The 84,180-nt window shown below is 62.9% G+C and carries 73 protein-coding genes, 1 tRNA gene, 1 rRNA gene and 8 pseudogenes; 38 read left to right on the top strand and 45 right to left on the bottom strand.

Annotated elements, in window-relative coordinates; all coding sequences use genetic code 11:
* Nucleotides 1–286 (top strand): annotated as a pseudogene (locus tag OKB81_RS00005) (IS4 family transposase); the annotation flags it as partial.
* A gap of 14 nt (nt 287–300) precedes the next feature.
* Nucleotides 301–513: pseudogene (locus tag OKB81_RS00010) on the top strand (hypothetical protein); the annotation flags it as partial.
* Nucleotides 514–967: 454 nt separating this feature from the next.
* On the opposite strand, the gene OKB81_RS00015 reads toward OKB81_RS00010, so the two are convergent.
* The 9 genes from OKB81_RS00015 to OKB81_RS00055 all read right to left on the bottom strand — a co-directional run bounded on the left by OKB81_RS00015 (nt 968) and on the right by OKB81_RS00055 (nt 10,271).
* Nucleotides 968–1,044, bottom strand: a tRNA-Pro gene (locus OKB81_RS00015).
* Nucleotides 1,045–1,185: 141 nt separating this feature from the next.
* Nucleotides 1,186–1,911: an MOSC domain-containing protein gene (locus tag OKB81_RS00020; RefSeq protein WP_160836741.1), complete on the bottom strand. Its 726-nt coding sequence runs from the start codon at nt 1,909–1,911 to the stop codon at nt 1,186–1,188.
* A 48-nt stretch (nt 1,912–1,959) separates the two neighbouring features.
* A complete protein-coding gene (locus OKB81_RS00025) occupies nt 1,960–2,802 on the bottom strand; it encodes an ABC transporter permease subunit (RefSeq protein ID WP_010676054.1) in 843 nt (280 codons plus the stop codon).
* Nucleotides 2,799–3,704, bottom strand: coding sequence for an ABC transporter permease subunit (locus tag OKB81_RS00030; RefSeq protein WP_160836742.1), 906 nt, complete (start codon nt 3,702–3,704; stop codon nt 2,799–2,801). Before OKB81_RS00030 ends, OKB81_RS00025 begins: the two co-directional genes overlap by 4 nt.
* A complete protein-coding gene (potA, locus tag OKB81_RS00035; RefSeq protein ID WP_010676056.1) occupies nt 3,701–4,855 on the bottom strand; it encodes a polyamine ABC transporter ATP-binding protein in 1,155 nt (384 codons plus the stop codon). Before potA ends, OKB81_RS00030 begins: the two co-directional genes overlap by 4 nt.
* A 76-nt stretch (nt 4,856–4,931) precedes the next feature.
* The gene (locus tag OKB81_RS00040) at nt 4,932–6,011 is read right to left on the bottom strand and encodes a polyamine ABC transporter substrate-binding protein (protein WP_045522886.1); all 1,080 of its coding nucleotides are present in this window, start codon (nt 6,009–6,011) and stop codon (nt 4,932–4,934) included.
* Between the two features lie 123 nt (nt 6,012–6,134).
* On the bottom strand, nt 6,135–7,232 hold the full coding sequence (locus OKB81_RS00045; RefSeq protein ID WP_039039663.1) for a polyamine ABC transporter substrate-binding protein: 1,098 nt from the start codon (nt 7,230–7,232) through the stop codon (nt 6,135–6,137).
* A gap of 54 nt (nt 7,233–7,286) precedes the next feature.
* A complete protein-coding gene (locus OKB81_RS00050) occupies nt 7,287–8,648 on the bottom strand; it encodes an aspartate aminotransferase family protein (protein WP_010676059.1) in 1,362 nt (453 codons plus the stop codon).
* 291 nt (nt 8,649–8,939) lie between these two features.
* Nucleotides 8,940–10,271 (bottom strand): glutamine synthetase family protein, encoded by a 1,332-nt coding sequence (locus OKB81_RS00055; RefSeq protein WP_010676060.1) that lies wholly within the window; start codon nt 10,269–10,271, stop codon nt 8,940–8,942.
* 462 nt (nt 10,272–10,733) lie between these two features.
* Here OKB81_RS00055 and OKB81_RS00060 point away from each other — a divergent pair, with 462 nt between their 5' ends.
* The 10 genes and pseudogenes from OKB81_RS00060 (at nt 10,734) to malZ (ending at nt 19,399) form a co-directional block, all read left to right on the top strand.
* Nucleotides 10,734–11,120 (top strand): TraR/DksA family transcriptional regulator, encoded by a 387-nt coding sequence (locus OKB81_RS00060; protein ID WP_010676061.1) that lies wholly within the window; start codon nt 10,734–10,736, stop codon nt 11,118–11,120.
* Between the two features lie 156 nt (nt 11,121–11,276).
* Nucleotides 11,277–12,137 (top strand): hypothetical protein, encoded by an 861-nt coding sequence (locus tag OKB81_RS00065; RefSeq protein WP_160836743.1) that lies wholly within the window; start codon nt 11,277–11,279, stop codon nt 12,135–12,137.
* Nucleotides 12,138–12,327: 190 nt separating this feature from the next.
* Nucleotides 12,328–12,774, top strand: a complete 447-nt coding sequence (locus OKB81_RS00070) for an Mpo1 family 2-hydroxy fatty acid dioxygenase (protein ID WP_043153437.1) — start codon at nt 12,328–12,330, stop codon at nt 12,772–12,774.
* 21 nt (nt 12,775–12,795) lie between these two features.
* Nucleotides 12,796–13,275 carry a CreA family protein gene (locus OKB81_RS00075; RefSeq protein ID WP_041211972.1) on the top strand — a complete coding sequence of 160 codons (480 nt, stop codon included), beginning with the start codon at nt 12,796–12,798 and terminating at the stop codon, nt 13,273–13,275.
* Nucleotides 13,276–13,352: 77 nt separating this feature from the next.
* Entirely contained in the window at nt 13,353–14,342 is a 990-nt protein-coding gene (locus OKB81_RS00080) for a 2-hydroxyacid dehydrogenase (protein WP_160836745.1), read from the top strand.
* Between the two features lie 104 nt (nt 14,343–14,446).
* Entirely contained in the window at nt 14,447–15,808 is a 1,362-nt protein-coding gene (gene yegD / locus OKB81_RS00085; protein WP_160836746.1) for a molecular chaperone, read from the top strand.
* A 178-nt stretch (nt 15,809–15,986) separates the two neighbouring features.
* Nucleotides 15,987–16,406 (top strand): META domain-containing protein, encoded by a 420-nt coding sequence (locus tag OKB81_RS00090; RefSeq protein ID WP_010676067.1) that lies wholly within the window; start codon nt 15,987–15,989, stop codon nt 16,404–16,406.
* Between the two features lie 69 nt (nt 16,407–16,475).
* Entirely contained in the window at nt 16,476–17,324 is an 849-nt protein-coding gene (locus OKB81_RS00095; RefSeq protein ID WP_039039670.1) for an HDOD domain-containing protein, read from the top strand.
* A 10-nt stretch (nt 17,325–17,334) separates the two neighbouring features.
* Nucleotides 17,335–17,433, top strand: a pseudogene (locus OKB81_RS20835) (HDOD domain-containing protein); the annotation flags it as partial.
* Between the two features lie 136 nt (nt 17,434–17,569).
* The gene (gene malZ / locus OKB81_RS00100) at nt 17,570–19,399 is read left to right on the top strand and encodes a maltodextrin glucosidase (protein WP_160836748.1); all 1,830 of its coding nucleotides are present in this window, start codon (nt 17,570–17,572) and stop codon (nt 19,397–19,399) included.
* Between the two features lie 154 nt (nt 19,400–19,553).
* Here the strand turns inward: malZ and OKB81_RS00105 are convergent, their stop codons facing one another.
* Nucleotides 19,554–20,087 carry an ATP--cob(I)alamin adenosyltransferase gene (locus OKB81_RS00105; RefSeq protein ID WP_042016441.1) on the bottom strand — a complete coding sequence of 178 codons (534 nt, stop codon included), beginning with the start codon at nt 20,085–20,087 and terminating at the stop codon, nt 19,554–19,556.
* Nucleotides 20,088–20,181: 94 nt separating this feature from the next.
* Nucleotides 20,182–21,303 (bottom strand): DUF5610 domain-containing protein, encoded by a 1,122-nt coding sequence (locus tag OKB81_RS00110; RefSeq protein ID WP_160836788.1) that lies wholly within the window; start codon nt 21,301–21,303, stop codon nt 20,182–20,184.
* Nucleotides 21,304–21,472: 169 nt separating this feature from the next.
* Between OKB81_RS00110 and trmA the strand changes: the two genes are divergently transcribed.
* The 4 genes and pseudogenes from trmA to OKB81_RS00130 all read left to right on the top strand — a co-directional run bounded on the left by trmA (nt 21,473) and on the right by OKB81_RS00130 (nt 25,366).
* A complete protein-coding gene (trmA, locus tag OKB81_RS00115) occupies nt 21,473–22,606 on the top strand; it encodes a tRNA (uridine(54)-C5)-methyltransferase TrmA (protein ID WP_160836750.1) in 1,134 nt (377 codons plus the stop codon).
* Nucleotides 22,607–22,870: 264 nt separating this feature from the next.
* Nucleotides 22,871–23,578: a two-component system response regulator RstA gene (rstA, locus tag OKB81_RS00120; RefSeq protein WP_010676073.1), complete on the top strand. Its 708-nt coding sequence runs from the start codon at nt 22,871–22,873 to the stop codon at nt 23,576–23,578.
* Nucleotides 23,579–23,807: 229 nt separating this feature from the next.
* Nucleotides 23,808–25,129: pseudogene (gene rstB / locus OKB81_RS00125) on the top strand (two-component system sensor histidine kinase RstB).
* 54 nt (nt 25,130–25,183) lie between these two features.
* A complete protein-coding gene (locus tag OKB81_RS00130) occupies nt 25,184–25,366 on the top strand; it encodes a hypothetical protein (RefSeq protein WP_010676075.1) in 183 nt (60 codons plus the stop codon).
* Nucleotides 25,367–25,657: 291 nt separating this feature from the next.
* Here OKB81_RS00130 and OKB81_RS00135 read toward each other — a convergent pair whose 3' ends face one another.
* The 3 genes from OKB81_RS00135 to rpmE form a co-directional block, all read right to left on the bottom strand.
* Nucleotides 25,658–26,914 carry a malic enzyme-like NAD(P)-binding protein gene (locus tag OKB81_RS00135; protein WP_160836752.1) on the bottom strand — a complete coding sequence of 419 codons (1,257 nt, stop codon included), beginning with the start codon at nt 26,912–26,914 and terminating at the stop codon, nt 25,658–25,660.
* A gap of 179 nt (nt 26,915–27,093) precedes the next feature.
* On the bottom strand, nt 27,094–28,527 hold the full coding sequence (locus OKB81_RS00140; RefSeq protein WP_010676077.1) for a DUF2867 domain-containing protein: 1,434 nt from the start codon (nt 28,525–28,527) through the stop codon (nt 27,094–27,096).
* Between the two features lie 116 nt (nt 28,528–28,643).
* Nucleotides 28,644–28,859: a 50S ribosomal protein L31 gene (gene rpmE, locus OKB81_RS00145; protein ID WP_010676078.1), complete on the bottom strand. Its 216-nt coding sequence runs from the start codon at nt 28,857–28,859 to the stop codon at nt 28,644–28,646.
* Between the two features lie 147 nt (nt 28,860–29,006).
* Between rpmE and priA the strand changes: the two genes are divergently transcribed.
* The gene (gene priA, locus OKB81_RS00150; RefSeq protein WP_160836754.1) at nt 29,007–31,214 is read left to right on the top strand and encodes a primosomal protein N'; all 2,208 of its coding nucleotides are present in this window, start codon (nt 29,007–29,009) and stop codon (nt 31,212–31,214) included.
* Here priA and OKB81_RS00155 read toward each other — a convergent pair.
* On the bottom strand, nt 31,211–31,750 hold the full coding sequence (locus OKB81_RS00155; protein ID WP_160836756.1) for a TetR/AcrR family transcriptional regulator: 540 nt from the start codon (nt 31,748–31,750) through the stop codon (nt 31,211–31,213). The genes priA and OKB81_RS00155 overlap by 4 nt on opposite strands.
* 87 nt (nt 31,751–31,837) lie before the next feature.
* Between OKB81_RS00155 and OKB81_RS00160 the strand changes: the two genes are divergently transcribed.
* Nucleotides 31,838–32,296 (top strand): HPP family protein, encoded by a 459-nt coding sequence (locus OKB81_RS00160; protein ID WP_010676081.1) that lies wholly within the window; start codon nt 31,838–31,840, stop codon nt 32,294–32,296.
* A gap of 52 nt (nt 32,297–32,348) precedes the next feature.
* Here OKB81_RS00160 and ompA read toward each other — a convergent pair whose 3' ends face one another.
* The 6 genes from ompA to ilvG all read right to left on the bottom strand — a co-directional run bounded on the left by ompA (nt 32,349) and on the right by ilvG (nt 40,163).
* On the bottom strand, nt 32,349–33,479 hold the full coding sequence (ompA, locus tag OKB81_RS00165; protein ID WP_048209598.1) for a porin OmpA: 1,131 nt from the start codon (nt 33,477–33,479) through the stop codon (nt 32,349–32,351).
* Between the two features lie 241 nt (nt 33,480–33,720).
* The gene (ilvA, locus tag OKB81_RS00170) at nt 33,721–35,253 is read right to left on the bottom strand and encodes a threonine ammonia-lyase, biosynthetic (protein ID WP_160836758.1); all 1,533 of its coding nucleotides are present in this window, start codon (nt 35,251–35,253) and stop codon (nt 33,721–33,723) included.
* A gap of 64 nt (nt 35,254–35,317) precedes the next feature.
* Nucleotides 35,318–37,159: a dihydroxy-acid dehydratase gene (gene ilvD / locus OKB81_RS00175; RefSeq protein ID WP_160836760.1), complete on the bottom strand. Its 1,842-nt coding sequence runs from the start codon at nt 37,157–37,159 to the stop codon at nt 35,318–35,320.
* 146 nt (nt 37,160–37,305) lie between these two features.
* The gene (locus tag OKB81_RS00180; RefSeq protein ID WP_039039680.1) at nt 37,306–38,250 is read right to left on the bottom strand and encodes a branched-chain amino acid transaminase; all 945 of its coding nucleotides are present in this window, start codon (nt 38,248–38,250) and stop codon (nt 37,306–37,308) included.
* 12 nt (nt 38,251–38,262) lie between these two features.
* Nucleotides 38,263–38,520: an acetolactate synthase 2 small subunit gene (gene ilvM, locus OKB81_RS00185; protein WP_010676086.1), complete on the bottom strand. Its 258-nt coding sequence runs from the start codon at nt 38,518–38,520 to the stop codon at nt 38,263–38,265.
* Entirely contained in the window at nt 38,517–40,163 is a 1,647-nt protein-coding gene (gene ilvG / locus OKB81_RS00190; RefSeq protein ID WP_160836762.1) for an acetolactate synthase 2 catalytic subunit, read from the bottom strand. The genes ilvM and ilvG overlap by 4 nt, the downstream gene beginning before the upstream one ends.
* Before the next feature lie 384 nt (nt 40,164–40,547).
* Between ilvG and OKB81_RS00195 the strand changes: the two genes are divergently transcribed.
* The 3 genes and pseudogenes from OKB81_RS00195 to OKB81_RS00205 all read left to right on the top strand — a co-directional run bounded on the left by OKB81_RS00195 (nt 40,548) and on the right by OKB81_RS00205 (nt 44,061).
* Nucleotides 40,548–42,065 carry a YifB family Mg chelatase-like AAA ATPase gene (locus OKB81_RS00195; protein WP_270661548.1) on the top strand — a complete coding sequence of 506 codons (1,518 nt, stop codon included), beginning with the start codon at nt 40,548–40,550 and terminating at the stop codon, nt 42,063–42,065.
* Between the two features lie 132 nt (nt 42,066–42,197).
* Nucleotides 42,198–43,097 (top strand): annotated as a pseudogene (locus tag OKB81_RS00200) (acyltransferase).
* Nucleotides 43,098–43,104: 7 nt separating this feature from the next.
* Nucleotides 43,105–44,061, top strand: coding sequence for an acyltransferase (locus OKB81_RS00205; RefSeq protein WP_053287995.1), 957 nt, complete (start codon nt 43,105–43,107; stop codon nt 44,059–44,061).
* On the opposite strand, the gene OKB81_RS00210 is transcribed toward OKB81_RS00205, so the two are convergent.
* Nucleotides 44,007–44,492, bottom strand: coding sequence for a DUF523 domain-containing protein (locus OKB81_RS00210; protein WP_029314879.1), 486 nt, complete (start codon nt 44,490–44,492; stop codon nt 44,007–44,009). The genes OKB81_RS00205 and OKB81_RS00210 overlap by 55 nt on opposite strands.
* A gap of 76 nt (nt 44,493–44,568) precedes the next feature.
* The gene (locus OKB81_RS00215) at nt 44,569–45,219 is read right to left on the bottom strand and encodes an NUDIX hydrolase (protein ID WP_029314880.1); all 651 of its coding nucleotides are present in this window, start codon (nt 45,217–45,219) and stop codon (nt 44,569–44,571) included.
* A gap of 74 nt (nt 45,220–45,293) precedes the next feature.
* On the opposite strand from OKB81_RS00215, the gene OKB81_RS00220 reads away from it, so the two are divergent.
* The 5 genes from OKB81_RS00220 (at nt 45,294) to phnE (ending at nt 50,472) form a co-directional block, all read left to right on the top strand.
* The gene (locus tag OKB81_RS00220; RefSeq protein ID WP_053287994.1) at nt 45,294–45,929 is read left to right on the top strand and encodes a nicotinamidase; all 636 of its coding nucleotides are present in this window, start codon (nt 45,294–45,296) and stop codon (nt 45,927–45,929) included.
* A gap of 101 nt (nt 45,930–46,030) precedes the next feature.
* A complete protein-coding gene (gene pncB / locus OKB81_RS00225; RefSeq protein ID WP_010676094.1) occupies nt 46,031–47,209 on the top strand; it encodes a nicotinate phosphoribosyltransferase in 1,179 nt (392 codons plus the stop codon).
* 124 nt (nt 47,210–47,333) lie between these two features.
* Nucleotides 47,334–48,179, top strand: coding sequence for a putative selenate ABC transporter substrate-binding protein (locus tag OKB81_RS00230; RefSeq protein ID WP_043153390.1), 846 nt, complete (start codon nt 47,334–47,336; stop codon nt 48,177–48,179).
* Complete coding sequence (locus OKB81_RS00235; RefSeq protein ID WP_043153387.1) at nt 48,176–48,937, top strand: phosphonate ABC transporter ATP-binding protein; 762 nt, start codon at nt 48,176–48,178, stop codon at nt 48,935–48,937. The genes OKB81_RS00230 and OKB81_RS00235 overlap by 4 nt, the downstream gene beginning before the upstream one ends.
* Nucleotides 48,925–50,472: a phosphonate ABC transporter, permease protein PhnE gene (gene phnE / locus OKB81_RS00240; protein WP_053287992.1), complete on the top strand. Its 1,548-nt coding sequence runs from the start codon at nt 48,925–48,927 to the stop codon at nt 50,470–50,472. The genes OKB81_RS00235 and phnE overlap by 13 nt, the downstream gene beginning before the upstream one ends.
* An 80-nt stretch (nt 50,473–50,552) precedes the next feature.
* Here phnE and OKB81_RS00245 read toward each other — a convergent pair whose 3' ends face one another.
* The 9 genes from OKB81_RS00245 to rph form a co-directional block, all read right to left on the bottom strand.
* Nucleotides 50,553–51,161: a thiol:disulfide interchange protein DsbA/DsbL gene (locus tag OKB81_RS00245; protein WP_053287991.1), complete on the bottom strand. Its 609-nt coding sequence runs from the start codon at nt 51,159–51,161 to the stop codon at nt 50,553–50,555.
* Between the two features lie 209 nt (nt 51,162–51,370).
* Nucleotides 51,371–52,360 (bottom strand): serine/threonine protein kinase, encoded by a 990-nt coding sequence (locus OKB81_RS00250; RefSeq protein WP_039039688.1) that lies wholly within the window; start codon nt 52,358–52,360, stop codon nt 51,371–51,373.
* 74 nt (nt 52,361–52,434) lie between these two features.
* Nucleotides 52,435–53,883, bottom strand: coding sequence for a cytochrome c oxidase accessory protein CcoG (gene ccoG / locus OKB81_RS00255; protein ID WP_052815771.1), 1,449 nt, complete (start codon nt 53,881–53,883; stop codon nt 52,435–52,437).
* A gap of 197 nt (nt 53,884–54,080) precedes the next feature.
* A complete protein-coding gene (locus OKB81_RS00260) occupies nt 54,081–54,344 on the bottom strand; it encodes a YihD family protein (RefSeq protein WP_052815770.1) in 264 nt (87 codons plus the stop codon).
* 30 nt (nt 54,345–54,374) lie between these two features.
* The gene (locus tag OKB81_RS00265) at nt 54,375–55,529 is read right to left on the bottom strand and encodes a GGDEF domain-containing protein (protein WP_039039690.1); all 1,155 of its coding nucleotides are present in this window, start codon (nt 55,527–55,529) and stop codon (nt 54,375–54,377) included.
* 153 nt (nt 55,530–55,682) lie between these two features.
* Complete coding sequence (cueR, locus tag OKB81_RS00270; protein WP_053287990.1) at nt 55,683–56,072, bottom strand: Cu(I)-responsive transcriptional regulator; 390 nt, start codon at nt 56,070–56,072, stop codon at nt 55,683–55,685.
* The gene (locus OKB81_RS00275; protein ID WP_270805086.1) at nt 56,069–58,498 is read right to left on the bottom strand and encodes a heavy metal translocating P-type ATPase; all 2,430 of its coding nucleotides are present in this window, start codon (nt 58,496–58,498) and stop codon (nt 56,069–56,071) included. The genes cueR and OKB81_RS00275 overlap by 4 nt, the downstream gene beginning before the upstream one ends.
* 179 nt (nt 58,499–58,677) lie before the next feature.
* Complete coding sequence (gene pyrE, locus OKB81_RS00280) at nt 58,678–59,331, bottom strand: orotate phosphoribosyltransferase (protein ID WP_010676102.1); 654 nt, start codon at nt 59,329–59,331, stop codon at nt 58,678–58,680.
* 74 nt (nt 59,332–59,405) lie between these two features.
* Nucleotides 59,406–60,122 (bottom strand): ribonuclease PH, encoded by a 717-nt coding sequence (gene rph / locus OKB81_RS00285; protein WP_053287988.1) that lies wholly within the window; start codon nt 60,120–60,122, stop codon nt 59,406–59,408.
* Between the two features lie 146 nt (nt 60,123–60,268).
* Here rph and OKB81_RS00290 point away from each other — a divergent pair, with 146 nt between their 5' ends.
* The gene (locus OKB81_RS00290) at nt 60,269–61,132 is read left to right on the top strand and encodes a YicC/YloC family endoribonuclease (RefSeq protein ID WP_053287987.1); all 864 of its coding nucleotides are present in this window, start codon (nt 60,269–60,271) and stop codon (nt 61,130–61,132) included.
* Between the two features lie 183 nt (nt 61,133–61,315).
* Here OKB81_RS00290 and OKB81_RS00295 read toward each other — a convergent pair whose 3' ends face one another.
* From OKB81_RS00295 to waaF, 3 genes are all read right to left on the bottom strand, one after another.
* A complete protein-coding gene (locus OKB81_RS00295) occupies nt 61,316–62,194 on the bottom strand; it encodes a DMT family transporter (RefSeq protein WP_053287986.1) in 879 nt (292 codons plus the stop codon).
* Nucleotides 62,195–62,305: 111 nt separating this feature from the next.
* Nucleotides 62,306–63,574 carry a lipid IV(A) 3-deoxy-D-manno-octulosonic acid transferase gene (waaA, locus tag OKB81_RS00300; protein ID WP_053287985.1) on the bottom strand — a complete coding sequence of 423 codons (1,269 nt, stop codon included), beginning with the start codon at nt 63,572–63,574 and terminating at the stop codon, nt 62,306–62,308.
* A gap of 1 nt (nt 63,575) precedes the next feature.
* Nucleotides 63,576–64,673, bottom strand: a complete 1,098-nt coding sequence (waaF, locus tag OKB81_RS00305; RefSeq protein WP_053287984.1) for a lipopolysaccharide heptosyltransferase II — start codon at nt 64,671–64,673, stop codon at nt 63,576–63,578.
* Nucleotides 64,674–65,012: 339 nt separating this feature from the next.
* Here waaF and OKB81_RS00310 point away from each other — a divergent pair, with 339 nt between their 5' ends.
* Nucleotides 65,013–65,789 (top strand): glycosyltransferase family 2 protein, encoded by a 777-nt coding sequence (locus tag OKB81_RS00310; RefSeq protein ID WP_010676108.1) that lies wholly within the window; start codon nt 65,013–65,015, stop codon nt 65,787–65,789.
* Nucleotides 65,790–66,127: 338 nt separating this feature from the next.
* Here the strand turns inward: OKB81_RS00310 and OKB81_RS00315 are convergent, their stop codons facing one another.
* Entirely contained in the window at nt 66,128–67,171 is a 1,044-nt protein-coding gene (locus OKB81_RS00315) for a glycosyltransferase family 9 protein (protein ID WP_053287983.1), read from the bottom strand.
* Between the two features lie 221 nt (nt 67,172–67,392).
* Between OKB81_RS00315 and coaD the strand changes: the two genes are divergently transcribed.
* Nucleotides 67,393–67,875 (top strand): pantetheine-phosphate adenylyltransferase, encoded by a 483-nt coding sequence (coaD, locus tag OKB81_RS00320; RefSeq protein ID WP_043153322.1) that lies wholly within the window; start codon nt 67,393–67,395, stop codon nt 67,873–67,875.
* 74 nt (nt 67,876–67,949) lie between these two features.
* Here the strand turns inward: coaD and OKB81_RS00325 are convergent.
* The 6 genes and pseudogenes from OKB81_RS00325 to radC form a co-directional block, all read right to left on the bottom strand.
* Nucleotides 67,950–68,822, bottom strand: a pseudogene (locus OKB81_RS00325) (VirK/YbjX family protein).
* A gap of 176 nt (nt 68,823–68,998) precedes the next feature.
* Entirely contained in the window at nt 68,999–69,811 is an 813-nt protein-coding gene (mutM, locus tag OKB81_RS00330) for a bifunctional DNA-formamidopyrimidine glycosylase/DNA-(apurinic or apyrimidinic site) lyase (RefSeq protein ID WP_010676112.1), read from the bottom strand.
* 14 nt (nt 69,812–69,825) lie between these two features.
* Nucleotides 69,826–70,281 (bottom strand): hypothetical protein, encoded by a 456-nt coding sequence (locus OKB81_RS00335; RefSeq protein ID WP_270805088.1) that lies wholly within the window; start codon nt 70,279–70,281, stop codon nt 69,826–69,828.
* 90 nt (nt 70,282–70,371) lie between these two features.
* Complete coding sequence (gene rpmG / locus OKB81_RS00340) at nt 70,372–70,539, bottom strand: 50S ribosomal protein L33 (protein WP_005323752.1); 168 nt, start codon at nt 70,537–70,539, stop codon at nt 70,372–70,374.
* Between the two features lie 11 nt (nt 70,540–70,550).
* A complete protein-coding gene (gene rpmB, locus OKB81_RS00345) occupies nt 70,551–70,787 on the bottom strand; it encodes a 50S ribosomal protein L28 (protein WP_005307492.1) in 237 nt (78 codons plus the stop codon).
* 136 nt (nt 70,788–70,923) lie between these two features.
* Entirely contained in the window at nt 70,924–71,598 is a 675-nt protein-coding gene (gene radC / locus OKB81_RS00350; protein ID WP_039040991.1) for a RadC family protein, read from the bottom strand.
* A gap of 147 nt (nt 71,599–71,745) precedes the next feature.
* Between radC and coaBC the strand changes: the two genes are divergently transcribed.
* From coaBC to OKB81_RS00380, 5 genes and pseudogenes are all read left to right on the top strand, one after another.
* Nucleotides 71,746–72,948 carry a bifunctional phosphopantothenoylcysteine decarboxylase/phosphopantothenate--cysteine ligase CoaBC gene (gene coaBC, locus OKB81_RS00355; RefSeq protein ID WP_053287981.1) on the top strand — a complete coding sequence of 401 codons (1,203 nt, stop codon included), beginning with the start codon at nt 71,746–71,748 and terminating at the stop codon, nt 72,946–72,948.
* A gap of 76 nt (nt 72,949–73,024) precedes the next feature.
* A complete protein-coding gene (gene dut, locus OKB81_RS00360; protein WP_010676116.1) occupies nt 73,025–73,483 on the top strand; it encodes a dUTP diphosphatase in 459 nt (152 codons plus the stop codon).
* 70 nt (nt 73,484–73,553) lie between these two features.
* Nucleotides 73,554–74,261, top strand: a pseudogene (slmA, locus tag OKB81_RS00365) (nucleoid occlusion factor SlmA).
* A 249-nt stretch (nt 74,262–74,510) separates the two neighbouring features.
* Nucleotides 74,511–74,594 (top strand): annotated as a pseudogene (locus OKB81_RS00375) (nucleoid occlusion factor SlmA); the annotation flags it as partial.
* A gap of 284 nt (nt 74,595–74,878) precedes the next feature.
* On the top strand, nt 74,879–75,715 hold the full coding sequence (locus tag OKB81_RS00380; RefSeq protein ID WP_039040993.1) for a mechanosensitive ion channel domain-containing protein: 837 nt from the start codon (nt 74,879–74,881) through the stop codon (nt 75,713–75,715).
* Between the two features lie 115 nt (nt 75,716–75,830).
* On the opposite strand, the gene OKB81_RS00385 is transcribed toward OKB81_RS00380, so the two are convergent.
* Complete coding sequence (locus OKB81_RS00385) at nt 75,831–76,019, bottom strand: hypothetical protein (RefSeq protein WP_053288183.1); 189 nt, start codon at nt 76,017–76,019, stop codon at nt 75,831–75,833.
* Nucleotides 76,020–76,440: 421 nt separating this feature from the next.
* Between OKB81_RS00385 and pgi the strand changes: the two genes are divergently transcribed.
* Entirely contained in the window at nt 76,441–78,090 is a 1,650-nt protein-coding gene (gene pgi, locus OKB81_RS00390; RefSeq protein ID WP_053287980.1) for a glucose-6-phosphate isomerase, read from the top strand.
* A gap of 163 nt (nt 78,091–78,253) precedes the next feature.
* On the opposite strand, the gene ilvC is transcribed toward pgi, so the two are convergent.
* Entirely contained in the window at nt 78,254–79,735 is a 1,482-nt protein-coding gene (gene ilvC, locus OKB81_RS00395) for a ketol-acid reductoisomerase (RefSeq protein ID WP_039041087.1), read from the bottom strand.
* A gap of 193 nt (nt 79,736–79,928) precedes the next feature.
* Between ilvC and ilvY the strand changes: the two genes are divergently transcribed.
* The 3 genes from ilvY (at nt 79,929) to OKB81_RS00410 (ending at nt 83,785) form a co-directional block, all read left to right on the top strand.
* Nucleotides 79,929–80,822: an HTH-type transcriptional activator IlvY gene (ilvY, locus tag OKB81_RS00400; protein ID WP_048209637.1), complete on the top strand. Its 894-nt coding sequence runs from the start codon at nt 79,929–79,931 to the stop codon at nt 80,820–80,822.
* A 107-nt stretch (nt 80,823–80,929) separates the two neighbouring features.
* On the top strand, nt 80,930–81,121 hold the full coding sequence (locus OKB81_RS00405; RefSeq protein WP_010676124.1) for a hypothetical protein: 192 nt from the start codon (nt 80,930–80,932) through the stop codon (nt 81,119–81,121).
* 90 nt (nt 81,122–81,211) lie between these two features.
* Nucleotides 81,212–83,785, top strand: a complete 2,574-nt coding sequence (locus tag OKB81_RS00410) for a bifunctional acetate--CoA ligase family protein/GNAT family N-acetyltransferase (protein ID WP_053287979.1) — start codon at nt 81,212–81,214, stop codon at nt 83,783–83,785.
* A gap of 101 nt (nt 83,786–83,886) precedes the next feature.
* On the opposite strand, the gene rrf is transcribed toward OKB81_RS00410, so the two are convergent.
* Nucleotides 83,887–84,001: ribosomal RNA gene (rrf, locus tag OKB81_RS00415) — 5S ribosomal RNA — on the bottom strand.
* Nucleotides 84,002–84,180: the final 179 nt, after the last annotated feature.

The raw sequence follows: 84,180 nt of genomic DNA on the forward strand, positions 1-84,180 counted from the left end.
CATTGCCGAGGGGCTGGTGTGGGCCAGCCTGTTGTCGCTGGTGATGAAAAGACGGGTAGCTCAGACGCTGATGGGGGACGGTTTATCCACACTGAAAGCGGCGAAAAATAGCGGAACCTGGTGGTTCCCGTTATTGGAAGCGGTGGCTCATCGGGTGTTGGTGGAAATAAGAGAGCGTCTGGAATGGGCTGCCGTTTACTTGGCGAAAAATGCCCGTCGAACCAAGCAGCGAAAATCGATACAGAACAGGACCTTAGAAGGAATTTCAAATGAAGTGTTTTCTTAAGGTCCTGTATATGTATCGAGCCTTGGCCGGAATCACTGCTGGAAGCGTATCGAGAGCAGCTGATCCCTGGTCATCTCTGCCTGCAAGCCTGGCATGAGCCCGTGTCTTCGCTGCGTTCACAACTGATGGAGGGAATAGCACATTTCATTAGTGAGTACCCTAAGCATGCGGCCCTGCAAACCCAACACGGTTTCAAGGCATTGCGACATCAACACTGGCATATCTGAATGAGCGCCTGGGGCGCAAGGAGGGCACCATCGACAAGACCCACAACGAGATTGTCACAATCTAGAGTGCCGGAGTCAGGATCAGACTCCACCAGTGGGGCCACCGAGCGGTGGCCCTTTTAGTTGGGCAAATGAGGGAGATCGGAGCAGGAGAAGCAATCGACAATGGAAATGTCAGCTTTGCTTCAACAGACCAAATGCGAAAAGGCCGCTCATTGAGCGCAATGCTGTTCAGATAAGCACTTTTTTGACTGATTATTCATAAATTGGATTTGAGTTGAGGGGGCAAGGCTGTGTCCAGTCGATCTTCCTCCAGCCTTTATCCAGCGGGGCTTGCAATAGAAAGAGGGAGGCATCATGCCTCCCTCGCTTTTTTGTCCTGATACTACGTGGACTGGAACTCAAATTCTCTTAAGTGAACAGCATTGCGCTCATTGAGCGGCCTTTTCAAATGTGGTCGGTGTGAGAGGATTCGAACCTCCGACCCCTTCGTCCCGAACGAAGTGCGCTACCAAGCTGCGCTACACACCGATGTCTGCGGGGCGAGAATTTACCGAAAGCCCCGACCCGACACAAGCCTTTTTTTGCATTCACTCTAAAAAAATGGCTTTACGCTCAATAATTCAGCGAGTCGCAGGAAAAATCACCCACAAGGTATCTTTCCGCCTGCCTTCAGTCCTGTCGAGGCAACCTGAACTCGGTCGGCCCCAGCAAACGTCGGCTCCAATCCGCCACCACACCATGTTCAAGCCAATGGGCCGCATGCTGGCGCCAGTTGGGAGAGAGCGCCGGGTTCTCCAGCAGCAGTTGCAGATCGTCCTCATTGCGGGCCTGGTTGAACAGGATGTCGGAGGTGCGCTTCACCGTCAGCTCAGGGTAGGGTCTGTCCACCAGTGTCAGCTCCCCCTGCGGATCCACCCTTCCCTCTTCCAGCACCCGCAGCAGCCAGCCACAGCGACCACTCAGCTGCATCACCTGGGAGAGCTGGCCATAGCCAAAGCGCTGGTTGAGCTTGAAACAGGGGGATCTGGGCTGGCTTATCTGGATCAGCGCCTCTCCAAGTCGATAAACATCGCCGATGCAGGCCTGCGCCTCCGTCAGCCCCGAACCAGAGAGATTCTCGCCAAAGGCGGCAGGCTGCCAGGGTGTGCGTGGTACAGGCAGTCCCAGCGCGGTTTGCCAGGTTTTCCACCAGGCGTAATGCTCCGCAGGGTAATGGTGCAGGGCCCGATCCGGGCCGCCATGATGGCGTCTGTCGCTCTGCTCATCCCCGCGAAGGCCGAGGAAATCGCACCACAGAGGGGCGTTGGCAGGCTGCTTGTGGATGGCACTGATGAGGCCGGGGGCCTGCTCTGGGTTCAGTTCGGCGCTCTGGCCGATGAAGAGGGAGATCCGCATTCCATTCTCCTGACGGATGGGGGAATGCGGATCTTATCACGGGGCAAGTCAGGCAACTGCCTGCATCTGGGTGGTCATGGCGATTTCGGCACGGCGGCGTTTCTCCGCCCGGGCCATCAGATACCAGCTACCGAAGGTGAACAGGGATACCGACAGCAGGATCAGACTCGCGATGGCGTTGATCTCGGGCTTCACGCCGAGACGCACCGCCGAGAACACTTCCATCGGCAAGGTGGTCGAACCCGGGCCGGAGACGAAGCTCGCCAGCACCAGATCATCCAGCGACAGGGCAAACGACATCATGCCACCCGCCGCCAGCGACGGGGCGATCATCGGTATGGTGATCAGGAAGAACACCTTCCAGGGCTTGGCTCCCAGGTCCATGGCCGCCTCCTCAATGGAGAGATCCAGCTCCCGCAGCCGCGCCGACACCACGATCGCCACATAGGCGGTACAGAAGGTGGTATGTGCTATCCAGATGGTCAGCATGCCCCGCTCCGCGGGCCAACCCACCAGCTGGGCCATGGCCACGAACAGCAGCAGCAGGGAGAGACCGGTGATCACCTCAGGCATCACCAGCGGCGCCGTCACCATGCCGCCGAACAGGGTCCGGCCACGGAAGTGAGGGATCCGGGTCAGCACGAAGGCCGCCACCGTCCCTAGCGCCACCGCCGCGATGGCGGTGTAGAAGGCGATCTCCAGGGAGCGGAACACGGACCCGATCAACTGTTTGTTGTCGAGCAGGCCGAAGTACCACTTGAGCGACCAGCCCCCCCACACCGTCACCAGCTTGGAGGCGTTGAAGGAGTAGATGACCATGATGATCATGGGCAGGTAGATGAACAGCAGCCCCAGCCACAGCATCAGCTTGGCAAAACCGAAACGTCTCATGCCTTGCCCTCCAGCTCTTTGGCCTGGTTGCGGTTGAACAGGATGATGGGAATGATCAGCACCGCCAGCATCACCACCGCCAGGGCGGAGGCCACCGGCCAGTCACGGTTGTTGAAGAACTCCTGCCACAACACCTTGCCGATCATTAGGGTCTCCGGACCACCCAGCATCTCGGGGATGACGAACTCGCCCACCACCGGGATGAAGACCAGCATGCAACCGGCGATGATGCCGTTCTTGGAGAGTGGCACCGTGATCTGCCAGAACCGGGTCAGGTTGCGGGCACCCAGATCGGAGGCCGCCTCCAGCAGGCTCTGGTCGTGCTTGACCAGGTTGGCGTAGAGCGGCAGCACCATGAACGGCAGGTAGGAGTATACGATGCCGATATAGACCGCCAGGTTGGTATTGAGGATCTGCAGCGGTTCGTCGATCACCCCGATGCCCAGCAGGACGCTGTTGAGCAGGCCGTTGTTGCTGAGGATCCCCATCCAGGCGTAGACCCGGATCAGGATCGCCGTCCAGGTCGGCATCATGATGAGCAGCAGCAGAACGGTCTGGGTCTCCTTGTTGGCCCGCGAAATGGCGTAAGCCATGGGATAACCGATCAACAGGCAGAGCATGGTGCTGACCAGGGCTATCTTGAGGGACCCCAGATAAGCCGCGATGTAGAGCTCATCCTCCTGCAGCAGCAGGTAGTTGCCCAGGTTGAGCAGTATGGTGAGCTGATTGTCTGCCCAGCTCACCACGTCCGTGTAGGGCGGGATGGCCACGTCCGCTTCGGCGAAGCTGATCTTCACGACGATGATGAAGGGCAGCAGGAAGAAGAGGAACAGCCAGAAGAAGGGGATGCCGATGACCAGCTGCCGCCCTCCCACCTGTTTGAGTCGTCTCAATGCCTTCATGATTGCAGCACCACGCCGCTGTCATCTTCCCAGTAGAGGAACACCTGGTCATCCCAGGTCGGCCGTTTGCCGTGGCGTTCGGCATTGGCAATGAAAGCCTGAACGATTTTGCCCGAGGGCAACTGGATGTGATACACGGAATGGCCGCCCAGATAGGCGATGTCATAAACCTCGCCCTTGGTCCAGTTGAAGTCCGGATGCTCGATCTCTTCCGGCTTTTGCAGGCTCATCAGCAGTTTTTCCGGACGCAGGGCATAGGTGACCTTCTTGTTCTCCGCCCGGGAGCTGATGCCGTGACCCACATAGATGGGCTGCTCCAGATCCGCACAGGCGATGATGGCGTGGTCCTGCTCATCCTCCACCAGCAGGCCGTCAAACAGGTTGACGTTGCCGATGAACTCGCACACCAGCCGACTGGCCGGGGTCTCGTAGATGTCCATCGGGCTGCCGATCTGCTCGATGCAACCGAGGTGCATGATGGCGATCCGCTCGGCCATGGTCATGGCTTCTTCCTGATCGTGGGTCACCATGACGCAGGTCACGCCCACCCGCTCGATGATCTCGACCAGCTCGAGCTGCATGGTGGAGCGCAGCTTCTTGTCCAGCGCCCCCATGGGCTCATCCAGCAGCAGCAGCTTGGGACGCTTGGCCAGGGAACGAGCCAGGGCCACCCGCTGACGCTGACCACCGGAGAGCTGGTGCGGCTTGCGGCGGGCGTACTGGGTCATCTGCACCAGCTTGAGCATCTCTTCCACCCGGGCATCGATCTCCGCCTTGGGCAGGCCATCCTGCTTGAGGCCGAAGGCGATGTTCTGGGCCACCGTCATGTGGGGGAACAGGGCATAGGACTGGAACATCATGTTGATGGGGCGTTCATAGGGCGGCATGTCGGTAATGTCGACGCCGTCGAGGAACAGCCGTCCTTCCGTGGGTCGCTCGAACCCGGCCAGCATCCGCAGCAAGGTGGACTTGCCGGAGCCGGACCCACCCAGCAGGGCGAAGATCTCGCCCTTGTGGATGTTGAGAGACACGTTGTCGACCGCCAGCGTTTCGTCGAACTGCTTGCTTACCCTGTCTATTTTGACCAGCACTTCTTTACGCTGCTGGCTGCCCTCGAGGGCTTTCTTGTAGGCACTGGAGGCTATCGCCATTACCAAACTCCCAAAGGTGATTCCGGCCTGGGCCGATCCATCAATACAATCTGGCGCCCCGGGATGGGCGCCAAGGTTAGGTTCCGGATTTGATCTTGGTCCAACTCCGGGTGATCAGGCGCTGCACCGAGCGGGGATGTGCTTCCTGCACATACAGACGCTCAAGCACCGCCTGGGGGGGATAGACAGACTCGTCCTCGCGCACGGCCTTGTCCATGAACTCTCCCGCCTTGATGTTCGGGTTCGCGTAACCCACATAGTCGCTCACCTTGGCGATGACCTGCGGTTCGAGAATGTAGTTGATCAAGGCGTGAGCCTCTTTCACGTTGGTGGCATCGGCCGGGATCGCCATCATGTCGAACCAGAGATTGCCACCCTCCTTGGGGATGCTGTAGGCAATATTGATCCCCTTGCCCGCCTCCTCGGCCCGGGACGCCGCCTGCAGGATGTCGCCGGAGAAACCCGCCGCCACGCAGATGTTGCCGTTGGCGAGGTCACCGATGTACTTGGAGGAGTGGAAGTAGGCCACGTAGGGGCGCACCTTGAGCAGCTGCTCTTCGGCCCGCTTGATATCCGCCGGCTCATGGCTGTTGGGGTTGAGCCCCAGGTAGTTGAGGGCAGCCGGGATCATCTCGTCCGCCGAATCGAGGAAGGCCACGCCGCACTGGGAGAGCTTCTTCATGTTTTCCGGCTCGAAGATGGTCGCCCAGGAGTCAATCTTGTCGACACCCAGCACTTCCTTGATCTTGTCGACGTTGTAGCCGATGCCGTTGGTGCCCCAGAGGTAGGGCACGGCGTACTGATGGCCCGGATCCACCTTCTCGAGCTGCTTGAGCAGCATGGGGTCCAGGTTGCTCAGGTTTGGCAGCAGGGTGAGGTCCAGCTTCTGGAAGGCCCCCGCCTTGATCTGCTTGGCCAGGAAATTGTTGGAGGGCACGACCAGATCGTAGCCGGTGCGTCCGGTCAGCAGCTTGCCTTCCAGCGTCTCGTTGGAGTCAAACACGTCGTAGACGGTCTTGATCCCGGTCTTCTGCTGAAAATCACTGAGGGTGGTCTCGCCGATATAATCGGACCAGTTGTAAAAATGAACCACAGGGGCTGCCTGGGTCAGATTTGCAAACCCCAGGGTCAGGGCCAGCGTTGCCATCTTGGTCATGTGCACTTATCAGTCCTCATTTGTGTGATTTTGCCAGTCGCGCATCCATACGCGCCGTCCAACCTGTCGGGTGGTCACCACCCTCCCGGCCGAACTGCGGACCGGGAGGGGTACTCGTCACTCTTACTTGCCTGACTTGATCTTGGTCCAGCTGCGGGTCATCAGACGCTGCACCTTGGCCGGCAGATCCGGGAAGGTGTAGATCTTCTTGAGGGTATCCGGCGTCGGGTAGATACCCGGGTCGGTACGGATCGCCTCGTCCACCAGCGGCGTGGCCGCCTTGTTGCCGTTCGGGAACTGCACCACGTTGGTGATGTTCGCGATCACGTCCGGCTTCATCAGGTAATTGATGAAGGTGTGGGCCGCCTCGACGTTCTTGGCATCCGCCGGGATGGCGATCATGTCGAAGAAGCTGCCTGCCCCCTCTTTCGGAATGGTGTAAGTCAGGCTGACACCGTTCTTGGCCTCGGCGGCACGCGCCTTGGACTGCTGCAGGTCACCGGAGTAACCAACCGCCACGCACAGGTTGCCGTTGGCCAGATCCGAAATGTACTTGGAGGAGTGGAAATAGGCGGTATAGGGACGGATGGAGAGGAACAGCTCCTCTGCCTTCTTCAGCTCATCCGGCTTCTGGCTGTCCGGCTTGAAGCCCAGGTATTGCAGGGCGGCCGGCAGCATTTCGGTCGGCGAGTCGAGGAAGGAGACACCGCACTCCTTCAGCTTGGCCATGTTCTCCGGCTTGAACACCAGATCCCAGGAGTCCACCGGGGCATCGGCCCCCAGCACGGCCTTCACCTTCTCGGCGTTGTAGGCATAGCCGATGGTGCCCCACAGGTAAGGGATGGAGTATTGGTTGCCCGGATCGCTCGGTTCGAGCGCCTTGAGCAGGTCGACGTCCAGGTTCTGCCAGTTGGAGAGTTTGGACTTGTCCAGCTTCTGGAAGACACCTGCCTTGATCTGCTTGGCCAGGAAGGGGTTGGACGGTACGACGATGTCATAGCCCGACTTGCCTGCCAGCAACTTGGCTTCCAGCACTTCGTTGCTGTCGAACACGTCGTAGACCACCTTGATGCCCGTCTCCTTCTGGAAGTTTTCCAGCGTATCCGGCGCGATGTAGTCGCTCCAGTTGTAGACGTGCAGCACCTTCTCGTCGGCCATCGCCCCGGTACTCATCATGACCAGCGCCACGGAAGCAGCCATCATTCCCTTTTTAAAAGACATAGTCCTTGTCTCCTAAGCAAATTGTATGCGTAAGCCAACCTGCCCGGTTCCCGCCTATTCCCGCAGCTTTGCAGCCGTCAGGTCCAGACTGAGCCTGGCCAGTTTGACCAATTCATCCACCTGTTCCTCGGTGATCACCAAGGGGGGCGATATGATCATGGTATCGCCGACAGCCCTCATCACCAAGCCATTGTTAAAACAGAACTCCCGACAGGTCATCCCGGCATGGAGCTCGGCCGGGAAGCGACGTTTCGTCTGCTTGTCCTGCACTATTTCCAGCGCGGCGACCAGGCCTTTTCCACGGGTTTCCCCCACCAGCGGATGGTCCGCCAGCTCAGCCCAGCGGCGCTGCAAATAGGGGCCGATACTATCATGAACTCGCTTAACTATGCTCTCCCTTTGCATAAGCTGGATGTTGGCAATGGCCACGGCGCAGGCGACCGGATGGCCGGAATAGGTGAAGCCATGGTTGAACTCCCCCCCCTCTTCCACCAGCACCCTGGCAACCCTGTCCCCCACCATCACGGCGCCCATCGGCAGATAGCCGGAGGTAATGCCCTTGGCCAGGCACATGAGGTCGGGTTTGATGCCAAAACCTTCACTGGCAAACCAGTGACCGGTGCGGCCAAAGCCGCAGATCACCTCGTCGGCGATAAGCAGGATGCCGTACTGGTCGCAGATGCGCTGGATCTCGGGCCAGTAGCTCTCGGGGGGAATGATGACCCCCCCCGCACCCTGGATAGGCTCGCCGATGAAGGCGGCCACCTTGTCCACCCCCAGTGCCAGGATCTTCTCTTCCAGCTGGCGGGCACGGGCCAGACCGAACTCGTGGGCGCTCATGCCCTCTCCCTCACCGAAGTGATAGGGCTGGTCGATGTGTACTATGCCCGGAATGGGCAAGCCGCCCTGGGCGTGCATCCCCTTCATGCCGCCCAGACTGGCCCCCGCCACGGTGGAGCCGTGATAGGCATTGTGGCGGCTGATGATCACCTGCTTGTCAGGTTGTCCCTTGCTGGCCCAGTAGTGGCGCACCATGCGCAGCACGGTGTCGTTGCACTCGGAACCCGAGCCGGTGAAGAAGACGTGGTTGAGGTGGGAAGGGGTGATCTCGGCCAGCAGGGTGGCCAGCTCGGCAGCAGGGGGGTGGCTGGTCTGGAAGAAGAGGTTGTAGTAGGGCAGTTGCTGCATCTGGCGAGTGGCGGCATCCACCAGCTCCTGACGGCCGTAGCCCATGTTGACGCACCACAGACCCGCCATCCCGTCCAGAATGCGCTTGCCTTCGGAGTCTTCCAGATAGACGCCTTCGGCCTTGGTGATGATGCGACTACCCTTCTTGTTCAGGGCCTGAAAATCGGTAAACGGATGCAGATGATGGCTGGCTTCTAGTTGCTGCCACTCACGGGTGGTGTGCTGCATTGCTTGCTCCTCGGTTCCTTCGATTCGGCGAATCTTGTCGCCATTCATGAGGGCGCGGGTGGCCTGCCCGGTCACTGCCATTCACGGGGCTGGCGCTCTCTTGCCTGCTCGATGCCTTTCCATGGGGCGAACATCGTCGCCAGTTGATTGCAGGTGACGCCCCTCTCCATTGCGGGAGCGGGCCTCACCTATACTCGGTGCCTTCCGGGTCGCGGGCGCCGCCGCGAGACGGGCCTTCGGCACCTTGCTTGCGATATGACGGGGAGAGGCCTCGCCTCCCCCGGGGACAGATCAGACGTTCAGCAGCAGGAATTCCCGTTCCCAGCGGCTGATCACGCCGAAGTATGTCTCGTACTCCTTGCGTTTGACGGCCACGAAGGCGCGGATGAAGCGCTCCCCCAGCATGTCCTTGATGGGTTCACACTGCTCCAGGTGGCTCAGCGATTCCTCCAGCGAGCGGGGCAGGCTGTAGGGCAGGTCATAGGCACTCGCCTTCATCTCCTGCATGGGTTCGAGCTTCTCCAGCATGCCGAGGTAGCCGCAGGCCAGGGTGGCGGCCAGAGCCAGATACGGATTGGCATCGGCACCGGCGAAGCGGTTCTCGACCCGGCGTGCGCTCGGTTCGGAGAAGGGGACCCGCAGGCCGCAGGTGCGGTTTTCCACCCCCCACTGCACGTTGCGCGGCGCACTCTCGCCAAAGGTGAGGCGGCGGTAGGAGTTGACGTTCGGCGCCAACAGAGCGGTCACTGCCGGAGTGTATTTCTGCAGGCCGGCGATGAAATGCATGAACAGATCGGAGTTGCCCCCTTCGCTGGTACCAAACAGGTTGTTGCCATCCATGTCTTCCAGGCTCTGGTGGATGTGCATGGCGGAACCCGGTTCGTTGCTCATGGGCTTGGCCATGAAGGTGGCATAGATGCCGTGGCGATGAGCGGCCTCGCGCATGGTGCGCTTGAACAGAAACACCTGGTCGGCGAGATCGATGGCATCCCCGTGCAGGAAGTTGATCTCCATCTGGGCGGCGCCGGATTCGTGGATCAGGGTGTCCACCTCCAGCTCCTGGGCCTCGCAGTAGTCGTACATGTCCTCGAAGATGGGGTCGAATTCGTTCACCGCATCGATGCTGAACGACTGGCGGGCCGTTTCCGGGCGGCCGTTGCGGCCCACCGGCGGCACCAGCGGATAGTCGGGATCTTCGTTGCGGGTCACCAGGTAGAACTCCAGCTCCGGCGCCACCACCGGCTTCCAGCCCTGCTTCTCGTAGAATGACAGAACCCGGCGCAGCACGGAGCGGGGAGCGATGTCGATGAGCTTGCCGTTGACGTCAAAGCAGTCGTGGATCACCTGGGCGGTGGGCTCCAGCGCCCAGGGTACGAAACGAATGGTGTTGGGATCGGGATAGAGCTGCATGTCCCGCTCCAGCGGGTCTATCATGCTGTCGTCATCCGGGTACTCGCCGGTCACCGTCTGGGTGAAGATGACCTCGGGCAGCCGCATGCCCCCTTCGCGCAGAAACTTGTTGGCTGGAATGATCTTGCCTCGGGCATTGCCGGTGAAATCCGGAAACAGGCACTCCACTTCCGTGATGCGATTGCTCTCCATCCAGCCCTTGATACTGTCCATGTTAAACCCCGACTTTACGGTTGCCATTGTCAAGGGTGTCTAATATAAGGAACACCATTGTTAATGAAATGTAATCGACCACACCATAAAAGCCCGTGATAAAGGCCTTTGTCAAGCAGCGGTGTTTAAAAAACTATAAACAACGGCCTGTATAATGACCAGCGCGGCACCAAATACTAAACACTTTGTGTCACGATCAGCCCACTGCAAGCTCGATGCCAACGGCGGCGGGATCTCGTTCGATACTCAGTCAGACCCTGTCGGAGAAGGCCCATTTCTTTGCAAGGACGCACACTCCTTATCCAATTTCCTTTGCATGTCTGCATTTTTTTGGTACAAGGCCCGCCCTGATTTGCACTCTCCTGCATGGATTTGGTGCAAAACGGGATACAAGGGCTTGGTCTGACGACAGACAGCCCCCATCAATGGGTAACATTGGGAAACTGACTGGTAGCAAACCGTATGTGTGATTTCATGACAGAAGACCAACTGACCTTCTACAAAGGCCAGATCGAGCGACAAATCCTTGAGCTCGAAGAACGTCTCAACTCCCAGGCCAGCCAGGCTATCGCCACCGATACCAACGAAATGGCGGATGAAATTGACCGTGCCAGTGTCGAGGAGGCCCGTCGCCTGGAGCTGAACCGCATCGAGCACGACAAGTTGCACCTGCGCAAGCTGAAAGGGGCGTTGAAGCGCATCAATGAAGGGGATTTCGGCTATTGCGAATCCTGTGGCGACGAGATCTCTCTCAAGCGGCTGCAGGCCCGTCCCGAGTCCCGCTTCTGTGTTGAATGCCAGAGCACCAAGGAATTCAACGACACTCACGTGTTCCGTCGCGTCGCCTGATGCGGCGAACAAGCCCGGCCTCGGTACGAGCCGGGCACAGGGCAGGCCATGCCCGAAGATGACGCGGCCGGGTGATCCCCGGCCCCTTTCACAGCAAGAGCGTGACAACTTCTGTTAGACTCCGGGCAAGTCCCGGATCCTACAGGAGATCAAAGCGTGAAATGGCTCATCAGGCTGTGCTTGTGCCTGCCATTGCTGGCACAAGCACAGACGCTCACCGTCAAGGTCCCCAGCCGACCGATCAACGATCTCGACAACGAATACCAGCTCAAGCTGCTGGAACTGGCGCTCAACCACGCCGGGCAGCCCTACAAGCTGGAGCGGGTCGACCTCAATCTCAACCAGTACAGCCTCCAGCAGGCGCTTGCCAAGGGCAAGGTCATCAATGTGTTCTGGATGGGTACCTCCAGCGCGCTGGAATCCTCCCTCACCGCAGTGCCAATCCCGCTGTTTCGTGGTCTGGAAGGGCTGCGCCTCTCCTTCATCCACGCCGATGCCCAGGAGCGGTTCAACCAGATCAACACCCTGGCAGACCTCAAGAAACTGAAAGCCGCACAGGGGGTGGGCTGGGCCGACAACAAGATCCTGGAACTGGCAGGCATTCCCACCTATGCCGGGCGCTACAGCAACCTGTTTCGCCTGATGAATGACGGCGACAAGCTGGACTTCTTCCCCCGTGGTCTGGTGGAAATCTTCGCCGAACGCAGCAAGCTGGCGGCACAATATCCCAACCTGGTGATCGATCAGCACCTGCTGATCCGCTACCCCTTCGCCGAGTTCTTCTTCGTCAGCCCGGAGTCGCCGAAGCTGGCCAAGGCGATCCAGACCGGCCTCGAGCGTGCCTATGCCGACGGCAGCTTCATGGCGTTCTTTCGGGAGAACCCCAAGATCCGCGAGGCCCTGGCCAGCGCCAATCTGGAGCAGAGAGTCACCATCGCCCTGCCCAATCCCGACATGACCCCCTTGCTCAAAAGCATTCCGGCCCAATATTGGGAATATCCACCGTCGCAGGAGTAAACGGACACGATATCCGGCGTTGAGAATATCCACCGCTGCGAGCGTGAACGGACACCGCCTCCGGCGTTGGGAATATCCACCGCCGGGAGCGTGATCAGCCGCGGGTCATCCCATCCGGTGGGCGCAGCCCGCCGCAGACGCACAGGAACGCGAGGTCGCCCGGCCTCAATACGCGCACCAGGGAGGTGCCATGAAACGACTGGATGACTGGTTTCGCGACTATGGCCAGAGCCATCAACACCCCGTCAATGTGGCCATCCACAAGGTGGCGGTGCCAGGCATCTACCTCTGCATCCTGGCACTGCTCTGGTGCCTGCCCGCAGGTCCCCTGCCAGCGTCCCTCAACTGGGCGGAGCTGGCGGCCATCCCGGTGCTGGTCTTCTACCTGCGGCTGTCGTTGACGATCTTTACGGGGATGACGGCCCTGACCGCCCTGGGACTGGCCTTCTGCCACGTCTGGCAGGGGCCGCTGCTGTGGCCTGCCCTCATCGGGTTCGTGCTGTTCTGGATAGCTCAATTCGTCGGTCACCATATCGAGGGGAAACGCCCCTCCTTTCTCACCGACCTGCAATTTCTGCTGGTAGGCCCCGCCTGGGTGCTGGCCAGCCTCTATCGTCGTTTGGGCATCCCTTTCTGAGGGAGGCCAACAGGAGAGACCATGAGACATCTTCAGACCCTTGCTCGCACCCTGCCCCTGCTGCTGGGGGCACTGATGGCCGGCCCGGTGCTGGCCGACAAGGCAGATCCCGTCGGCGAGGTGAGCACCGCTTTCAAGCTGCTCGGACCCAACCACAAGATCCTGGTGGAGGCGTTCGACGACCCTAAAATCGCCGGTGTCGCCTGCTATCTGGCCCGCCCCAAGACCGGCGGCGTCAAGGGCGGACTCGGGCTGGCGGAGGATCCCTCCCACGCCTCCCTCTCCTGCCACCAGATCGGCCCCATCACCCTGCCCGCCAGGCTGAAGGCGGGGGAAGAGGTGTTCGACGTCAGCACCTCGCTGGTGTTCAAGGAGCAGAAGGTGGTGCGTTTTTACGACGAGAAGCGCAATGCCCTTGTCTATCTGACTTACAGCACCAAGTTGGTGGATGGTTCGTACAAGAGTGCGGTCAGTGCCGTTCCCATCATGCCCTGGGGTTGAAACAGCACCACTTATCCCGTGATGACGGTCACTATTTGTTGTAATTTAACCACATCATTATCTACGGAGAGCGCACCATGAGAGTCGCCGTTTTCAGTACCAAGAGCTACGACAAAGAACATTTCCACCAGGCCAACGGCCAGTACGGTTTCGATCTGGAGTTCTTCGACGTGCGGCTGGAGGCCAAGACGGCCCGTCTCGCCCACGGCTTCCCCGTGGTCTGCCTGTTCGTCAACGATGATGCCGACCGCGAAGTGCTGGCCGAGCTGGCGCAGTACGGCACCAGGGTCATCGCCCTGCGCTGCGCCGGTTACAACAACGTGGATCTGGCCGCCGCCAAGGAGCTGGGACTCAAGGTGGTGCGGGTGCCGGCCTACTCCCCCGAGGCCGTTGCCGAACATGCGGTGGGCCTGATGATGACCCTCAACCGCCGCATCCATAAGGCGTATCAGCGCACCCGGGACGCCAACTTCTCCCTGGAAGGGCTGGTGGGCTTCAACATGCATGGCCGTACCGCCGGCATCATAGGCACCGGCAAGATCGGCATCGCCACCTTGCGCATCCTCAAGGGGTTCGGCATGCGCCTGCTGGTGAGCGATCCCTATCCGAACCAGGCGGCCATCGATCTGGGCGCCGAGTACGTGGATCTCGATACTCTGTTCCGTCAGTCCGATGTCATCAGCCTGCACTGCCCCCTGTTCAAGGAGAACTATCACCTGCTGAACAAGGAGGCCTTCGCCAAGATGAAGGACGGGGTGATGATCATCAACACCAGCCGGGGCGGCCTGCTCGACTCCAACGCCGCCATCGAGGCCCTCAAGACCTCCCGCATCGGCGCCCTGGGGCTGGACGTCTACGAGGAGGAGGAAGACCTCTTCTTCGAGGACAAGTCCAACGAGGTGATCACCGACGACGTCTTCCGCCGCCTGTCTGCCTGCCACAACGTGCTGTTCACCGGTCACCAGGCCTTCCTGACCCGGGAGGCGCTGCACGCCATCGCCGACACCACCCTCAGCAACATCCAGGCCATCGATAGCCAGGGCCGCTCTGACAACGAAGTGGAGTGATCCCTGAGGCGTTGTCGCCACGCCATTGATCCCGCCGCCGGGTTGTGAGACCCGGCGGCATCGGGTAGGCTACCAGCCCTTTTTTGTACAGGAGTCTGGCCAGCATGTTCATCGGATTTGATTACGGTACCTCCAACTGTGCCGTCGCCGTGATGGAACAGGGCAGCCCCAGGCTGCTGACCCTCTCCGGTTCCCATTACCTTCCCTCCACCCTGCACGCCCCCCACCGGGACGCCATCGCCGGCCTCCTGGCCGAAGGGCTGGCCCCCGTCCAGCAGAGCGAATACCTCAAGCTGCGCGGTCCAGTGGTGACCCGGGCCCAGGCGGTGCGCCGCCAGATGCGCGAAGAAGGACTCATCGACGAGCTGAGCTTCGGCAGTGCGGCGCTGGCGCGCTATCTGGAAGAGCCGGACGAGGGCTACTACATCAAGTCCCCCAAATCCTTTCTCGGGGCCTATGGCCTCAAGGCTCCCCAGATCGCCCTGTTCGAGGACATTGTCTGCGCCATGATGCTGCACGTGCGCCGGGAGGCGGAGCAGCAGACGGGCAGCACCATCCGCCAGGCGGTGATCGGCCGACCGGTCAACTTCCAGGGACTGGCGGGGGAAGAGAGCAACCGCCAGGCCATCGCCATCCTGAGGGAGGCGGCACGCCTCGCCGGGTTCGAGCGGGTGGAGTTCCTCTATGAGCCGGTGGCCGCCGGCTTCGAGTTCGAAGCGCGCCTCACCGAGGATGCGGTGGTGCTGGTGGTGGACATCGGGGGCGGGACCACCGACTGCTCCGTACTGCGCATGGGCCCGAGCCACCGTGACCAGCTGGATCGCAGCGGCGATCTGCTCGGTCACAGCGGCCAGCGCATCGGGGGCAACGACTTCGACATCCGCCTGACCGTGGAGGGCATGATGCCGCTGCTCGGCATGCACGAGACCCTCAAGACCGGCAAGCCACTGCCCCATCCCCTGTTCTGGGACGCCGCCGCCATCAATGACGTCAGTGCCCAGAGCCGTTTCTACAGCCTGGATACCGCCCGCCAGTTGCAGGATCTCCAGCTCGACAGCCAGCCAGGCAGCAAGCTCCCGCGCCTCGCCAGCCTGCGGGCCCACAAGCTGAGCCATCAACTGGTGTGGCGCGCCGAGCAGGGCAAGATCGCCCTCTCCGACCACGAGCACAATCACCAGACCCTGAACGAGCTGGAAAAAGGGCTGGAGGCGGCACTCACCCGCCCCCAGCTGGCCAGTGCTTCCGCCCCCTTGCTGGAGAAGATTGGCGAGCTGATGGACGAGGCTATCCTGGCGGCAGGCGTGCAGCCTGACCGGGTCTTCGTCACCGGCGGCAGTGCCCGCTCCCCCCTCATCAAGGCCTTCATCCAGCAGAAACTGCCCAAGGTACCGCTGGAGGGGGGTGATGACTTCGGTTCGGTGGCCTCGGGCCTCGCCCGCTATGCCGAGCGCCTGTTTGCGGACTGAGACGGCCAGGGGAGCCATGGGCAACCGGTAGACAGGTTCGCTCGGGGCGGGTGTTGCCATTTGCCGACACCCCCTCTTCCCCCGGGGCGACAGAAGCGGTCGGGCTCCTCCCCCCTCGCCCTGCCGCCCGGGCCCGGGGACGGGTATGCTTGTCATACCCACCACCGGAGCCCCTTCAATGCCCAGATACCTGCTACTGCTGCTCGCCCTGCTTCTGCTCAGCGCCTGCAGCAGTGCTCCCCGCTTTGCCTCGCAAGACCTGCAACACCATCACTGGGTGCTCGATCGGCTGGATGGCCAGGCCATCGCCAGCCGCCGCAGCAATCCCCCCGACATCGAGATCGGTGAACACTTCACCGTCAACGGCATCGCCGGTTGCAACCGCTACTTCGGCCAGGGTCACCTCAAGGGGAACAAGCTCTGGGTCACCAGCCTCGGCAGCACCGCCATGGCCTGCCCCCCCGAACTCGATCTGATAGAGCAGGCCGTGCTCGCCACCCTGACGGAGGGGGCCACACTGAGCGGTTCCACCCAGACCCTGATCCTCCAGGGAAAACGGCACCGTTTGGAATACAGGCTGCAAGACTGGGTGTACTAGGGCTCACAAAACCGCTCGCCAGCAGGAACAACTGGCCAGGCTGTGGCACAATATGAGGCATTGTTAGCAATGGAGGCTGCCTCAGCCATGTCGATGGATCGCCTGTTTGGCAAGATCAAGCAACTGCCCACAATTCCGAAACTGCTGCACGAGCTGATGCAGAGTTTCAACGACGAGAATGCCCGCATCGACGAGATCGCGGCCAAGATCGCCATGGACCAGGTGATCAGCGTCAAGGTACTGCGGATGGCCAACTCCGCCGCCCTGCGCCGTGGCAATGAAATCACCTCCATCGAACAGGCGGTGATCCGCCTCGGTTTCAACCGTCTGCGCTCCGTGGTGGTCGCCTCCGGCATCATCAGCAGCTTCAAGGCCCCCCCCGGCTTTGACAAGCTCCACTTCTGGACCCAGACCTTCCAGGTCGCCACCATTGCCCGCACCCTGGCACAGCAGACCACCTCGGTGGATCCCGAGACCGCCTTCACCTGCGCCCTCATTCACAACATCGGCGAGCTGCTGATCCAGAGCACCCTGCCGGAAGAGGCGGGGCTCATCAATCTGGCCATCGAGAAAGGCAGCAGCCGGGTCGATGCCCAGAGGGAGATGCTGGGTTACGACTATGCCCAGCTCGGCGCAGAGCTGGCGCGGCGCTGGAACCTGTCGCCCGCCTTCGTGGATGCCATCGCCCAGCAGCTCGACCCCCTCTCCCACGATCCGGTCAGCAAGGAGGCCGTGCTCATCCGGCTCGCCGTCTTCGTCTCCTTCGCCTGGCAGGCCGGCGTACCGGCACAGGCCATCATCGCCCGTTTCCCCAGAACCCTGGCTGACCAGCTGGGGCTGGATCCCGCCAGCTTGGCGGATCAGCTGGAGCAGCTCCACGAACAGGGCAACGCCCTGGCCGATTTGCTGACCCAGTAGATGCACAACGGCCGATCAGCAGGAGCCGGATCCCCGTCTCATTCTGGAGGATCAGCTCGAACAGCTGTACGAACAAGGCAACGCCCTGGCCGATTTGCTGACCCAATAGCGTCACGGCAGACCGCCCAGCCAAGCCGGAAGCACCGTCTCATTCTGGCCGGTCGTCACATACACACGCCCATGGACGGGATAAGATGGCCTGCGCCCATCCCCCACTCCTGAGCCTCTCTGACACAGTAGATACCATGACCCATCCCTTCCTGTTTCACCCCCAGGCGGCACCCTGGTTCAAAGAGAGTGCCGACACCCTGCAGCTCACCCTGTTCAGCGAGCTGGACGCCCCCATCCGCGAGGTGTGGCTGCGTCACGAGCCGGACAACGAGGAGTATCTGGTCGCCATGACGCCGGTCGCCACCCGGGACAGGCTTCAGGTCTGGCAGGTCGAACTGCCGCTGGCCAGAGGGCAGGAGATCCACCTCTACTGCTTCAAGTGCCTCACCGACGAGGAGCAGTGGTGGCTGCACGGGGCAGGCGTCAGCGCCGCCATGCCGCCGCGGGAGCAGCATTTCCGCTTCAACAGCCATCACCAGCCCCCGGCCTGGGTGCAGGATCAGGTGTTCTACCAGATCTTCCCCGACCGCTTCTGCAACGGCGACCCGTCACTGAGCGTCAAGCATCACGAGTACGAGTACAGGGGCAAGGCGGTCATCAGCAAGGCCTGGGGCGAGCCGGTCAGCCGCCACGAAGAGGGGCACGGCGCCTGTGAATTCTACGGTGGGGATCTGGCGGGCATCGACGCCAAGCTGCATTACCTGCAATCCCTGGGGGTGACGGCGCTCTACCTCAACCCTATCTTCGATTCGCCGAGCAACCACAAGTACGACACCCAGGACTACTTCAAGGTGGATGCGCACCTCGGTACCAATGCCCAGTTTGCCGAGCTGACCCGCAACCTGCACCAGCGCGGCATGAGGATCATCCTGGATGCGGTGGTCAACCACACCTCCACCGAGCACCCCTGGTTCTGCCCGCCGCTGGGCGCCCAGAGCAACCCGGACTCCCCCTGGCGCAGCTTCTACACCTTCGATCAGGAAGGGGATTATGTTAGCTGGAAAGGGATCCGCAGCTTGCCCAAGCTGGATTTCTCAAGTGAACAGGTGCAGGACGCCGTTTATCGGGCAGACAACGCCATTCTGCGCTACTGGATGCGCGCCCCCTACCAGATCGATGGCTGGCGCTTTGACGTCATCCACATGCTGGGGGAGCGGGGCACTGCCGAGGGCAATCGCGGCCATGTGCGCGCCATTCGCGGCGCGGTGAAGCAGGAGAATCCGGACGCCTACGTCCTCGGCGAGCACTTCTTCGAGGCGAGCCAGTGGCTGCAGGGGGATCAGGAGGATGGCGCCATGAACTACTACGGCTTCGCCCACCCCATCCGCGCCTTCCTGGCGGGGCAGGACATCGCCTATCATCCCATCAAGATCAGCGCCACCGAGCTGGATCACTGGCTCAAGCTGGCGCGGGCCCATATTCCGTTCAAGAACCAGCTGGCCCAGTTCAACCTGCTGGACAGCCACGACACCGCCCGCTTCCTGCACCTGCTGGGGGAAGACAAGCAGCGGATGCGACTCGCCGCCACCCTGCTCATCACCTACATCGGCGTGCCCTCCATCTACTACGGCGACGAGGTGGGGCTCTCCGGCGGCAACGACCCGGACTGCCGCCGCTGCTTCCCCTGGGATACCACCGACTGGGATCACGTGCTGCACGACCACTATCGCCGCCTGATCCAGCTGCGCCGCCAGCGCCCGGCCCTGCGCCGGGGAGACATCCAGACCCTCTACGCCGGCCCTCACAGCTATGTGTTCTCCCGTACCCTGCAAAGCGATCAGGTGGTGGTCGCCTGCAACCGCCACCCCACGGAGCCGCGCACCATCAGCCTGCCCCTGTGGCAGACCGCCAGCCCCGCCAGCCGCTTCACCGACGCCTTCAACGGCGACAAGTTCGAGGTGGTGCAGGGGGAGGTGCAGCTCACCATCCCGGCCAACTCCGCCAGGGTACTGCTGTCGAGCTAGGGATCGCGGCAATAGAAAACCGGCGCTCGGGGCGCCGGTTTTTTTATGCCTGCATCCCCCGAAGTGACGGATGCTGCCTCATCGCTGTTTTTCGATCCGATAACCCTACGCCGCCATGTGTGATGCGACGAATACATCAAACATCATCTCTTCATCAGTAGTTGATGCTGACATAGGGGACTTCGGTCACATCCCACGCCTGCTTGAGGTAGACGGTGAGCACGAAGAAGAAGTTGGCCAGCAGATTGGCGAAGCGATAGAGGATGGGATCGAAGCGCACGCCGCTCTCTTCCAGGCGTACCAGCAGACGCACCACCTTCTTGCTGCCACAGCGGCACAGGTGCAGGGTGGGAATGGGCTGGGGCCCCTGGGGCAGCACGAAGCCGGTCACCCGGCCGCGACTCGCCTCGTTGTAGTGATCGTACCGTCCCTTCAGCCAGTCCAGATCCTCCTCGAAGATGCCGAGCCGTCCCCGCACCGAGCCGTTGAGGTTGTAGATGAGCCGCTGCAGGGTCGCCAGATCCGCCATCACGGGCCGGGTATCCTCATCCGGCATCAGATGAGAGAGCACGGCCCCCACCTGGCAGCAGAGCTCGTCGGTGGCGATCTCGTAGTCGCACTGAAACTGGGTTTCGAAGATGAAGGGGTAGCAGAGCTCGCGCTTGTCTCTTGGCTTCTTGGGGTTCATGGCATCGCCGGGCTGGGGAAAAGGGCAGTGTGCCAGCCCGGGGACGGGCTGGCAAACACCCCGCCCCCGCCGGCATCACGGGGGCGTCGCCAGACTAGCCGGTCGCCATCTGCTGGCCAAGCAGTCGCATGGCCTCCAGCATCCGCTGGTTGAAGCCCATGAAGCCTGCCCCCTGGGTCGCCCCGTCCTGACCCCGCGCCGCCAGCACGGTGGGCGTCAGCGCCTCCTGCTGGGAAGGGGGCAGCAGGGCGTCGGCCTGCTGCTGCAACCGGCTGAGCCTCGGCAGGTAGTCCGCCAGGGGCTTGAGGCTCTCCTGCAGGGAACTGGCCCCCTGGTAGGTCTGACTCAACTTGGCCGATTGCTTGAGCTTGAGGGAGTAGGAGACCAGCTGGCTGTCATCCAGTTGCAGCCCGTTCAGCCCGTCCGCCAGGGTCTTGCCGTCGCCCCCCTTGAAGAACTGCCCGGCCAGCTCGTCCAGCCCCTTGACCAGGGTGCCGATGGCATCCATCTCGGCACTGTCGAGATCCCCCTCCAGGGAGAAGTCGAAGCTCTGGCTCGACTTGAGGCTGAACTGGCTGCCGCCCCCATCGCTCTGGGACTTGAACTGCCAGCTGTCGCTGAAGCGCAACATCACCTTGTCCCCGTCCCGGGTCTCGATCTCGAGGAGGGCCTGCTGGCGGCTGGCCATCCTGGCATCCCCCAGATCCGTGGTCGACACCTTGCCGAAGAACTCCTTCTCGAACTCGTCGAGCCCCTTCTGGATCAGCTTGTAGCTCTGATCCATGCCGGTCTTGATGTCCTCGTTGTCCGCCCAGCCACCGAGCTGCTTCCTGGCGTCACCGAAGCCCTTGTCCACCCCCTTGCGGGCCTGCTCCATCATCTTGGTCAGGTCGTCGTCGGACTTGCCGTCCGCACGGGCCGCGCCTATCCGCCCGGTGACGAACTGCAACACGTTGTCCGCCACCGACTGGAAATCGAACAGGGTCTCCGGGGTGACCTCCTGGGGTTCCTGCACCTTGGGTGCCTTGTAGCCCTGGCCGTTGATCTCCAGCGCAAATTGCAGCGCCTGCTGGATCAGCACCTGGGCCCATTTCGGGGGCTTGTTCAGGGAGACCTCATCCCCCTTGTCCGCCGTTTTCGACTCCGTCTGTTGAGGCGATTTGGGAGCAATGCCCACTCCCTTGGGTTGGGCTGCGCCCATGCCATCAATTTGCATCATTACTCTCCCGCCTATAGTGGTGGATCGGTTATCGGCCCGACTGGCCACTTCTTGACCACAAAAAACTTGGACAATCCGCAACGGCCTTTTAAAATCCCCACCCTTTGGTTGGCTGCGGCCTTCCCCCGGTCTTTCCCCGGCTCAGCCCGGTGCATGCGAGGTATCCATGACTCAATCCCAGCCCTCTTCCGCCGACGCCCAGGGCAGACGGACTCCTGCCGACTACCAGACCCAGCTCGACGAGAAGCGCGATCGCCTCACCCAGCTGTTCGCCCCCTTCAATCCGCCCGCGCTGGAGTTGCACGCCTCCCCCGCCGAGCACTACCGGATGCGCGCCGAGTTCCGCATCTGGCACGAGGGGGATGACCTCTTCCACTGCATGTATGCACCGGCCACCAAGGAGATCATCCGGGTCGACAGCTTCCCCACCGCCAGCCTGCTCATCAACCGGCTGATGCCGGTGCTGCTGGCCGGGCTTCGCCCGCACCCCGTGCTGCGCAAGAAGCTGTTCCAGATCGACTACCTCTCCACCCAGTCCGGCCAGATCTGCGTCAGCCTGCTCTACCACCGCAAGCTGGAAGCCGAGTGGCAGCAGGCCGCCGAGGCGCTGCAGGCCGACCTGCGGGCCAAGGGGTTCGAACTGCAACTGATTGGCCGCGCCCACAAGCAGAAGATCTGTCTCGGGGATGACTTCGTCATCGAACGCCTGACCGTGCAGGGGCGCGAGCTGGTCTACAAGCAGGTGGAAAACAGCTTCACCCAGCCCAACGCCGCCATCAACGAGCAGATGCTGGGCTGGGCCCTGGACGTGACCAAAGAGAGCGAGGGGGACCTGCTGGAGCTCTACTGCGGCAACGGCAACTTCTCCATCGCCCTGGCGCAGAACTTTCGCAAGGTGCTGGCCACCGAGATCGCCAAGCCGAGCGTGGACTCCGCCCAGTTCAACATCGCCGCCAACGGTGTCGACAACCTGATCATCCTGCGCATGTCGGCGGAGGAGTTCACCATGGCGATGCGCGGCGAGCGGGAGTTCAACCGCCTCAAGGGGGTCGATCTCGGCGCCTACCAGTGCAACACCATCTTCGTCGACCCGCCCCGGGCCGGTCTGGACGACGCCACCGTCAAGCTGGTGCAGGATTACGACAACATCCTCTACATCTCCTGCAATCCCGAGACCCTGCAGGCCAACATGGCCGTGCTCGGTGAAACCCACGAGATCGCCCGCTTCGCCCTGTTCGACCAGTTCCCCTGGACCCACCACATGGAAGCCGGGGTGTATCTGAAGCGCAAGGGCGGCTGATCCGGGCGGTTCCCCGTCTGCTCCATGGCAGCCGGAGCCGCTATGGCCACTGAAGGGCACGGATCCTGCCTCATCGCGCTGCCCCGACCCGCCACGGGACAAGTGGGGCGGCCCGATACCAACCGATTCATCCTGCCCCCCCTTCTCCCCCGGGAGAAGGGGCAAAAACCCCCGCATTGATTAGTTATCCCGGTGCAGAGCGCGGACGCAGCCGTTATGCTGGCGACACGCCCACTCACGCCATGACCGGGGAACCACGCCACCATGCCACGCGTTCTGTTTGTTGAAGACGATCCCGAGATAGGCCAGCTCATCAGCAGCTGGCTCGGTCGCCACGACATCGAGGTGCTGCTGGAGACCCGGGGTGACCGGGCACTCGACAGGGCCCTGGCCGAGCAGCCGGATCTGGTGCTGCTCGACATCATGCTGCCGGGGCAGGATGGCCTCTCCCTGTGCCGGGATCTGCGCCCGCGCTTTGCCGGCCCCATCGTCATGCTCACTTCGCTCGACAGCGACATGAACCAGATCCTGAGCCTGGAGCTGGGGGCCAACGACTACATCCTCAAGACCACGCCCCCCCCGGTGCTGCTGGCCCGGCTGCGGGTCCAGTTTCGCCAGCAGGGGCAGAGCCAGCAGGCCGTGGTCCCCGCCGCCCCGCCCCAGCGCCTGCAGTTCGGCCGCCTCCAGATAGACGGCCCGGGTCGGGACGTGCGCCTCGATGGGGAGAGCATTCCCCTCTCCACCGCCGATTTCGACCTCCTGTGGGAGCTGGCCTGCCACGCGGGCCAGATCCTGGGGCGGGAGGCGCTGTTTCGCAGCCTGCGGGGGCGCGACTACGACGGCCAGGATCGCAGCATGGACGTGGCCATCTCCCGTCTGCGCCGCCGGCTCGGGGATGACAGCAACAACCCGACCCGCATCAAGACGGTGCGCCAGAAGGGTTATCTACTCGTACCCCAGGCTTGGGAATGAGCTGGTGTCTCACACGCCTGCACACCAGAAGCCAGGGAATGACAGCAACAACTCGATCTGGATCAAGACGGTGCGCCAGAGAAGGTTACCTGCTGGTGCCCCAGGCCTGGGAATAAGCCCCGCCGAATGACCTTGATGCACTCAGCCTTCTCCCCTTGCGGGAGAAGGGTTGGGGATGAGGGGCAACAAGGCAATGTCCAGACGCAATCCAGGCAAGAGGAGAGCCCCGATGCGACGCCTGTTTATCCAGTTCTATCTGTTGCTGAAGGCTTCACCCTCGCCATTCTGCTCATCGGGCTGGTCTATCAGGTCAGTGCAGAGCGGGCGGGGGACCGTTATCTGGAGCGGATGATGCAAGGCTCCCTCGGCCTGCTCACTGGCGAGCTGGCCCGGCTGCCGCCGGAACACTGGGCCACCCGCACCGGCGAGCAGAGCCGCCAGCTCAATCTGCCGCTGCAGATCGGCGTCCTCGCCAACCAGCCCCTGGCCAGCGAGGATCAGGCCTTCCTCGAGGCGGGCAACATCGTCATCGTCGAAGAGGATGACACCTTCCTGCAGCGCATCCCGAACACCGACAAGGTGCTGATCGTCGGCCCCGTCCCCTACCTCTCCTACCTGCACGAGCTGCACTGGGTGGACGTGGGGCTGTTGCTGCTCATCGGCCTTTCCCTCGGCCTGCCCATCCTGCTCTGGCTTCGCCCACACTGGCGCGGCCTGCAACAGCTCGAACAGACCGCCCGCCGGGTCGGCGACGGGGATCTCTCCTGTCGCACCGGTTTGCCGCCCGGCAGCAGCCTGGGCCAGGTCGGCCGCACCTTCGACCAGATGGCGGAGCAGTTGCAGGCCATGCTGGCCAGTCGCAAGCAGTTGACCGACGCCATCGCCCACGAGTTGCGCTCCCCCCTGGTGCGGCTGCGCTATCGCCTCGCCATGCTGGCCGAGCCTCCCTCACCCGAGGAGCAGCAGGGACTGGAGCGGGACCTCGGCGCCCTCGATGCCCTCATCGAGGAGATGCTGACCTATGCCAGGCTCGATCGCCCCGAACTGCCGCTGCAATGCAGCGATCTGGAGCTCGGCAGCTGGGCCGGCAGCCGCCTGGCCGACTGGCAGGCCCTGCGACCGGACAAGCGGCTCGACTTCGTGCGCCCGACCATGCCCCTACCCTGGCGCGGTGACACCCGATTGCTGGACCGGGCGCTGGAAAACCTCATCGGCAACGCCCTGCGCCATGCCACCAGCCAGGCAAGCCTCTGCATAGCGCGACAGGGGGACGACTATCTGCTGGAGGTGGCCGACGATGGCCCCGGCATCGATCCCGCGCTGGCCCCGCAAATCTTCGAGCCCTTCGTGCGCCTGGATCAGAGCCGGGACAGACGCACCGGCGGCGCCGGGCTGGGGCTGGCCATCGTGCGCAGCATCGCCCACCACCACGGCGGCGAGGTGCAACTGCTGCCAAGCAGCAGCGGTGCCCGTTTCTGCCTGACCCTGCCCGTACATTTGGATACAAACCGTCACCAGTCGCTCACTGAACCGCAGGTCGAACAACCCTAGGATGAAGTCATGGAGAAACGCTCCATGTCATCAAACCGAACGAGGAACTGGAATATGAACAAGCTGATCCCCCTGACTCTGGCCGCTGTCTTCGCCCTGACCTCCGGCTTCACCATGGCCGCCACCCCGACCAAGGCCGCCGCTCCCCACGCCACCCAGACCAAGGTCGTGAAAAAGCATCACAAGGCTGCCCACGCCAAGGCGCCGGCCGTCAAGGTTGCCCCCAAGACCAAGTAAGCTGCCCGCTTCCGCCATGAAAAAGGGGCCCCCGACAGGGGCAATGCTGTTCACTTAAGAGAATTTGAGTTCCAGTCCACGTAGTATCAGGGCTAAAAAATGAGGGAGGCATGATGCCTCCCTCTTTCTATTGCAAGCCACGCTGGATAAAGGCTGAAGGAACATCGACTGGAAACAGCCTTGCTCCCCCAACTCAAGTCGCATTTATGAATAATTAGTCAAAAATGTGCTTATCTGAACAGCATTGCCCCGACAGGGGGCCCCTTCTGTTTTTTACGCGCTTGCCGTGACTCAACCCAGCATGTAATCCGCCGGCAGTTCGATGCGGGCCACCCCGGAGGCAACCGCCGCCAGTGCCACGGCACGGGCAACCCGCGGCAGCAGGCGGGCGTCCATGGGCTTGGGAATGACGTAATCCTTGCCGAAGGCGAGTTCACTCACGCCAGCGGCGGTCAGCACCTCGGCGGGCACCGGCTCCTTGGCCAGAGCACGGATCGCCTCCACTGCCGCAATCTTCATGGCATCGTTGATGCGGCTGGCACGGGCGTCGAGGGCGCCGCGGAAGATGAAGGGGAAGCAGAGCACGTTGTTGATCTGGTTCGGGTAGTCCGAGCGGCCGGTTCCCATGATGAGATCCCCGCGCACTGCGTGAGCCAGGGCAGGCTTGATCTCGGGGTCCGGGTTGGAACAGGCGAAGATCACCGGGTTGGGGGCCATCAGGGCCAACGCCTCGGCGGGCAGTACGTCCGGGCCGGAGACGCCGACGAAGACGTCAGCCCCGTCGATGACATCCATAAGAGTGCGCAGGGGGGTGTCGTTGGCGAAACGCTGCTTGTACTGGTTGAGATCGGTGCGGCCGCTGTGGATCACACCCTGGCGGTCCAGCATGAAGATGTTGTGCGGCGCAGCCCCGCACTTGATCAGCAGATCCATGCAGGCGGTGGCGGCTGCGCCGGCGCCCATGCAGACGATGCGGCTGGTGCCAATCTCCTTGCCCTGCACTTCCAGCGCGTTGAGCAGCCCGGCGGCGGTGACGATGGCGGTACCGTGCTGGTCATCGTGGAACACCGGGATGTCACAGCGGGCGATCAGCGCCTCTTCAATCTCGAAGCACTCGGGGGCCTTGATGTCTTCCAGGTTGATGCCGCCGAAGGTGTCGGCGATGGCGGCCACTGTATCGATGAACTGGGCGCTGGTCTCGTGCTTCACCTCGATGTCGATGGAGTCGATGCCGGCAAAGCGCTTGAACAGCAGGGCCTTGCCCTCCATCACCGGCTTGGAGGCCAGCGGGCCCAGATTGCCCAGCCCCAGGATGGCGGTGCCGTTGGAGATGACGGCCACCAGGTTGCCCTTGCCGGTGTAACGGTAGGCATCGGCCGGATTGGCGGCGATCTCGCGTACCGGTTCGGCAACGCCCGGGCTGTAGGCCAGCGCCAGATCGCGAGCGGTCTCGGCGGGCTTGGTGAGGGCGATGGCGATTTTGCCCGGGACAGGTTGGGCGTGGTAGTCGAGTGCCTGTTGGCGGAGATCGTGCTGCTGATCGGACATGGGGGACCCCGATACGGAAATGAATGAGTGATGCGTTGGCTCGCCAGCGGGCGAGGGCTGAGGATCATAAAGAAATCCCCCGCCCTTTCACAGCATAAAATATCGCTGGATAGCAATGACAGGCTAATCAGTAGCATGTCATGCCACCCAAAACTACCCAATTAGTTATAGATTCGATTTCAATCCATGACTGGAATGCCGGCTTTTGCCTCTGCCTGCCGGGCGATGGCCTCCGTCATTCCCTGGAAGATGAAGAGGTGAAACGGCAGCATGGCAAGCCAGTAGGCCAGCCCCCAGGCCCCCTGCGGATGCCAGTGGGCAGTCACCCGCAGCCGGGTCAGGCCGGACTCCAGGGGCTGGATGTTGAACTCCAGCCGACCGACGCCGGGGGCCTTCATGTTGAACAGCAGATCCAGCCTGCGTCCTTCATCCACCCCGAGGATCTGCCAGGAGTCCAGCATGTCCCCCTTCACGAAGCGATCCGGGTTGGTGCGTCCCCGGGTCCGGGCCGGGCCGCCGATCAGGTGATCCATCCATTCGCGCACCACCCACAGCTCGTTCATGTAGAAGTAGCGCTGCTCGCCCCCCAGCTGCTGCAGCACCTGCCACACTACCTCGGGGGCGGCGAGGCAATCCGCCTCCCCGCTGGCGGTGCGGTCGTAGAAGCCATATTCGGGATGGCGCCAACGCAGACCAAGGGGCGTCTCCTCCCCGTGCTGCTCGGCACCGAGCCTCTGCTCCAGCGCCAGGCTCTCCGCCAGCGCCTCATCGAAGCTGAGCAGATGCTGGGGCAGCAGGGCGCGCAAGGGGCCGTCATCCGCCGGGATGTCGTGCTTGAGCCCCCCCACCAGCGCCTTGGCGATGGGTTGGGGAACCGAGGTGGCGAACTGCAGCCACCAGGCGGAGAGCCGGGGGCTCAAAAAGGGGATCGGAATGATGGGGCAGCGTTTGCCGATATGGGCGGCGAATTTTTGGAGCTGCTGCTGGTAGCTGAGCAGCTCGGGGCCCGCCGCATTGAAGATCTGGCCATCCACCCCGTCGGCTTCCACCAGCCCGCCCAGATAGTGCAAGAGGTTGGAGAGGGCGATGGGGGGCGTGCGGGAACGCACCCACTTGGGCGTCACCATCATGGGCAGGTTGTACACCAGATCCCGCATCACCTCGAACGCCGCCGAGCCGGGGCCTATGATGATGCCGGCACGCAGCTCTACCGTGGGCACCCCTGCGCTGCGAAACAGCTCGCCACAGTAGCGCCGGGAGTTGAGGTGGCGACTGTTGCAGGGCTCGGGCTGGATGGCGCCGAGATAGACGATGCGGCGCACCCCGGCGGCACGGGCGGCAGCAGCGAAGTTCTTCACTCCCTGCTGCTCCAGCCGGTGAAAACCGGCCCCCGCCCCCATGGCGTGTACCAGATAGAAGACGGTGTCGACCCCCGCCAGCGCAGGGGGCAGGGTGGCAGGCTTGAGGCTGTCGGCGAGGCGAAACGCCACCCCCTCCGGCAGACGGCAGGGACGACGGGCCCCGGCGATGACCCTGTACCCCAGACCCTGCAGATGGGGCACCAGGTAGGATCCTATGTACCCGGCAGCTCCCATCACCAGACATGTGCGCATCGGCTCTTCTCCCTTGGTTGAGCCAACACCATAGGGCAAAGCGAGGAATTACAGAATGGCGGCCAATAAAAAAGGCACCCGATGGGCGCCTTTTTCAGAATTCTTCAGAAGCAAGATTACTTCTTGGAGGTCAAGCCACCGAAACGCTTGTTGAACTTGTCTACGCGGCCGCCGCTAGAAACTTCTTTCTGCTTGCCGGTGTAGAACGGGTGGCACTCGGAGCACACGTCCAGGTTCAGATCTTTACCGATGGTAGAGAAGGTGTTGATGACGTTACCGCAAGAGCACTTGGCGGTGATGGCTACGTAGTCAGGATGGATACCAGCTTTCATGGACAACCTCAATTATCAGGCCGTGTCGCCATCCGATCTCTTGTCGGACACCACACGATTGTTGAACACAGTTTCAAAGGCTGCGAATAATATAGGAAACGCCTGAGATCAGGCAAGTGGCTTCGCAGAAAAAATAGGCAACCCCTGGTGAATTCTTCCCAAACGCTGGATCTGGTTCGTGTGGCTGTGCCGGTGCCGTTACGCCGTCATTTCGACTATCTCTCTCCCCTGCCCTTGCCTGCCCCCGGTTGCCGGGTCGAGATCCCGTTCGGCCCGCAGACCTTGGTCGGTCTGGTGGTGGATCACCCGACCGAGAGCCTGGTCCCCCGCAACAAATTAAAGCCCTTGAAGAGGGTGCTCGACAGCGCCCCCGTGCTGGGGCCCGACATTCTGGCGCTGATGGCCTGGAGCGCCGGTTACTACCAGCACCCGCTGGGGGAGGTACTGCCCCACGCCCTGCCGGTGCTGGTGCGCAAGGGGGAGCCCGCCGCCTATCGGGAGCTGGAGTTCTGGTTTGCCACCGATGCGGGCATGGCCATCGACCTCAACGAGCTCAAGCGGGCGGCCAAGCAGCAGCAGGCCCTCGCCCTGCTGCGCAAGGGGCCGCAGACCCCCTCCGCCCTCAAACAGGAGGAGATCCAGAGCGCGGCCCTCACCGCGCTGGAGAAGAAGGGACTGCTGGAGAAGCGCTCGCTGGAGCCGAGCCATGATGGCGACTGGGCCACCCGCTTCGAGCCGGGTGAGGGGCTGCGCCTCAACGGCGAGCAGGCGCTGGCGGTGGCCGCCGTCACCAGCCAGAGCAACAAGTTCGGTGCCTTCCTGCTGGACGGCATCACGGGCTCCGGCAAGACCGAGGTTTACCTCAGCATCCTCGAGCCCCTGCTCAAGGCGGGCAAGCAGGCGCTGGTGATGGTGCCGGAAATTGGCCTCACCCCCCAGACCATCAACCGCTTCCGGCGCCGCTTCAACGTGCCCGTGGTGGCGATGAACTCCGCCATGAACGACAGGGAGCGGCTCGATGCCTGGCTCGCCTGCCGCGACGGCGGTGCCGCCATTCTGATCGGCACCCGATCTGCGGTGTTCACGCCGTTCAAGGACCTCGGCATCATCATCATCGACGAGGAGCACGACGGCTCCTTCAAGCAACAGGACGGCTTTCGCTACCACGCGCGGGATCTGGCAGTGATGCGGGCCCATCGCGCCGGCATTCCCATCCTGCTTGGATCTGCCACCCCGTCGCTGGAGACGCTGCACAACGCCCGCAGCGGCAAGTATCACCACCTCACTCTCACTCGCCGCGCCGGCAACGCCCAGACCGCTCGCCAGGTGATCCTCGACATCAAGAACGTGCGGCTGCAGGCGGGCCTCTCCCCCCAGCTGGAACAGCTGATGGCAGAGCACCTGGCGGCGGGCAACCAGGTGATGCTGTTTCTCAACCGCCGTGGCTATGCCCCGGCTCTGATTTGCCACCAGTGCGGCTGGAGTGCCGCCTGCGAGCGCTGCGACGCCTGGTACACCTGGCATCAGGCCGGGCGACGGCTGCACTGCCACCACTGCGACAGCGTGCGCCCGTTGCCCCACCACTGTCCCGAGTGTGGCAGCAGCGAGCTCATCGGCTCCGGGGTCGGCACCGAACAGCTGGAGCAACTGCTCGGCACCGTGTTCCCGCAATATCCGGTGGTGCGCATCGACCGGGACAACACCCGCCGCAAGGGGGAGCTGGAGACGCACCTCGGCGACATCAAGGCGGGCAAGTACAAGATCCTGATCGGCACCCAGATGCTGGCCAAGGGCCACCACTTCCCGGATGTGACCCTGGTAGGGCTGCTGGATGTGGATGGCGCCCTGTTCAGCGCCGATTTTCGCGCCGCCGAGAAGCTGGCCCAGCTCTACACCCAGGTGGCGGGCCGGGCTGGTCGCGCCAGCAAACCGGGGCTGGTGGTGCTGCAGAGCCACCATCCCGAACACGCCCTGCTGCAGGATCTGACCCAGAACGGCTATGGCCACTTCGCCGACACGGCGCTGAAAGAGCGCCGCCTGCTGGGGCTGCCACCGTTCAGCCATCAGGGGCTGTTTCGGGCCGAGGCCAACGGCCGCGACGAGGTACAGCTGTTCCTCAGTCGTCTCGCCGATACCCTGCGCAGCGCCCGCTATCCCCAGGTGCAGGTGCTCGGGCCCATCAGCGGCTTCATGGAGCGCAAGGCGGGCAAGTTTCGCATGCAGCTGCTGGTGCAGGGGCCCAGCCGGGCACCACTGGCCCAGCTGCTCGACTGGGCGGTGAAGGAGCTGGAGGGGTGGCCCGAGACCAAGCGGGTGCGCTGGAGCCTGGATATCGACCCCACGGAACTGAACTAGCGCGGCTCTGCCAGCACGGCCTCCGCCAACACCCTGGCCTGTTCCAGAGCCAGGGGCTGCTGATAGCTGTGGGCCATCACCACGGCCCCTTCCAACAGCAGGCATAACCCGGTGGCCTGCACCTCGGTGCATTCGAGGGCCTTCCTGACCCAGTTCAGCAACGCACGCTTGTGGGCCACCACCAGCTTGCGCACCGGGTGGCGAGGATCGGAGAACTCGGCGCTCGCGTTGATGAAGTTGCAGCCGTAGAAGTCGCTGCGGCCAAACCAGTCCGCAAAGCCATCGAGCAGTGCCAGCAACCTGGCCTCCCGTCCCGACACCCCATCCATCCTGGCATCGAGCAGGGCAAAGAACTCCGCATCCCGTGCCATCAGCACCGCTTCGATCAAGACATCCTTGGTGGGGAAGTGGCGATAGAGGGTGCGTTTGGTACTGCCCGCCTCGGCCCAGATGCGATCGATGCCGGTGGCGTGAAAACCGTGACGATTGAACAGCCGATAGGCTGTCGTCATCAGCTGTTGCCGTTTGTCGCTCATGGTGACTTTCCTCTTGAAGTACACCGATCTGTCTACCTAATGTCGCAGGCTGGATCAAGTGATCCGGCACAGACAAGGAGACAGGAGATGGAAACAAGACGATGGCGAAGTGCCTGGCTGGCAGGGCTCGGTGCCTGCCTGGCCATAATGTTGCTCGGCTGGCTGGACATGAGCTGGCAGTCGACCCTGTTGATGGCACCGTTCGGGGCAAGCTGTGTGCTGCTCTTCTCCCTGCCGGACAGTCCGCTGGCCCGTCCGCAGAACGTGCTGGGAGGCCACCTGTTATCGGCCACCGTGGGGTTGGTGGTGCAATTGCTACCGCTACCGATGGAACTCAAGCTGGCGCTGGGTGTGGGCCTGTCCATTGCACTCATGCAGGGACTGGGGCTGATCCACCCCCCTGCCGGAGCCAATCCACTGTTGATCCTGCTCACCACCCAGTCCTGGCCTTTCCTCTGGCAAACAGTGCTGCCCGGCGCCTTGCTGCTGATCATGGTGAGTCATTGCGCCAGGCGGCTGCAAACGTCACGGCTCACACCCACATAAACAACGAGGGGGCCAAGGCCCCCTCGTTGTTTAATAGCAAGGCAAAGATGGCTTATTCGGCAACCTGGGAGACCCCGGTCAGGCGCACCTCGACCCGGCGATCCGGGGCCAGGCAGGCGATCATCTGCGCCTTGGCGCCATCCGGGCAGCTGCCCCCGGTCACGGGCGAAGACTCTCCCCGCCCTTCGGCACGCACCTTGTCGGCAAACAATCCCTTGGCGATGAGATAATCCGCCACCGTGCGGGCACGCTGTTCGGAAAGGGACTGGTTGTAGGCCTCCGAGCCGATGCGGTCGGTATGACCGATCACCGTCGCCACCCCGTCTTTCGGATTGGCTGCCAGGATCTGGGCAAACAGGTTGTCGAGGGCCTGACTGGCGGCTGGCTTCAGGGTCGCCTTGTTGAACTCGAACAGCACATCGGAATCCAGGCTGAACTGCTTCTCCACCAGCACGGGGGCCGGGGCGGGCGCAGGTTCGGGCGCAGGCGTTGGTGCCACCGGCTCGTCGCCGATCTGGCCGAAGCGATAGAGCATGCCGACCGACAGCAGGCCGTTGTCCATCTCGATGCCTGACTCGTCGAGGGAAGTCTTCCCAAGGGGGGTGGTGTACTGGTATTCGAGGCGGGCGGCCCAATCCTTGTCGATGGCGTATTCGACCCCCAGCGCCCCGACAAAGGCGGCACCATGATATTTGTTGCCCTCATGGGATTCGGAGAGGCTGCTGGTGCCATCGCTGGCCCTGACGTTGAGTGAGCTCTCGGTCCAGGCATAGGCCCCCCCGAGACGGCCGTAGATATCCAGTGCCGAGGTTGCAGGCAGGATAATCTTCATGGTGGCCTGCACCATCTGGGCCTTGGCCTCGCCATCGAGTGCGAAATCAACCCCGTTGCCCGAGTAGTGCTTGTCCACCTGATACTTGCCGAGCCAGTCATAGCCGAGCTCAACCGCCACGTTTCTGTTCACCTGATAACCGGCAAACAGCCCCAGACCGAGATCATCGCTGTTCTCGTTCACCTTGGTCGCATCGAACAGCTCTTCGACCTGAGCGTTGTAATCCACCCCGTAATAATTTGACCAGCCGGCCTTGCCGCCGACATACCAGGTGTTGTCCTGGGCGGCAGCCTGCACCGTCCCTGTTGCCATCAAAGCGCCGATCAGGACGGCGAGCATAGATCTGTTCATGGATGAGCCCCTGCAATGAATTGTTATGACGCGGCTGCGTCTCTCTTCCCTGACGGGGCCCTGAACCCAAGCCCCGCATTCAGATTATCCCATCTGCAACCAGCCTCAAACGACCAGGGTCTCAGGAGTGTGATATTGGCGACATTATCAGCCACCGTGCCCCCAATCATGGGGGCCGGCGCGTTGCCCATAAAAAAACGAAGAGCCGGGCTCTTCGTTTTTCATCTGGCAAGGGGATGGCTCACTGGCTGCCCTGGCTCGCCAGGAACAGGCGGTAGGCGGGATCCTCGCTCACCTCTTTCCAGCCGTAGCCAATCTCGTGCAGGTAGTCGTGGAAGGCGGCCACGTCCTCGTCCGGCAGCTCGAACGCACAGAGCACCCGGCCGTAGTCGGCACCGTGGTTGCGGTAGTGGAACAGGCTGATGTTCCAGCGACAGCCGAGGGTCTCCAGGAAGCGCATCAGGGCCCCCGGCTGCTCCGGAAACTTGAAGCTGTAGAGCCGTTCACCGAGGGGCCGGGCCGGGCGGCCGCCAATCATGTAGCGCACGTGGTTCTTGGCCAGCTCGCTCTCGGTCATGTTGACCACCGGGTAGCCGTTGCCACCGAGCTGATCGATGATCTGGCCGAGCTCCTCGTCACCGCCGGTGAGGCGCACCGAGACGAACAGCGACGCCTGCTCCGCGTCCGCATAGCGGTAGTTGAACTCGGTCACCATGCGGGGCCCCAGCTGACGGCAGAAGTCGAGGAAGGCCCTCTTGCGCTCGGGGATGGTCACCGCCAGCATGCCCTCGCGCTTCTCGCCGATCTCGCAGCGCTCCGACACGTAACGCAGGCTGTGGAAGTTGACGTTGGCGCCGGACAGAATGGCCGCCATCCGCCCCCCTTTCACCTGCTCCCGCTCGCTGTAGGCCTTGAGGCCGGCCAGCGACAAGGCCCCCGATGGCTCGGCGATGGCGCGGCAGTCATCGAAGATGTCTTTCAGTGCGGCGCAGATCTGGTCGTTGGAGACGGTCACCACCTCGTCCAGATACTGGTTGCACAGCCGGAAGGTCTCCTCACCGATGCGCTTGACCGCCACCCCGTCCGCAAACAGCGAGACCCGGTCCAGATTGACCGGCTCGCCAGCCGCCAGCGCCGCCTTGAGGCAGGCGGAGCCCTCCGCCTCCACCCCGATCACCTTCACATCCGGCAGCAGCTGCTTGATGTAGACCGCCACCCCGGCGGCCAGGCCGCCGCCGCCCACCGGCACGAAGACGTGGGTGAGGTGGGTATCCTGCTCCAGCAGCTCCTTGCCGATGGTGCCCTGCCCGGCGATCACCTCGACGTCGTCAAACGGCGGGATCAGGGTGTAGCCCTCCAACTCGGCGAGGCGGCGGCTCTCGCCGTAGGCCTCATCGAAGCTGTTGCCAAACAGCATGACGTTGCCGCCCTGACGGCGCACCGCGTCGATCTTGATGTCCGGCGTGGTCTTGGGCATCACGATGATCGCCTTGATGCCGAGCTTGGCGGCCGACAGGGCGACCCCCTGGGCGTGGTTGCCGGCAGAGGCGGCGATGACGCCGCGTTCTTTCTGCTCCTGGGTCAGGGTGGCGATCTTGTGGTAGGCGCCGCGCAGCTTGAAGGAGTGAACCGGTTGCAGATCCTCCCGCTTCAGGCTGACGTGATTGCCAAGCCGCTCGGAGAGTTTCTTCAGGGTTTGCAAGGGGGTGACCCGCGCCGCCTCGTAGACGGGGGAGAGCAGCACCTTGCGTAGATAATCCGCCGCAGAGACCATGGTTTATACCCCCGTCTCGTGGCGAAGGGCGCGCAATGCGCCCATATCATGACAGTTCATTCTCTCACTCCCCCAGCAGGGTGCGATCGCGCACCGCGCCCTTGTCGGCGCTGGTGGCGAACATGGCGTAGGCGCGCAGGGCAAAGGAGACCTCGCGCTGACGATCGACCGGCTTCCAGCCACGGGCAGAGACGGCGGCGCGACGGGTGGCCAGCACGCTGTCGGCCACCTCCAGCACCATGCTGCGGGCCGGGATGTCGATGTTGATGATGTCGCCATCCTCTACCAGACCGATAGTGCCGCCAGAGGCCGCCTCCGGGGAGACATGACCGATGGAGAGACCCGAGGTACCGCCGGAGAAGCGACCGTCGGTGATGAGGGCACACGCCTTGCCCAATCCCATGGATTTCAGATAGGTGGTGGGATAGAGCATCTCCTGCATGCCGGGGCCCCCTTTCGGGCCCTCGTAGCGGATCACCACCACTTCACCGGCTTTCACCGTGCCGTCCAGAATGCCGCTCACCGCGCTCTCCTGGCTCTCGAATACCCGGGCCGGGCCGCGGAAGGTGAGGTTCTCCTCGTCCACCCCGGCGGTCTTGACGATGGCCCCGTTGAGGGCGAGGTTGCCAGCGAGGACCGCCAGGCCACCTTCCTGGCTGTAGGCGTGATCGAAGGAGCGGATGCACCCCTCGGCGCGGTCCAGATCCAGCTCGGGCCAGCGGCAATCCTGACTGAACGCCTTGGTGGTACGGATGCCGGCAGGGCCTGCACGGTAGAAGTCGTGAACCCCCTTGTCATTGCTGCGGCTGACGTCATATTCGGCCAGCAGCTCCACCAGGGAGGTGCCCAGCACGTTGCGGGCATCGCCGTGCACCAGGCCCGCTTTTTCCAGCTGACCCAGGATGGCGACCACGCCGCCGGCGCGGTGCACATCTTCCATGTGGTACTTCTGGGTGGAAGGCGCCACCTTACACAGCTGGGGCACCTTGCGGGACATGCGGTCGATGTCGGCCATGGTGAAGTCGACGCCCGCCTCCTGGGCTGCCGCCAGCAGGTGCAGCACGGTGTTGGTGGAGCCGCCCATGGCGATGTCGAGCGCCATGGCGTTCTCGAACGCCGCCTTGGTGGCGATGTTGCGCGGCAGTGCCGAGGCATCGTCCTGCTCATACCAGCGCTTGGCCAGAGTGACGATACGCTGGCCCGCCAGCTTGAACAGCTGCTCGCGGTCGCTGTGGGTTGCCAGCAGGGAGCCGTTGCCCGGCTGGGAGAGACCCAGTGCCTCGGTCAAGCAGTTCATGGAGTTGGCGGTGAACATGCCGGAGCAGGAGCCGCAGGTGGGGCAGGCGCTGCGCTCGATCTGATCGCTCTGTGCATCGGAGACCTTGGGGTCGGCGCCCTGGATCATGGCGTCCACCAGATCCAGCTTGATGATCTGGTCGGAGAGCTTGGTCTTGCCCGCTTCCATGGGACCGCCGGAGACAAAAATGACCGGGATATTGATGCGCAGGGCAGCCATCAGCATCCCCGGGGTGATCTTGTCGCAGTTGGAGATGCAGACCATGGCGTCGGCACAGTGGGCGTTGACCATGTACTCCACCGAGTCGGCGATGAGTTCGCGGGACGGCAGGGAATAGAGCATGCCACCGTGGCCCATGGCGATGCCGTCATCCACGGCGATGGTGTTGAACTCCTTCGCGACCCCGCCAGCCGCCTCGATTTCGCGGGCGACCAGCTGGCCCAGATCCTTGAGGTGGACGTGGCCCGGCACGAACTGGGTGAAAGAGTTGACCACGGCGATGATGGGCTTGCCGAAATCCTGATCGGTCATGCCGGTGGCACGCCAGAGGGCGCGGGCCCCGGCCATGTTACGTCCGTGGGTGGTGGTGGCGGATCTCAACTTCGGCATTGTCTCTACTCCCTGAATGCCCCTGGGGCGCATTGTCTTTCAACATGAATGTGTGATTCGCGGATCGGGAATCGATCCTGGTGAAGGCACCTCGGGGAGCCTTCACCGGAAGCGACTCGGGGAGGCGTGACGCCTCCCCGCTATCATCAGTCGTTGACCGGCGTCAGCCAGCCCCACTTGTCTTCGGTCTTGCCGTTGAACAGGCCGAAGAAGGCGTTCTGCAACTGCTCGGTCACCGGGCCACGGCAACCGGCGCCCACCTTCATCCGATCCACCGAGCGCACCGGGGTCACCTCGGCGGCGGTGCCGGTCATGAAGATTTCGTCTGCGACGTACAGCGCTTCACGGGGCAGCGCCTGCTCGCGTACCTCGTAACCCAAGTCGCGCGCCAGCGTCATGATGGTGTCGCGGGTGATGCCGGGCAGGATGGCGGCGGTGGCGGGCGGGGTGAACAGCACGCCGTTCTTCACCAGAAACAGGTTCTCCCCCGCCCCTTCGCTCAGATAGCCGTTCACATCCAGCGCCAGCCCCTCGGCGAAGCCGTTGCGCTTGGCCTCGCGGCTGATGAGCTGGGAAGAGAGATAGTTGCCCCCCGCCTTGGCACCGGTCGGGATGGTGTTGGGAGCGAGCCGGTTCCAGGAGGTGACGCACACATCCACTCCGTTTTTCAACCCCTCTTCACCGAGGTAGGCGCCCCAGGGCAGGGCCGCGACCATGAGGTCGGCCTTGGCATCCAGCGGCGGATGCAGCCCCAGCCCCACGTTGCCGACAAAGGCCAGCGGGCGCAGGTAGCCGCTCTTCAGGCCGTTCTCGCGCACCACGGTGCGGCAGGCTTCATTCACCTCAGACTCGCTGTAGGGGACGTCCATCCAGTAGATCTTGGCGGAGTCGAACAGGCGGCGGGTGTGCTCCTGCAGGCGGAAGATGCAAGTCCCCTTGGGAGTGTCATAGGCCCGCACCCCCTCGAACACCGAGGATCCGTAGTGCAGGGCATGGCTCATGACATGCACCTGGGCATCCTGCCAGGGGACCAGCTTGCCGTTGAACCAGATGTATTGGGGGTGGGCGGCGGATTGGGAAGGCTGTGACATTGGCTTGGCTCCTTAAGCTCTGATCCGGGGTTGCTGTTCCAGTGCATCGACCCGGGAGACATCCACCAGCTTCACCAGCTGGCTCCACAACTGCTGGATGGGACGTACCGATTCGACAGTAACCGTGATCCGCAGCTGTTGGCAATCCTGCTCCATGTTGAGGGCGCAGAGATTGAAACCGCGGTGACGGACCACCCGCAGCACCCGTTCCATCACTTCGGGTCTGGGTTGGGCATGGATTTCCAGGGTGCTGGTATTGAGCTGGTTCATGGGCGTTGCTCCATCATCTTGTGGTTGGCGACTCCTGGCGGAACCAGGGGCCAGACATTTTCTTCCTCTGAAATAGCCACATGCAGCAGATAGGCACTCTCGCTCGCCAGCAGGCGATCCAGTGCCGGACCTATCTCTTCTTTACATGTGATGGTCTCGCCGGGGATACCGAAGGCGGCAGCCAGGGCGACGAAATCGGGGTTGTCGGACAGATTGGTCTCGCTGTAGCGACCGTCGAAGAACAGCTCCTGCCATTGACGCACCATGCCGAGGCGCTGGTTGTCCAGCAGCACCATCTTCACCTTGAGCCGGGCGCGGCGGATGGTGCCGAGCTCCTGCACGTTCATCATGAAGGAGCCGTCACCGCTCACCAGCACCACCTCGTCATCGGGGCGCGACATCTTGGCGCCGATGGCGGCGGGCAGGCCGAAGCCCATGGTGCCGAGGCCGGCACTGGACAGGTGGTTGCGCGGGCTGGTGAAACGCATGTGCTGGGCCACCCACATCTGGTGCTGACCCACGTCGCAGGCCACCACGCTGGTCTCCGGCAGCTGGCTTGAAAGCTCTTTGAGCAGGGCCGGGGCGTAGATGGCCTGACCCGGATGGTCGTAGCGGAAGGCGTATTCCCGAGCCATGGTGGCGCAGTGCTCGCGCCAGGGGTCGAGGGTCAGCGTCATCGCCAGGGCGGGCAGCACACGCTTGAGATCCGTGGTGATCCCCACATCGGCGGCGCGACGCTTGCCGAACTCGGCGGCGTCCACATCCAGGTGGATCACCTTCGCCTCGGGGGCAAATTCCTCCAGCTTGCCGGTCACCCGATCATCGAAACGGGCGCCTACCACCACCAGCAGATCGCACTGCTGTACCGCCAGGTTGGCGGCCTTGGTACCGTGCATGCCGAGCATGCCCAGATAAACGGGGCTGTCGGGGTCGAGGGCACCTATCCCCTTGAGGGTGGTGACCGCCGGCATCCCCGTGGTGGCGGCAAAGTCGCGCAGCTGCTGCTCGGCATTGGCCATGCCCACCCCGCCGCCGACGTAGAGTACCGGACGCTCAGCACCGGCCAGCAGGGTACGGGCGACCGTCAGTTCGGCCGGATTCAGGGGTTCGGGTTCCTCCACTGCAAACAGCGGGCTTTGAGAGGGAACGGCGGCCAGCTGCACATCCTTGGGCAGGTCGATGAGCACGGGACCCGGACGCCCTTCGGTGGCGATGGCGAAGGCTTCGGCAATGACCCGTCCCAGATCCGCCGGGTCCGTCACCATGAAGGAGTGCTTGGTGCAGGAGAGGGACATGCCGAGCACGTCCACTTCCTGAAAGGCATCGGTACCGACGGCGGCGCAGGGCACCTGGCCGCTGATGGCCACCAGCGGTACCGAATCGAGCAGTGCCTCCGCGAGGCCGGTGACCAGGTTGGTGGCGCCGGGGCCAGAGGTGGCGATGCAGACCCCCACCTGACCGGAAGCGCGGGCATAACCCACCGCAGCCATGGCGGCACCCTGCTCGTGGCGGCAGAGCTGATGGGCCAGGCCACCGTCATACAGGGCGTCATAGACCGGCATGATGGCCCCGCCCGGGTAACCAAACACCTGGGTCACACCCTGTTTCTTGAGAGCCTGTACCAAAAACTGCGCGCCGTTCATGTGGAAAATCCTGTCCTTTGGTCGAAAAAAAACCCCCGGGCCGTGAGGCTCGGGGGTCGCTTGTTTCGTTCTGTCCGGTGGTGGGTCTATCCCTTGTTCCGTGCAGCCAAACGAGCCCCGAGCGGTGAGATAATAATCACCACTAGGACCACAATAATGCTGACGAAACGGGAGGCCATGTTCATAGTTACAACCGGAAATCCTGTGAAATGGGAGCGGAGCTTGCCGCGAATGGCTATTAGAACTAGCACGGTGATTTTTATTGGGCAAGCACTTTTTACCTGACAAGACTCTGATTTTGACTGCTCTGAAACCTGACAACTGGAACAAAAAACTAATTAAAAACGGTTAACCAGCATATACATCAAACCAAGGACGGTATTTATGTCATTAGCTGTTGTTTATAGCCGTGCCAGCCTGGGGATAGCGGCGCCGCAAGTCACGGTGGAGGTGCACCTCTCCAACGGCCTGCCCGCCTTCAACATGGTGGGGCTGCCGGAAACCTCGGTGAAGGAGTCGCGGGATCGGGTGCGCAGCGCCCTGCTCAACGGCAATTTCGAGTTCCCGAGCAAACACATCACGGTCAACCTGGCCCCTGCGGATCTGCCCAAAGAGGGGGGTCGCTTCGACCTGGCCATCGCCATCGGCATTCTCGCCGCATCCAAGCAGATACCCGCAAGATACCTGCTCGATCACGAATTTTTAGGGGAATTGGCCCTGACGGGCGAGATCCGCCCCGTGCTTGGGGTGCTCCCCTCGGTGCTCGCCTGCCGCGACGCAGGGCGCACCCTGCTGGTCCCACGGGAGAACGGTCCGGAGGCTTCCCTCATACAGGATGCCGAGGTGCGCACCGCCCACCAGCTGCTGGCGGTCACCGCCTGGCTGGCGGGCCAGTACGAACTGCCGCTGCCGGAACCCCAGAGCGCGGAGACCCTGCACGACGTGCCGGATCTGCAGGATGTGATCGGTCAGTCCCAGGCGAAGCGGGCGCTGGAGATCGCCGCAGCTGGCAGCCACAACCTGCTGTTCATCGGCCCCCCCGGCACCGGCAAGAGCATGTTGGCCAGCCGTCTGCCCGGCATTCTGCCACCGCTGAGCGAACAGGAGGCGCAGCAGACCGCCGCCATCCACTCCATCGGCGGCCTCACCCCCCGCGCCGGCCACTGGCACCACAGGCCGTATCGCACGCCCCATCACAGCGCCTCGGCGGTGGCGCTGGTGGGCGGGGGTACCCATCCCAGGCCTGGCGAAATTTCCCTTGCCCACAACGGGGTCCTGTTTCTGGATGAACTGCCGGAGTTCGAGCGCAAGGTGCTCGATTCCCTTCGCGAACCGCTGGAGACCGGGCACATTACCATCAGTCGTGCCGCCCGCCAGGTGGATTTTCCCGCCCGCTTCCAGCTGGTGGGTGCCATGAATCCCAGCCCCTGCGGCCATTATGGCGACGGCCAGACCCGCTCCAGCCCGGATCAGATTCTGCGCTATCTGGGCAAGCTCTCCGGCCCCTTTCTCGACCGGTTCGATCTGACGGTAGAGGTCCCGCTCTTGCCCAGGGGGAGCCTGACCGGCAAGGCGGAGCGGGGGGAATCGAGCCAGCAGATACGCGAACGGGTGCTGGGGGCGCGAGAGCGCATGCTGAGTCGCAGCGGAAAACTCAACAACCTGCTGGATAGTCGTGAAATCGAAGATGTTTGCAGATTATCGCCACAGGATGCCGAGTTTCTGGAAGGTGCCATCCAGAAGCTGGGGCTCAGCATCCGGGCCTGGCACCGCATCCTGCGGGTATCGCGCACCATCGCCGATCTGGCGGGACACGTCACCATCGAGAGAGCGCATCTGATCGAAGCCCTGGGCTATCGTGCCATGGATAGGCTGTTGTCGCGGCTGCGCGGGGGCCAGTGAGCGGGGGAACGACAGCAGCCACCACCCGACCCGGAAAGGGCGCCACCATGGTCTAGTCGTGGGCCGGCTGATATTATGGCAACAGATCTGACCACTTGGTTGCCATCCACCGATACGAAGACGGATTCCACCATGCCCAACAAGCTGATAGAGCGACTGCGCGGCAGCCTCTCGACCCTGCTCTATTTCATCAACACCCTGTTCTAGTTTGTCCCCGTCCTGCTGCTTGGCCTCATCAAGCTGCTGCTGCCCTTCAAGGGGGCGCGACGTCTCTGCAACACCCTCCTGGACGGCTGCGCCACCCACTGGATAGGTTTTAACAATCTGATCCAGAAAACCATCATCAACACCCCTTTCGATGTGGTCGGAGTGGACAAAGGGCGCCGGAATGAGTGGTATATGGTGATTGCCAACCACCAATCCTGGGTCGACATACTGGTATTGCAGCGGATTTTTAATCAAAAAATCCCCTTCCTGAAGTTTTTCCTTAAGAAAGAACTGATTTGGGTACCTTTTCTCGGCCTGGCCTGGTGGGCGCTGGATTTCCCCTTCATGCGGCGATATTCGCGCAAGTTGCTGGAAAAGAAGCCGCATCTGAAGGGAAAAGACATAGAGACCACGCGCCAGGCGTGTGCCCGTTTCCGCCATATGCCGGTGAGTGTGATGAACTTCGTGGAAGGGACCCGCTTCACCATCGGCAAGCACGACAGGCAAGGGGCACCCTATCGTCATCTGCTGCACCCGAGAGCAGGGGGCATCGCCTTCACCCTGGCGGCCATGGGGGATCAACTGCACAAGCTGGTGGATGTGACCATCGCCTATCCCGGCGGCGTCCCCAGCTACTGGGACTTCATGTGCGGTCGGGTCAAGGAGATCAAGGTTCGGGTCCGCTTTCTGCCGATCGAATGCAATCTGGTGGGGGATTACTTCAATGACCCCGAGTTCCAACAAGAGTTTCAACAGTGGTTGAACGGGATCTGGCACGAGAAGGACCAGACCCTGGATAAGCTGCTGGCGGACAAGACGCAGTAAGACACTCATGCCAAACCTGCTCCCGGGCCCCCTGGTGCTGTTCATCAGCGCCGGCCTGACCATACTGTTTACCGCCCTGTGTGCCAGCCTGATCCTGCTGGTTTCTCTGGCCAAACTGCTGCTGCCCGTGCCGGCCTTTGGTCGCGCCTGCAGCCGGCTCAACAATCGCTTCATGGGCCTGTGGCTCGGTTGCAACGCCCTGGTGATCCGCCTCACTACCCGCATCGACTGGCAGATTGAGGACAATACCCGGCTGCGCAAGGATGGCTGGTATCTCATTATCAGCAACCACATGAGCTGGACCGATATCGTGGTGCTCGGCCACCTGTTTCGCAATCGTCTGCCGGTGCCCAAGTTCTTCATGAAGCACGAGCTCATTTACATCCCGCTGCTGGGGCTCGCGTGCTGGGGGCTGGACATGCCCTTTATGCGCCGCTATTCGAGAGAGTTTCTGTTAAGAAATCCGCATCTGCGGGGCAAGGATATCGAGACCACCCGCAACGCCTGCGAGAAGTTTCGCCACATTCCCACCACCGTCATCAACTTTGTGGAGGGGACCCGCTTCACCGATCAGAAGCGCGAGGCCGCCCGCTCCCGCTATCGCCATCTCATGCCCCCCAAGGCGGCAGGACTCGCCTTCACCCTGGCAGCCATGGGCGATCAGTTCGACAGCCTGATCAACGTCACCATCAGCTACCCGGACAACCCCGACACCCCCTTCAAGGATTTCCTGATGGGGAAGATGAAGCGCATCCGGGTGCGGATCGAGGAGCTGCCGGTGGACGAGCAACTGGTGGGGGATTACTTCAACGACAAGCAGTTCAAACGCGGTTTCCAGGAGTGGCTGAACGCACGCTGGAAGGAAAAAGACGACATGCTGGCGCAGTGGCAGGCGGCCGATGCGGCGGCTCAGACCGATCCGCAGGCAGCCAAGGCGAGCGCCGAGGCCAGCTCGGGCAGCTGATCCTCGCTGAACACCGCGATGCCATGGCGGCGCAGCAAAGCCGTGGTCTTGCCCTCTCCCGCCAGTGAAACCCCTTCGAAGCGGCCATTGTAGATGCGACCGCTGCCGCAGGAGGGGCTCCCCTCCTTCAGAAGGGCGAAGCGAATGTCCTGCTGCTGACAGAGGGCCAGCGCAAGGGCGGCGCCCCGATCGAACTCGGCCGTCACATCCAGCCCGCTTTCGGTAACCACCCGCTCCCCCTGGCGCTCGGCAGGGGGGCGTGGCGTCGGCAGGCCACCCGCCACCTCGGGGCAGAAGGCCAGTGCCCGCCCCTCGGCTCCCAGCGCCTGCAGCCAGTCGCTGACAATCCCCTTGCTCTGGCCGTCGTAACGCACTGGCTGCCCCAGCAGACAGGCGCTCACCAGCACCTTGTGCATTCCCGTCTCTCCCATGCTTTCACTTCCTGTGTGAGGTGCCAGTGCGCCAGACCCGCTATGGGGTGACAATCCGGCTTTCGCAGACATCGGCTTATGCTTCCGCACCGTGCATCACCTGATCGAACATGACGCAGCAGGGGGTCTCCAGCCGATAGAGGATGGCGGGACGTTGCTTGCCGGTGCGCTTGCGCCCTGTGTCCACCAGGATGTCGGCACGGTGGAGCCGCTTGCGAAATGCGGCCGTGTTCATGGGGGTCTGCAGGACGATCTCGAACGCCCGTTGCACCTCGGAGAGGGTGAATTCTGCCCCCAGCAGATGCAGCGGCAGGGTGCTGTAACGGCTCTTGATGCGCAGCCGCTCCAGCCCCATGGCGACCAGCTTGCCGTGATCGAAGGCGAGTTGCAGGCCGGGCAGATCGTCCAGAGGATGCCAGCGACCGCGCACCGCCCCCCCATCGGGATCCGCCAGACAGAGATAGACGAGGGTGGTGGACCAGCCGCGGGGATCCCGCTCCAGGTTGCCGAGGGTACAGACCTGCTCGCTGTAGCAGTGCTCCAGCCCCCACTCTGCCAGCAGGCGATGGCGAGCCGCGTCCAGATCCCGATCCCGGGTCTCGTCGATGCGCAGGGCCGGCAACTGCCAGCAGTGGGCAAAGGGGGGGCGATCCCGGGTCTCGAGAAGCAGCTCGAGCCGCTCCTCGCGCAACCGCAGCACCACCATATCCAGACTCATTCTCGGCATCCTGGTCGACCTGCTCGCCTTCTAATAATGTTTGGTAGATAATATCACAAGAATATTATGTGAAGGAGCCATCCATGGGAATCATCGCCAGCCTGGATATTGATGCGCAGAAGGGATTCACCCCCCTCTGCCCGAACGAGCTGCCCGTCGCTGGCGGGGATACCATAGTGGCGGCGCTCAATGCCCAGGCTGCCCTCGCCACCCTGCGAACCGGCAGCAAGGATGCCCACCCCGCGAACGCCCCCTGGGTGGTGACCGAACCCGGCGCCATGTTGCAACCCCTTGCTCTGGCGAATGCCGATCTCACCTGGCCGGCCCACTGCGTGCCCGGCACCCCTGGGTTCGAGCTGCTCGACGGCCTGCCCGCCCCCATCGACTACGACTTCTTCGTCTGGAAGGGGGTCGAGCCGGACCTGCATCCCTATGGCGTCTGCTATCACGACCTGGCGGAACTGCGCAGCACCGGGCTCATCGAGTTTCTGCAAGCCCGCGACGTCACTACCGTGCTGGTCGGCGGCCTCGCCACCGACTACTGCGTCAAAACCAGCGTGCTGCAACTGCGTCGCGCCGGTTTCCGGGTCATCGTCCACCTCGACGCCTGCCGCGGCATCGCCCCCGAGACAATCGACCAGGCCCGCACCCGGATGATCGAGGCCGGCGCCGAGCTGGCCCAGACCCTGGCCGACATTCAACGCCTGCTGGATGCCTGACATGCCTTCCATTTTCCACTGCCCACCCGACACCGGCGCCCACCCGTCACAGATGCAGCCAGAGTGCGTTGCCCGCGCAGCACTCATCACAGGAGCCTGATATGCCTCCCATCCTCCACAGCCTGCTCGACACCGATGCCTACAAGCTGCACATGCAGCAGGCGGTGTTCCATCGCTATCCGGATGCCGACGTCGTCGCCGAGTTCCACAGCCGCAACGAAGAAGATCTGCTGCCCATGATGGGCCAGATCGAGGAACAACTGCGCCTCGCCGGCTCCCTGCGCCTGACCCGGTCCGAACTCGACTTCCTGGCCGAACGCCCATTCTTCACGCCCGACTACCTGGACCACCTGCGCCGCAAGCCGCTGGACGCCTCCCTGCTCAAGGTGTTCGAGCAGGATGGCCGCATCAATGTGCGGGTCGAAGGCCCCTGGCAGGACGTGATCCTGTGGGAGATCCCGGTGCTCGCCATCATCAGCGAGATGCGCAACCGCTTCCGTTATCCCCAGTTCGGTGTCAGCCAGGCACTGGAGCGGCTCGATCAGAAGATCGACAAGCTGGAGCGGGAGCTGAGCCGGGAGGAGATGAGCGAGTTCAACCTCATCGACTTCGGCACCCGTCGCCGCTTCTCCCTCGCGGTACAAGACGCCGTGGTGGGTCGTCTCAAAGAGCGGCTGCCGGCGTTTCGCGGCACCAGCAACTACCTGCTGGCCCAGAAGTACCGGTTGCCCGCGGTGGGTACCCAGGCTCACGAGTGGTTCCAGGCCCACCAGCAGCTCGGCTTCCCGCTGGAGCTCAGCCAGCGCGCCGCCCTCACCAGCTGGCTGGACGAATTCACCAACCACCTCGGTATCGCGCTCACCGACTGCATCACCATGGATGCTTTCCTGCGTGACTTCGACTTCGAGCTGGCGAGCCGCTACCAGGGGCTGCGCCACGACTCCGGTGATCCCGTGGTGTGGGGCGAGAAAGCCATCAGCCACTATCAGCGGCTCGGCATCGACCCTGCCGAGAAGACGCTGGTCTTCTCCGACGGGCTCAACCTCGACAAGGCCGTCGAGCTGCTGCGCCACTTCCGCGGCCGCATCAACACCAGCTTCGGCATCGGCACCAAGCTCACCTGCGATCTGCCCGGCGTCAGCCCGATGAACATCGTGTTCAAGCTGATGGAGTGCAACGGCGGCCCGGTCGCCAAGATATCCGACAGCCCGGGCAAGACCCTCTGCCGGGATGCGGACTTCATTCGCAACCTCAAGCAGGCCTTCCACGTCGGGGTATAAGACGCCTTTTTGAGTGTCCCATCTTGCGCACTGCGCCGATGGCCCCCTACCATGACTCACCTGAAAGGTCCGGCCCCCGTCGGACCTTTCGCTTGTTCGAACGCCAGACCACAAGGAACCACTCATGACCTCCAGATGGATATTCGCCCTCACCACCCTGCTCGCCAGCCTGAGCGCCGTCGCCGCCGAACCGCTGCGGGTCTCCGCCATCCCGGACGAAGCCCCCACCGAGCTGCAGCGCAAGTTTGCCCCCCTGGGTGACTACCTGGCCGAGAAAACAGGCCGCGAGGTGGTGTTCGTGCCGGTCAACGACTACGCCGCCGTGGTCGAGGCGCTGGCCGCCGGCAAGCTGGACATGGCCTGGCTCGGGGGCTTCACCTATGTGCAGGCACACCGCCGTGCCGACAAGGTGGTACCCCTGGTGCAGCGTCAGGAAGATGCCCAGTTCACCTCCAAGTTCATCGCCAATGCCGACAGCGGCATCAAGACCCTGGCCGACACCAAGGGCAAGGACTTCGCGTTCGGCTCCCCCTCCTCCACCTCCGGTCACCTGATGCCACGCCACTTCCTGGCCGAGCAGGGCATCAACCCGGAACGTGACTTCGCCCACGTCGCCTTCTCCGGCGCCCACGACGCCACCGTCGCCTGGGTCGCCTCCGGCAAGGTGCCGGCCGGTGCGCTCAATGCCTCCGTGTGGGAGAAACTGGTGGAAGAGGGCAAGGTCGACACCACCAAGGTCAAGGTGATCTGGACCACCCCGACCTACTTTGACTACAACTGGACAGTACGCGGTGATATGGATCCGGCCCTGCAAGAGAAGATCAAGCAAGCCTTCCTCAGCCTGGATCCGGCGGTGCCCGCCCAGGCCGAGATCCTCAAGCTGCAACGCGCTACCCGCTTCATCGAGACCAAGCCCGAGAATTACCTGGGCATCGAAGCCGCCGCCACCCAGGCCGGCCTGCTGAAGTGATCGCCGTCGCGCTGGACGGGGAAGGATTGCGGCTCGGCCAGAGCCGCATCCTGCAGCCGTTCAACCTGCAGATAACGGCAGGCGAGTGCGTGGCCATCATAGGGCCGAGCGGCGCGGGCAAGACCAGCCTGCTGCGGCTGCTCGGCACCGAGCTGCGCGGCGAAGGCAGGCTCACCCTCTGGGACCAGGATCCCTGGACCCTCTCCACCCGGGACCGCCAGCGGCTGCGCAGCCGGATCGGCATGGTCTGGCAGCAACCGCCGCTGCCCGCCTCCCAGCAGGTGGTGACCGCCGTGCTGGCCGGCCGGCTCGGTCAGTGGTCCCTCGGCCGTTCCTTACTCTCCCTGCTGCGCCCCTGCGACCCCGAAGGCGCGCTAGCCGAGCTGGCGCGCCTCGGCCTCGCCGACAAGTGGCAACAGCGCTGCGGCGAGCTCTCCGGTGGCCAGTTGCAGCGGGTCGGCATCGCACGGGTGCTCTATCAGCAGCCGGATCTGATCCTGGCGGACGAGCCCGTCTCCGCCCTCGATCCCGTGCTCGCCCAAGGCAGCCTGGATGCCCTGCTGGCACAGGCCCGCGCCCGGGGCAGCACACTCATCGCCAACCTGCATGCGGTCGAGCTGGCGCTCGGCCGTTTCCCCCGCATCATCGGCCTGCGGGAGGGGCGAGTGCTGTTCGACTGTCCGGCGGCGGCCGTCACCCCGGCCATGCTGGCCGAGCTCTACGCCGGTGATGACGAGGCGGCGGCGTGTTCAATTTGACTAGCCGCTGGCGCCATCCCCTGCCCTGGTTGCTGCTGCTCATCGGCTACAGCCTGTGGCAACAGGCCGACGGCTGGCTCGGCCTGTTCGACGGCCAGAGCTGGCGGCAGATGGGCAACTTCCTCGCCACCAGCTGGCCGCCCCGCATGGATCGGGACTTCCTCGTCCTGACCCTGACCGCGACCCTGGAGAGTCTGGCGGTGGCGACATTGGGACTGGCGGGCGCCCTGCTGCTCGGCGTGCCGTTCGCCCTGCTCGGCTCCCGCGCCCTGTCGCTGGCCGAACTGGGGCCGGTGCCCAGCCCGCTGCGCGGCGCCTTGCGGGCCCTCTCGCGCCTCGTCGCCATCGTGCTGCGCAGCCTGCCCGAGCTCATCTGGGCGCTACTGTTCGTGCGTCTGTCGGGGCTCGGGCCGCTCGCCGCCATCCTGGCCATCGCCGTCAGCTACGGCGGCATGCTGGCCAAGGTCTACAACGAGATCATGGAGAGCGGTGCCCTGCAACCGGCCCGCGCCCTGCTGCTGGGCGGTAGCGGCCGGCTGCAGGCGCTCTGGTACGGCGTGCTGCCTGCGGTGCGTCAGGAACTGCTCTCCTACACCGTCTACCGCTGGGAGTGCGCCCTGCGCGCCTCCGTCATCATGGGCTTCGTCGGCGCCGGCGGGCTCGGTCAGCAGCTCGAACTCTCCCTGCGCATGTTTGCCGGTGGCGAGGTGGTGACCCTGCTGCTGGCCTTCATCCTGCTGGTGACGCTCGCGGATGGCCTCAGCGCCTGGCTGCGCCACAGCCGCTCCCCCGGCCTGCTGTTGCTGATCTGCCTGGGGCTGGCCGCTGTCCTCGCGCTGTATCAGCTCGACTGGCGCATGCTGAGCTTCTCACTGGGGGGCCTGGGCACCTTCCTGGGGGAGTTTTTGCGACCGGACTGGTCATGGCTCTTCCTCAAGACAGTGGCTATGGGCCTGCTCGATACGGTGCAGATGGCGCTGCTAAGCACCCTCTTCAGCGCCCTGCTGGCCCTGCCGCTGGCCTGCCTCGCGCGCCACTGCTGGCCGCTGCGGCTGCTGTTCAACCTGCTGCGCTCCGTGCCCGAACTCATCTTCGCCAGCCTGCTGGTGATCGCGGTCGGACTGGGGCCGGTGGCGGGCATACTGGCGCTGACCCTGCACACCACCGGGGTGCTGGCGCGGTTGTTCGTGGAGACCCTGGAGAACGCGGATCCCGCCCCTCGCCTCGCCTTGCAGCTGAGCGGGGCCTGCCCTACGGCCTGCTTCTGGTACGGGGTGTTCCCCCTGGTGGCGCGCCAGTGGCTGGCCTACAGCCTCTATCGCGGCGAGATGAACCTGAGGGCCGCCACCATACTCGGCGTGGTTGGCGCCGGCGGCCTGGGACAGCAGCTCTATGTCTCGCTCAGCCTGTTCCGCTACGACCAGACCGCCACCCTGCTGCTGGCCATACTGCTGCTGGTCTGGCTGGCGGAGGCCCTCAGCCGCCGCACCCGTTTGCCTCGCCCGGCCCCCAGCCAGCGGGATTGCCAGATCTGAGGCCCGCCTTGCATGGCCCTGATAAACAAAAAGCCCGCCGGTTTGCACCGGCGGGCTTTTTTTCACGAGGTCAGTCTGGATCAGTCTTTCTTCGCCAGCAGGAATTGCACCAGCTGGTTGAACTGTTCCTGGGAGGTGATGGATTCGATTTTCACCATGTACTTGCCGTTCACCAGGAAGGCCGGCACGCCGCGCACGTTGTAGCTCTCGGTGTTGCGGTCGAACTGGGAGACCATGCCGGAGACGGCGAAGCTGTCGACAGCACCGTCGAACTCCTCGGCCGGCACGCCGTTGTCCACGAAGATCTGCTTCACGTCACCACGGCTCTGGGGGATCTGGCGCTGGGTGTGGATCTTGTCGAAGATGGCCGGGGTCAGCTTGCCTTCCACGTTCAGCAGATTGGCGACGGCGTAGGCACGCTGCATCTCGGGACCCATTTCACGGCCCAGGAAGGCCACCGGGTTCTTCTTCATCGGCACGCCTTCCGGCAGGCTCTTCTTCAGATCCTCGGCAATCGGCTCGAACTTGGCGCAGTGCGGGCAGAAATAGGAGAAGAACTCCATCACTTCCGGCTGGGCGCTGCCGGTCTGGCTGACCACGTCATAGTTGACACCTTCCTTGAATTGCGGGGCGGCGTGAACCATGGGGATCATCAGCATGGCAGCGAGGAAAAATAGTACTTTTTTCATGACGTTTCCTGTTAAGGGATCACTGTGAGGCACGCCCGGCGAACCGAAGCAGTCCAAGCCTATTGCCTCACCCTCGTGCCGTCAATGGCAAAGGCAGACAGGCGGGACCGCCATCCCGCCTCCCACGGGCACCTTGCCGCTGTGGCAATGGTACGGGCGACACCACCAGCGGACGCCCCGTGGCGTGGCGATCTGCCGGGCTCACGCCCCTACCACTGCGGCATCAGGCTGAGCGGCGGGGCCTTCAATGCCTCGAGCTGATCATGCAGGGTTGCAATCTGCTGGCGCCAGTAATGTTCGGTGTTGAACCAGGAGAAGTGGCGGGGGAAGGCGGGATCTTCCCAGCGTCTTGCCAGCCAGGCCATGTAGTGGACGATGCGCATGGCGCGCAGCGGCTCGATGAGCGCCAGCTCCCGCGGGTCGAACTCCATGAACTCCTCATACCCCGCCAGCAGGGTATCGAGCTGGATCTGCTGCTCATGACGCTCCCCGTTCAGCATCATCCAGAGATCCTGGATGGCAGGGCCGGTGCGGCAATCGTCGAGGTCGACAAACAGGGGACCGTCACGCCACAGGATGTTGCCCGGGTGGCAGTCCCCATGCAGGGAGATGCGCGCCACATCCAGGGTCATGGCGTCGCATACGTGCCGGATCAGCTCGTCCAGCACCCCGAAGAAGGACTTGGCCAGCCCGCTCGGCAACCACTCGCCTGCCGCCAGCAACTGACGCGGCTCGTGCAGCATGCTCTCCACATCCAGCGGAACCCGGTGATGAAAGGCATGGCTGGCACCGACGCTGTGGATGCGGCCGAGGTAACGCCCCACCCACTCCAGCTGGTCCAGGTTGTCCACCTCGAACTGACGCCCCCCGACGCTCTGCCAGATGGCAAACGGGTAGCCCTGATGCTCCAGCAGGGTCTCGCCGGCAAAGGCAATGGGAGCGGCGACCGGGATCTCAGCTTCACAGAGGCGAGCGGCAAACGCGTGCTCTTCCAGGATCTGTGCCCGGCTCCAGCGACCGGGGCGGTAGAACTTCACCACGTAGCGACGGCGATCCTCATCCTGGAACTGATAGACGCGGTTCTCGTAACTGTTGAGCTCGATAAGGCCGGAGTCGATGCGCAAGCCGCTGAGATCGATGGCATCCATGATGAGATCGGGATTGAGGTCGGAATAGTTGAAACGCATGTCATCCACCATAGAAAAGGGGCGCTGTTGCGCCCCATTCTATCACCACTGTCTGCCGTTGCCGTGCATGGCGGTGCGCCTTGCCGTCACAACCTGCTGATAAACTTGCTCGGTTGGCGCAAGGTCCCCTTGCTGTCGTCCGGCGCCGCGCCTTCCCGCTTGAGCACGAACTGGACGTCCAGAGTGGGGCGCTTCAGGTTGAAGGGATCCACCGCCAGGCTCACCGGCAGGGTATAGATCTCACCCGCCTTCAGGGTCACCTCGCGGGGTCCGAACCACTGGTACTCCGGCAGCCCTTCCACGTCCAGCCGGTAGGTCTGGGAGTTCAGGGTCTTGTTGAGGATCTTCAGGGTATAGGTGTTCTCGATGAGCCCTTCACTGTTTTCCCGGAACAGCTGGTTGCGATCCCGCAGGATGTCGAGCCCCATGGGCATGATGGACATGGCGTTATAGACGAAGACCCCCAGCATGACGACCATCACCAGGCCATAGCCAATCAGCTTGGGCCGCGCTACCTGGGTTTCACTGTGGGCCAGCTTGTGCTCGGTGGTGTAACTGATGAGCCCCTTCGGATACCCCATCCGCTCCATGGTCTGATCGCAGGCGTCGACACAGGCGCCGCAGTTGATGCACTCGTACTGCAGACCGTCACGGATGTCGATGCCGGTCGGGCAGACCTGCACGCAGAGGTCGCAGTCGATGCAGTCCCCCAGCCCCAGAGCCTTGGGATCGGCCTTGCGACCACGGGCGCCGCGGGTCTCGCCACGCTGGCTGTCATAGCCGACGATGTAGGTGTCCTTGTCGAACATGGCGGACTGGAAGCGGGCATAGGGGCACATGTGGATACACATGATGGCGCGCATCCAGCCGGCGTTGCCATAGGTGCAGGCGGCGAAGAACAGCACCCAGAAGATGACCCAGCCTCCCGCCTGCAGGGTGACGAAATCGGGCACCAGGTGGAAGGCATCCTGGAAGTAGGCGACGAAGGTCAGCCCCGTACCCAGCGACAGCAGGATCCAGGCCAGGTGCTTGGCGCCCTTCCGGGCCAGCTTCTCACCGCTCCAGGGTGCCGCATCCAGCTTGCGACGCTTGTTGGCGGCCCCTTCCAGCTTCTCCTCGAACCAGATGAACAGGAAGGTCCACACCGTCTGGGGACAGAGGTAGCCGCACCAGACCCGGCCCAGGAAGGTGGTCACAAAGAAGAGGGCGAAGGCCGCGATCATGAAGACCCAGGCCAGCAGGGTGAGATCCTGCGGCCAGATGGTGGCACCGAAGATATGGAACTGCTGGTGCTCCAGATCGAACAGCACCGCCTGACGGCCGTCATAACGCAGCCAGGGCAGGAGGACAAAGAGCGCGACGAAGAACCAGCCCATGGCCTTGCGCACCCGCTGCCAGTAGCCGGTCTGGGAGCGGACATAGATGCGGTTGCCGGGGTTGAACCTGTCATCTCCCGCCTTGAAGGTGTTGGGATTGAAAGTCCCGGTGACGTCACCGGTCACATCCTTGATGTCGATCTTGTCCTTGTCGGCCATTGCAACACATCGCTCCACTCATATTGTTATGAAAGCGATTATATCTTAAACAACCTGCTAATTGTGTGGGTTAAATGTATCTATAGTTCGAGTCCCGTCGCAATTTCAGGCAACAAAAAAGGCCCATAGCCAGTTGACTATGCGCCTTTTAATAGATTCTCTTGAAACCTTTCTCTGATGGCGATGTGACGCCCGGATTACTTGATGCCGCGGGCCTTGAGCAGGGCTTCCTTGAAGTCGGGCACGTGATCCTTGGCCAGCCCCGGGATCATCGCCTGCTTGTCGGATTCCCGCATCTTGAGGTGGTAGATCAGCATGTCGTCGGTCAGTGCGGACAGCGGACCGTCAAATCCCGCCTCCTCGGCCAGTTTGGCAACAAACTGCACCAGGCTGAAATCCTGCTCCTTGATCCAGGCAGGCTGCAGCAGTTCCAGCAGCTCTTCGATACGATGACATTGCATAGACGACCTCTTTAATCTGTCTTGTGAAACTCAGGCAACCTTACCCATCAAGGCTACTTCGATACGATCCCGGCCATTATGCTTGGCCTGATAGAGCGCCGCATCCGCTTTCTGGATGAGCTCGGCAATGGAGTGATGCTGATCCGGCACCAGGGTCGCCACCCCGAAGCTGCAACTGACCCGCCCCGAGACCCGGGATTTGTGGTGGGGAATGCCGAGGGCTCGCAACGAGGTACGCACCTGCTCGGCGATCTGCATGGCCCCCTGCAAGGTGGTGCAGGGCAGCAGCAGGGCGAACTCCTCTCCGCCGTAACGGGCAGCGAGATCGTCTTCCCGCCGCAGCACTTCGGCCAGCAGGCTCGCCACCTGTTGCAGGCACTGGTCCCCCACCTGGTGACCATAGTGATCATTGAACTGCTTGAAGTAGTCCACATCCACCAGCACCAGAGAGAGAGGCGCCCTGGCACGGTGGCAGCGACGCCAGGCGCGCGCCAGGGAGTCGTCGAGATGGGCCCGGTTGGCGATGCCGGTCAGACCGTCGAGGCGGGACGTGAGCTTGAGGTGCTCGGAGACCGCCTTCAGCTCGGCCACCAGATCCGCATTGGAAAAACTGTGGTAGAGAGAGGCCACCTGATCCCGCCGCAGGCGCCGCAGCAGGGTCGGCAGAAAGACGAACAGATACCCCGCCAGCATGCAGGAGACGATACGCTCCTGGGTGTTGCCGCCACTGAGCTCGAACAACATGGCAAACCCGAGGGGCAGCACGGCCCCATAGAGGGTACGACGGCTGCCGAACAGCATGATGGCGCTGCCGGTCAGGATCAGGCTGGAGAGCATCATCATGGCGGCACGATAGGTGTCGGGCAGCTTGTCCATATAGAGCAGCACGCCCAGTGCCCAGACGATGGAGGTGATGGTCACCCCGACAAAGAGTTCGCGCTCGAGCACCGGCAGCGGAAGCTCCGCCAGCCTGGGCTGGCGCCAGCGCAAATGCCACCAGCGCCCCAGCAACAGCAACAGGACCAGACCGAGCCAGCCCAGCGACTCGCTGGCCGGCAGGTAATCGTGGAACAGCAGGCTCCAGCTGATCGCCAGCAGCCCCAGGCAAGGCAGGCTGAAGGAGGCGTGGGTATAGAGCTGGACCATGATGGCCCGCCGCACCTGATATTTCACACTCTGTGTCAACTGGGTACTCCCTGTACAAGAGCCGCACAGTTTAACACTCCCCTTTCCTGCTCAACAATCAATCGACCGCTATTAAGCTGCCACTCAGCGCGTCCTCTCCCGTACAGGCCCCGACAGACCCTTTTCTGCAGGGCCGAATGGCGCAACCCTCCCTCACCCTTTCTCCAGCTCGTCGAGGATGGGGCACTGGGGATTCGCATCTCCGTGACAGCAGCTCACCACCTCCTCGAGGGCGCTGAGCATGGCTTGCAAACCGGCGATGCGGGAGCGCAGATCGACGATTTTCTCCTGGGCCAGCTTCTTCACCTGGGCACTGGTTCTGTGCTCGTCCCGATAGAGCGTCAGCAGCTCCTGACACTCCTCCAGATTGAAGCCGGTCTCCCGCGCCCGCTTGACGAAGCGCAGCTCCCGCAGGGAGGCATCCGTATAACTGCGATACCCGTTGTCGCTGCGCACTGGCGACGAGATGAGGCCGATGCTCTCGTAGTAGCGGATGGTCTTGGCGGTCAGGCCGGTGGCCTTGGCGACCTTGCTGATGTTCATGAATGACTCCTTTGGGATTCAGATGCACGCAGGCTGCCCGCCCGGGGCTGCCAGCGCTTCAATAACAGGGAATTGCTCAAGACGGTGATGCTGCTCAGGGCCATGGCCGCCCCCGCCAGCTCGGGACTGAGGTAACCCAGTGCCGCCAGCGGAATGCCGATGATGTTGAACACGAAGGCCCAGAACAGGTTCTGCTGGATGGTGCGCCAAGTGGCCGCCGAGATGTCGATGGCATCGGCCACCAGCCGCGGATCAGACCGCATGAGGGTGATGGAGGCGGTCTCCATCGCCACGTCGGAGCCGGAGCCCATGGCGATACCCACATCCGCCGCCGCCAGCGCCGGGACGTCGTTCACCCCGTCTCCCACCATGGCGACCAGCCCGCTGGTTTGCGCCCGCAGCGCCTCGACTTTTTCCACCTTGCCGGCTGGCAGCACGGAGTCAAAGGCCCCGTCCAGCCCCAGTTTGGCGGCGATATGGGCCACCGGCGCCGGCGCATCTCCGCTCACCAGCCAGCTGGCGATGCCGCGCTGGCGCAGGGTGGCGATGGCATCCGGGCTCTCGGGGCGCAGGGTATCGGCCAGCGCCGCAATGCCCGCTACCACGCCGTCGATGGCCACCCAGACCCGGGTCGCGCCGTCGGCAGGCTGTTGATCCTGCGCGGGCACCTCAATGCCGAGCTGGTCCAGCAAAGAGCCATTGCCGATGGCGACCGTATGACCGGCGACCTGACCGACAATACCGGCACCGACCCGCACCTCCACCGTCTCCGGCTGGGGCAGCATCGCCTCTTTGCCGACCGCCTCGCGCATGGCCAGCGCCAGCGGGTGTTCGCTCGCCTGCTGCAGGGCGGCGGCCAGACGCAGCTGCTCGGCTGTGCCGCTCCAGCTCGCCAGCACGGGCCTGCCCTGAGTGAGCGTACCTGTCTTGTCGAAGATAAGCGCCTTGATGGCGTGGGCCTTCTGCAGGGTATCCACGTCTTTTATCAGAATGCCGTGGCGCGCCGCCACCCCGGTACCGGTGACGATGGCCGCCGGCGTCGCCAGCCCCAGCGCACAGGGACAGGCGATCACCAGCACGGCCACCGCCGCCAGCAGCGCCTGACCGAAGTCGCTGCTGATGGCGTACCACACCAGCAGGGTGAACAGGGCAATGGCCATCACCACCGGCACGAACACGGCAGAGACCTTGTCCACCAGCTGTTGCAGCGGCGCCTTGCCCATCTGGGCACTCTCCACCAGGGCGATGATCTTGCTGAGGCTGGAATCCTCCCCCACCGTAGTGGCTTCAATTTCCAGCACGCCGGAGCGGTTGATGGCACCGCCCAGCACCTTGTCGCCCTCACCGCGCGGCACCGGCAGGCTCTCGCCGGTGAGGATCGACTCGTCCAGCTCGCTCTCGCCGCTCGCGATTCTGCCGTCCACCGGCACCCGCTCCCCCACCAGCACCTGCAGCCTGTCGCCGCGCAGCACCTCGTCGATGGCGACGATCTGCCAGCGCTCGCCGCGCCAGACGGTGGCGGTTTCCGGCCGCAGCGCCATCAGTTCGCGAATGGCGGACTGGGTGCTGCGTCTGGCTCGCGCTTCCAGCAGTTTTCCGAGGGAAATCAGGGTAATGATGATGGCACTCGCCTCGAAGTAGAGTTGGCCGCTGGCAGCCATCCCCAGCGTCAACAACAGATAGAGGCTGTAGAAGTAGGCCGCACTGGTACCGGTCGCCACCAGCACATCCATATTGGCGGAGCGGTTCTTGATGGCGAGCCAGGCGCCGCGATAGAAGCGGGCCCCGATCCAGAACTGCACCGGGGTGGCGAGCACCAGCTCCAGCCAGGCGGGCAGATGCCAGGGCAGCAGACCGGCCATGGCCAGCATCCCCACCAGCAGCGGCAGGGTAAGCAAAGCCGAGACGATGACCCGGGTTTGCGCCTGACGGGCGCTGGCGGCCTCCTGCGCTTCCCGCTCCAGCAACTGCTGGCGGCGGCCGCTGGCCGAGCCTTGCGCCAGTTGGGCGCCAAAACCGAGGGCCTCGATCTGCTCGCGCAGGGCCGCGGGCGTCTGCATCCCGGGTACCAGCACGATACGAGCCTGCTCGATGGAGAAGTTGACGTCGGCGGAGATGACGCCGGGCAGCGCCGCCAGCATCTTGTTCAGGCGGGCCGAGCAACCGGCACAGGTCATACCGGTGATTTGAAACAGGATGGTCTCACTGCCGTAGTCATAACCCTGCGCCTGGATGCTCTCCAGTACCGCCGGCAGACGGTCGGGGCTGGTCAGCTCGATGGCCGCCTGCTCCAGCGCGAAGTTGACGGTGGCCGATACCCCGTCGAGCTTGTTGAGGGCGGTCGTGATGCGGCCGGCGCAGTTGGCGCAGCTCATGCCGCTGAGCGGCAACTGCAGATGAATGGGTGATTGAAGATGAGTGCTCATGTTGTTCCTCCCAGGAACCCGTCGGCACCACAAAACGCCGACTGGCAAACCCTAACCTTTACTGTAAGGGTAAGCTCAAGCCACATGATCCACTTTTTGCAGATGAAAAAACGGCGCCCGTTTGCTGCCAGAGAACAAACGAGCGCCGCCTTCAGCTATTGCGCGGTGGGCGCGATGACTCAGATACCGTACTGGGCGCGGTAAGCCTTCATGGCGGCCAGTTGCGCCGCCAGCTCCGGCTGTTCGGCCTGCTTCTCTTCCAGATACTGGATCAGATCGCTCATCTGGATGATGGCGATGATGTGGGCACCGTAGTCACGCTCCACTTCCTGAATGGCGGAGAGCTCGCCCTTGCCCTTCTCCTGACGGTCCAGCGCGATCAGCACGCCAGCCAGGGAGGCGCCGTTGGCCTGGATCAGATCCATGGATTCGCGGATGGCGGTGCCGGCAGTGATGACATCGTCCACCAGCATGATGCGCCCCTTGAGCGGGCTGCCCACCAGATTGCCACCCTCGCCGTGATCCTTGGCCTCCTTGCGGTTGAAGCACCAGGGCACGTCCACGTCGTGCTGCTCCACCAGCTGCACCGCGGTGGCGGAGGCGATGGGGATCCCCTTGTAGGCCGGGCCAAACAGCACGTCGAATTCGATGCCGGCATCCATCAGGGCGGCGGCATAGAAGCGGCCGAGACGGGCCAGATCGCGGCCGCTGTTGAACAGACCGGCGTTGAAGAAGTAGGGGCTTTTACGACCGGATTTCAGGGTAAATTCACCGAATTTGAGGACCTGTTTCTCCAGGGCGAACTCGATAAATTGACGCTGGTAGGCTTTCATTCTGGCTCCTTGCTTGGCTTGTCGTTTACTTGTGTGGGGTATAAAAAAACGCGGTCAATGCCGCGTTTTTAAAATCATGCAAGTGACTGCTTCTGCAGCGCAATGATGTCGGCGATGCCGCCCTTGGCGAGGGCCAGCATGGCCAGCAGCTCCTCGTGGGTGAAGGGTTCGGCCTCCGCGGTGCCCTGCACCTCGATGATGCGACCGTCTTCGGTCATCACCACGTTCATGTCGGTCTCGGCGGCGGAGTCTTCGATGTACTCCAGATCGCAGATGGCTTCGCCCTGATACATGCCGACGGAGACGGCCGCGATCATCTGCTTGAGCGGGCTCTGTTTGATCAGCCCCTTCTCCACCATCCAGTTCATCGCATCCACCAGCGCCACGCAGGCACCGGTTATGGCGGCGGTACGGGTACCGCCGTCGGCTTGCAACACGTCGCAGTCAACGGTAATGGTGTGCTCGCCCAGGGCGCTCAAGTCTACCGCCGCGCGCAGGGAGCGGGCGATCAGGCGGGAGATCTCCAGGGTGCGGCCACTCTGCTTGCCGGACGCCGCTTCGCGGTTCATCCGGGAGTGGGTGGAGCGCGGCAGCATGCCGTACTCGGCAGTCACCCAGCCCTGCCCCTTGCCTTTGAGGAAGCGCGGCACACTGGTGTCGACGCTGGCGGTGCAGAGCACACGGGTGTGGCCGAATTCCACCAGTACGGACCCTTCAGCATGCTTGGTGAAGTGGCGGGTGATGGTTACCGGACGCACCTGGGCGGCGCTGCGATCGCTGGGACGGGACATGGGACTGACCTCTGGGCTGGCTGAATTGGCGCAGGAGTATAAGTGATCCCAGCCCAAATATCAGCCGCTAAAACCACGCTGTCGGCTGACGGAGCAGGGCTGGCTGAGTATACTGGCCCCACACTTCATCAAGCCCGGAACAATCAATGATTCACAGCATGACCGCCTACGCCCGCAAGGAACTCAAGGGCGACTGGGGCACAGCCGTTTGGGAAATTCGTTCGGTCAACCAGCGCTATCTGGAGACCTACATTCGCCTGCCGGAACAACTGCGCAGCCTGGAGCCGGTTCTGCGTGAGCGCTTCCGCGCCAAGCTGCAGCGCGGCAAGGTGGAGTGCAACCTGCGTTTCGAGGCCGCGCAAGCCGCTGCCAGCCAGCTGCACATCAATGAAGAGCTGGCCAAGCTCATCATCGACAGCGCCAACTGGGTAATGAAGGAAGCGGGCCAGGGCCAGCTCAACCCGGTCGACGTGCTGCGCTGGCCGGGCGTGATGGCTGCCGCCGAGCAGGACATGGATGCGGTTGCCACCGAGCTGCTGGGCGGATTTGACCTGACCATGGAAGATTTCCTCGCCTCACGCGCCAGCGAAGGGGCCAACCTCAAGGCGCTGATCGAACAGCGTCTGGCCGGCATCCAGGTAGAAGTGAAGAAGGTGCGCGAGCACCTGCCGCAGATCATCGAGTGGCAGCGCCAGAAGCTCACCGACCGGCTGGCCGAAGCCAAGGTGGAGCTGGACCCGGCCCGCATCGAGCAGGAGATCGTGCTGCTGGCCCAGAAGATCGACGTGGCCGAAGAGCTGGATCGCCTGGAGATGCACATCAGCGAAACCAACAAGATCATGAAGAAGGGTGGCGCCTGTGGCCGTCGTCTCGACTTCATGATGCAAGAGTTCAACCGCGAGTCGAACACCCTCGGTTCCAAGTCCATCAACGCCGAGGTGACCCAGTCCGCCGTCGAGTTGAAAGTGCTCATCGAGCAGATGCGCGAGCAGATCCAGAACATCGAGTGATCTCCCTCATCGATGCACCAGCCCCCGCCACCCGGGGGCTTTTTTATGCTCGTTTCCCGCAGCGCTCAGCCGCTTGACTGATGGCAACCCCTAGCAAAGGGAGCCCGACATGTACCATCACGCAAAGAGGGTCTGCCATGCAGACCCTCTCCTTCTTTTCTATGCATCCCCCACCCGCGCAGGCTAGACCGGTGACTTCAGCCTTCGGCTGCGCAGCAGCAGGGGAAGCTGGTAGAGCACCAGGGCGCCCAGCACCAGGCCGGCGCCGGCCAGCTTGGCGGAGCCCAGGGGTTCGTCATAGAAGAGGGTGCTCAGGATAAGAGTCCAGACCGGTTCGAGCAGCATCAGCAGGGCGGCGTGGGCCGTGGTCATCCGGCTCAGGGCGTGGGTGAGCAGCCAGTAGCGCAATGTGGTGGCGATCAGGACGCTGGCCGCAAACCAGCCCCAGATACCAGTGCCGATGCTGGCGGGCCACTGCTCGGTCAGCAGGGAGAGCAGGGTGCCGAGCAGTCCGGTCACCGCCAACTGGATGCAGGTGAGCCAGGTAGGGGGGATGGACTGGGCGAAATGGCGGTGCACCGCGAGCTGGACCCCCAGGGTGGCGGCCGCCGCCAGAAACCAGAACAGGGAGAGCGACACACCCCAGTGGGTGCTGCTGGAGAGCAACAGCAGACCCGCGACGGCCACGGGCAGAGTCAACCAGTAGTGGCGGCCGGGTCTGGCCTTGAAGGCGGCCCAGGCGGCGAGCGGCGCCATCAGGGTGGCCACGCTCATGATGAAGGCGCCGCTGCCGAGCGCATCGCTCTGGCTGATGGCGGTAACCCAGAACAGCAGGCTGGCCCCGAGCAAGGTGCCGCACCCGGCGGCACGCAGCAGTTGTGAGCCACTGGGGGGCGGCTCGCGCAACCAGGCGAGCGGCAACAGCAGCAGGGCGGCCAGCAGGAAGCGGCTGCCGATAAAGGCGGCGGTGGGCAGTTCACGAATCGCCTCTTTCGAGAAGAGCCAGCCAGCGGCGGCCAGCAGGGTGACCAGTATCATCAACAGCAGGGGAGCGCGGTTCATCGGAGCATCACAGGGTCAGGGGCAAAGGGCAGAGCATAAAGGAAAGAGGCGCGGATTGTCTCCCGGGGTTTGGCAGACATGCTGGCGGGGCGGCCACCACGCCGCCCCGCCTCAGTCGTCACTTTCCAGGCTGGCGAGGCAATGGGAGAGGGTGCGCGCCAGCGCCCCCTGATTGCGCAGCACCACGGCGCGGGCCTGCTCCCCCATCTCGCGGCGAGCAGGGGCATCGCCGAGCAGGGTACTCACCCGGTGGCCGAGCGCCTCGGCGTCCGCCACCACGGCCGCGCCACCCTGGGCCACCAGCTGGCGGGTGATGTCGCTGAAGTTGAAATAGACGGGGCCGGTCAAGCAGGGTTTGCCCAGCGCCGCCGGTTCCAGCAGGTTGTGACCGCCCACGGGCACCAGGCTGCCACCGACAAAGGCGAGATCCGCCGCCGCCAGCATCAGCGGCAGCTCGCCCATGGTGTCACCCAGGTAGATCTTGTCGCTCTCGCCGACCGCACTGCCCGCCGTGCGCCGCACGCAACCGTAGGGGGCGCACAGCTCGGCCACCCGATCGAAACGCTCGGGATGGCGCGGCACCAGGATCAGCAGGGCGGAGGGGTGGGCCTTGAGCACCCGATCAAAGGCAGCCAGCACCAGCTCGTCTTCCCCCTGGTGGGTACTGGCGGCGATCCAGACAGGTCGTGCCTCCCCCAGTTGCTGGCGCAGGGCACGGCCCCTGGCCTGCACCTCGTCGCCAAACTGGATGTCGAACTTGATGGATCCGGTCACCGCCAGCCGGTTGCGCGCTATGCCCAGCCGATGGAAGCGATCCGCATCGTCCTGATGCTGGCAGAGCAGGTGGGTCAATGGGCGGCTCAAGGCATCGAAGGCACCCTGGAAGCGACCATAGCGCTGACAGGATCGCTCCGAGAGGCGGGCATTGAGGATGGTCACCGGCAGGTGGCGTGCCTCGCAGGCCGCCAGCCAGTTCGGCCACAGCTCTGTCTCCATCACCCAGAGGGCGCGGGGCTTGACGGTGCTCAGAAACGCCGAGACGGCCCAGGGATAGTCGAGAGGCGCATAGCGGTGCACCACCAGATCCCCGAGCTTGGCCGCCTGTTCAGCGCCGGTGCGGGTGGTGGTGGTGAGCAGGATGGGCAGCTCGGGGCGCTCGGCCTTGAGGGCGCGGATGAAGGGGGTGATGGCCAGGGTCTCCCCCACGCTCACCGCATGGATCCAGAGGGGAGACTCCTGTCCGGTCGGCGGCAATCGTCCCAGATGCTCGGCCCAGCGCGCCCCGAAGCCTGGCTTGCCTTTTTTGGGCTTGTAGAGCGCCAGCAACGCCAGGGGCAACCCCAGGTGAATCAGCAGGTTGTAGAGCAACCGGTAGATCATGCTAGCTATTACCTGGTTCAGCAGCGGAGGATTCCACCGGCTGCAGCACTATGGTCAGATCTGCCGTTTCCCCACGCTCCAGCCGATTTCCCGCCTCGATGACCTGTTCCGGCATCAGCTCGATCAGGCACTTGAGGTGGCCGAACTTGCAGGTGCGCTTGAAGCAGGGGCGGCACTCGATGTCGGTGTGGACGATCTCGACCCTGTCCGCCAGCGGTGGGGTATAGAGGGGCGAGGTGGAGCCGTAGACGCCGATCAGCGGCCGGTTGAGGGCGGCCGCCACGTGCATCAGGCCCGAGTCGTTGGCGATGACCCGACCGGCCAGCGCCATCAGATCGATCGCCTCGTGCAGGCTGGTCTTGCCCGCCAGCACGTGGCAGTTGGGGCGCGACAGGGGGTTGATCCGATCGCGGATGGTGTTGGCCACGTCCACGTCCTTGCCCGAGCCGAAGATCCACACCTGCCACCCCTCGTCGAGGTGCTTTTGCGCCACCACGGCGTAGTGCCCTTCCGGCCAGCGTTTGGCCGGGCCGAACTCGGCCCCCGGACAGAGCACCAGCACGGGGCGAGCACGATTCAGGCCGAGCCGCTCCAGCGCCTTGCCCTGGTTGATGAGATCCACGTGCAGGGAGGGATGGGGAATAGCGGGAATGTCGTCCCGACTCTTCATCTGCCCCTTGGGATAGGCCAGAGCCACATATCCTTCCACCATCAGCGGAAAGGCCTGCTTGTTGCTGCGCATGTCGTTGAGCAGACCGAAGCGGTGCTCCCCCTTCCAGCCGGTGCGCACCGGGATCCTGGCAAACCAGGGGATGAGGGCCGACTTCATGGAATTGGGCTGGATGATGGCCTGATCGTACTGCTCGGCGGCCAGCTGCTTGCCAAGGCGGCGGCGTGCCCCCAGCTTGAAGTCACCGTGGCCAAGCGGCATGGGGATGGCCTTGTCCACCTCGGGCATGCGCTCCAGCAGCGCAACGCACCAGGCCGGCGCCATCACATGGAGCTCGCTGCCCGGGTGGTTGCTCTTGAGCGCCTTGTAGAGGCTCTGGGACATCACCATGTCGCCGACCCAGGAGGGGCCGATCACCAATATCTTCATCGCGCGTCTTCTCTCGGGACTGGCCCGGCTGTTGATCGTTACTGGGCGAGATTATGCCCCAAGAAAGGCCGAAGAAATAACAGAAGATACCCGTCTGCTCCCGCAAAATGCCTCCCTGGCAGGATCTGCTCCCCCGCGCATCCCTCCTGAGGCCCTCTTCGACCCGGACACGGCGTGCCCTGGGCCACCGACTGCCGGGTAGCAGAGATCTCCCTTCCCCCGCATTCAAAAGCGGGCCCACCGGGCCCTCGGGTCATGCCCCGCGCGGGGTTTTAGGCTAGAATGGGCGCCAATCCGAGCATGACCCGCCCGCCGGGCACCAACAAGAGTCCCTTGCCTGTGAAAAAACCGACCCTGGCGGCCGTCCTGATCGTCAAGAACGAAGCCGACAACCTCCGTGCCTGCCTCGCCTCCCTCGAAGGCCTGGCGGATGAAATCGTCATTCTCGACTCCGGCAGTCAGGATGACACCCCGGCCATCGCCGCCGAATTTGGCGCCCGCTTCTTCGTCAACACCACCTGGCCCGGTTTCGGCCGTCAGCGCCGCCTCGCCCAGTCCCATGTCCAGTCGGAGTGGGTGCTGTGGCTGGACGCGGACGAGCGGCTCACCCCCGAACTCAGGGAAGCCATCCAGGGGGTCATGGCCAACCCGGCCAGCGACACCATCTACTCCATCCCGCGCCTCTCCTGGGTGTTCGGTCGCTTCATCCGCCACAGCGGCTGGTACCCGGATCGGGTGCTGCGCCTCTACCCCAAGGCGCTGACCGGCTACAACGAAGCGCTGGTACACGAGAAGGTGGAGGTGCGCGCCAACATGAAGATCGTCAACCTGCAGGGCGACCTCCTCCATTACACCTACCGGGATCTGGAACACTACCTGGTCAAATCCGCCGGCTATGCCCGCGCATGGGCCGATCAGCGCACCGCCCGCGGCAAGAAGGGATCCCTCGGCCAGGGGCTGGTCCACGCCGTCGGCTGCTTCCTCAAGATGTACCTGCTCAAGGCCGGTTTCCTCGACGGCAAGCAGGGCCTGCTGCTGGCCATCCTCTCCGCCCACTCCACCTTCGTCAAATACGCCGATCTCTGGGTTCGCCAGCAGCCCCAGCAGCCGAAATAGGGCATCGCCCCACAGATCTCATTCATGACTCACCCCTTGTTCCAGCGAGACGAGGGGCAAACCCCATGGCCAGGGATCGGCGCAGCCCTCGCGGGGCCGCTCACGGCGCAAACCCGGGCGCCACGGACGAAAACTGGCCGCTATAAGCCGAATGCATGGATATTGGCAACATGACCCGACTCCGGCTTATACCGACAGGTTTCCCCTGCCCGGGGCCCGGGCCGGCCCGTCAAGGGGGCTGTCGGGGACCACGTCCGGTAGGCTGGCCTGCCAGTAAGGCGCATCCCCATACAAGACAGGGCCCTGCGGGGCCCTGTCTGTATGTTCTGTGTGCGCTCTCAGCGCTCGGCGCACCAGAAGGGCTGCGCCCAGCGGGCGATCTCTGCCGCCATCGCCTTGGGATCGAGCTGGCTCATGTCCTCCGGGTGGTCGCTGTCTTCCGGCGGGCTGAAGGACAGATGGCGCCCCTCGCCGTTGAGCGGCCGCCAGCGCAGCGGCGTTGCCGAACGGTGTGCCGGGAAGAAGCCGACGGTCGGCACGTCCATGGCCGCAGCGATGTGCAGGGGCCCCGTGCTGCCCGCCACGAACAGGGCGGCGTTGGCCATCACCTGGCAGAACTTCGGCAGCCCCTCGTCGGAGCGATAGATCCAGCCGTTGCCCCCATGGGCCAGCAGTTCGGCCGCCAACTGCTCCGCCTTCCCCTCCTCCCCCGGCCCTGCCGTCAACACGCACTGCAACTCGGGACAGGCCTGGTTGAGCTTGATGATGAGGCGCGAGTACTGCTCGATGGAGAGGTTGTTGGCCGAGCCGCCGCTGCCCGCATGCACCATCAGCCAGGGGCGGCTGGCGTCGAGCCTGAGACGGGCGGCGACCTGCTCGCGCACCTGCAGCAGGCTCTCGGGGTCGAAGCCGAGGTAGGGTCCTTGTGGCTCCACCACGGTCTGATGCTGATCGGCGAGGAAGCGGCGCACCAGATCCAGGTTGTATTCGTACTCCGGCTTCTGGGAGCGGGAGCGGCGCTGCACCAGGCGCTGGTTGTAGAGCACCTGGGCCAGCTTGGTGGCCGGGGCCAGCCGGTAGGGAATGTGCGCCTTCCACACCAGCTTGGCATTGCGGGTGTTGGAGAAGAGGCAGATGGAGGCATCGAAGGCGGCCGCCTTGATGCGCGCCAGCAGGGCGCGTTGCTGCTCCTTGTCGGCCCGGGCACCCGGATCCAGGATGATCTCGTCGATCCAGGGGCAGAGGCGGGCCAAGGGCGCCGTGTAGGCGGGAACCAGGGCAGTCACATGACACTCCATGGAGCGCTTGAGCATGGCAAAGCTCGGCCACGCCAGCATGAAGTCACCAATCTTGTCATTGCGGACTACCAGAATACGTTTCATAAAAAATCCCTATGCTCCCTGTCACCAGCGAAGGAGGCTTGATGCGCGATGCGGGTATTCTTGCCTGATGCAGGGCGATTCTCAAGCGAAGACGCCACGGGGCTCCGATTTGTGCGACCCCGGCCGCCGATCAGCGCCCGAAATCCGCGCCATCCCGGTCGCGACAAACCGGCAACAGCCCCTATAATGCGACCAGTTTTCCGGTTTCAGGAATCAGCAGCATGACCAACAAGGTAATCTATCCCGGCACCTTCGATCCCATCACCAACGGCCATACCGATCTCATTGGCCGCGCCGCCAGACTGTTCGACGAGGTGGTGGTCGGAGTGGCCAACAGCCCGAGCAAACGGCCGCTGTTCGATCTCGAGGAGCGCGTTCAGCTGGCCAGGCAGGTGACGGCTCACCTGCCCAACGTCAAGGTGGTGGGCTTCTCCGGCCTGCTGGTGGATTTTGCCAGGGAGCAGCAGGCCAACGTGCTGATCCGCGGCCTGCGCGCCGTCTCCGACTTCGAATACGAGTTCCAGCTCGCCAACATGAACCGTCGCCTGATGCCCACCCTGGAGAGCGTCTTCCTCACCCCGGCGGAGGAGAACTCCTTCATCTCCTCCACCCTGGTGAAGGAGGTGGCGCTGCACGGAGGTGACATCCACCAATTCGTCGACCCCCTGGTGGCTCAGGCCATTGCCGCCAAGCAGCAGCGCTAATCCCCTCCCCTGATGGGCAGAAACGAACAAGGGCTACCCGCGGGTAGCCCTGGTTGCATCAACGCACTGCACGCCTAGCTGTGGGCAAACTGCTGGCGGATCGCCAGCTCCAGCTGATCGAGCCACTCGTAACGGCGCCGGTACATGGCCCGCTTCTTGGAGGCGATCTCCTCCAGCGGCTTGCGCACAACGGGTTGCAGCCGCACGAAGTTGGCGTCCTGATCGAGGGCGCCAAACTCCTGCCACAGCTCGTCGTAGTCCGCCTGCAGGCAGGCTTTCTTCTTCTTGCTGTACCGTCTTGCCTGGAAGATGTGGGCCTCCATGCGCACCGCACAGACCCGGTGGGCGCCCATGGCCCCGGCCAGCGCCATCACCAGCATCACCACCAGCGACTTGGGTCTCAGACCCTGACCCGCCCGGGTCAATGCCCGCACCTGCTCCTGGGGCTGCTCGACACAGGGCTCTGGCCCCTGCACCGACCCGATCACCAGGGCCAACTCCTGTTCGTTGCCCGCCAGGGAGAAGGCACAGCTGTAGAGTCGCTACCCCCGCGCGTTGACGATGGAGAGCGCCAGCTCCGCCTCCCGGCGGAAGGTGCCGTCGTGACGCAGCACGATGCGCCAGCCGCCATCGGGATAATGGCCCAGCACTATCCCCTCCCCCAGATAGAGCGGGTCGATGAGCTCGGGGTACAGGCCCAGCAGCAGGCGGTAGTGATCCTCCACCATCTTGACCCGCTGGTTCACCGTCGAGCAGGCGAAGCGATAGGGGCGCATCGGCTTGTCGAGCAGCTCGGGGTGGCGGGCGGGAAGCGCCCGCAGGGGGGCGCTCTGGAACAGCTCGAACACCCGGTTCAACTGCGCACGGTAGAGCAGACTGCGCAGCAAAAACTTGCCGCGATTGAAGGTCTTGCGGGCGCTGTCTTCGGGATAGAGGAAGCGGGCCATATCGTGGGCACAATAGTGCCCCTGCCGGGATAAATGTTCCCAGTCTATTGATTTAGCTGTCATTTTATTACCTCGCAGCCTGAACTGGCGAGATAGTAGTCATGGGCTGACGCCGCTTCAACAGACCGGAAATACTCTCTTACAACTTGGCCGGTTCCGGCTCAAAAATCCCACTTTCAGCGTTGGCAGTGGGAGCAGAACACCGTGGTTCGCTGGCCCATCTTCACTTCGGTGAGCAGGGTGTGGCAGTGGAAACAGGGCTGGCCGCCACGGCCGTAAACCTGCAGCTGCTGCACGAAATAGCCCGGCTTGCCGTCGGCGCTGGTGAAATCCTTGAGGGTGGTGCCTCCCTGGCGAATGGCTTCGGCCAGCACCCGCTTGATCTCGCTCACCAGGGTGCCCAGCCGCTCGGCGCTGATGTTGCCCGCCGCCCGCCTTGGATGAATGCCGGCGGCATAGAGCGCCTCGTTGGCGTAGATGTTGCCCACCCCGACCACCACGTGGTTGTCCATCAGGAACTGCTTGATGGCGGTGCTGCGCCCCTTCGCCCTCTCCCGCAGGTAATCGGCATGGAAGGCATCGGTGAGGGGTTCCGGCCCCAGCTTGGCGAGCAGGGCATGGGCCTCGGCCGGTTCGCGGGTCCACAGCAGGGCGCCAAAACGGCGCGGATCGTTGAGCCGCAGCAGCTTGCCGTTGGCCAGCTCGATATCCACGTGATCGTGCTTCTCGGCCGGGGTGCCGATGTCCAGCACCCGCAGGCTGCCGGACATCCCGAGATGGAGGATGGCGGTGCCGAAGTCGGTCTCCAGCAACAGGTATTTGGCGCGGCGGCTGACCCGGTGGATGACGAGATCCACCAGCTCCTGGATCTCGCCGGGCACGGGCCAGCGCAAGCGGCCGTCCCGCACCACCACGCGGGTCACCTTGATGCCGGTAAGCCAGGGGGAGATGCCCTGGCGGCTGACTTCGACTTCCGGTAATTCAGGCATGGGCGATCTCTCGTTCAGGGAATGGGACGCATCAGGTCACGGTATTGCGCCTGACTCAGGCTGAGCCGGGTCGAGGAGGGCAGCAGAGCGGCAAACTTGCCGTCGTCCTGATAGAGCCCGACTTCCACCGGATCGCTCTGTCCGGCGATCCAGATCTTGAGGGTCACCGGGGTGCCGCGCACGGGCTCGCCGGGGGGCAGCAGCCAGCCTTGCCACATCTCGATGCGGGCCGCCAGCTGGGCGCTGCCAAGCCCCAGATCCGGCACGCTGCGCCAGCCCTGGCCGATACGCTCTATCTGCCAGCTCGGCCCCTGCCAGGTCAGCACCACGGTGCTCTCCGGCAACAGCGGACGCACGCGTTTGGCACTGTTCTCCTGCTGGGCCTGCTCCAGTCGGTGCAACAGGGTAATGACGATCAACACGACCACGATGATCACGTTGTTCCAGCCTTTGCGGCTCAGTTTGAACATGGCTAGCCTCCCTTCGAATCGGCAGTGTACTGAATTCCAGCCATAAAAAAACCCGGCACGAGGCCGGGTTTTTGCAGCGAAACCAAGTAATTACTTGATTTTGCCTTCTTTGTAGATCACATGCTGACGAATCACGGGATCAAATTTCTTGATCTCCATTTTTTCGGGCATGGTGCGCTTGTTCTTGGTAGTGGTATAGAAGTGACCAGTACCGGCGCTGGAGTTCAGGCGAATCTTATCGCGAATACCTTTAGCCATGATCTAATTCCTTATACCTTAACGCCGCTGGCACGCAGTTCAGCCAGAACCACTTCAACGCCGCGCTTGTCGATGATACGCATGCCTTTTGCGGATACGCGCAGGCTCACGAAGCGTTTTTCACTCTCAACCCAGAAACGGTGAGTGTGCAGGTTCGGCAGGAAACGACGCTTGGTAGCGTTGTTAGCGTGCGAACGGTTGTTACCAACTGCCGGGCGCTTGCCGGTTACTTGGCATACTCTAGACATGTCAGTCTCTCCAAATCTTACTTCATTGCTCGAGCAAATATCTGCCCCGCTGGCCTTCGATTGCGGGGCAAACAGAAGGCGGCATTTTATACAGCATCCGTGATCAAAGATCAACTAATACAGTGCCAGAGCCCAGTCACAACCAACCACGCTCTGCGAAAGAAACCGTGATGCCATCACCGATCACCAGGTGATCAAGCACTCTGATATCGACCAGGGCCAGGGCGGCCAGGATCCGATCCGTGATCTGGCGGTCCGCCCGACTGGGCTCGGCCACGCCTGACGGGTGATTATGCGCCAGAATCACGGCGGCTGCATTATGTTTGAGCGCGATCTGCACGATTTCTCTGGGCCAGACGCTCGCCGAGTCGAGGGTGCCGTAAAAAAGTTCGACAAACCGGATGACCCTGTGCTGGTTGTCGAGCAGCAGCAGGGCGAACACCTCCCTCCCCCGATCCCGCAACTGGGCTTGCAGAAAGTCACGGGTAAGCCCGGGCGAGGTGAGCGCCTCTCCCCGTTGCAACTGTTCGGCCAGATGGCGCCGCCCCATCTCCAGTACCGCCTGCAACTGGGCATACTTGGCAGGTCCCAGCCCGTGAGCGCCACAAAAATCCTGCTGCTCGGCTCCCAGCAGTGCCCGCAGGGAACCAAACTGCTGCAACAACTGGCGGGAGAGATCCACCGCACTCAACCCACTGACCCCGGTGCGCAAGAAGATGGCCAGCAGTTCGGCATCGGAGAGCGTCGCCGCCCCTCGGCGCAGCAGCTTTTCCCTCGGGCGCTCCTCTTCCGGCCACTCCTTGATGCTCATTTGTCTCTCCCTCATGGCTATTGAGAGAAAACATAGCAAAGAATCCCGCGAGCCCGACCACAACTCCCCCATGTCAGCCTCTGTCGCCACCCATTGCCTGTGCTATCTTAGCCGACCAGTCAGAGTGAGCCGGAAGAGAAGCAGCAGATGAGATTGGCCGATAAACGCATCCTGTTGGGTGTCAGTGGCGGGATCGCCGCCTACAAGAGTGCCGAACTGGTACGTCGCCTGAAAGATCAGGGGGCCGAGGTGCGAGTGGTGATGACCCGCTCCGCCAAGGAGTTCATCACCCCGCTGACCCTGCAAGCCGTCTCAGGCCACCCGGTGGCCGACAGTCTGCTCGACCCGGCTGCCGAGGCGGGCATGGGCCACATCGAGCTGGCCAAGTGGGCCGATCTGGTGCTGATCGCCCCCGCCAGCGCCAACCTGATGGCCCGCATGGCCGCCGGCATGGCGGACGAGCTGCTCACCACCCTCTGCCTTGCCACCCCGGCGACTATCGCCCTGGCGCCAGCCATGAACCAGCAGATGTACCGCAACGCCGCCACCCAGGCCAACCTCCAGACCCTCGCCGAGCGCGGCATTCAGCTGTGGGGGCCGGATTCCGGCAGCCAGGCCTGCGGCGACGTGGGCCCGGGCCGGATGCTGGATCCCCTGGAACTGGTGGAACGCTGCTGCCAGCAGCTCGCCGCCGAACCGCTCCTGGCAGGCGTCAGGCTGCTGCTCACCGCCGGGCCGACCCGCGAGGCGCTCGATCCGGTGCGCTATATCAGCAACCACAGCTCCGGCAAGATGGGCTACGCCATCGCCCGCGCCGCGCGCGAAGCGGGCGCGGAGGTGACCCTGGTGAGCGGCCCGGTGGCACTGACCACCCCGGCCGGCGTTACCCGCATCGATGTGGAGAGTGCCCTGCAGATGCACGAAGCAGTGATGAGCCGGGTCGGTGAGTGCGACCTCTTTATCGGCTGCGCTGCCGTCGCCGACTACCGTCCCGCCCAGGTGGCCGAGCAAAAGATCAAGAAGACCAGCGACAACGACCAGATGCAGCTGACCCTGGTCAAAAACCCCGACATCATCGCCGATGTGGGGGCGTTGTCAGACAAACCCTTCACCGTCGGATTTGCCGCCGAAACCGTGGATGTGGAACAATACGCCCTCGACAAACTTCGACGTAAGCGGCTGGACATGATCGCAGCCAACGATGTGTCCCGTGCAGGCCAGGGCTTCAATGCCGATGACAACGCCCTGACCGTCTTCTGGCAAGGGGGTCAAGCCGCCCTGCCCCTGGCCGATAAGCTGACGCTCGCCCGTCATCTTGTCGCCCTGATTGCACGCCATTATCGACCCTGAGCCCATTGAACATGCCGGGAGCCCCAGGCTCCTGCAGTACCACCCGATCGCCAGGCGATCCAATTGAAAAAGATTCATGACGACACAAATTGAACTGAAAATCCTGGATGCCCGCATCGGCACCGACTTCCCGCTGCCCGCCTACGCCACACCGGGCTCCGCTGGCATGGACTTGCGCGCCCTGCTGGATGCCCCGCTGACCCTGGCCCCGGGCGACACCACGCTGGTGCCGACCGGGCTGGCCATTCACATCCAGGATCCGGGTCTGTGCGCCACCATCCTGCCCCGCTCCGGCCTCGGCCATAAGCACGGCATCGTGCTGGGCAACCTGGTCGGCCTCATCGACTCCGACTACCAGGGTCAGTTGATGGTCTCGGTCTGGAACCGTGGCAACGACAGCTTCACCATGCAGCCTGGCGAGCGCATCGCCCAGCTGGTGATCCTGCCGGTGGTACAGGCCAGCTTCCAGCTGGTCGACGAATTCAATCAGAGTGAACGGGGTGAAGGCGGGTTTGGTTCTTCTGGTCGCCAATAACAAGACCACACGGCCCCCTGGGGCACGTGCCAAATAATAGAATCAAGCCATTGTTTTTTTAGGGGAATCCATGGCAAGCAGTAACCAGAAACAGAGTCGGCGCGATCAGATCCTGCAGGCACTCGCCCACATGCTGGAAACCAGCCCGGGCCAGCGCATCACCACGGCACGCCTCGCGGCCGAGGTGGGCGTGTCCGAGGCGGCCCTCTACCGGCATTTTCCCAGCAAGGCGAGGATGTTCGAGGGGCTGATCGACTTTATCGAGGATTCCCTGCTGTCACGGGTCAACCTGATCATGGCCGAAGAGAAGGACACCATGTCCCGCTGCCATCACATACTGCAGCTGCTGCTGGTGTTCGCCGAGCGCAACCCCGGCATCACCCGCATTCTCAATGGCGATGCCCTGCTGGGCGAACACGATCGGCTGCGTGATCGCATCAGCATCCTGTTCGACAAGCTGGAGACCCAGATCAAGCAGGTACTGCGCGAGAAACGGCTGCGGGAAGGCCAGGGCTTCCAGCTCGACGAGACCATGCTGGCCAACCTGCTGCTGGCCTATACCGAGGGCCGCATCAGCCAGTTCGTCCGCTCGGAGTTCAAAATCAAGCCCACCGCCGGGTTTGAAGATCAGTGGCAGTTTATCCGCAGCCAGCTGCTGCAAAGCTGAGCCAGCAGACCGCATCAACCAATGCACGTCCGCTCCGAGTTCAAAATCAAACCCACTGCCGGGTTTGAAGATCAGTGGCAGTTCATCCGCAGCCAGCTGCTGCAAAGCTGAGCCAGCAGACCGCATCAACCAATGCACGTCCGCTCGGAGTTCACAATCAAGCCCACTGCCGGCTTTGAAGATCAGTGGCAGTTTATCCGCAGCCAGCTGCTGCAAAGCTGAGCCAGCAGACCGCATCAACCAATGCACGTCTGCTCCGAGCTCACAATCAAACCCACCGCCGGGTTTGAAGATCAGTGGCAGTTCATCCGCAGCCAGCAGCTGCAAAGCTGAGCCAGCAGACCGCATCCACCAATGCACGTCCGCTCCGAGTTCAAAATCAAGCCCACTGCCGGCTTTGAAGATCAGTGGCAGTTCATCCGCAGCCAGCTGCTGCAAAGCTGAGCCAGCAGACCGCATCAACCAATGCACGTCTGCTCCGAGCTCAAAATCAAACCCACTGCCGGGTTTGAAGATCAGTGGCAGTTTATCCGCAGCCAGCTGCTGCAAAGCTGAGTGCGTACATTCGATGCGCTCCTGCGCCAGCAGGGTTGTGACAAAACGGGAGGCCTTGGCCTCCCTTGCTTTTTGTGGCACAAAAGAAGAGACAAGCACCAGATGCGACCCAGCTTGTCGCGCTCAAGTGTTACATTCATCTGCCATAAATCTTCACACCAACAGGACATCCTATGGAACCCGAGATCATTACCGAAGCACAGACCTGGCTGACCAACAACCAGGGACTGATCATCGAGTATGCGGTCAACATCGCCGCCGCCCTGATCACCCTGCTGGTCGGTTACATTGCAGCCAACCTTCTCAGCGGTGGCGTGGTCAAGGTGATGCAGACCCGCAAGCTGGACACCACCGTTACCCACTTCGTCGGCAGCATCCTCAAATACACCATCCTGGTGTTCGTGGTGATCGCCGCCCTGGGCCGGGTCGGGGTGCAGACCGCCTCCTTCGTCGCCATTATCGGTGCCGCCGGTCTGGCCATCGGTCTGGCGCTGCAGGGCTCTCTCTCCAACTTTGCCGCCGGTTTCCTGCTCATCATCTTCCGCCCCATCAAGGCAGGGGAATTTATCGAGGTGGCAGGCACCAATGGCGTGGTGCAATCGGTCCAGCTCTTCACCACCACCCTCACCTCGGGTGACAACAAGATGGTGGTAGTGCCCAACTCCGCCATCCTCAACGGCACCATCGTCAACTACTCGCGCATGGATACCCGCCGCGTCGACATGACCTTCGGCATCGGCTACGGCTCGGATCTCCGCAAGGCCAAACAGATCCTGGAGCGGCTGGTGAGCGAAGAGCCCCGCATCCTGAAGGAGCCGGCAGCCACCATTGCCGTTGCCGCGCTGGCCGACTCCTCAGTCAACATCGTGGTGCGTCCCTGGGTCAAGACCGGTGATTACTGGGGTGTCTGGTTCGACTTCCACGAGAAGGTGAAGCTCACCTTCGACGCCGAGGGCATTGAGATCCCCTTCCCCCAGCGTGTGGTTCACATGCAGAAGACGGCGGATTGATCCTCGGTGTACGTTCTCCAGTGCCAGCCTTCGGGCTGGCACTGTCGTTTCTGCCTTCTGTGACATGAAAAAACCGGCCACAGGCCGGTCTTGCGCACCAGATAGCACCGCGTTCTCACCCCAGCCGGCGTGCAACCCGGTTGAGCAGGGGCTGCATCAGCACATAGCCCCCCAGCACGGCTCCGATCACCACCATCACGCGGATCTCCAGCGTCGGCGCCGCATTGGCCAGCGTCAGGGTCAGCAAGCCGATGAGGCCGGTGGCGATCAGGCTCAGGGCAAACAGGGATAACAGGGCTTTCATCTCGATCTCCTCATTCCACACCATTGATTCCATACCTTGGCCATCCCTGGGAGATCTCGTCCATTCGGCTCATATGGTAGCCAGCGTCTGTTGCCCGCCATTTGCGTCTGCTCAAAAAACCGTCCGATGAGCGTCTGTTGAATACCCTTTTATCTGTCACGCCAGCTTTCCAGAGCCACGGCCGTGCTCCCCTTGAAATGAAAGCCTTTTCAACCCGAACAAGCATGCGCGAACGCAAGATCCCGGGGTACTGGGTGACTCATAATCGCACTGTTTTGGTTGTACACTCCCTCGTTGCAGACAATTGGTAATGCTCTGTTACACGGGGCGCACGGAGTGCCCGGTATAATGCTCGCATAATAAGGTTTGGCGGGAGCCTTGCCTGCAAGGTTCAAACACAACTTGGAAGACTGATAATCCTATGAAAAATATCAATCCAACCCGGACCCAGGCCTGGCAGGCACTGGAAGCCCATTTTGCAGCCAACAAGGAGATGCGTCTCAAGGATCTGTTCGCACAGGATCCCAAGCGTTTTGACAAGTTCTCCCTCACCTTCGGTGGCGACATCCTGGTCGACTACTCCAAGAACCTGATCACCGAAGAGACCCTCAAGCTGCTGGTGAACCTGGCTGGCGAGACCGATCTGCGCAGCGCCATCGACGCCATGTTCAACGGCGACAAGATCAACATGACCGAAGGACGCGCCGTACTGCACACCGCCCTGCGCAACCGCTCCGACCGTCCCATCGAGGTTGACGGCAAGGACGTGATGCCGGAAGTGAACGCCGTACTGGCCAAGATGAAGGGCTTCTGCGAGAAGGTCATCGGTGGCGAGTGGAAGGGCTATACCGGCAAGGCCATCCAGCACGTGGTCAACATCGGCATTGGTGGCTCCGATCTGGGCCCCGTCATGATCACCGAGGCCCTGCGCCCCTACAAGAATCACCTGGAGATGCACTTCGTCTCCAACGTCGACGGCACCCACATCGCCGAGACGCTCAAGAAGATCGATCCGGAAACCACCCTGTTCCTGGTGGCCTCAAAGACCTTCACCACCCAGGAGACCATGACCAACGCCCTGACCGCCCGCGACTGGTTCCTCGGTCACGCCGGTGACAAGGCTCACGTGGCCAAGCACTTCGCCGCCCTGTCTACCAACGGCAAGGCCGTGGCCGAGTTCGGCATCGACACCGACAACATGTTCGAGTTCTGGGACTGGGTCGGCGGCCGTTACTCCTCCTGGTCCGCCATCGGCATGCCCATCGCCCTCTCCCTCGGCTTCGAGCACTTCGAGGCCCTGCTGCAAGGCGCCTTCGAGATGGACATGCACTTCGCCACTGCCGCCTATGAGCAGAACGTGCCCGTACTGCTGGCCCTGATCGGCCTGTGGTACAACAACTTCCATGGTGCCGAGTCCGAAGCCATCCTGCCGTACGATCAGTACATGCATCGCTTCCCTGCCTACTTCCAGCAAGGCAACATGGAGTCCAACGGCAAGTACGTGGATCGCGACGGCAATCCGGTTGACTACCAGACCGGTCCCATCATCTGGGGTGAGCCGGGCACCAACGGCCAGCACGCCTTCTACCAGCTGATCCATCAGGGCACCAAGCTGATCCCCTGCGACTTCCTGGCGCCGGCCATCAGCCATAACCCCATCGGTGACCACCATCCGAAGCTCCTGGCCAACTTCTTCGCCCAGACCGAAGCCCTGGCCTTCGGCAAGAGCAAGGAAGCGGTGGAGGCCGAGTTCCTGGCCGCCGGCAAGACGCTGGAGCAAGTCAAGGATCTGGTGCCGTTCAAGGTGTTCGAAGGCAACCGCCCGACCAACTCCATCCTGTTCAAGCAGCTGACCCCGAAAACCCTCGGCTCCCTGATCGCCATGTACGAGCACAAGATCTTCGTACAGGGCGCAATCTGGAACATCTTCTCCTTCGACCAGTGGGGTGTGGAGCTGGGCAAACAGCTGGCCAACAAGATCCTGCCGGAGCTGGGCACCGATGAGGCCGTCACCAGCCACGACGGCTCCACCAACGGCCTGATCAACACCTGGAAAGCCTGGAAGGTCTGATTGCTCCCGCCCTCCAGAATGCAAAAGCCCCGCTCGATGAGCGGGGCTTTTTTATAGGCTTCAATCTGTCTGTTTGCATCATCCGGACGACAGGCCAGGTGTCTAAGCCAGCCAGTAACGGGGATCGTCATCCCCGCCCCTTCCGATGCCGCTCAGCGAAGGCTTAACCGCCGACGGCAATACGCTTCATGTCCTTCATGTAACCACGCAGGGTCTGGCCGATCTTCTCGATCGGGTGGTTGCGGGTCGCTTCGTTGGCAGCCAGCAAGGCCAGGTTGTCCACCGCCTTGCTCTCGGCACGGGCACTGCCCAGGTCCCCTGCTTGCAGAGTCGGCATGAAGTGCTCGCGCAGCAGCGGCACGGCGGCGTTGGCGAACAGGTAGTTGCCGTACTCCGCGGTATCGGAGATGACCACGTTCATTTCGTACAGACGCTTGCGGGCGACGGTGTTGGCGATCAGCGGCAACTCGTGCAGAGACTCGTAGTAGGCGGACTCTTCATAGATGCCGGAGGCCACCATGGTTTCGAACGCCAGCTCGACACCCGCCTTGACCATGGCCACCATGACCACGCCATTGTCGAAGTACTCCTGCTCGGCGATCTTGCCGGCATAGGCAGGGGCATTCTCGAAGGCGGACTTGCCGGTCTCTTCGCGCCAGCCGAACAGCTTGGCATCGTCTTCGGCCCAGTCAGCCATCATGCCGCGGGAGAACTCGCCGGCGATGATGTCATCCATGTGCTTCTCGAACAGCGGACGCATCAGGGTGCGCAGTTGCTCGGAGAGCTCGAAGGCACGCAGCTTGGCCGGGTTGGAGAGACGGTCCATCATCAAGCTGATGCCGCCCTGCTTCAGGGCCTCGGTGATGGTCTCCCAGCCGAACTGGATCAGCTTGCCGGCATAGGCCGGGTCGGTGCCCTCGGCAACCAGCTTGTCGTAGCAGAGCAGGGAACCGGCCTGCAGCATGCCGCACAGAATGGTCTGCTCGCCCATCAGGTCGGATTTCACTTCCGCGACGAAGGAAGATTCCAGCACGCCGGCACGGTCGCCACCGGTAGCAGAGGCCCACGCCTTGGCGATGGCCATGCCCTCACCCTGGGGATCGTTCTCCGGGTGGACGGCGATCAGGGTCGGTACGCCGAAGCCGCGCTTGTACTCTTCACGCACTTCGGTACCCGGGCACTTGGGCGCCACCATCACGACGGTGATGTCGGAACGGATCTGCTGACCCTCTTCCACCACGTTGAAGCCGTGGGAGTAGCCCAGAGCGGCGCCCTGCTTCATCAGCGGCATCACGGTTTTGACGACGTCGGAGTGCTGCTTGTCCGGAGTCAGGTTCAGCACCAGATCGGCGGTCGGGATCAGCTCTTCATAGGTACCGACCACGAAGCCGTTGTCGGTGGCCTTCTGCCAGGAGGCGCGCTTCTCGGTGATGGCGGCCTTGCGCAGGGCGTAGGAGATGTCCAGCCCGGAGTCGCGCATGTTCAGACCCTGGTTCAGGCCCTGGGCGCCACAGCCCACAATCACCACCTTCTTGCCCTTCAGCACGTTGCAGCCGTCCGCGAACTCTTCGCGCTGCATGAAACGACACTTGCCCAGCTGGGCCAACTGCTGACGCAGGTTCAAGGTGTTGAAATAGTTAGCCATGGTGATTGCTCCGTTCGATTGATTCCATGCCGGATAGCGGCGTTGTCGAAACCACTATAGCGCGGGACACTTATTGCCTGAACTGATATATTCGAAACAGTACGTTGCAGGAATTGAAATGTGATTTCCCGCAATCTCCCGCCGCCGAGCCATCGTGCTACAGGGCGCCTGACAACGCCGCAGGAATAAAAAGATGGACCTTCGCAATCTCGAACTGTTTCTCCACCTCGCCGACTCCCTCCACTTCGGCAAAAGCGCCGATGCCATGGCGGTCAGCCCCTCCACCCTGAGCCGCGCCATCCAGCGACTGGAGCAGGAGACCGGCTGCGTGCTGTTCGAGCGGGACAACCGCTCGGTGCGGCTCACCCCTGCTGGTGACAAGCTGCGGGAGTTTGGCGGTGCCTTGCTGCAGGAGTGGCGCCAACTCAAACAGGAGCTCAAGCGCAGCGACGAGCCGCTGCAAGGGCGGTTGCGGGTCTTCTGTTCGGTCACCGCCAGCTACTTTCTGTTGCCCGAAGTACTGGAGCGCTTTCGCCGCCGTTATCCCCAGCTGGAGATCAAGCTGGAGACCGGCGACCCGGCACTGGCAGTGGACAAGATCCTGGCTGACGAAGCCGATCTCGCCATCGCAGCGAGGCCGGATGCGCTCTCGTCCAAGCTGGAATTCGCCAGCCTGCAACAAGTCCCTCTGGTGTTCATCGCCCCCCGCAATGCCCCCCAGCAGGGTCAGTGGTTCCCCCTGGGTGAACCTGACTGGGAGCGCCTGCCGCTGATCCTCTCCGAACAGGGGCTGGCCCGAAAGCGCTGTGATCAATGGTTTCGCAACAAGGGGATAGCTCCCAACATCTATGCAGAAGTGGCGGGCAACGAGGGCATCGTCGCCATGGTGGCCCTCGGCTTCGGTGTGGGTGTCGTGCCTGCCGCCGTCATCGATCACAGCCCCATGGGGGACAAGGTGCGTGTGGTCGAGCCCAAACCGGCGCTCAAGGCGTTCGACGTCGGCATCGCCGTGCTCAAGAAGCGGCTGGAAGAGCCGCTGATCCGCGCCTTCTGGGACACCGCACGCGGCCAGGGAGGCCTTCGCTGATCCGGCAGGCGTCAGAGCCACAGTGAGTGTCAAATGTATCAGTATGAAAGTGGGGGAGAAGAGGGGACACTGGCCGGCACCATCCAGCCACCATCAAGGAATAGAGCGTGAGCCAGCATCTTGTCGAAATCCGCAGTGCCATCCTGTTCGCAGAATATCTGCAAAGCCTCGGGGTCCAGCGCCATGAACTCGATCGGGAGCAGGAGATCTATCTCCAGGACAGGCACCTCGCCACGGTGCAATGCATTCAGGGGGAGCTGCGCTTTTATCTGCGCGCCAGCGCACTGGCCAGATCGTGATCCGCAATCGGTCACAGTACCCGCACGCAAAGCGTATTAGACTGGCACCATCCGTCCCCCTCGCCCCGGGGGCCACCACGAGGAGTGCCCATGAAACAAAGCGGCCTGGATCGGCTCTTCAAACCTCACTCGATCGCCGTCATCGGCGCCTCCAGTGATCCGCAGAAAGCAGGCCATGTGGTCATCCGGCACCTGCTGGCGGGTCAGTTCCAGGGCCCTATACTACCCGTAGCCCCCCGCAGCCAGGCCATCGCTGGCGTGCTCGCCTATCCGGACATAGAGAGCCTTCCCCTCTCCCCCGATCTCGCCATCGTCTGTACCCGGCGCGAACGGGTACTGCCGCTCATCGAGGAGCTCGGCAAGAAAGGAACCGGAGCCGCCATCATACTGGCCGCCCAGTTCTCCACTGACGAGCGCCTGCGGCTCAAGCATCTGTGCCAGCAATACGGCATCCGGCTGCTCGGCCCCAACAGCATGGGCATGCTGCTCCCCGGGCAGGGTATCAACGCCAGCTTTTCCCCCATTGCAGCGACTCCGGGACAGGTGGCGTTTCTCTCCCAGTCGGCAGCGGTCAGCACCACCATCCTGGATTGGGCCAAGCAGCGCGAAATCGGCTTCTCGGCCTTCATCTCCCTGGGCGATCATTGCGACATCGACTTTGGCCAACTGCTGGATCAGCTCTCCCGGGACGGGACGACCCGCGCCATCCTGATCTACATGGACAAGCTGCACGATGCCAGGCACTTTCTCTCCGCCGCCCGTGCCGCCTCGCGCAACAAACCCATCCTGATCCTCAAGAGCGGTCGGCACGACCCGGCCAACGGTCTCGACAATGTCTATGATGCCGCCATCCGCCGGGCTGGCATGCTGCGCGTCCGGGATACCCACGAACTGTTTGCCACTGTCGAGACCCTGAGCCACTCCCTGACCCTCAAGGGGGAGCGGCTCGCCATCCTCTCCAACGGGCGCGGCCTCGCCAACATGGCCGCAGACGTACTGCTATCTCGGGGAGGCAAGCTGGCGATGCCACCCCTCGACATCGGCAGCGATGCAGATATCGAGGCCTACAAGAGTGCACTCGAGACGCTGCTCCAAGGGGACGGTGCCGATGCCATCCTGCTGATCCATGCACCGTCCCTCACCGCCCGAGGCGTCACCCTCGCCAGCAGCCTGATCGACTTCATCAAGCAGCATCCCAGGGCCAGACGATTCAACATCCTGACCAACTGGGCAGGCGAATACTCCGCCCAGGAGGGGAGACGCCTGTTCAACGAGGCGGGCATCCCGACCTATCGCACCCCGGAAAGCGCCGTCACGGCCTTCATGCACATGGTGGAATATCGCCGCAACCAGAAGCAGTTGATGGAAACCCCGGCCTCCCTGCAGGGCGACAGGCTCGATGTCGAGCGCTGCCAGCAGCTCCTTGGGCAAGCGCTGGACCGCCAGCAGCGGGTACTGGATACCCATCTGGCCCACCCCATCTTGCAGGCAGCCGGGCTATCCACCCTCGCGACCTGGATCGTTTCCGATGCCATCGAGGCCGCACTGACTGCAGAACAGATTGGCTACCCCGTAGCGGTGAAGCTGCGATCTCCCGACATCGCCCACAAATCCGATGTACACGGTGTCATGCTGAACCTGCGCACCTCGGCGGAAGTCGCCCAAGCGGCGGATGCCATTCTGGACAGGGTACGTCAGCACGACCCTGGCGCCCGCATAGAAGGGCTTCTAGTACAACGCATGGCACGCCGCAGCGGGGGTCTGGAGCTGCGGATCCGTTTGCAGCAGGATCCGGTTTTCGGTCCCGTCATCCTGCTCGGGGAGTCGGGTGTCGAGCCCCGCGAGATGGTCGCGGCCCTTCCTCCCCTCAACCAGGCACTGGCTCGCTACCAGATCATTGGTGCCTTCAAGGATGGCAAGATCCGCGAGCAGGCCAGTCCAGTACGGCTCGATATCGACGCCCTCGGCCAGGTGCTGTGCCAGCTCTCCGAGCTGCTGCTGGCCTTCCCCGAGATACAAGAACTGGATCTGCACCCGCTGCAGGCCTGTGGTGAAGAGATGGTGATCCTGGATGCCCGGCTCGTCCTGGCAGAGCGAGGACAACAAGTGCTGCCACTGGCCATTCGCCCCTATCCCACCGAGCTGGAAGAGGGTGCCTGGCTGAAAGATCAGAGTCATGTACTGCTGCGCCCCATCCGCCCCGAAGACGAGCCGGCCCACAAGCAGTTCGTGCGGCAGGTGTCTGATGAAGACAGGTACAAACGCTTTTTCGCCGACGTGGGGGAGCTGGGGCATGAGGAGCTGGCCCGCATGACCCAGATCGATTATGACCGGGAAATGGCCTTCGTCGCCGTGGGTCAGGACGGCCCTTTCAGCCAGCAGATCCTGGGAGTGGTGCGAGCCATTGCCAGCCCGGATCAATCGGATGCGGAGTTTGCCATCCTGGTCCGCTCAGACTTGAAAGGGCTCGGACTCGGCAAGTTGATGATGGAAAAGATCGTGCGCTACGCCAGAGAGCGTGGCATAGGCCAGCTCTCTGGCATGACCATGCCCAGCAATCGCGGCATGATCAATCTGGCCAAACGGCTCGGTTTCAAGATCGATATTCAGCTGGAAGACGGGATAGTCAACATGGAGCTTCCCTGCGCTGATCAGGTTGTATAACGATGCAATCGTGGTGGTAAATCAACCAGATATGGATGGATAACGTGAATTTCAGGCAATAAAAAACCCCGCTCAGATGAGCGGGGTTTCTCGTATTGGGTGCCTGGCAGTGTCCTACTCTCGCATGGCGAATGCCACACTACCATCGGCGCTACAGCGTTTCACTTCTGAGTTCGGCATGGGGTCAGGTGGTTCCACTGCGCTATTGCCGCCAGGCAAATTCTTCAATCTCGGAAAGCTGACGTGAATAACGACTTTGCTAGTTGCTTGTCATTACCACTGAATTTGAGTAGTTCGCTCATTCGCTACAAGGCCAGAAACACTTCTTGGGTGTTGTATGGTTAAGCCTCACGGGTAATTAGTATGGGTTAGCTCAACGTATCGCTACGCTTACA

This window comes from Aeromonas sp. QDB56 (assembly GCF_027705505.1).
Taxonomy (GTDB): Bacteria; Pseudomonadota; Gammaproteobacteria; order Enterobacterales; family Aeromonadaceae; genus Aeromonas; species Aeromonas caviae.

Bases quoted from the DNA above. Each gene is read 5' to 3' on its own strand.
- OKB81_RS00105 (WP_042016441.1), bottom strand. From the start codon at position 20,087: ATGAACCCCAAGAAGCCAAGAGACAAGCGCGAGCTCTGCTACCCCTTC.
- OKB81_RS00060 (WP_010676061.1), top strand. From the start codon at position 10,734: ATGTGTGATTTCATGACAGAAGACCAACTGACCTTCTACAAAGGCCAG.
- waaA (WP_053287985.1), bottom strand. From the start codon at position 63,574: ATGATCTACCGGTTGCTCTACAACCTGCTGATTCACCTGGGGTTGCCC.
- OKB81_RS00030 (WP_160836742.1), bottom strand. From the start codon at position 3,704: ATGAAGGCATTGAGACGACTCAAACAGGTGGGAGGGCGGCAGCTGGTC.
- rpmG (WP_005323752.1), bottom strand. From the start codon at position 70,539: ATGGCTAAAGGTATTCGCGATAAGATTCGCCTGAACTCCAGCGCCGGT.
- OKB81_RS00130 (WP_010676075.1), top strand. From the start codon at position 25,184: ATGAACAAGCTGATCCCCCTGACTCTGGCCGCTGTCTTCGCCCTGACC.
- cueR (WP_053287990.1), bottom strand. From the start codon at position 56,072: ATGAACATCAGCAAGGTCGCCAAGGCCACCGGCCTGACCGCCAAGACC.
- trmA (WP_160836750.1), top strand. From the start codon at position 21,473: ATGACTCAATCCCAGCCCTCTTCCGCCGACGCCCAGGGCAGACGGACT.
- OKB81_RS00025 (WP_010676054.1), bottom strand. From the start codon at position 2,802: ATGAGACGTTTCGGTTTTGCCAAGCTGATGCTGTGGCTGGGGCTGCTG.
- OKB81_RS00380 (WP_039040993.1), top strand. From the start codon at position 74,879: ATGGAACCCGAGATCATTACCGAAGCACAGACCTGGCTGACCAACAAC.
- OKB81_RS00020 (WP_160836741.1), bottom strand. From the start codon at position 1,911: ATGCGGATCTCCCTCTTCATCGGCCAGAGCGCCGAACTGAACCCAGAG.
- ilvM (WP_010676086.1), bottom strand. From the start codon at position 38,520: ATGAACCAGCTCAATACCAGCACCCTGGAAATCCATGCCCAACCCAGA.
- OKB81_RS00385 (WP_053288183.1), bottom strand. From the start codon at position 76,019: ATGAAAGCCCTGTTATCCCTGTTTGCCCTGAGCCTGATCGCCACCGGC.
- OKB81_RS00040 (WP_045522886.1), bottom strand. From the start codon at position 6,011: ATGACCAAGATGGCAACGCTGGCCCTGACCCTGGGGTTTGCAAATCTG.
- OKB81_RS00180 (WP_039039680.1), bottom strand. From the start codon at position 38,250: ATGTCACAGCCTTCCCAATCCGCCGCCCACCCCCAATACATCTGGTTC.
- OKB81_RS00195 (WP_270661548.1), top strand. From the start codon at position 40,548: ATGTCATTAGCTGTTGTTTATAGCCGTGCCAGCCTGGGGATAGCGGCG.
- OKB81_RS00410 (WP_053287979.1), top strand. From the start codon at position 81,212: ATGAAACAAAGCGGCCTGGATCGGCTCTTCAAACCTCACTCGATCGCC.
- waaF (WP_053287984.1), bottom strand. From the start codon at position 64,673: ATGAAGATATTGGTGATCGGCCCCTCCTGGGTCGGCGACATGGTGATG.
- mutM (WP_010676112.1), bottom strand. From the start codon at position 69,811: ATGCCTGAATTACCGGAAGTCGAAGTCAGCCGCCAGGGCATCTCCCCC.
- OKB81_RS00050 (WP_010676059.1), bottom strand. From the start codon at position 8,648: ATGCAGCACACCACCCGTGAGTGGCAGCAACTAGAAGCCAGCCATCAT.
- ilvG (WP_160836762.1), bottom strand. From the start codon at position 40,163: ATGAACGGCGCGCAGTTTTTGGTACAGGCTCTCAAGAAACAGGGTGTG.
- OKB81_RS00090 (WP_010676067.1), top strand. From the start codon at position 15,987: ATGCCCAGATACCTGCTACTGCTGCTCGCCCTGCTTCTGCTCAGCGCC.
- coaBC (WP_053287981.1), top strand. From the start codon at position 71,746: ATGAGATTGGCCGATAAACGCATCCTGTTGGGTGTCAGTGGCGGGATC.
- radC (WP_039040991.1), bottom strand. From the start codon at position 71,598: ATGAGCATCAAGGAGTGGCCGGAAGAGGAGCGCCCGAGGGAAAAGCTG.
- OKB81_RS00055 (WP_010676060.1), bottom strand. From the start codon at position 10,271: ATGGACAGTATCAAGGGCTGGATGGAGAGCAATCGCATCACGGAAGTG.
- OKB81_RS00315 (WP_053287983.1), bottom strand. From the start codon at position 67,171: ATGAAACGTATTCTGGTAGTCCGCAATGACAAGATTGGTGACTTCATG.
- OKB81_RS00335 (WP_270805088.1), bottom strand. From the start codon at position 70,281: ATGTTCAAACTGAGCCGCAAAGGCTGGAACAACGTGATCATCGTGGTC.
- OKB81_RS00230 (WP_043153390.1), top strand. From the start codon at position 47,334: ATGACCTCCAGATGGATATTCGCCCTCACCACCCTGCTCGCCAGCCTG.
- OKB81_RS00210 (WP_029314879.1), bottom strand. From the start codon at position 44,492: ATGGGAGAGACGGGAATGCACAAGGTGCTGGTGAGCGCCTGTCTGCTG.
- malZ (WP_160836748.1), top strand. From the start codon at position 17,570: ATGACCCATCCCTTCCTGTTTCACCCCCAGGCGGCACCCTGGTTCAAA.
- pgi (WP_053287980.1), top strand. From the start codon at position 76,441: ATGAAAAATATCAATCCAACCCGGACCCAGGCCTGGCAGGCACTGGAA.
- yegD (WP_160836746.1), top strand. From the start codon at position 14,447: ATGTTCATCGGATTTGATTACGGTACCTCCAACTGTGCCGTCGCCGTG.
- OKB81_RS00080 (WP_160836745.1), top strand. From the start codon at position 13,353: ATGAGAGTCGCCGTTTTCAGTACCAAGAGCTACGACAAAGAACATTTC.
- OKB81_RS00295 (WP_053287986.1), bottom strand. From the start codon at position 62,194: ATGAACCGCGCTCCCCTGCTGTTGATGATACTGGTCACCCTGCTGGCC.
- OKB81_RS00215 (WP_029314880.1), bottom strand. From the start codon at position 45,219: ATGCCGAGAATGAGTCTGGATATGGTGGTGCTGCGGTTGCGCGAGGAG.
- ccoG (WP_052815771.1), bottom strand. From the start codon at position 53,883: ATGGCCGACAAGGACAAGATCGACATCAAGGATGTGACCGGTGACGTC.
- OKB81_RS00140 (WP_010676077.1), bottom strand. From the start codon at position 28,527: ATGCGCACATGTCTGGTGATGGGAGCTGCCGGGTACATAGGATCCTAC.
- ilvY (WP_048209637.1), top strand. From the start codon at position 79,929: ATGGACCTTCGCAATCTCGAACTGTTTCTCCACCTCGCCGACTCCCTC.
- pyrE (WP_010676102.1), bottom strand. From the start codon at position 59,331: ATGAAAGCCTACCAGCGTCAATTTATCGAGTTCGCCCTGGAGAAACAG.
- ilvC (WP_039041087.1), bottom strand. From the start codon at position 79,735: ATGGCTAACTATTTCAACACCTTGAACCTGCGTCAGCAGTTGGCCCAG.
- coaD (WP_043153322.1), top strand. From the start codon at position 67,393: ATGACCAACAAGGTAATCTATCCCGGCACCTTCGATCCCATCACCAAC.
- OKB81_RS00290 (WP_053287987.1), top strand. From the start codon at position 60,269: ATGATTCACAGCATGACCGCCTACGCCCGCAAGGAACTCAAGGGCGAC.
- potA (WP_010676056.1), bottom strand. From the start codon at position 4,855: ATGGCGATAGCCTCCAGTGCCTACAAGAAAGCCCTCGAGGGCAGCCAG.
- OKB81_RS00135 (WP_160836752.1), bottom strand. From the start codon at position 26,914: ATGTCCGATCAGCAGCACGATCTCCGCCAACAGGCACTCGACTACCAC.
- OKB81_RS00275 (WP_270805086.1), bottom strand. From the start codon at position 58,498: ATGAGCACTCATCTTCAATCACCCATTCATCTGCAGTTGCCGCTCAGC.
- ompA (WP_048209598.1), bottom strand. From the start codon at position 33,479: ATGAACAGATCTATGCTCGCCGTCCTGATCGGCGCTTTGATGGCAACA.
- pncB (WP_010676094.1), top strand. From the start codon at position 46,031: ATGCCTCCCATCCTCCACAGCCTGCTCGACACCGATGCCTACAAGCTG.
- OKB81_RS00245 (WP_053287991.1), bottom strand. From the start codon at position 51,161: ATGAAAAAAGTACTATTTTTCCTCGCTGCCATGCTGATGATCCCCATG.
- OKB81_RS00075 (WP_041211972.1), top strand. From the start codon at position 12,796: ATGAGACATCTTCAGACCCTTGCTCGCACCCTGCCCCTGCTGCTGGGG.
- OKB81_RS00220 (WP_053287994.1), top strand. From the start codon at position 45,294: ATGGGAATCATCGCCAGCCTGGATATTGATGCGCAGAAGGGATTCACC.
- ilvA (WP_160836758.1), bottom strand. From the start codon at position 35,253: ATGGTCTCTGCGGCGGATTATCTACGCAAGGTGCTGCTCTCCCCCGTC.
- OKB81_RS00045 (WP_039039663.1), bottom strand. From the start codon at position 7,232: ATGTCTTTTAAAAAGGGAATGATGGCTGCTTCCGTGGCGCTGGTCATG.
- rstA (WP_010676073.1), top strand. From the start codon at position 22,871: ATGCCACGCGTTCTGTTTGTTGAAGACGATCCCGAGATAGGCCAGCTC.
- OKB81_RS00110 (WP_160836788.1), bottom strand. From the start codon at position 21,303: ATGCAAATTGATGGCATGGGCGCAGCCCAACCCAAGGGAGTGGGCATT.
- OKB81_RS00250 (WP_039039688.1), bottom strand. From the start codon at position 52,360: ATGGTGGATGACATGCGTTTCAACTATTCCGACCTCAATCCCGATCTC.
- OKB81_RS00260 (WP_052815770.1), bottom strand. From the start codon at position 54,344: ATGCAATGTCATCGTATCGAAGAGCTGCTGGAACTGCTGCAGCCTGCC.
- dut (WP_010676116.1), top strand. From the start codon at position 73,025: ATGACGACACAAATTGAACTGAAAATCCTGGATGCCCGCATCGGCACC.
- OKB81_RS00160 (WP_010676081.1), top strand. From the start codon at position 31,838: ATGGAAACAAGACGATGGCGAAGTGCCTGGCTGGCAGGGCTCGGTGCC.
- OKB81_RS00070 (WP_043153437.1), top strand. From the start codon at position 12,328: ATGAAACGACTGGATGACTGGTTTCGCGACTATGGCCAGAGCCATCAA.
- OKB81_RS00095 (WP_039039670.1), top strand. From the start codon at position 16,476: ATGGAGGCTGCCTCAGCCATGTCGATGGATCGCCTGTTTGGCAAGATC.
- rpmB (WP_005307492.1), bottom strand. From the start codon at position 70,787: ATGTCTAGAGTATGCCAAGTAACCGGCAAGCGCCCGGCAGTTGGTAAC.
- rph (WP_053287988.1), bottom strand. From the start codon at position 60,122: ATGTCCCGTCCCAGCGATCGCAGCGCCGCCCAGGTGCGTCCGGTAACC.
- OKB81_RS00205 (WP_053287995.1), top strand. From the start codon at position 43,105: ATGCCAAACCTGCTCCCGGGCCCCCTGGTGCTGTTCATCAGCGCCGGC.
- OKB81_RS00155 (WP_160836756.1), bottom strand. From the start codon at position 31,750: ATGAGCGACAAACGGCAACAGCTGATGACGACAGCCTATCGGCTGTTC.
- ilvD (WP_160836760.1), bottom strand. From the start codon at position 37,159: ATGCCGAAGTTGAGATCCGCCACCACCACCCACGGACGTAACATGGCC.
- rpmE (WP_010676078.1), bottom strand. From the start codon at position 28,859: ATGAAAGCTGGTATCCATCCTGACTACGTAGCCATCACCGCCAAGTGC.